At 73.4% G+C, this 113,183-nt stretch carries 95 protein-coding genes, 1 tRNA gene, 4 pseudogenes and 1 riboswitch; of the genes and pseudogenes, 47 read left to right on the top strand and 53 right to left on the bottom strand.

Annotated elements, in window-relative coordinates; genetic code table 11:
- Nucleotides 1-102: 102 nt before the first annotated feature.
- The 10 genes from ACFVYX_RS23525 to ACFVYX_RS23480 all read left to right on the top strand — a co-directional run bounded on the left by ACFVYX_RS23525 (nucleotide 103) and on the right by ACFVYX_RS23480 (nucleotide 10,470).
- Nucleotides 103-1,188, top strand: coding sequence for a radical SAM protein (locus tag ACFVYX_RS23525; protein WP_389683404.1), 1,086 nt, complete (start codon nucleotides 103-105; stop codon nucleotides 1,186-1,188).
- A gap of 31 nt (nucleotides 1,189-1,219) precedes the next feature.
- On the top strand, nucleotides 1,220-1,882 hold the full coding sequence (locus ACFVYX_RS23520; protein WP_389683403.1) for a hypothetical protein: 663 nt from the start codon (nucleotides 1,220-1,222) through the stop codon (nucleotides 1,880-1,882).
- 119 nt (nucleotides 1,883-2,001) lie between these two features.
- Nucleotides 2,002-2,196, top strand: a complete 195-nt coding sequence (locus tag ACFVYX_RS23515) for an aroma-sacti cluster domain-containing protein (RefSeq protein ID WP_389683516.1) — start codon at nucleotides 2,002-2,004, stop codon at nucleotides 2,194-2,196.
- A 42-nt stretch (nucleotides 2,197-2,238) separates the two neighbouring features.
- Nucleotides 2,239-5,652, top strand: coding sequence for an adenylate/guanylate cyclase domain-containing protein (locus ACFVYX_RS23510; RefSeq protein WP_389683402.1), 3,414 nt, complete (start codon nucleotides 2,239-2,241; stop codon nucleotides 5,650-5,652).
- The gene (locus tag ACFVYX_RS23505) at nucleotides 5,649-6,488 is read left to right on the top strand and encodes a S8 family serine peptidase (RefSeq protein ID WP_389683401.1); all 840 of its coding nucleotides are present in this window, start codon (nucleotides 5,649-5,651) and stop codon (nucleotides 6,486-6,488) included. Before ACFVYX_RS23510 ends, ACFVYX_RS23505 begins: the two co-directional genes overlap by 4 nt.
- Before the next feature lie 25 nt (nucleotides 6,489-6,513).
- Nucleotides 6,514-7,107: a GAF domain-containing protein gene (locus tag ACFVYX_RS23500; protein ID WP_389683400.1), complete on the top strand. Its 594-nt coding sequence runs from the start codon at nucleotides 6,514-6,516 to the stop codon at nucleotides 7,105-7,107.
- Between the two features lie 53 nt (nucleotides 7,108-7,160).
- Nucleotides 7,161-7,592 (top strand): hypothetical protein, encoded by a 432-nt coding sequence (locus ACFVYX_RS23495; protein WP_389683399.1) that lies wholly within the window; start codon nucleotides 7,161-7,163, stop codon nucleotides 7,590-7,592.
- Nucleotides 7,593-8,157: 565 nt separating this feature from the next.
- Nucleotides 8,158-8,661, top strand: coding sequence for an N-acetyltransferase (locus tag ACFVYX_RS23490; RefSeq protein WP_389683398.1), 504 nt, complete (start codon nucleotides 8,158-8,160; stop codon nucleotides 8,659-8,661).
- A gap of 415 nt (nucleotides 8,662-9,076) precedes the next feature.
- Nucleotides 9,077-9,559 (top strand): MarR family winged helix-turn-helix transcriptional regulator, encoded by a 483-nt coding sequence (locus tag ACFVYX_RS23485; protein WP_389683397.1) that lies wholly within the window; start codon nucleotides 9,077-9,079, stop codon nucleotides 9,557-9,559.
- Between the two features lie 92 nt (nucleotides 9,560-9,651).
- Nucleotides 9,652-10,470 (top strand): barstar family protein, encoded by an 819-nt coding sequence (locus ACFVYX_RS23480; RefSeq protein ID WP_389683396.1) that lies wholly within the window; start codon nucleotides 9,652-9,654, stop codon nucleotides 10,468-10,470.
- A gap of 82 nt (nucleotides 10,471-10,552) precedes the next feature.
- Here the strand turns inward: ACFVYX_RS23480 and ACFVYX_RS23475 are convergent, their stop codons facing one another.
- Both ACFVYX_RS23475 and ACFVYX_RS23470 read right to left on the bottom strand, forming a co-directional pair.
- A complete protein-coding gene (locus ACFVYX_RS23475) occupies nucleotides 10,553-11,416 on the bottom strand; it encodes a hypothetical protein (RefSeq protein ID WP_389683395.1) in 864 nt (287 codons plus the stop codon).
- A gap of 141 nt (nucleotides 11,417-11,557) precedes the next feature.
- Nucleotides 11,558-12,172, bottom strand: a complete 615-nt coding sequence (locus ACFVYX_RS23470; RefSeq protein WP_389683394.1) for a VanZ family protein — start codon at nucleotides 12,170-12,172, stop codon at nucleotides 11,558-11,560.
- A 194-nt stretch (nucleotides 12,173-12,366) separates the two neighbouring features.
- Here ACFVYX_RS23470 and ACFVYX_RS23465 point away from each other — a divergent pair, with 194 nt between their 5' ends.
- A complete protein-coding gene (locus ACFVYX_RS23465; protein ID WP_389683393.1) occupies nucleotides 12,367-13,095 on the top strand; it encodes a DUF4230 domain-containing protein in 729 nt (242 codons plus the stop codon).
- A gap of 124 nt (nucleotides 13,096-13,219) precedes the next feature.
- Here the strand turns inward: ACFVYX_RS23465 and ACFVYX_RS23460 are convergent, their stop codons facing one another.
- Both ACFVYX_RS23460 and ACFVYX_RS23455 read right to left on the bottom strand, forming a co-directional pair.
- Complete coding sequence (locus ACFVYX_RS23460; RefSeq protein ID WP_389683392.1) at nucleotides 13,220-13,786, bottom strand: GNAT family N-acetyltransferase; 567 nt, start codon at nucleotides 13,784-13,786, stop codon at nucleotides 13,220-13,222.
- A 198-nt stretch (nucleotides 13,787-13,984) separates the two neighbouring features.
- Nucleotides 13,985-15,703 carry a PP2C family protein-serine/threonine phosphatase gene (locus ACFVYX_RS23455; protein ID WP_389683391.1) on the bottom strand — a complete coding sequence of 573 codons (1,719 nt, stop codon included), beginning with the start codon at nucleotides 15,701-15,703 and terminating at the stop codon, nucleotides 13,985-13,987.
- A 294-nt stretch (nucleotides 15,704-15,997) separates the two neighbouring features.
- Here ACFVYX_RS23455 and ACFVYX_RS23450 point away from each other — a divergent pair, with 294 nt between their 5' ends.
- The gene (locus ACFVYX_RS23450) at nucleotides 15,998-16,957 is read left to right on the top strand and encodes an oxygenase MpaB family protein (RefSeq protein WP_389683390.1); all 960 of its coding nucleotides are present in this window, start codon (nucleotides 15,998-16,000) and stop codon (nucleotides 16,955-16,957) included.
- 78 nt (nucleotides 16,958-17,035) lie between these two features.
- Here ACFVYX_RS23450 and ACFVYX_RS23445 read toward each other — a convergent pair whose 3' ends face one another.
- Complete coding sequence (locus ACFVYX_RS23445; protein ID WP_389683389.1) at nucleotides 17,036-17,707, bottom strand: DUF2278 family protein; 672 nt, start codon at nucleotides 17,705-17,707, stop codon at nucleotides 17,036-17,038.
- Between the two features lie 217 nt (nucleotides 17,708-17,924).
- Here ACFVYX_RS23445 and ACFVYX_RS23440 point away from each other — a divergent pair.
- Nucleotides 17,925-18,009: transfer RNA gene (locus ACFVYX_RS23440), tRNA-Leu, on the top strand.
- Between the two features lie 121 nt (nucleotides 18,010-18,130).
- On the opposite strand, the gene ACFVYX_RS23435 is transcribed toward ACFVYX_RS23440, so the two are convergent.
- Nucleotides 18,131-18,826: a 4'-phosphopantetheinyl transferase family protein gene (locus ACFVYX_RS23435; protein WP_389683388.1), complete on the bottom strand. Its 696-nt coding sequence runs from the start codon at nucleotides 18,824-18,826 to the stop codon at nucleotides 18,131-18,133.
- Between the two features lie 95 nt (nucleotides 18,827-18,921).
- Here ACFVYX_RS23435 and ACFVYX_RS23430 point away from each other — a divergent pair, with 95 nt between their 5' ends.
- On the top strand, nucleotides 18,922-20,340 hold the full coding sequence (locus ACFVYX_RS23430; protein WP_389683387.1) for an amidase: 1,419 nt from the start codon (nucleotides 18,922-18,924) through the stop codon (nucleotides 20,338-20,340).
- A 70-nt stretch (nucleotides 20,341-20,410) separates the two neighbouring features.
- Here the strand turns inward: ACFVYX_RS23430 and ACFVYX_RS23425 are convergent, their stop codons facing one another.
- Together ACFVYX_RS23425 and ACFVYX_RS23420 are read right to left on the bottom strand one after the other, a co-directional pair.
- Nucleotides 20,411-20,740 carry a plasmid stabilization protein gene (locus tag ACFVYX_RS23425; protein ID WP_389683386.1) on the bottom strand — a complete coding sequence of 110 codons (330 nt, stop codon included), beginning with the start codon at nucleotides 20,738-20,740 and terminating at the stop codon, nucleotides 20,411-20,413.
- A 132-nt stretch (nucleotides 20,741-20,872) separates the two neighbouring features.
- The gene (locus ACFVYX_RS23420) at nucleotides 20,873-21,397 is read right to left on the bottom strand and encodes a DUF6328 family protein (RefSeq protein WP_389683385.1); all 525 of its coding nucleotides are present in this window, start codon (nucleotides 21,395-21,397) and stop codon (nucleotides 20,873-20,875) included.
- Nucleotides 21,398-21,645: 248 nt separating this feature from the next.
- Here ACFVYX_RS23420 and ACFVYX_RS23415 point away from each other — a divergent pair, with 248 nt between their 5' ends.
- On the top strand, nucleotides 21,646-22,125 hold the full coding sequence (locus tag ACFVYX_RS23415; RefSeq protein WP_389683384.1) for an ATP-binding protein: 480 nt from the start codon (nucleotides 21,646-21,648) through the stop codon (nucleotides 22,123-22,125).
- 54 nt (nucleotides 22,126-22,179) lie between these two features.
- Here ACFVYX_RS23415 and ACFVYX_RS23410 read toward each other — a convergent pair whose 3' ends face one another.
- Entirely contained in the window at nucleotides 22,180-22,569 is a 390-nt protein-coding gene (locus tag ACFVYX_RS23410; protein ID WP_389683383.1) for an STAS domain-containing protein, read from the bottom strand.
- 108 nt (nucleotides 22,570-22,677) lie between these two features.
- On the opposite strand from ACFVYX_RS23410, the gene ACFVYX_RS23405 reads away from it, so the two are divergent.
- The 4 genes from ACFVYX_RS23405 to ACFVYX_RS23390 all read left to right on the top strand — a co-directional run bounded on the left by ACFVYX_RS23405 (nucleotide 22,678) and on the right by ACFVYX_RS23390 (nucleotide 25,491).
- Nucleotides 22,678-23,196 (top strand): helix-turn-helix transcriptional regulator, encoded by a 519-nt coding sequence (locus tag ACFVYX_RS23405; RefSeq protein WP_389683382.1) that lies wholly within the window; start codon nucleotides 22,678-22,680, stop codon nucleotides 23,194-23,196.
- Nucleotides 23,197-23,325: 129 nt separating this feature from the next.
- Nucleotides 23,326-23,802 (top strand): hypothetical protein, encoded by a 477-nt coding sequence (locus ACFVYX_RS23400; RefSeq protein WP_389683381.1) that lies wholly within the window; start codon nucleotides 23,326-23,328, stop codon nucleotides 23,800-23,802.
- Between the two features lie 75 nt (nucleotides 23,803-23,877).
- Complete coding sequence (locus ACFVYX_RS23395; RefSeq protein ID WP_389683380.1) at nucleotides 23,878-24,465, top strand: RNA polymerase sigma factor; 588 nt, start codon at nucleotides 23,878-23,880, stop codon at nucleotides 24,463-24,465.
- A gap of 3 nt (nucleotides 24,466-24,468) precedes the next feature.
- Complete coding sequence (locus ACFVYX_RS23390) at nucleotides 24,469-25,491, top strand: hypothetical protein (RefSeq protein ID WP_389683379.1); 1,023 nt, start codon at nucleotides 24,469-24,471, stop codon at nucleotides 25,489-25,491.
- A gap of 271 nt (nucleotides 25,492-25,762) precedes the next feature.
- Here the strand turns inward: ACFVYX_RS23390 and ACFVYX_RS23385 are convergent, their stop codons facing one another.
- The 7 genes from ACFVYX_RS23385 to ACFVYX_RS23355 all read right to left on the bottom strand — a co-directional run bounded on the left by ACFVYX_RS23385 (nucleotide 25,763) and on the right by ACFVYX_RS23355 (nucleotide 33,849).
- On the bottom strand, nucleotides 25,763-27,208 hold the full coding sequence (locus ACFVYX_RS23385; RefSeq protein WP_389683378.1) for a DEAD/DEAH box helicase: 1,446 nt from the start codon (nucleotides 27,206-27,208) through the stop codon (nucleotides 25,763-25,765).
- Nucleotides 27,209-27,362: 154 nt separating this feature from the next.
- A complete protein-coding gene (locus ACFVYX_RS23380) occupies nucleotides 27,363-27,566 on the bottom strand; it encodes a cold-shock protein (protein ID WP_030218719.1) in 204 nt (67 codons plus the stop codon).
- Between the two features lie 124 nt (nucleotides 27,567-27,690).
- The gene (locus tag ACFVYX_RS23375; protein WP_389683377.1) at nucleotides 27,691-28,596 is read right to left on the bottom strand and encodes a DUF817 domain-containing protein; all 906 of its coding nucleotides are present in this window, start codon (nucleotides 28,594-28,596) and stop codon (nucleotides 27,691-27,693) included.
- Nucleotides 28,597-28,724: 128 nt separating this feature from the next.
- Complete coding sequence (locus ACFVYX_RS23370) at nucleotides 28,725-30,170, bottom strand: glyceraldehyde-3-phosphate dehydrogenase (protein WP_389683376.1); 1,446 nt, start codon at nucleotides 30,168-30,170, stop codon at nucleotides 28,725-28,727.
- 27 nt (nucleotides 30,171-30,197) lie between these two features.
- Entirely contained in the window at nucleotides 30,198-30,860 is a 663-nt protein-coding gene (locus ACFVYX_RS23365; protein WP_389683375.1) for a GNAT family N-acetyltransferase, read from the bottom strand.
- A 98-nt stretch (nucleotides 30,861-30,958) separates the two neighbouring features.
- Entirely contained in the window at nucleotides 30,959-31,990 is a 1,032-nt protein-coding gene (locus ACFVYX_RS23360; RefSeq protein WP_389683374.1) for a serine hydrolase domain-containing protein, read from the bottom strand.
- Between the two features lie 119 nt (nucleotides 31,991-32,109).
- A complete protein-coding gene (locus ACFVYX_RS23355; RefSeq protein WP_389683373.1) occupies nucleotides 32,110-33,849 on the bottom strand; it encodes a VanW family protein in 1,740 nt (579 codons plus the stop codon).
- Between the two features lie 273 nt (nucleotides 33,850-34,122).
- Here ACFVYX_RS23355 and ACFVYX_RS23350 point away from each other — a divergent pair, with 273 nt between their 5' ends.
- From ACFVYX_RS23350 to ACFVYX_RS23330, 5 genes are all read left to right on the top strand, one after another.
- A complete protein-coding gene (locus tag ACFVYX_RS23350; protein WP_389683372.1) occupies nucleotides 34,123-34,881 on the top strand; it encodes an IclR family transcriptional regulator in 759 nt (252 codons plus the stop codon).
- A 46-nt stretch (nucleotides 34,882-34,927) separates the two neighbouring features.
- A complete protein-coding gene (locus tag ACFVYX_RS23345) occupies nucleotides 34,928-35,257 on the top strand; it encodes a putative quinol monooxygenase (RefSeq protein WP_389683371.1) in 330 nt (109 codons plus the stop codon).
- 93 nt (nucleotides 35,258-35,350) lie between these two features.
- Nucleotides 35,351-36,379 (top strand): LacI family DNA-binding transcriptional regulator, encoded by a 1,029-nt coding sequence (locus tag ACFVYX_RS23340; protein WP_389683370.1) that lies wholly within the window; start codon nucleotides 35,351-35,353, stop codon nucleotides 36,377-36,379.
- Between the two features lie 145 nt (nucleotides 36,380-36,524).
- Entirely contained in the window at nucleotides 36,525-41,123 is a 4,599-nt protein-coding gene (locus tag ACFVYX_RS23335) for an aminotransferase class I/II-fold pyridoxal phosphate-dependent enzyme (RefSeq protein WP_389683369.1), read from the top strand.
- On the top strand, nucleotides 41,123-41,923 hold the full coding sequence (locus ACFVYX_RS23330; protein ID WP_389683368.1) for a class I SAM-dependent methyltransferase: 801 nt from the start codon (nucleotides 41,123-41,125) through the stop codon (nucleotides 41,921-41,923). The genes ACFVYX_RS23335 and ACFVYX_RS23330 overlap by 1 nt, the downstream gene beginning before the upstream one ends.
- On the opposite strand, the gene ACFVYX_RS23325 is transcribed toward ACFVYX_RS23330, so the two are convergent.
- The 9 genes from ACFVYX_RS23325 to ACFVYX_RS23285 form a co-directional block, all read right to left on the bottom strand.
- Complete coding sequence (locus tag ACFVYX_RS23325; RefSeq protein ID WP_389683367.1) at nucleotides 41,914-43,194, bottom strand: beta-galactosidase; 1,281 nt, start codon at nucleotides 43,192-43,194, stop codon at nucleotides 41,914-41,916. The two genes, ACFVYX_RS23330 and ACFVYX_RS23325, sit on opposite strands and share 10 nt — an antisense overlap.
- Nucleotides 43,191-44,285, bottom strand: a complete 1,095-nt coding sequence (locus ACFVYX_RS23320) for a glycosyltransferase (RefSeq protein ID WP_389683366.1) — start codon at nucleotides 44,283-44,285, stop codon at nucleotides 43,191-43,193. Before ACFVYX_RS23320 ends, ACFVYX_RS23325 begins: the two co-directional genes overlap by 4 nt.
- Entirely contained in the window at nucleotides 44,272-45,975 is a 1,704-nt protein-coding gene (locus ACFVYX_RS23315) for an ArnT family glycosyltransferase (protein WP_389683365.1), read from the bottom strand. The genes ACFVYX_RS23320 and ACFVYX_RS23315 overlap by 14 nt, the downstream gene beginning before the upstream one ends.
- On the bottom strand, nucleotides 45,972-46,856 hold the full coding sequence (locus tag ACFVYX_RS23310; protein WP_389683364.1) for a PIG-L deacetylase family protein: 885 nt from the start codon (nucleotides 46,854-46,856) through the stop codon (nucleotides 45,972-45,974). Before ACFVYX_RS23310 ends, ACFVYX_RS23315 begins: the two co-directional genes overlap by 4 nt.
- Nucleotides 46,838-48,688 carry a glycosyltransferase gene (locus ACFVYX_RS23305; RefSeq protein ID WP_389683363.1) on the bottom strand — a complete coding sequence of 617 codons (1,851 nt, stop codon included), beginning with the start codon at nucleotides 48,686-48,688 and terminating at the stop codon, nucleotides 46,838-46,840. The genes ACFVYX_RS23310 and ACFVYX_RS23305 overlap by 19 nt, the downstream gene beginning before the upstream one ends.
- Nucleotides 48,685-51,270, bottom strand: a complete 2,586-nt coding sequence (locus tag ACFVYX_RS23300; protein WP_389683362.1) for a lipopolysaccharide biosynthesis protein — start codon at nucleotides 51,268-51,270, stop codon at nucleotides 48,685-48,687. Before ACFVYX_RS23300 ends, ACFVYX_RS23305 begins: the two co-directional genes overlap by 4 nt.
- Nucleotides 51,267-52,751 carry a glycosyltransferase family 4 protein gene (locus ACFVYX_RS23295; protein WP_389683361.1) on the bottom strand — a complete coding sequence of 495 codons (1,485 nt, stop codon included), beginning with the start codon at nucleotides 52,749-52,751 and terminating at the stop codon, nucleotides 51,267-51,269. The genes ACFVYX_RS23300 and ACFVYX_RS23295 overlap by 4 nt, the downstream gene beginning before the upstream one ends.
- Nucleotides 52,752-52,756: 5 nt before the next feature.
- The gene (locus ACFVYX_RS23290; RefSeq protein WP_389683360.1) at nucleotides 52,757-53,506 is read right to left on the bottom strand and encodes a glycosyltransferase; all 750 of its coding nucleotides are present in this window, start codon (nucleotides 53,504-53,506) and stop codon (nucleotides 52,757-52,759) included.
- Nucleotides 53,507-54,091: 585 nt separating this feature from the next.
- A complete protein-coding gene (locus tag ACFVYX_RS23285; protein ID WP_389683359.1) occupies nucleotides 54,092-54,865 on the bottom strand; it encodes a glycosyltransferase family 2 protein in 774 nt (257 codons plus the stop codon).
- Between the two features lie 253 nt (nucleotides 54,866-55,118).
- Between ACFVYX_RS23285 and ACFVYX_RS23280 the strand changes: the two genes are divergently transcribed.
- From ACFVYX_RS23280 to ACFVYX_RS23260, 5 genes are all read left to right on the top strand, one after another.
- Nucleotides 55,119-56,960, top strand: a complete 1,842-nt coding sequence (locus ACFVYX_RS23280) for a glycoside hydrolase family 15 protein (RefSeq protein WP_389683358.1) — start codon at nucleotides 55,119-55,121, stop codon at nucleotides 56,958-56,960.
- A 129-nt stretch (nucleotides 56,961-57,089) separates the two neighbouring features.
- Complete coding sequence (locus ACFVYX_RS23275) at nucleotides 57,090-58,163, top strand: phosphatase PAP2 family protein (protein WP_389683357.1); 1,074 nt, start codon at nucleotides 57,090-57,092, stop codon at nucleotides 58,161-58,163.
- A gap of 44 nt (nucleotides 58,164-58,207) precedes the next feature.
- On the top strand, nucleotides 58,208-60,427 hold the full coding sequence (locus ACFVYX_RS23270) for an NADP-dependent isocitrate dehydrogenase (protein WP_389683356.1): 2,220 nt from the start codon (nucleotides 58,208-58,210) through the stop codon (nucleotides 60,425-60,427).
- Nucleotides 60,428-60,565: 138 nt separating this feature from the next.
- On the top strand, nucleotides 60,566-60,859 hold the full coding sequence (locus ACFVYX_RS23265) for a hypothetical protein (RefSeq protein ID WP_389683355.1): 294 nt from the start codon (nucleotides 60,566-60,568) through the stop codon (nucleotides 60,857-60,859).
- Nucleotides 60,860-60,957: 98 nt separating this feature from the next.
- The gene (locus ACFVYX_RS23260) at nucleotides 60,958-62,601 is read left to right on the top strand and encodes a sigma-70 family RNA polymerase sigma factor (protein ID WP_389683354.1); all 1,644 of its coding nucleotides are present in this window, start codon (nucleotides 60,958-60,960) and stop codon (nucleotides 62,599-62,601) included.
- A gap of 11 nt (nucleotides 62,602-62,612) precedes the next feature.
- Here ACFVYX_RS23260 and ACFVYX_RS23255 read toward each other — a convergent pair whose 3' ends face one another.
- The 5 genes from ACFVYX_RS23255 to ACFVYX_RS23235 form a co-directional block, all read right to left on the bottom strand.
- Entirely contained in the window at nucleotides 62,613-63,500 is an 888-nt protein-coding gene (locus ACFVYX_RS23255; RefSeq protein WP_389683353.1) for a CAP domain-containing protein, read from the bottom strand.
- Nucleotides 63,501-63,660: 160 nt separating this feature from the next.
- Nucleotides 63,661-64,533 carry a universal stress protein gene (locus ACFVYX_RS23250; RefSeq protein ID WP_389683352.1) on the bottom strand — a complete coding sequence of 291 codons (873 nt, stop codon included), beginning with the start codon at nucleotides 64,531-64,533 and terminating at the stop codon, nucleotides 63,661-63,663.
- Between the two features lie 159 nt (nucleotides 64,534-64,692).
- The gene (locus tag ACFVYX_RS23245; RefSeq protein WP_389683351.1) at nucleotides 64,693-66,180 is read right to left on the bottom strand and encodes an acyl-CoA dehydrogenase; all 1,488 of its coding nucleotides are present in this window, start codon (nucleotides 66,178-66,180) and stop codon (nucleotides 64,693-64,695) included.
- Nucleotides 66,181-66,341: 161 nt separating this feature from the next.
- The gene (locus ACFVYX_RS23240; protein ID WP_389683350.1) at nucleotides 66,342-66,797 is read right to left on the bottom strand and encodes an RrF2 family transcriptional regulator; all 456 of its coding nucleotides are present in this window, start codon (nucleotides 66,795-66,797) and stop codon (nucleotides 66,342-66,344) included.
- Between the two features lie 268 nt (nucleotides 66,798-67,065).
- Nucleotides 67,066-68,103: an NAD-dependent epimerase/dehydratase family protein gene (locus ACFVYX_RS23235; RefSeq protein ID WP_389683349.1), complete on the bottom strand. Its 1,038-nt coding sequence runs from the start codon at nucleotides 68,101-68,103 to the stop codon at nucleotides 67,066-67,068.
- Nucleotides 68,104-68,279: 176 nt separating this feature from the next.
- Here ACFVYX_RS23235 and ACFVYX_RS23230 point away from each other — a divergent pair, with 176 nt between their 5' ends.
- Nucleotides 68,280-68,522: a DUF5133 domain-containing protein gene (locus ACFVYX_RS23230; RefSeq protein ID WP_389683348.1), complete on the top strand. Its 243-nt coding sequence runs from the start codon at nucleotides 68,280-68,282 to the stop codon at nucleotides 68,520-68,522.
- A 193-nt stretch (nucleotides 68,523-68,715) separates the two neighbouring features.
- On the top strand, nucleotides 68,716-71,097 hold the full coding sequence (locus tag ACFVYX_RS23225; RefSeq protein ID WP_389683347.1) for an ATP-binding cassette domain-containing protein: 2,382 nt from the start codon (nucleotides 68,716-68,718) through the stop codon (nucleotides 71,095-71,097).
- A 7-nt stretch (nucleotides 71,098-71,104) separates the two neighbouring features.
- Here the strand turns inward: ACFVYX_RS23225 and ACFVYX_RS23220 are convergent.
- A pseudogene (locus ACFVYX_RS23220) lies at nucleotides 71,105-71,329 on the bottom strand (DUF6058 family natural product biosynthesis protein); the annotation flags it as partial.
- Nucleotides 71,330-71,419: 90 nt separating this feature from the next.
- On the bottom strand, nucleotides 71,420-72,739 hold the full coding sequence (locus tag ACFVYX_RS23215) for a D-alanyl-D-alanine carboxypeptidase family protein (RefSeq protein WP_389683346.1): 1,320 nt from the start codon (nucleotides 72,737-72,739) through the stop codon (nucleotides 71,420-71,422).
- Between the two features lie 345 nt (nucleotides 72,740-73,084).
- Between ACFVYX_RS23215 and ACFVYX_RS23210 the strand changes: the two genes are divergently transcribed.
- Together ACFVYX_RS23210 and ACFVYX_RS23205 are read left to right on the top strand one after the other, a co-directional pair.
- A complete protein-coding gene (locus ACFVYX_RS23210; protein WP_389683515.1) occupies nucleotides 73,085-75,025 on the top strand; it encodes an NAD-binding protein in 1,941 nt (646 codons plus the stop codon).
- A pseudogene (locus tag ACFVYX_RS23205) lies at nucleotides 75,016-75,317 on the top strand (cytochrome P450); the annotation flags it as partial. The gene ACFVYX_RS23210 and the pseudogene ACFVYX_RS23205, both read left to right, overlap by 10 nt.
- Before the next feature lie 33 nt (nucleotides 75,318-75,350).
- Here the strand turns inward: ACFVYX_RS23205 and ACFVYX_RS23200 are convergent.
- From ACFVYX_RS23200 to ACFVYX_RS23180, 5 genes are all read right to left on the bottom strand, one after another.
- A complete protein-coding gene (locus tag ACFVYX_RS23200) occupies nucleotides 75,351-75,596 on the bottom strand; it encodes a hypothetical protein (RefSeq protein ID WP_389683345.1) in 246 nt (81 codons plus the stop codon).
- Between the two features lie 62 nt (nucleotides 75,597-75,658).
- Nucleotides 75,659-76,135, bottom strand: a complete 477-nt coding sequence (locus ACFVYX_RS23195; RefSeq protein ID WP_389683344.1) for an NUDIX domain-containing protein — start codon at nucleotides 76,133-76,135, stop codon at nucleotides 75,659-75,661.
- 158 nt (nucleotides 76,136-76,293) lie between these two features.
- On the bottom strand, nucleotides 76,294-77,502 hold the full coding sequence (locus tag ACFVYX_RS23190) for an FAD-dependent oxidoreductase (protein WP_389683343.1): 1,209 nt from the start codon (nucleotides 77,500-77,502) through the stop codon (nucleotides 76,294-76,296).
- Nucleotides 77,499-78,917: an FAD-dependent oxidoreductase gene (locus ACFVYX_RS23185; RefSeq protein ID WP_389683342.1), complete on the bottom strand. Its 1,419-nt coding sequence runs from the start codon at nucleotides 78,915-78,917 to the stop codon at nucleotides 77,499-77,501. Before ACFVYX_RS23185 ends, ACFVYX_RS23190 begins: the two co-directional genes overlap by 4 nt.
- Nucleotides 78,914-80,491, bottom strand: coding sequence for an FGGY family carbohydrate kinase (locus ACFVYX_RS23180; RefSeq protein WP_389683341.1), 1,578 nt, complete (start codon nucleotides 80,489-80,491; stop codon nucleotides 78,914-78,916). Before ACFVYX_RS23180 ends, ACFVYX_RS23185 begins: the two co-directional genes overlap by 4 nt.
- Before the next feature lie 303 nt (nucleotides 80,492-80,794).
- Between ACFVYX_RS23180 and ACFVYX_RS23175 the strand changes: the two genes are divergently transcribed.
- Together ACFVYX_RS23175 and ACFVYX_RS23170 are read left to right on the top strand one after the other, a co-directional pair.
- Entirely contained in the window at nucleotides 80,795-81,769 is a 975-nt protein-coding gene (locus ACFVYX_RS23175; RefSeq protein WP_389683340.1) for a hypothetical protein, read from the top strand.
- A gap of 112 nt (nucleotides 81,770-81,881) precedes the next feature.
- Entirely contained in the window at nucleotides 81,882-83,417 is a 1,536-nt protein-coding gene (locus ACFVYX_RS23170) for an amino acid permease (RefSeq protein WP_389683339.1), read from the top strand.
- Nucleotides 83,418-83,559: 142 nt separating this feature from the next.
- Here the strand turns inward: ACFVYX_RS23170 and ACFVYX_RS23165 are convergent, their stop codons facing one another.
- Entirely contained in the window at nucleotides 83,560-84,312 is a 753-nt protein-coding gene (locus ACFVYX_RS23165) for a GntR family transcriptional regulator (RefSeq protein WP_389683338.1), read from the bottom strand.
- Nucleotides 84,313-84,496: 184 nt separating this feature from the next.
- Between ACFVYX_RS23165 and ACFVYX_RS23160 the strand changes: the two genes are divergently transcribed.
- Entirely contained in the window at nucleotides 84,497-85,837 is a 1,341-nt protein-coding gene (locus tag ACFVYX_RS23160) for a DUF2252 domain-containing protein (protein WP_389683337.1), read from the top strand.
- Nucleotides 85,838-85,886: 49 nt separating this feature from the next.
- Here ACFVYX_RS23160 and ACFVYX_RS23155 read toward each other — a convergent pair whose 3' ends face one another.
- Nucleotides 85,887-87,278 (bottom strand): NAD(P)/FAD-dependent oxidoreductase, encoded by a 1,392-nt coding sequence (locus ACFVYX_RS23155; RefSeq protein WP_389683336.1) that lies wholly within the window; start codon nucleotides 87,276-87,278, stop codon nucleotides 85,887-85,889.
- Nucleotides 87,279-87,479: 201 nt separating this feature from the next.
- On the opposite strand from ACFVYX_RS23155, the gene ACFVYX_RS23150 reads away from it, so the two are divergent.
- On the top strand, nucleotides 87,480-87,866 hold the full coding sequence (locus tag ACFVYX_RS23150) for an ATP-binding protein (RefSeq protein ID WP_389683335.1): 387 nt from the start codon (nucleotides 87,480-87,482) through the stop codon (nucleotides 87,864-87,866).
- 31 nt (nucleotides 87,867-87,897) lie between these two features.
- On the opposite strand, the gene ACFVYX_RS23145 is transcribed toward ACFVYX_RS23150, so the two are convergent.
- The 11 genes and pseudogenes from ACFVYX_RS23145 to ACFVYX_RS23095 all read right to left on the bottom strand — a co-directional run.
- Nucleotides 87,898-88,434: a PadR family transcriptional regulator gene (locus ACFVYX_RS23145; RefSeq protein ID WP_389683334.1), complete on the bottom strand. Its 537-nt coding sequence runs from the start codon at nucleotides 88,432-88,434 to the stop codon at nucleotides 87,898-87,900.
- 85 nt (nucleotides 88,435-88,519) lie between these two features.
- On the bottom strand, nucleotides 88,520-90,535 hold the full coding sequence (locus tag ACFVYX_RS23140) for an FAD-dependent oxidoreductase (protein WP_389683333.1): 2,016 nt from the start codon (nucleotides 90,533-90,535) through the stop codon (nucleotides 88,520-88,522).
- A gap of 150 nt (nucleotides 90,536-90,685) precedes the next feature.
- The gene (locus ACFVYX_RS23135; protein WP_389683332.1) at nucleotides 90,686-91,579 is read right to left on the bottom strand and encodes an energy-coupling factor ABC transporter ATP-binding protein; all 894 of its coding nucleotides are present in this window, start codon (nucleotides 91,577-91,579) and stop codon (nucleotides 90,686-90,688) included.
- Entirely contained in the window at nucleotides 91,576-92,325 is a 750-nt protein-coding gene (cbiQ, locus tag ACFVYX_RS23130) for a cobalt ECF transporter T component CbiQ (protein ID WP_389683331.1), read from the bottom strand. Before cbiQ ends, ACFVYX_RS23135 begins: the two co-directional genes overlap by 4 nt.
- 6 nt (nucleotides 92,326-92,331) lie before the next feature.
- Entirely contained in the window at nucleotides 92,332-92,829 is a 498-nt protein-coding gene (locus ACFVYX_RS23125; RefSeq protein WP_389683330.1) for an energy-coupling factor ABC transporter substrate-binding protein, read from the bottom strand.
- Nucleotides 92,826-93,524 (bottom strand): energy-coupling factor ABC transporter permease, encoded by a 699-nt coding sequence (locus tag ACFVYX_RS23120; RefSeq protein WP_389683329.1) that lies wholly within the window; start codon nucleotides 93,522-93,524, stop codon nucleotides 92,826-92,828. The genes ACFVYX_RS23125 and ACFVYX_RS23120 overlap by 4 nt, the downstream gene beginning before the upstream one ends.
- 28 nt (nucleotides 93,525-93,552) lie before the next feature.
- A riboswitch (cobalamin riboswitch) is annotated at nucleotides 93,553-93,787 on the bottom strand.
- Nucleotides 93,788-93,959: 172 nt separating this feature from the next.
- The gene (locus ACFVYX_RS23115) at nucleotides 93,960-94,400 is read right to left on the bottom strand and encodes a PTS-dependent dihydroxyacetone kinase phosphotransferase subunit DhaM (protein WP_389683328.1); all 441 of its coding nucleotides are present in this window, start codon (nucleotides 94,398-94,400) and stop codon (nucleotides 93,960-93,962) included.
- Nucleotides 94,397-95,017: a dihydroxyacetone kinase subunit DhaL gene (gene dhaL / locus ACFVYX_RS23110; RefSeq protein WP_389683327.1), complete on the bottom strand. Its 621-nt coding sequence runs from the start codon at nucleotides 95,015-95,017 to the stop codon at nucleotides 94,397-94,399. The genes ACFVYX_RS23115 and dhaL overlap by 4 nt, the downstream gene beginning before the upstream one ends.
- A gap of 26 nt (nucleotides 95,018-95,043) precedes the next feature.
- Nucleotides 95,044-96,036: a dihydroxyacetone kinase subunit DhaK gene (gene dhaK, locus ACFVYX_RS23105; protein WP_389683326.1), complete on the bottom strand. Its 993-nt coding sequence runs from the start codon at nucleotides 96,034-96,036 to the stop codon at nucleotides 95,044-95,046.
- A 434-nt stretch (nucleotides 96,037-96,470) separates the two neighbouring features.
- Nucleotides 96,471-97,862, bottom strand: coding sequence for a cellulase family glycosylhydrolase (locus ACFVYX_RS23100; RefSeq protein WP_389683325.1), 1,392 nt, complete (start codon nucleotides 97,860-97,862; stop codon nucleotides 96,471-96,473).
- 62 nt (nucleotides 97,863-97,924) lie between these two features.
- A pseudogene (locus ACFVYX_RS23095) lies at nucleotides 97,925-100,162 on the bottom strand (glycoside hydrolase family 9 protein); the annotation flags it as partial.
- Between the two features lie 350 nt (nucleotides 100,163-100,512).
- On the opposite strand from ACFVYX_RS23095, the gene ACFVYX_RS23090 reads away from it, so the two are divergent.
- From ACFVYX_RS23090 to ACFVYX_RS23080, 3 genes and pseudogenes are all read left to right on the top strand, one after another.
- The gene (locus ACFVYX_RS23090; protein ID WP_389683323.1) at nucleotides 100,513-101,535 is read left to right on the top strand and encodes a LacI family DNA-binding transcriptional regulator; all 1,023 of its coding nucleotides are present in this window, start codon (nucleotides 100,513-100,515) and stop codon (nucleotides 101,533-101,535) included.
- Between the two features lie 637 nt (nucleotides 101,536-102,172).
- On the top strand, nucleotides 102,173-103,285 hold the full coding sequence (locus ACFVYX_RS23085) for a lytic polysaccharide monooxygenase (protein WP_389683322.1): 1,113 nt from the start codon (nucleotides 102,173-102,175) through the stop codon (nucleotides 103,283-103,285).
- A 77-nt stretch (nucleotides 103,286-103,362) separates the two neighbouring features.
- A pseudogene (locus ACFVYX_RS23080) lies at nucleotides 103,363-103,455 on the top strand (cupin); the annotation flags it as partial.
- Nucleotides 103,456-103,465: 10 nt separating this feature from the next.
- On the opposite strand, the gene ACFVYX_RS23075 reads toward ACFVYX_RS23080, so the two are convergent.
- On the bottom strand, nucleotides 103,466-104,167 hold the full coding sequence (locus ACFVYX_RS23075; protein WP_389683321.1) for a 2-phosphosulfolactate phosphatase: 702 nt from the start codon (nucleotides 104,165-104,167) through the stop codon (nucleotides 103,466-103,468).
- A gap of 193 nt (nucleotides 104,168-104,360) precedes the next feature.
- On the opposite strand from ACFVYX_RS23075, the gene ACFVYX_RS23070 reads away from it, so the two are divergent.
- The gene (locus ACFVYX_RS23070) at nucleotides 104,361-105,005 is read left to right on the top strand and encodes a carbonic anhydrase (RefSeq protein WP_389683320.1); all 645 of its coding nucleotides are present in this window, start codon (nucleotides 104,361-104,363) and stop codon (nucleotides 105,003-105,005) included.
- A gap of 544 nt (nucleotides 105,006-105,549) precedes the next feature.
- The gene (locus tag ACFVYX_RS23065; RefSeq protein WP_389683319.1) at nucleotides 105,550-106,737 is read left to right on the top strand and encodes a S8 family peptidase; all 1,188 of its coding nucleotides are present in this window, start codon (nucleotides 105,550-105,552) and stop codon (nucleotides 106,735-106,737) included.
- A gap of 67 nt (nucleotides 106,738-106,804) precedes the next feature.
- On the opposite strand, the gene ACFVYX_RS23060 is transcribed toward ACFVYX_RS23065, so the two are convergent.
- Entirely contained in the window at nucleotides 106,805-107,155 is a 351-nt protein-coding gene (locus ACFVYX_RS23060; protein ID WP_389683318.1) for a hypothetical protein, read from the bottom strand.
- Nucleotides 107,156-107,488: 333 nt separating this feature from the next.
- Nucleotides 107,489-108,694: a hypothetical protein gene (locus ACFVYX_RS23055; RefSeq protein WP_389683317.1), complete on the bottom strand. Its 1,206-nt coding sequence runs from the start codon at nucleotides 108,692-108,694 to the stop codon at nucleotides 107,489-107,491.
- An 83-nt stretch (nucleotides 108,695-108,777) separates the two neighbouring features.
- Here ACFVYX_RS23055 and ACFVYX_RS23050 point away from each other — a divergent pair, with 83 nt between their 5' ends.
- The 5 genes from ACFVYX_RS23050 to amiA all read left to right on the top strand — a co-directional run bounded on the left by ACFVYX_RS23050 (nucleotide 108,778) and on the right by amiA (nucleotide 113,025).
- Nucleotides 108,778-109,755 carry an ABC transporter substrate-binding protein gene (locus tag ACFVYX_RS23050; protein WP_389683316.1) on the top strand — a complete coding sequence of 326 codons (978 nt, stop codon included), beginning with the start codon at nucleotides 108,778-108,780 and terminating at the stop codon, nucleotides 109,753-109,755.
- A gap of 71 nt (nucleotides 109,756-109,826) precedes the next feature.
- Nucleotides 109,827-111,011, top strand: a complete 1,185-nt coding sequence (locus ACFVYX_RS23045) for a FecCD family ABC transporter permease (protein WP_389683315.1) — start codon at nucleotides 109,827-109,829, stop codon at nucleotides 111,009-111,011.
- Nucleotides 111,008-112,015 carry a FecCD family ABC transporter permease gene (locus ACFVYX_RS23040; RefSeq protein ID WP_389683314.1) on the top strand — a complete coding sequence of 336 codons (1,008 nt, stop codon included), beginning with the start codon at nucleotides 111,008-111,010 and terminating at the stop codon, nucleotides 112,013-112,015. Before ACFVYX_RS23045 ends, ACFVYX_RS23040 begins: the two co-directional genes overlap by 4 nt.
- A gap of 18 nt (nucleotides 112,016-112,033) precedes the next feature.
- Nucleotides 112,034-112,855, top strand: a complete 822-nt coding sequence (locus ACFVYX_RS23035) for an ABC transporter ATP-binding protein (protein ID WP_389683313.1) — start codon at nucleotides 112,034-112,036, stop codon at nucleotides 112,853-112,855.
- Between the two features lie 56 nt (nucleotides 112,856-112,911).
- The gene (gene amiA / locus ACFVYX_RS23030) at nucleotides 112,912-113,025 is read left to right on the top strand and encodes a streptamidine family RiPP (protein ID WP_389683312.1); all 114 of its coding nucleotides are present in this window, start codon (nucleotides 112,912-112,914) and stop codon (nucleotides 113,023-113,025) included.
- Nucleotides 113,026-113,183: the final 158 nt, after the last annotated feature.

Raw genomic sequence — 113,183 nt, 5'->3', positions numbered from 1 at the left:
GTACGAGCGCGAGCCACGTACGAGAGCGGGCAGTGCACGAGAGCGACCGAACGCACGAGGACGAGCGGCGTACGAGCGCGTGACGAGCACGGAGGAGGAGACGTGGACCTGGCGGAGCTCATCGGCCTGCGGCCGGTGCCCTGCGGCGGTCTCCTGGTGGCGCTCACCCGCCGCTGCCCTCTGAGCTGCGCACACTGCTCCACCGACTCCTCCTCGACGGCGTCCGAGCGGCCCGACCCGGAGCATCTGCTGCGCTTCGTCGGTTCGTTCGGTACGGAGGACCGCCCGGAGGTGGTCATGCTCACCGGCGGCGAACCGCTGCTCCTTCCCGAGCTGGTCGTGAGCCTGGCGGGACGCGCACACGCGGCGGGTTCCCGGGTCGCGCTGCTCAGCGGCATGTTCTTCGCCCGTCAGGGGCGCGTCCCGGACAGGATCATGCGAGCGATCACCACGCTCGACCACTTCTCGGCCAGCCTGGACGTCCACCACGAACGCGAGGTTCCGCGTGGGGAGGTGCTCCGCGTTCTCCGGGAGGTCCTCGACGCCGGGATCCCTGTCAGCGTCCACCTCACGGGTACAGGCCCCGACGACCCGTATCTGGCGGAGGCCGTCGCGGACATCCGGCGCGCCTTCGCCACGGAGGTTCCCCTGCTGGTCAACGAGGTCCGGCCGCTCGGCCGCGCGGTGGGCCTCGTCCGGGAGACACCGCCCGGACCGGACGGCTCGGTCGCGGCGCCGTGCGCCCTCGCGGCCTGGCCGGTGGTCGCCTTCGACGGGACGGTGGCCGCCTGCTGCAACCAGTGGACGGTGGACCGGCGCCCCGTACCCCCGCACCTGCGGCTCGGTCACATCGCCGCAGACGACTGGCAGGCCGTACGGGCACGCTCCCTGGGCTCCCCGGTGCTGCGGATGCTGCGCGCCGTCGGCCCCCGGCGGCTGCACGCCCGCTACGGGACCTCACCCGCCCCGGAAGGCTACTGCCGCAGCTGTCACGCGCTCGCGGACCGCCCCGAGGTCCTCGCGGGCGCGGCCCGTGACGCCGGCGGCCGCGTCGGCGAACTCCTCGACCGGCTCGGCGCCGAGCAGCAGCTGGCCGCCGGACCCACCGCCCTGGTACGCCGCCTGGGCTGCGCGCGCTACGCGCACCTGGTCGAGTCGCCCCGGACAGAGGAGTACGACCGCCGATGAACCCGTCGCGTCGAACCCGTGGAGCCCGCCGATGAACACCACCGCGTCCCTCGCGCTCACGACCACGCTGACGCCCACCACGCCGGTACTCCGGGCCGCCATCGCGTCCCTCTGGCGCCCGGACGGACTGCGGCAGCGATACCCGCGCTACCTGGCCGCCATGCACGCGCTCGTACGGGCTTCGGTGCCGCTCCTCGAACGGGCCGCCGCGCGGTGCGCCGAGCTTGACGACCCGTCGGCACGGCGCCTCGCGGCGTACTGCACCCGTCATGCCGCCGAGGAGCGCGACCACGACCTCTGGCTGCTGGCCGACCTGGCCGCCGCCGGTGCCGGGCCCGACGCCGTGCCGCACCCGGTCGCCGTCGAACTTGCCGGGGCGCAGTACTACCGGATCGCACACGAGCACCCCGTCGCCCTGCTCGGCTACATCGCGGTCCTGGAGGGCAACGCCCCAGGGCCACGGCTCGCCGACCGTCTCGCCGCGGCGACCGGGCTTCCCGACGGCGCGTTCCGCACGCTCAGGGAACACGCGGAGCTCGACGGCGGTCACCTCGACGACCTCTACCGGGAACTCGACGCCCTCGGCCTGACCCCGTTCCAGCGGACCGCCGTCTCCATCAGCGCGCTGCACACGACCCACCTGCTCACCCGGCTCTTCCTCTCCCTCGCCACCGCTCCCGGAGGACACCCGTGACCGCCGCCGCCGCTTCGCACGACGACCCTTCGTCCGCCGGGCCCCCGTCCGCGCCCACCCCGGAATCGCCCACCCCGGAGACGCCCACCCCGGAGACGCCCACCCCGGAGACGCCCACCTTGGAGACGCCCACCTTGGAGGCGCTCGCCGCCGCGGGGTTCGTCGTCGACGCCCTCAGCGACGAGCAGCAGGAGGTCCTGCGCGCGCTCACCCCGGAGGAACTGGCCCTGCTCGTCGACATCAGGGGCCGGCTGGACGCGGTGGCTCCCGAGGTGCAGGCCCACGCCGACGTGGCGGGCGGCGCCCTCTTCTGACGCAGGCCGACCCGTCGACCCGTGCCCACCCCGGAGGAACCCATGCCCTGCGCCTCGTGCCGGAGCGCACTGCCGCCCGGAGCCCGGTTCTGCCCGTCCTGCGGCAGCCCGAGCACCCCCGGCCCGGTCACGGCCAAGGCGACCGGACGCAAAGTGGTGACGGTGCTCTTCTGCGACCTGGTGGGCTCCACGGCGCTGTCCGGAGCGCTGGACGCGGAGACCCTGCGCTCGGTGACGCTCCGCTGGTTCGATCTGATGCGGCTGCGGATCGAGGAACAGGGCGGCACCGTGGAGAAGTTCATCGGGGATGCGGTGATGGCCGTCTTCGGTGTGCCGGCCGTGGGGGAGGACGACGCCCGCCGGGCGCTCGCCGCGGCCCTGGCCATGCGGGAGGCGCTCGCGGGGCTCAACGCCCGGCTGGAGCAGGCCGTCGGCGTACGCCTTGAGATGCGTATCGGCGTCAACACGGGCCAGGCGGTGACCGGGTCGGCGACGCTGCGACAGGCGATGGTCTCCGGTGAAGTGGTCAACGTCGCCGCGCGGCTGGAACAGAACGCCGGGGCGGGGGAGATCGTCATCGGCCCCGACACGCTGGCGGCCGCCGGGCCTGGTGTCCGGACGACGGAGACCGGCCCACTGCTGCTCAAGGGCAAGAGCGACCGGGTCGCCGCCCACCGCCTGCTGGGCCTGGACGAGGGGGACGACCCGGAGGCCCTGCGCCGCTTCGACCTCGCCTTCGTCGGACGGACGCGCGAACTCGCCCTTCTCGACGGGGCGCTGACACGGGTGACCCGGACCCGCAGGGCCGATCGCGTGGTGGTCGGCGGGGAGGCGGGCCAGGGCAAGACGAGACTGGTACGCGAGTGGCTCCACCGGGCCGGGGGAGCGGCGGGGGAGGCGCGGGACGCGACGGGGACCGGCCCCCGCCACGGAGTCGGGCGCTGCCGGGCCCGCGGTGAGCAGCCCAGCCTCGGGCCGCTCGCCGACGCCGTGGCCGACCTCCTGAAGACCGGCGCCGCCGCGTCCGTACCCTCGCCCGAACTGGACCTGCTCCAGCAGGGCCTGCTCCTGGACGGGACGCCCAACCCCTCGCCGGCGGACACCTGCGCGGCGCTCGCCAAGGTCCTTGCCGAACTGTCCGCGACAGAACCCGTCGTGCTGGTGATCGACGACTGCCACTGGGCCGCGCAGCCGCTCTTCGACGCCCTCGACCAGCTGCTGCGCGGACTCACCGACGCGGCTGTCCTGATCGTCCTCCTCACCCGCCCCCACCTCTTCGACGTACGACCGGAACTGGCCCGGGCGGCCGTCGCCCTCACCGGGCTCACGGACGCGGAGGCACAGCTCCTGGCGGCCGAACTGGCCGGGGGCGCGGCGAGCGGCGAGCCGCTCGGCCCCCGGGTCCTGGCACGGGTCGGCGGAAACCCGCTGCACCTTGAGCAGTTGCTGGTCGCGGGGGATCCCGTCGACGCGGACAGCGTCCCGCTCCAGCTCCAGGCGCTGATCGGCGCCCGGATCGACGCGCTCGCCCCGCCGGAGCACCGGGCCCTGGGCCTGGCGTCCGTCCTGGGCGGTGACTTCACCGCCGACGAACTGACGGTGCTCGCCGCCCATCCCGCGGAGACGTGGACCGGGGCGTCGGTCCGGCCCGCGCTGCACCGGCTGGTCCTGCACCGCCTGATCAGGCCGGACGGCGAGGCGTTCCGGTTCGCCGGAGGACTGATCCAGGAGGTCGTCTACGCCACCCAGTCGAAGATGGACCGGGCCGACCGCCACGAACGGGCGGCGCGACTGGACTCGGTCCGTGAGCGGGGGAGCGCCGCGGTCGGCGCGCATCTGGAGCAGGCGTACCGCTACCGGGTCGAGCTGGGCGCCCAGGACCCGCACACCGACGGGCTGCGCCGGCGGGCCGCCGACGCGCTCGCCGAGGCCGGGCGGCTCGCGCTCGCGCACGCCGACCCCGTATGGGCCGCCGACCTGCTGTCCAGGGCCGCGGCACGGTACGGGGCGGGGGAGCCGGGGAGTACGGCGGCGCGTCGGAGACTCGGCCAGACGCTGCTTGACCTGGGGCGCGGTACGGAAGGCAGAGCGTTGCTCGAAGAAGTGCTGGCCGAGGCGTCGGCCGACGGCGCGGCCACGGTGGAGGCCGCGCACGCGCGTCTCGCCCTGGCGTCGGCCGGCCCGTCTGCCGGCCGGAGTGCCCCTGGACGTGAAGAGCTTTCCGTCCTTCCTCCCGGCCCCGGCGGGTCTCTCCTCCCGCCCCCCGGACGCGACGAGACACCCGCCGAAGCCGCCGACGCCACCCTGCCGGTCTTCGCCGCGGCCGGCGACGATCTGGGCCAGGCCAAGGCCTGTCTGCGGCTCGCCCAGCGCGCTCAGGAACAGGGCCGGCACGGCGAGGCGGAGCGGCTGCTCGTCCGCGCGCTGGACCACGCCGTACGGGCGGACGCCGAGCCGGAGCGGGCCGCCGCCCTCGGCGCGACGGGGGTCTCGCTCTGGCGTGGCCCTCAACCGGTCGCGGACGCCGTCGCCCGCTGCCGTGAGCTTCTCGCCGACCAGGGGGCCGGCCGTCGGGCCGTCCGGTTGACGCTCAACTGCCCGCTGGCGGTACTCCTCGCCCTGCAGGACGACCGAGACGGGGCAGGCGAGTGCCTGGCGGAGGCGGAACACCTCGCGCAGCGGCTCGGGTACGCCGAGGCCGACGCGTTCCTGCCGATCTTCACCGCGACCGTCGCCGACCTGGCGGGCCGGCCGGAGGAGGCGCTCAGCAGCCTGGAGCGGGCCGCCACCGCCGCGCGGGAACTCGGCGCCACGGCGCTGCGGCGCGCTGCTCTGCAGGATGCGGCCCGTATCAGGCTGGACCTCGGCGACTGGCGTACCGCCCACGCCCTCCTCGCCGAACTTGAGGGGGAGCGGGCGGAACCGGTCCGGCCGCGAGCCGAGTCGGCCGACCTCGACGGCCTGCGCGCCCGGATCGCGGCGGCGCGAGGGCGGTCCGAGGCGGCGACCCGGCTGGCCGCCAGGGCGTTGGCGACGGCAGCCCACACCGACTCGCCCATCGTCCAGGGCCTCGCCGCCCTCGACCTGGCCCGTACGGCCCTCGTGCTGGGGCGCCCGGCCGCGGCGGTGGAGGCGGCGGCCCGCGCCCGCGGGTGCTTCGCGGCCAAGGGCCATCTCCCCGCCGTACGTCTGGCGGAGGCGACGACGGTCAAGGCCGCGGCCGCACGCCGCCAGGAACCCGAGGCCGCGGCCGTACGCCGGCCCCATCTCGCCCCCCACACCGATGCCGAAGCCGATGCCCATCCCGAATCCGGTCCCTCCCTCCGCCGCAGCCGCCCGCCGGGCTCGCCGGGACACCAACCGGCTGCCGGACGCGTCACGGACCCCGGAAGTGACACGGACTTCGTCACGGACTCCGGACGCGTCACCGGCGCAGGAGAGGAGGCACCGCGATGACCACCGCGCGGCGGCCGGCGCCCGGACTCACCTGGGGGCTTCGAGGGCGTGGCCCCGAGGACGTACCCGTGGAGGCCGACGGGCCGCCGGACGCACCCGAGGGGGGCCTCGGCCTCCTCGGGGGTACGGGGAGCGGCATCCGTGTCTGCGTGGTCGACTCGGGTGTCGAACGGGAGCACCCCATGGTCGGCCCCCTCGCCGGTTCGTGGCGTGTCGTCAAGGACGACGAGGGGGTGCGGGTCGAGGAGACGGAGGAGGGGGACGCCTGCGGTCACGGCACAGCCTGCGCCGGGATCATCCGGCGTACCGCGCCGGACTGCGAGCTGACCAGCGTCCGGGTCCTCGGGGAACGTTTCTCCGGCAGCGGCGACGTCCTGCTGGAAGGCATCCGGTGGGCCGTACGCCAGCGGTTCGACGTGGTGAACCTGAGCCTGTCCACCAGCAGTGACCGTTTCGTGGAGCAGCTGCGCCGGCTGGCGGACGAGGCGTACTTCCAGCAGACGGTGATCGTGGCCTCGGCGCACAACACGCACGTGGAGAGCTTTCCCTGGCGCTTCTCCTCGGTGATCTCGGTGGGCAGCCACCAGGAGGACGACCCGGACCTCCACCTCTACAACCCCGAGCCGCCGGTGGAGTTCTTCGCGCCGGGCCAGCGGGTCCAGGTGGCGTGGCTCGGCGGTACGTCGATCCGGAGCTCCGGCAACAGCTTCGCCACACCGTTCATCGCGGGGCTGTGCGCGCGGATCCTGTCGAGCCGGCCCCGGCTGACACCGTTCCAGCTGAAGAACGCCCTGTACCTGTCCGCAGCCAACGTCCGTGTCCACGGACGCCGGTAACGACCGGCGCCGGAAGGGAACCCCCATGGCTCAGACGATCACTCCCGTCGCGTCCGCGGCACGCCAACCCGATCCGGCCATGGAGGAACTCCTGCAGTCGGTGGTGGACACCGCGCGCGCGATCTTCGGGGCGCAGGCGAGTTCCATCCTGCTTCTGGAGGCCGCGGCGGACGAGCTGGTGTTCGAGGCGGTGTCCGGGCAGGGACAGGACTTCCTGGTCGGCCGGCGGTTCCCGGCCGGGCGGGGGATCGCCGGGTGGGTCGCAGCCTCGGGGGAGCCGATGGTGGTCGACGACCTCCATGACAGCGCGTCGTTCGACAGGGACATCGCGGAGTCCACCGGCTACGTTCCGAACGCGCTGATGGCCGCCCCTCTCATCCACGGGAACCAGGTACTCGGGGTCCTCGAGGTGCTCGACCCGACCCCGCAGGCCCGTTTCAGCCTGACGGAACTCGACCTGCTGTGCCTCTTCGCCCGCCAGGCCGCCGTAGCCCTGTACGTCCTCACCACCCACGCGCGACCCCGGCCGACGCCGCACCCCCCGGCCGCCCCTGACGACCCCTCGCGCACCGAACTCCTGCGCCTCCTCTCGGAGGCCCGCCGCCTCCTCGGGGAGTGAGAGGAGCGGAGCCGAAGCGACGGCGGTTTTCCACGTCTCCGTAGGGTGTGGCCATGTCACTGAGCCGCACCGTCCTCTCCTCCGGCCGTTCGATCGACCTCTCCGATCTGCGGATGACCTCGACGTACGGGGGGATGCTGGAGGGCTACCCGTGCAAGCGCGTCAACGACTTCAAGATCGGGGGTCGCCTCCGGGCCGCCGAACGGGCCTTTCCCGGCACGCCGGTCCACCTCGTCCCGCCTGCCCTGGCGTACCCGGACGGGACGGCCGGTGCGTTCGGCCCTGTCGAGGTGCTGCCGTCCGTGGCCTGCGTCGGCCTCTTCCACTCGGGCGCGATCGCCCCTGACGCGGACCAGGTGCTGTTCCGCTCGGCCCTCGCCGTCGTCTGGTTCCAGGCGACGCCGGCCGTCCCGACGGAGGACAGCGCGGACGCCGGCCTCCGCGACATCCCCTGGGAGGAACTGGCCCAGGACTACGAGCTCTAGGGAGCAGAGCGGTGCGAGGGGGACGAGGGGAGGGGCCCGAAGCAGCTGTGGAAGCTGGGGGTTCTGGCGGAAGCTGAGATTCTCACCCATCGACTTCCCCCTCCGGGCGCGTGCCAGCGTGACGCGGTGACGAAGATGCTCGTATAGACGATCAGCGCTGGTCCCGGGGAGCAGCAGGCGCTGTACGAGCTCGAGGACGCGACGACGGAGAAGGCGTTCGTCCTCGGCGAGTTCTACCGGCGCGACGCCGCGTGGCCGTTCCGCGCGGTGAGGGTACGACTCCGGGCTCGCGGAGGTCTTCGGCATGGGGGGCGGGGTCCCGGCGGGGGTCCCCGGGCTCGGGCCCGTACTCATCGAGGGCGTGGCCATGGTCCCGGCGTCCGATGCCACGCCGTGGTCAAGGCGGTGTGGGCGTGAGAAGCCGTGCCGTACCGATCATGGAGTCTGTCGATCGAACGAGAGTCTCGACGGTGATCACGGGCCTTGCCCGGCGTGAGAGCAGATCCTGGCGGTGTACGGGGAAAATCCAGGGGAGCGGACGGCCGCGCTGCTACGGTCGGGCGCCATGAGCTGGCTTCCCGATGACTTCGTCCACCCCGTCCTGGTACCGCTACCGGGCGGTGGTCATCACCTGCGGCCGATCCGGGAGGCGGACACCCCGCTCGACTATCCGGCTGTGATGGGTTCGCGCGAGCGGCTGTGGACCATTTTCGGCCCGGCCTGGGGCTGGCCCGCGGACACCATGACCTACGAGGCCGACCGGGCCGACCTTCTGCGGCACGAGAAGGAGATCGCCGCGCACCAGTCCTTCAACTACGCGCTGTTCGACGCGGCGGAGACAGTTCTGCTCGGCTGTGTCTACATCGACCCGCCGGAGAGGGCCGGCGCGGACGGCGAGATCTCCTGGTGGGTGGTGGACGAGCTGGTGGGCAGCGAGGTCGAGCAGGCCTTCGACGCGCTGGTGCCGCAGTGGATCGCCGCCGACTGGCCGTTCGAGCAGCCGCGTTTCCTCGGCCGTGAGATCTCCTGGTCGGACTGGCTCGCCCTGCCGCAGCATCCCGACAGGTAAGTGGCTCCTGCTGGCCCTGGCGATGTCCATGGAGTCGTACGACCTGGACCCCGGCGCCCCGGGTCAGCCGCACGGTCAGGGGAATCTGGTCCTGCTCGCCGTCGGCTCCTTGGTGTCCGTCGGGGCACCTGGCTTCTGAAGGCTACCCGCAAGCCCGGGGCGCGGCTGCTCGCCGACGGGCTCATCGCTCTCCGGCTGTTCGCTGTCGTGATGTTCACGAGCGTCCTCACCGTCGACCTCGTCAACGGCTGAGAGCGCCGCTCCCGCCTGGTCGCGACCAACAGCGCCATGCCCGCAGCTGTTTGAGCAGCACGCCTCCGCGCTCGGCTGACGCCGAAACTCAATATGAAACGATCAGTGGGAGATCGATCACGCGACCGGCGGCACGTGCACGCGGAGATGTAGCGTCGTGACCATGGAACTGTTGAGCGGCAGTGTTACTGACCAGGCGCCCGCTGATCCGGCCGCCACGGATGACATGCTGGCCGGCCAGCCCATCGGCTATTGGAGCGGTCTCGCCCACGAGGCTGTGACCCGGCATCTGCGTGACGTCATGGCCCGGGTCGATGTCACCCAGCCGCAGTACTGGGTGCTCAACCGAGTGAACGGCGGCCCCACGGCCCCCAGCCGTGAAGAGGTGAGCGCCCAGCTGACTCCCCTCGCGGGTGGGGAGCGCGAGATCCCTCGGGTCATCGACCAGTTGCTTCACCGCGGCTGGCTACGGCTCGACGCCCAGCAGAACCTGCACCTGACCGATGCCGGCGAGGCTGCCAGGGCCCGGCTTCGCGGGCTGGTCACGGAGGTCCGCGCGGAGGTGCACAAAGGCATCAGCGACGAAGAGTACGTGGCCGCGCTCAAGGTGCTGCGCACGATGATCGCCAACGTCGGGGGATTCTAGCCACCTCATTGCCGCTGCGGCGTCGGATGAGGGTCCGGATGCGAGGACGTGCATCAGGAGAAGTAGCGGTTCTTGGGGGGCTTGGGGGGGCGATGCGAACATCACGGCGGGGCGGCGAGGGGCAGAGGTTCGCGCTGACCTCGGACGAGGACGACAGCGATTTCTGGGGCTTCGCTCACGAGGCCGAGGGGTTGTTCACGCCGCTGCCGGATGAGGAGGGAGCGCGCCGAGTGCACCTCGCGGGTTGCCTCCCGCAGGGTGGCCTGTTGAAGAGCGCCGACCGCGTCGGCAGTCGTCGTGCCGAGGCGGGAAACGCCTGGTTCGAGCTTCTTGACGGCGACGGTGCCGCCATGGGGTGCTACTTCGTCAATGAGGTCACCGTCGTCGACGTCAAGCCGTCCGCCCACGGAGCCGGCCTCGTCGACCTCACGGTGACGCTGTGGTGCGAGGACGCCCTGCCTGGGGCGGACGCGGTGTGGGACTTGGTCCGCCTCGGTCGGCTGAATCGCACCGGCATGTGGCACGAAGGGGCTCCCGAGGGCAGAGAAGCGTGGCTGGCGGTGGCGCTGTGGTCCCGGAGGTACCGGCGTCAGGGAGAGTCGGATGCTCCGGCAGGGCAGGTGTTCACCGTCGACGGCAGGTACATCGTCGACAAGGACAGCTTTTTCTGCGCGATCGGCGAGGCCGTCAACGGCCCCGGCGGGTACTTCGGCTGGAACCTTGACGCTCTGGACGACTGCCTGACCGGTGGTTGGGGCGCCTCCACTCCGTTCACCTTGTACTGGGATGCCTCGGCCGAGTCTCGGGCACGACTGGGGGCGCGCGTGCCCGTCGGCGATCGTGAGGTGGCGCTGTTCGACCTGCTCCTGGAGATCTTCGAGAAGCGGGGCGTGAGCGTCATCCTTCGGTGACGGCTTCGACGCTTCCGGGTGTCGGTCCGGAGCACCCGGAGCAGCGCACGCGCCACGCCTTCTCGGTGATCGAAAAAGGCGATCAGAGGCCGAAGAGTTCGGCGCCTGCCAGCAGGCCGAGGGCCGTGCCGGCGGCCAGCAGGGGGAGGGCCAGGACGAGGAGGAGTGCCGTGCCGGCCAGGAGTTGGGCCGTGGTGCGGCGGCGGAGTTGGCAGACGGCCGGGTCTCGCGGGTCGTAGGTGATCTCCTCCTCGTCGCGGCCGCCGTTCGAGCCTCGGTAGCAGCGCGGCACACCGTCGGCGTCGATGAACCGGTACACGTACAGGGCGTCGGGATCGCCCGCGTCGAGGGAGCCCGAGTTCTCCCGCTGCCCGTCGACGGTGATGCCCCGCATGAGCAGGACCCAGCCCTGCCGGGCGGATGTCCACCCGAGAGCGGTGAGGGAGACGCCGGCGCCCGCGAGGAGGGGGACGAACACCCAGTACAGCGCCCCTTCCCAGGTCTCCGTGATCAGCAAGGCCGCCAGTACCAGGCAGAACACGACGGCCGCCATGGTGCCGGCCCGCACCTCGCGCAGCCGTGACAGCCCCGACCCCTCGGGGCGCCCCCGCCGTTCCACAGTGACCTGCCGCGAGCCGGGTGTCCGGGGCTCGTCCGCGTCCCGTTCGGGCAGCGCCTCGTCCAGCACCGCGAGGAAGCGCTCCACCGCGAACCGGCTGCGGGAGTCCAGCAGATATGTCACTGCCGCCTCCCCCGCGCCCGCCCCGGTCAGGACGACGGCCAGCCTGCGCCCGCCGCGACCCCGCGCCTCCACGCGCTCGATCGCCGCCACCGGGATCCGTCGCAGCTCCCGCCGCGAGTCGAGCAGCAGCTCACCGTTCCGCAGCCGCGCACGCCGGCCGAAGCGTCCGTGAAGTACGAGTGGGGAAGAGGCCTTTGGGGTCACCCGCTGATCCTAGGAGGCGCCCCGCCCTGTCATGTCCTGTGCGTCAGGACGGATCGGCAGAGCCTCCGACCGTACCCGTCGTACGGGGCCGCGCTCCGGGTCGGTCCCCGCCGTGGCGCACATCGCTGATCGGTGGGTGCCTCAGCGGACCGAGCGGGGTGTACGTCGTCGCCATCGGCGCCGGGCGCGGGGGTGGACCGCGCGGCCCATGCGCCGTCCGGCGGCCAGATAGCCGAGCAGTGCGCCGGCGGTGTTGAGGAGGACGTCGTCGACGTCGAAGGCGCGTCCGGTGATCAGGGCTCCCTGGATCAGTTCGACGACCAGCATCGTCACCACCGTGAGCAGGCTCACGCGCAGCAGGCCTCGTGTCCTGCGCGACAGGAGCGGCAGGAGGATGCCGAACGGCACGCCGAGTGCCACGTTGCCGCCGAGCTGCTTGACGGTTTCCACGAAGCCCGGCTGCTGGAGGTAGGCGCGGATCGAACTGCCCGGCGTCAGGTTGTTGTGGGTGAGCGGCGCGGACGCGGGGGACGTGTTGAGGGTGAGGCGGGCCAGCGCGATCGCGAACACCACCATGCCCGCGAGTGCCACCAGCGCCACCAGTGCCCGCACCACCCGTCCCGGTCTGCGCCGCGGGGTCTCCTCCCCGGTCCCCGGCGGTGCGGTGCGTGGTGGCATGTCGCGTGCGGCGCTGTCCGCCTTCGCCGCCCCGCCCCCGGAGGTCCGCACGCCCCGGTCGCGTCTTCGCATCCTCATACCCGTCCCCCTGCCTCAGGCTTTCCCGGAGGGGTTCGACTACCCGGGCGGCCGCCCGGCAATCCGGCGCCGGGTCACAGGCGGCGGCCCCGTCCACTGTCCACCGTTGGCTGTGCCCGCCTCAACTCCGCCTCACGCCGAGGCAGTTCGGGGTGCTGGTGAATGACGACGCACCTGGCGGGCAGCAGACTCCTATGCGAGACGACCGCGACGAACCACGTGACCGTGACGAACCACGTGACCGCGACGACCCGGGAGGCAGACCCGCGCGCCCGGGGAGGCGACGTGGGCGCGGGGCCCGGAAGTGGCCCGGCGTCGCCGTCGTACTCCTCGCGCTGTCCCTGGCGCTGCTCCTGCTGGGGCGGTTCTTCCAACTGCCGGGCCTGGGCTCCCTGTTCGGTTCCGATATCCACGACCGTTCCGGCCCGGCCGTCCTGAAGTCCATCCAGGACATGAACCGCCATGAAGGCGCCCTCGGCACCTACCAGGTCGTCGTGGACCTGGAGAAGGACGCCAGGTTCCTGCCCGACGCGATCCGGGGCACCCGCACCCTGTACGTGGCCACCGGCAGCGTCAGCGCGTACGTCGACCTCGCCGGCCTCGGGCGCGACGCCGTCACCATCGACGACGCGCGCACCACCGCCACGCTCCGGCTGCCGCACGCGCGGCTGGCCGAACCCTCACTGAACCCCGAGCGGTCCTACGCCGTCTCGAAGCAGCGGGGCCTCCTCGACCGGCTGGGCGACCTCTTCTCCGACAACCCCGCGAGCGAACGCGCCGTCCACACCCTCGCCGCCCGGCATATCGGCGAGGCCGCCCGCGAGAGCGACCTCACCACCCGCGCCGAACGCAACACCACCGCCATGCTCCAAGGGCTGCTCCACGCCCTCGGCTTCGAGCGCGTCACCGTGACCTACACCTGAGCTTCTCGGCTCCTGTTCTCCGGCGAACCGACGCCCGGGCCGACGGCGCACCCGCCCTCACCCGGCGGGAAGCACGCCGAACCGGCCGCCGTCAGCCAGCGCTGCGCGCCGCCGCCCCGTGCCCTCAGTCCCCCCGCGCGGCGCCCCGTCGGCCCGGCGCGGGCCGGTCGATCCGGTAGACGTAGTGCAGGCGGTCGTCGATCGGGTTGTCCGGCTCCAGGTCGCCCTCGGCGACCCGTACCAGACCCGCCTTCTCCAGGGCCCGCCACGATGCCCGGTTCGCGGCCACCACCGGGACGACGATCGAGGGGGTGCGCGGGTGGTCGAGCCAGGTGCGTTCGATCATGGCGCGGACGAGGCGCGGGCCGACGCCCCGGCCGGTGAGTGCCGGATCGCCGATCAGGTAGTCGATCGAGGCCGTTTCCGCGGGGACGTCGAGGACCGCCGCCAGCTCCTCCCGGTACTCCGGGTAGTCGCCCCAGAGACACCGCTGGACCAGCCCCACCGGTACGCCGCCCAGCAGGGCGATCCAGTCCTCCGCGGGCTCCTCGCCCCGGGCGACCGGGCCGAAGTCGCGGGCCACGGCCGCCGCGTCCGTCTCGTGGTTCCACCAGCGCGCGACGTGCGGCTGGGAGAGCCACCGCCGGAGCAGGGGGAAGTCCTCCTCGGTGACTCGGCGCCAGGTGATCACCTGTACTCCTCCGTCTCCCTGCCCCGGTATGCGCTCCGCGCCATGATCCCAGGAGGCGTTCGCTCCCGCACCGGGATTCCGCTGCCCCTCAGGAATCCCGTCTGCCGGCACACACACTGGTGACGGCGGCTCAGGCGAGCGCCCGGACCGCGTAGAGGGCGCCAGGTCCGGTGGCCGGGGTCCCCACCCCCGGAGCCCTCAGTCCACCCGTATGCCCAGGACGCACGCGTCGTCCTCGTGGCCCGCGAGCTCCGTGTCGGACAGCAGCGCGTCGATGACCTGCCGGGGGGTCGAGGGGGACGATGCCGCCACCGCGCGAGCCAGCCGGTCGATGCCCACGGTCACGTCCTCGCCCCGGCGTTCGACCATGCCGTCGGTGTAGAGCACCAGCAGGTCGCCCGGCTGGAGCTGTGTCGACGAGGTCTCGTACGCGTATCCCGGGAGCGCGCCGAGGAGGGGGCCGCGCTGGTCGGCGCTCATGGGCTCGGCGTGGCCGTCGCGGAGGAGCAGCGGCGCGGGATGGCCGGCGTCCGCCCAGTGCAGGACCTTGTCCTCGTCGAGGTGGCCGGCCACCACCGTGGCCGTCTGCCCCGCCGGGTCGCTGCACACCAGTTCGTTCAGCCAGGTCGTGATCTCCCCGGCGGACGCACCCGTCTGCGCCAGGCCCGCGAGCGCGTGCCGCTGCTGCGCCATCCGGGCCACGGCGTCCAGGCCGTGCCCCGACGCGTCGCCGATCGCCACGAGCACCCGGCCGTCCGGCAGCAGCCGGCACTTGTACCAGTCGCCGCCGACCGCCGCGTCCGGCTCGGCCGGCCGGTAGGAGGCGGCCACGGTCAGCCCGACCGCCGCCAGCGCCTCCGAATGGGTGGGGAGGATCGCCTCCCGCAGGGCGTCCGCGACCCGCCGTTCCGCTTCCGTCTGCCGTCGCAGCCGGTCCGACTCCCGCTCCGTCTCGGCGAGCCGCCGCCGGCTGCGGATCTGCGGCGTGAGGTCGCGGGCCACCAGGTTGAGGGCCCAGGCCCTGCCGTCCGTCCCGGTGACGGGGCGTGCGAGGAGGTCGAGCGTACGGAGCTCGCCGAGGATGACGAAGCGGAGCCGGGTCCAGGCGGGTTCCTCGCCGGCGAGGACCGAGGTGAGGAACTCGGAAAAAGCCGTCAGATCGTCCGGCAGCAGCGCGTCGCACAGCTGCTCCAGCGTCCACGGCATGCGGACGTCGGCGTGGAAGATCCGGCAGAGCCCCTCCGACCAGGTGATCTTCCCGGAGAGCAGGTCCCAGTTCCCCCACCCCATCGACGCCAGGAACTGCGCGTCGATCGTCAGCAGATCCGCCTGGCTCTGTACGGGCTGCCACGTCGCCAGCACCTGCTTGCCGCACCGGGCCGCTGAGTACAGCAGCGGGGCCCGGTGGATCCGGCCGAGCCGCTGCTCGGTGTAGTCGACGACCCGCCCGTCCAGGGGCTTGCCGGTGTCCACCACGTCCGCGAGGGCGGCCAGCAGACCGGAGTTCGCGGCGCCTGGCCGTGCCTCCAGGAACCGCTGGCCGACCTGGTGGTCGGGCTGTTCCAGCCAGTCCGCAGACCGGACGCGGTTGCCTGCCACGATGCGGAAGTCCAGGACGGCACCCGTCTCGTCCCCCACCGGTTCGAGCAGCACGGCCGAGGCGGGGATCGCGGCGAGCACCGAGCAGACCCCGCTGCCGCCGGGCTCGTGGGTGCTGCACAGGCACGACGTCTCGCCGTCCGTCTCCGCGGACGGCGGGAGCACCGCAAGGGACTGCAACGGCGACGCCAGCTCCGTACCGCCCGATCCGCCCAGGGGGCGCTCCGCGGTCCTGCGTACGGATGCGCGCAAGCTGGAGATCTCACGGCCGATCATGCCCTTGAGGGCGTCGATGCTGTCGGGCAGGGGAAAGCTCATCGGCTGCCTCCGCGAACCACATGACGCGCCGCTCACCTCCGAGTACCGATGGCACGCCGCCCGGGCTCCGCTGACCACTCGACTGATGACGATGACGATGGTGATGGTGATGGCCGGTACGGGCACCGGGCCCCGGCCACCACGAGGCGGGTGCCCGGCGACCAGTCCGTTCATGCGTCCCGGCCACGAACAACCGGCAGGGCCGTCGCGCGCGCGTCCGGCGCCCGCGCTCTCTCGCCCGCCGCCTCAGTCACCGCTCCGCCCGGCGTGTCCGCCGGGCGGCATACTGGATGTGTGCTTCGGTCACCGCCGTGCGTCGGCGCTCTGCGGGAGCGAGCCGGTGAGGCACTGCTGCACCGGGTCGCGGGCCCCGAGGCGCACCGGAAACGAGACCGCATCCACGGCACACCCGGCCCCCGCTGGTTCGGCCCCGACCGTCCCGTCCGGGTGGTGCACGGGGACGCTTCGATGTACGCCGGCGGTCTCGCCGCCCTCCTGCTCCAGTCCCTCCACCCGTCCGCGATGGCGGCGGTCGCCGCCCACTCGGGCTTCCAGGGGGACCCCTGGGGGCGTCTCCAGCGGACCAGCACGTTCCTGGCGGTCACGACGTTCGGGACCGGCCACGACGCGGAGCTGGCGGTGGCGCGCGTACGGGAGGTGCACGCGCGCATCAGCGGCACGACGTCCGAGGGCGTGCCGTACCGCGCCTCGGATCCTCATCTCCTCGGCTGGGTGCACGTCGCCGAGACGGAGTGCTTCCTCAGGGCCCACCAACGGTACGGAAGGGCTCCCCTCGGTCCTGCCGACGAGGACGGGTACGTGGCCGACATGGCCGAGGTGGCGCGGCGGCTCGGCGCGGAGCGCCCGCCCCGGACGCGCGCCGCACTCACGGCCCGGCTGGCCGAGTACCGGCCCGAGCTGCGCGCCACCCCCGAATCCCGGGCCGCGGCGCGCTTCCTGCTGTCGGAACCACCGCTGCCGGCGCTCGCCCGGCTTCCCTACGGATTCCTGGCGGCCGCGGCGGTCGAACTGCTGCCGGGGTGGGCGCGAACGGCCCTCGACCTGCCGATCGGCACCCGGCTCATGCTGCCGCTGGCCCGACCGGGCGGCCACGCGGTCACCGCCGCCCTCCGCTGGGTGATCACGGCCCCGCCGCGCCCGCCTTCGTCACCCCGCGGAGCGGCGGGGCCGCCTCGTCCTGAAGAGTGGGAGAGCCCGGGGGATGACGGACCCGGCCGCCTCACACCGCCGTAGCGCGATCGCACGCGGTGACCGTGGCCGCACGGGGGCATGGAAGGGGGCTCGGCGCTCGCGGCCGGCCGGTGAGGACGTTCAGCCGGAGGGGTGCCCGGCGCTGTCGGTGTGGCTCGCCTGGCTGGAGAACTTGTTCAGGAAGACGTCGTACCGGCCGTCGGAGCGCTGCGTGAGCGTCGCGCCGTCCTGCCAGATCCCGTTCTCCGCCCACCACTGCGAACCGGCGGGGTCGCCCTGGTTCTGGTGGATGTTGTGCATGCCGAGGTCGTTCTCGGGATCGTCGTCGAACGGTTCGCCGAAGACGAGGACGCGTCGGCCCGGCACCAGCATCGGTTCGAGCGCGTCGGCCGCGTCGACGTTGGACCCCGCGTGCCAGGGCCGCGAGCCCAGCAGGTCGAGGAGGTCCTGCAGCCAGGACGGCGGGCGGCGCTGGAAGAGGAGGCCCGCGCGGTCCACGAATTCCGGGTGGCGGAGATAGTCGAGGGCGCCGGAGCCCGGCGTGCGGGCGAGGTCGTGGTAGCCCGGGGCGAGGGCCGTGGCGGGCCCGATCAGACCCGCGGCCAGCGGGAAGGCCTTCCACTGCACGCCGACGTTGGACTTGTGGCTGTCGACGTCGATGGCGCAGTGGTAGCGGCCGCCGGGCGCGTCCACCTCCAGATTGACGTGGAACCAGCGGCCCTGACTGTCGGGCTGGTCGCGGTGATGGCCGTGCAGGGTTCCCGCGAGCACTCCGTAGCGTGCGAAAGGCATGGCGCCAGTGAAGCATTCGCGGACACGGTGAGCATGTCGGCGGTGACACTCCGTACGCACCCTTGGCGGCCCGTCCTGTCGGTGCCCATTGCTGCGCTGACCTCGGGAAACGCAGGTGGGGCGCGGTGAGAACACAGGTGAAGCGCAGGTCGGACCTTTGATATATTCATATCCGTCGCCGCCGCGGATGATCACTCTGCGGAGCGGCGCACACCTTGTCCAAGTGGCGGAATGGCAGACGCGCTAGCTTGAGGTGCTAGTGCCCTTTATCGGGCGTGGGGGTTCAAGTCCCCCCTTGGACACGATGGATGTACCGCCGACGTGGTGGTCGAGAGCGATCTCGGCCACCACGTCGGCGTTTTGCGAGCACCGTCGGGACGAGCGGCGGCCAGGCGGACGGGTGCCGGTCGCCGGGTGGTGCGGTCACCGCACGGACGTGGCGACGGCCGCCTCGTACGAGGGTGCGACCCGTACGTCGGTCAGTGACCAGCCCGGCAGGGCTGCCGGATCCGGCCCCAGGCCCGTGTACGTCCGTTCGAGGCCGCCGGCGAGCCCTTCGCCCGTCCCCTTGAGGTACGCCTCCTTGCGGACCCAGCACCGGGTGAAGGCGGCCTGTCGTTCCTGCGGCGGCAGCCGGTCGAACTCCTCCCGTTCGCGCGGATGCAGGCTGCCCGCGACGAGGTCCGACACCTCGGCCTCCGGGTGCGCCTCGATGTCCACGCCCACCGGCGTCGCGGCGAGACCGACGAGCACCAGGTCCCGGCTGTGCGAGAGGGAGAAGTGGACGCCACCGCCCCGCACGGCCGGCCGGCCGTGCGGCCCTCCGCAGAGCGGACAGTCCTCCCTGACGAACACCACCTTGTCCGCCGGCGTGCCCAGGCAGTGGCCGAGCAGCCGCCGCAGCGCCCCGTGCGCCGCGAGATAGCGGGCCCGGTCGCCCTCCCGTACCAGCGCCCTCCACCGCCGCCGTTCCTCGTCGTCGAGGAGGTCGTACGCGGCGGGGTCGTCCGCCACCCGCAACAGCCAGAGCGCCACCGCCCCGTCGGTGACGGGTGCCACCGCCGGCTCCGGCCCGGAGCCGGCTCGCAGCATCCGTACGGGAGTGATCTCCATCGTCATGGCGTCATTCTGCAACGAGGGCGGCCCCTCGCGTGTTACCCGTTGGTAGGGCATGCTTGCGGGCAACCATCCAACGGCCGGGGGCTGAGGCAGCGGTGACGACTTTCGAGGAACGGACCACGGTCCACGCCTTCCGGGACGACGCGCTCGGGGAGCACGACGCCGTCGGTCTCGCCGAAGCCGTCCGACGGCGTGAGGTCGGCGCCGCGGAGGTCGCGAGGGACGCGGCCGAGCGGGTACGGGAGGTCGAGGCACGGCTTCACGCCGTGCAGGTCCACCTCGACCCCCCGGCGTTCGCGGCAGGCCCGGACGGCGGAGTGTTCGCCGGTGTGCCGACGTTCGTCAAGGACAACACCGACTACCTGGGCCTGCCCACCGGCCACGGCAGCGCGGCCTTCACCCCGCGGGTCGCACGGCGGCACGCCCCCTTCACCCGGCAGCTCCTGAGCAGCGGCGTCACCGTGCTCGGCAAGACCCGGCTGCCCGAGTTCGGATTCAGCCCGGCCACGGAGTACGAGAGCGCCGAGCCCGTGCGCAACCCGTGGAACACCGGCTATTCGGCCGGCGGTTCGTCGGGCGGCAGCGCGGCCCTCGTCGCCGCCGGGGCGGTGCCGATCGCCCACGCCAACGACGGCGGCGGCTCCATCCGCATCCCCGCCGCCTGCTGCGGACTCGTCGGTCTCAAGCCGACCCGGGGCCGGGTCGTGACCAACGCCCAGAGCCGTCAACTGCCCCTCGACATCGTCTCCGACGGCATCGTGAGCCGTTCCGTACGGGACACCGCGGCGTTCCTCGCCGCCGCCGAGACGCACTGGCGCAACCCGAAGCTGCCGCCCCTCGGCCTGGTCGAGGGCCCCTCGGACCGGCGCCTCCGCATCGGGTTCCTGGTGGACTCGCCGAACGGCGTCCACGCCGACGCCACCACCCGGGCGGCCGTCACCGGGACGGTGGCGACACTGGAACGGCTCGGGCACACCGTGGAGCCGGTGGAGCTCGCCCTCGACCCCCGCTTCACCGACGACTTCCTCACCTACTGGGGAATGCTCTCGTTCCTCCTCGGCGTCACGGGCCGCTCCCTCGGCCGGGACTTCGACCGGCGCCGGATGGACGGCCTCAGCCGGGGACTGCGCGAGGACTACCTGAAGACCTGGCGGAGCACTCCGGGTGTGCTGCGGCGGCTGAGGCGTACGGCGGAGGCGTACGCGGCGGCCTTCCGTGGTCTCGATCTGATCCTCACACCCGTACTCGCCCACACCGCCCCGGAGCTCGGCCACCTCAGCCCGACCGTGCCGTACCGGACCCTGATCGAGCGGATCCTCGCGTACGTGGCCTTCACACCGGTCAACAACGTCGTCGGTACACCGTCCCTGTCGGTGCCGGCCCCCGGCGCGACGGAGGCGGGCCTGCCCGTCGGTGTCATGTTCTCCGGCCGCCCCGGCAGCGAGAGGACCCTGCTGGAACTCGCGTTCACGCTGGAGGCGGACCGCCCGTTCCGGCGCATCCAGGACGTCTGACCCGGACACGCGGACGCCACGGACGGCCCCCGCGAGCGCCGTACGGCGGCCGTCTCCGGCCGGGGCCGCGTCAGCTGTCGCCACCGAGGGCGCGCTTGAGCTCCGACTTGTTCATCTTGGAGCGACCGTCGATGTTGCGTCGCTTGGCCTCTTCGTACAACTGGTCGTACGTGCGACCCTCGGCGCCGCTGTGGGAGCGCCGTCCTCCGCGCTCGCCGGAGGACATGTCCTCCCGGGACGTCCGGCTGGACGACTTGGACTCGCCCGCCCGGGCCCGTTCCTTGTTCACGGTGCGGGCGGCGATCTCCTTGGCGCGCTTCGTGCTCTCGCCGCGGTCCTCCGCGCTCTCCTTGATGTGCTCGTACTGCCGCTCCCGCTTGGGGCTCGATCCGCGAGGCATGGTGGTTCTCCTTCCGGCGTGTTCCGCGGGGCTTTCCGGCGTGCGGCTACCCGCGTCGCGGTCCGTCACTCGTCACCCGCCCGATCGCGGGCGTCACGTGACGGGGTTTCCGCTCACCGGCGCCGCCACGTGTCACCGTTGTCCGTCACCTTGTCCGTCACCGTTCGAGCCGTGCCGGCTCCGGGCCCACAGAGGCAGGGCGAACCAGCACAGCAGGTACCAGGCGAGGACGGGCGCCACGAGCCACGGCACGACCGTGTTGTCGGTGGCCACCCGCAGGATGAGGAAGAGTGCGGAGGTGAGGGTGGCGACCAGGAACAGGATCCCCACCATGACAAGCCGGGACGCCCAGACGACCGCCTGGGGCTTGAGCCGGTGTCCGGAGACGAGACGGTGGAAGGAGACCGGGCCGATGAGCGCGCCGGTGGCGAGCGATCCCAGGATCACCGTGAGGACGTAGGTGGTCTTGTCGGCGGAACCGAGGCTCGCGTACCGAGGGGTGAAGACCACGGTCAGCAGGAACCCGAGGAGGATCTGCACCCCTGTCTGGGTCACGCGTATCTCCTGCAGGAGATCCTGCCACTGCCGGTCGGCGCGTTCGTCCGCGGTCTCCTCGCGTCCCCGCCCGTGCCCGTTCCCGTGCTCGCGGTCGTCCATCCCCTTCACCTTCCACCTTCCCCTGTTCCGAGGGTCCGACGGCCCCTTGTCGGACCGGCGGGCCGTACGCCGCGTCTGCCCGGCCCCGGGGGTCGCATCCGTGCCGCGGCGGCTCTTTGTGCCATCGCACGACGCCCCCGACGCAGGAGGGTCGCCACGCGGGGGGAATGCCATGCCTCCGTCGGGGAAGGGGCCCGTTGAACGAAGGAGACGAGCCGGTGGACCAAGAGACCGGATGGGGCAGAGTCGTGAGCGCAGGGCATCGCACGCCGGACGGGAACCGCCCATGGCCTTCGGGTGACACGGGCGGGACGCCCGACGGATCGGCCGGAGACGAGCGGCAGGTTCCGCGCGACGCCGCCGAGGCGCGGGCGCGAGTGGCCGGGGTGTTCGCGGACATCGCGGCCGTCACGGGGATGCCGCCGTCCCCGACGGCTCTGGGTGACGCGCTCCTGGTGACGTCCGAGCTGGTGAGCAACGCGTTCCGGCACGGGAGCGGCCTCACCGGCTTCGGAGTGACGTGCGACCGGGGCGCGGTGACGATCATCGTCGCGGACGCGAGTGGCGAACTGCCCCACCACACGGATGCCCGGGGCGGGAAGCGGGACTTCGCACCGGGGGAGGGCGGCTTCGGCTGGCCGCTGATCAGATTGCTGGCGCTCGAGATCAGGCTGTGTCTTCCACCGCAGGGCGGGAAGACCATCGAGGTGCGGCTGCCCCTTCACTGATTCCGCTTCTTCGCCCCTGCTTCCCCACGGTCCTGCTTCTTCATCGCGCCCGCGTCATCGCGGCGGCCGGAAGAGCCCCTCGGTGCCGGTCAGCCGGAGGAGGCGGGCCATCCGTGGGCTCACGGGTCCGAGCGCGAGCGGGCACCGCCCGCCGTCGAGGTGTGCGAGCCGGGCGGCCAGGAAGGCCCGAAGGCCGGCGCAGTCGCAGAAGGTGACGGCGGAGAGGTCGAGCGTGACGCCCTCGGGATGTGCGCACAGGGCGGCCATGAGTGTCCGGTGCAGGTGGGGGGCCGTGTCGCTGTCTATCTCGCCGCTGACACGGACGGTGCCGTCCGGGGAGACCTCCACGGTCATCTGGGGATCCGGGGAGGTTGTCCACGGCTGGAGAAGAAGGTCGACGGCGGATGCCAGGACCTCCGCGGAGCGGTCCGGAAGGGGATACATGATGCGCTCCCACGGGCCAGACAGACCTGGATGTTTCGCCCTTATGGTGCTCTTCGCGCTCATAGCATGTCAATCTTTACATGAGATGAATTTCGGGTCTTGTGACTCATGAAGAAATCGCCGCATAATGACCCAATGAGCGACAGTCCAGCCGATCGTCGGTCGTGGACCTTTCTGACGAATCACGCCCGCGTCCTGGTGGTGATCGCCCGGGACCCGGGCGTCCGCCTGCGCGATGTCGCCGCCGCGTGCGGCGTGACCGAGCGGACGGTGCAGGCGATCGTCGCCGATCTGGAGGCGGCCGGATACCTCACCCACGAGCGCGAAGGGCGGCGCAACCGTTACCGGCTGGCCTCCGGCATGCGCTTCCGGCACCCGCTGGAAGGCGACTTCGAGATCACCGGCCTGCTCGACCTCTTCAGGGCGCGCCCCACGGATGGCGGTCGCCTGCGCGGCGCCGGGGCGCGCGACGGCGGTGCCGGGCGCGACGGGAGGCCCGACGGTGCTTCCGCGCGCCGTGTCGAGGGGTCCGACGGTGTTCCCCTGCGCGACGGGAGGCCCGACGGCGCTCCCGTGTTCCGGGTCGAGGCGCAGCGCGACGTTCGCGTCCGTGACGAGGGGAACTGACGCCCCTTCACTGAGGCGCGGGAGACCCGTGTGACCAGCGTCACGCACGCTCCCCGTGATGTCTCCGGAGCGGAATCCGCTTGATCATCAGGCGACCCACGCCGCTTCCCAGGGGAAGGGTGATCACGTATGGACCGCGAAAGCCTCACGCTGTCCGCAGTCGACATGGCGCGTCACGCATCCGAGTTCGTGGAGCGCGCCACCGCGCGGGCACGACTGCCGCTCGACTACACCGCGGCGAGCCTGAGCGTTGTCGACCGGCTCATCGACGGCCTCCGCCGGGGCGGCGCCGGCCCTGACGACGTGGCCGGCCCCCTTCTCGGCCTCGGCGCCTACGTGGGTGAGGTGCTGGTGCGCGAGGCCGGCGCGGTCTGGGTGGACCTGCCCCCAGAACACCTGCTGCGCGCCGTCTTCGCCCGCTCCGTCGGACTGCGGATGCCGGACGGCCGGGTGTGGAACCCGCTCGGCCGGACCGTGAACCGCTTCGAGATCGGGCCGGGGGAATCCCTGCGGACGTACTACCTCACCCTGCACGGGAGACGGCCGCCGCACACCCGCAGACGGAAGGTCCGCGCCCCCGACGGGCTGGCTGGGGACCGCTCCTGACGGTCTGACAGGATGACCGGGTTCCGGTGCGCGGCGGCCGGAGTTCGCGAACGTACCGGCTGTGAAGAGGATCGTGTGGACGAGGGGACGGGGCACCGGCGCACGCCCACCACGGCGCACGACCTCGATCTCGGCTCCGCCGTCGAGCGGGCCCGGGCGGGCGACGAGGAGGCGTTCGCGCAGGCGTACCGTACGGTCGCCCCCGGGCTGCTCGGATATCTGCGTGGCCTCGTCGGCGAGGACGCCGAGGACGTGGCCTCGGACGCCTGGCTCGAGATAGCCCGGGACCTCGGCCGGTTCCGGGGCGACGGCGCGGGTTTCCGCGGCTGGACCGCGACGATAGCGCGGCACCGGGCGCTGGACCATCTGCGCCGGGCCCGCGCTCGTCCGCGCCCCGCCCTGCTCGAACAGGACGCGCTCGAACTGCCGGCCGCCGGGGACACCGCGGGGGAGGCTCTGGACGCTCTCTCGACGGACCGGGCGCTCGCGCTGGTCACGGGGCTCCCCCGGGAACAGGCGGAGGCTGTCCTGCTGCGGGTGGTGGTCGGCCTCGACGGGCCGACGGCCGCCCGGGTCCTGGGGAAGCGCCCCGGTGCGGTACGGTCCGCGGCGCACCGGGGATTGAAGCGACTGGCGCGGGAACTCAAGGCAAGAGGGAGGTGACGGATGCCGGAGGAGCGACGGGACCACGGCCTGGAGGAGGCCCTGCGGGCCGCGCTGCGCGCCGACCGGGGCGCGGCGGAGGAGCCCACCGCCGGGACAGCCGGGACACCACGCATGGCGGGGAAAGCCGGGACATCCGGCAAGGCCGGGTCAGCCGGGACACCCGGCAAAGTCGGGACACCGAGCACGGCGGGGACGACTGGAGAGGCCGGGTCAGCCGGGACGACCGGAAAGGCCGGAGGCGCCCTGGAGACCGGCACCGCCGCCGGTGGGAGCGCCGGAGAGCGTCCGGGCCGGGAGGCCGCACGGACCGGTGGCGAGGACGCCGAGGCGAGTGCCCTCGCCGCCTTCCGGGCCGCGCGCGAGGCGGGCCTGCACACGGCCGGCCGTACACGCCGCCGTGACGACTGGACGCCCGGTGCCGGGCGCCGTCGCAGGCGCTCCCTGCGCGCCGCGGCCGCGGCGCTCGCGAGCGTGGCTCTGGGCGGAGTGGCCATCGCGGCCGTGGACCTCCCAGGGCGCCTCCAGGACGACCCGGTTCCCGTGCCGGCCCCCGCCCACGAACCGCGCCGCTACACCCCCCGGGCCACGGAGCCCGTCCCTCCGGAGGCCGGCGTGAAGCCGACCGTCCCATCGGCCGGGCCGGCCCTGGAACGCCTCGACAGGGGGCCCGAGGGGCTCCCCGGCAAGCACGAGAGGGAGGCGCTCTGTCACGCGTACGGGGCGGTCACGGGAGAGAAGAAGGAGCAGGACAAGGAGAGGGCGCTCCGGTCGCCGGCCTGGCAACGGCTCGTCGTGGCGGCCGGCGGCGAGGAGAACGTGGCCGAGTACTGCGGACAGGCCCCGCTACCGGGCGACGGCACGGGCGCGCGGAACAGCTCGAAGAAGCCGATGAGGGACGCGAGGAACCTGCGGGAACCGAAGGGCGCCCCGGCGAGTCCCCCGAAGGCCGGTGGCGGCACCCCGAACCCCGCCGCCCTCACGTCCGGAAGAGGTCCGGCGCAGCCCCGCCAGGGCCGGCCCTGACGCGTGGCCGACCGATCGTGGGGAGACGCGGGAGCCTCCGGGAAACGCCGCCTGAGCTCGTGCTCGGCCCGCGCATCGCCCTGACGTCCACCCGCCCGCGAGGAACTCGGCACACCGGCGGAACGAACCCGGTTGTCACCACGCGCGGTCAGCGTGGAGCACAGGAAGCGTGGTCCTCCGGGCACGGATGCGCGTCGCACGTCTCGAAGCCGTGGTCGTCCCGGCGCGGATGCGTCGGCACGCCTCGAAGCCGTCCGTACCTCGGGTGGTGTCAGCCGCCGCGGCGGATCCTCGCGGCCTGGCGGGCCTCGGCCGTCTTACGGGCCTCGGCGGCCCGCCGTGACTCGTTCTTGGCGCGGCCGGGACGGCCCGGGACCGTCCCCATGCCGCGGAAGGCCGCACCGCCGCGCTTCGGCCCCTCCTGGGTCGGCGCGCTGCCGTCGACGGGCACACCCGAGGGGGCCCGGGCGCCGGTGATGCGGCTCAGCTCGGCCTCGCCGGAGCGGACCTGGGTGACCTGGGCGTGGATGCCCGCGTCCGCCATCAGCCGGGCGACGTCGCGGCGCTCCTCCTGCGTGACCAGGGTGACGACGAGGCCCTCCTCGCCGGCCCGCGCGGTCCGGCCGCCACGGTGCAGGTAGTCCTTGTGGTCGGCGGGCGGGTCGACGTTGACGACGAGGTCGAGGGCGTCGATGTGGAGGCCGCGTGCCGCCACGTTGGTGGCGACGAGCACCGGAACCTCGCCGCTCCTGAAGCGTTCCAGGGTGCGGGTCCTCAGAGGCTGGGACTTGCCGCTGTGCAGGGCCGCGGCCCGTACGCCGCTGCCGAGCAGGTGCCGGGTGAAGCGGTCGACGGCGGCCTTGGTGCGCAGGAACATGATCACGCGCCCGTCGCGGGCCGCGATCTCCGTGGCGGTGGCGAACTTGTCGGCGACGTGCACCTGCAGCACGTGGTGCTCCATGGTGGAGACGGTGGCTGCCGAGGGGTCGACGGAGTGGACGACCGGGTCCTGGAGGTAGCGCTCCACGACGAGGTCGACGTTGCGGTCGAGGGTGGCGGAGAACAGCATCCGCTGGCCGTCGGCGTTCACCCGGTCGAGCAGTTCGGTGACCTGGGGCAGGAAGCCCATGTCGGACATCTGGTCCGCCTCGTCCAGGACGGTGACGGTCACCCGCTCCAGGCGGCAGTCCTTGCGCTCGACGAGGTCCATGAGCCGGCCGGGCGTGGCGATGAGGACCTCGGCCCCGTCGCGCAGGGCGGTGGCCTGCCGCCCGATCGACATGCCGCCGACCACGGTCGCCAGGCGCAGCTTCAGGGCGCGCGCGAAGGGGTCGAGGGCGTCCGTGACCTGCTGGGCCAGCTCGCGTGTGGGGACCAGGACAAGGGCGAGGGGCTTGCGGGCCTCGGCTCGGCGGCCCGCGGTGCGCACGAGCAGCGGCAGGCCGAAGGCGAGCGTCTTGCCGGAGCCGGTCCGTCCGCGCCCCAGCACATCGCGGCCCGCGAGGGCGTCCGGGAGGGTCGCGGACTGGATCGGGAACGGCGTGTCGACGCCCTCGCTCGCCAGTACCTCGAGGACCTCGGGCGGCAGGTCGAGCTCGGCGAAAGTGCCGGCCGGGGGCAGAGCGGGGGTGACGGATGCCGTCGTCGCGAATTCGTCCTTCGCCGCGGCCGCGCGTCGTGCCTTGTCGGTACGGGGGGTGGTGTGCGATGTGTCCATGGGAGCCTTCCTCGAAACCGGTGCGCTTCGAGGAATTCGGGACGGGCAGAAGCCCAGATGAATTACTGGAACGCCTGGAAATGCCTGGAAAATACAACGAGCCGGGGCCCTCACCACACGGGTGAGGGCCCCAGCTGCGTCGGACGTGTCAACGTCAGGCGGGGAGAATGTTCTCCGCCTGGGGGCCCTTCTGGCCCTGCGTGACGTCGAAGGTCACCTTCTGGCCTTCCTGGAGCTCACGGAAGCCAGAGGTGGCGATGTTGGAGTAGTGGGCGAAGACGTCCGGGCCGCCACCCTCCTGCTCGATGAAGCCGAAGCCCTTTTCAGCGTTGAACCACTTCACGGTGCCGTTAGCCATGTCAAATCTCCTTCGGGGCGTAGCCCAGGGGTCCGCACTGTGCGGAACCCGGAGTCGCCGTGATGATTGCCCCGTCCGGAAAACTGCACCGAAAACACAGAAAGTGCCTGACGATGTCGAATCGTCAAAGGCACTTGTAAGTTTCTTTGGGAACCACGACTGCAACTGCTGTTGACTGTAGCACGTCGGCCGGGGGCGTGCACGGAATTGCCTTTCCCCGGCCCTGGCGGGTCGAGAGCACTTCCGGGGCCGCCGGGGCCGGGGCCGGGGCAGTCGGCCTCGCCCGGTGTGCCGTCAGGACGAACGTGACCGAGATGAGCAGCGCCCACGCGCCGAACTTGGCGGGGGACACCGGCTGCCAGCCGTCCAGCTGGTCCGGGTAGCTCCAGGCGCCGACGTACGTGGCCGCGTTCTCCGCGACCCACAGGAAGAAGCCGATCAGGACGAACGACAGGGCCAGCGGCATCCGGTGCTCCCGCTCGCCCACCCGGAACCGCACCCAGGTTCCCGCCGTCGCGGCGAGGAGCAGCGCGGCCAGGGCCCAGCGGGCGTCGGGCAGCCAGTGGTGGCTGAAGAAGTTCACGTACACGGCGCCGGCGAGCACCGCCGTCGCGCGTGGCCGGTAGCCCGTGAGCCGCAGCTCGAACAGGCGCCACGCCCGGCAGACGTAACTGCCGAGGGCCGCGTAGAGGAAGCCGCCGTACAGCGGCACCCCGCCGACCTTCGTCCACGCCTCCTCCGGGTAACTCCACGAACCCATCCGCACCTTGACCAACTCGAAGAGCAGTCCGATGACATGGCAGGCGCCGATCACGGCCACGTCCCGGCCGGAGTCCCATCCCAGCTTCCACGCGAGGGCGGTGAGCAGGATGCCGTACAGGAGCAGCAGGTCGTAGCGGGCGATCGGCAGTTCGGGCAGCAGGGTGGAGACCGCGATGCCGCCGATGAGCGCCACCGCGAAGGCGCAGCAGCGCGCCTCCAGGACCGTGAACCGCAGGAGCTGGCGTATCCCGTGCGAGAACGAGTTCATGCGGGGAGGGACGCCAGGGCCCTTGTGGTCGGTTCGCCTTCCGCCGGGACGACGCCCGGACGACGACGGCGCGCCGCACCCCGTGAGGGAGGTGCGGCGCGCCGTGGTGCCTTCGAGCGGGTGGGAGATCAGACCGCCGGAGCCGGGAAGGTCGGGTACTCCACGCCGGAGACGTGCTGGACGACCCGGATGACCTGGCACGAGTAGCCGAACTCGTTGTCGTACCACAGGTAGAGGATCGCGTTGTCGCCGTCGACCTTGGTCGCGCCGGCGTCGACGATCGACGCGTGACGCGAGCCGACGAAGTCCATCGAGACGGCGTCGGGGGCCGTGGTGAAGTCGATCTGACGCTTCAGCGGCGAGTGCAGCGAGACGTCACGGAGGTACTCGAGGACCTCTTCGCGGGTGGTCTCGCGGCCCAGGCGCAGGCTCAGGATCGCGATCGAGACGTCCGGGACGGGGACGCGGATCGAGCTGCCGGTGATCGGGGCCTTGAGCTCCGGCAGCGCCTTCGCGACGGCCGAGGCGGCACCGGTCTCGGTGATCACCATGTTGAGCGGCGCGGAACGGCCGCGGCGGTCCGCCTTGTGGTAGTTGTCCAGGAGGTTCTGGTCGTTCGTGAACGAGTGGACCGTCTCCACGTGACCGCGCAGCACACCGTACTCGTCGTCCATGGCCTTCAGCGGCGGGACGATCGCGTTGGTGGTGCAGGAGGCGCAGGACAGGACCTTCTCGTCCGGCTTGATCGTGTCGTGGTTGACGCCGTGCACGATGTTCGGCACGTCACCCTTGCCGGGCGCGGTCAGGACGACCTTGTCGATGCCGGGGCGCAGGTGCTTGGACAGGCCCTCGCGGTCGCGCCACTTGCCGGTGTTGTCGATCAGGATGGCGTTCTCGATGCCGTACGCCGTGTAGTCGACCTCGGAGGGGTCGTTGGCGTAGATCACCTTGATCGTGTTGCCGTTGGCGACGATCGTGCTGTTCGCCTCGTCGACCGTGATCGTGCCCTGGAACTGGCCGTGGATGGAGTCGCGGCGCAGCAGCGAGGCGCGCTTCACGAGGTCCTGCTCGCCACCGCCGCGGACGACGATCGCGCGCAGGCGCAGGCCGTTGCCCGACCCTGCCTTCTCGATGAGGAGGCGGGCGACGAGACGGCCGATGCGGCCGAAGCCGTAGAGGACGACGTCGCGTCCGTCACGGCGCTCGATCTTGTTCTCACCGATGGCGCCGGCGACGGCCTCCGCGGTGAACGCCTCCACCGAGAGACCGCGGTCGTCGGTCTTGTACTCGGCGGCCAGCATGCCTATGTCGATCTGGGACGGGCCGAGATCGAGGGTCGTGAGCGTCTGGAGGAACGGGAGCGTCTCGGTGACCGAGAGCTCCTCGCCGTCGATCTGCCGGGCGAATCGGTGGGTCTTCAGAATGGAGACCACCGACTTGTTCACCAGGGAGCGGCTGTGGACCAGGACGGTGACGTCCTGCTCCCGGTGCAGCTTCCCGATGATCGGGATCATCGACTCCGCGATCTCCTCGCGGTTCTTCCAGCTGGTGAACGAGTCGTCATTGACAGTCACAAGTTTATCTTTCGAGCTAGGCGGCGCTCATATGGTAACCCCAGGCCTGTTTGCTCCATCAAGGGGTGCCCCCACGCGCGTGGCCAGTCGCCGTTCGAGCGCCGTGCGGCGCTCGGGCCACTCCTCGGCGATGATCGAGAAGACGGCGGAATCGCGGAGGCGGCCGTCCTCGCCCGGTGCCCAGGAGCGGGTCGACTTCCTGAGGACGCCCTCGAAGCTCGCGCCGACGCTCTCGATCGCCGCCCGCGAGCGGGCGTTGCGGGCGTCGGTCTTGAGGTCGACCCGTGCCACCTCCCAGCTCTCGAAGGCGTGCCGGAAGAGCAGGTACTTCGCCTCGGTGTTCATCCCGGTGCCCTGCGCGGAGGCGGCGAGCCAGGTGAAGCCGATCTCGATCGCGCAGAGACCCTCGCCGGAGGGCCACGGACGCGGGTCCCAGAAGGAGGTGTGGCCGACCACACGACCTGTCGCCACGCTCACCTGCGCGTACGGGGCCAGCCTGCCGTCGGCGGCGCGGCCGAGCTGCGCGTCGACGTAGCCCGCGACCTCCTCCCGCCGCGGCACCCACGTGTAGTGGTACGAGTCCCGGTTCTCCTCCGCCGCCTCGGCGAGACCGGCGGTGTGGTGATGCCCCAGCGGTTCCAGGCGCACGAACGCGCCCTCCAGAACCGGCCCTTCCAGCGTGAAACCCATGGTCCGCACTCCGTGCACGTCGAGCTGAGCAAGATCTTCCAACGGGGTGCAGCCTCGCAGAACCGGCGCCCGGACGGCATCTCGATTCCGTAGGACGGTCAGCGGAAGGCGAGGGTCCGGAAGGCGTTCCTGACGCGGGCCAGGGGGCCGTTGTCGCGGGTGAGGCGAAGGCGGTTGGTCAGCAGGACGGCCCAGCGGTTCCGTGCCGGTGACACCCACATGCCCGTGCCGGTGAAGCCGAAGTGCGCCCAGACGTCGTCCGCCGGTGCCGTGCCCGGCGCCGGATGCCAGAACAGGCCGCGCGGCGGGTCGAGCCGGCCGGTGTGGACGCGGAGCGACGCGGCCGTCCACTCCGCGGAGAACACGCCGGGCAGCGGGGCGAGGAGGTGGCGCAGGAAGCGCGCGATGTCACCGCTGGTCGTGAAGACCCCCGCGATGCCGCAGGCGCCGCCGAGGAGCCGGGTCGAGAAGTCGTGGACGGTGCCCTTGAGCGGGGCGCCGCTCTCCTCGTCGTACTCGGTGGGGGCACACCGCTTCCTGACGGTGGGCGGCAGCGGACCGTACCGGGTCTCCGTCATGGCGAGCGGGCCCCAGACCCGGTCCTCCGCGAGCCGGGGGAGCGGCCGCCGGGTGAGGTGCTCGGCCAGGTAGCCGAGGATGAGCGCGGCCCGGTCGGTGTACGCCACGGCCTCACCGGCCCTGTGCCGGAGCGGCTCGGCGAGGACGCCGTCCCGGACGTCCTGCGGATCGGATCCGTACAGGTGCCGCAGGTTGGCGCGCAGCGGCAGGCCCGCCGTGTGCGTCAGCAGATGGTGGGCCGTGACCCCGGCCAGGGGCCGGCCCGCCGCCTCCGGCCAGAAGGAGCCGAGCGGGGCCCGCAGGTCGAGCTTCCCGGCGTCGACGAGTGTGCCGGTCACCGCCCAGACGGCGAGGATCTTGGTGAGGCTGGCGACGTCGAAGAGCGTGTCGGTGCGCATGGGTTCCCCGGGGTCCGCCGGGTCGAGCAGCCCGGCGGCCCCCTCCCACACGGTCCGGCGTGCGTCCCCCACCGCCCACACGGCGCCGGGGAACACCCCCGCGCGCACCGCGTCGTCGAGGAGCCGCTCGAAGGGGTCGCTGCGCTGCGCCAAGGCGTGCCTCCGGGGGTGGCGGGCGGCCCTGGCCCGGTGGGCCGCGCTCCGGAGTCATGCCCGCGCCGTACGGGAAGACACCCTTCCGTCAGTGGGTGTGCCCGGCGGTCACGCGCGGGTCACTCGCAGGTCACCTCGTCGCGCGGGGTGTAGTGGGTCTTGAAGGTCTGGCGGTCGACCTCGGTGCCGCCGTTCTTGAACACCCGGTCCACGGAGATGTCGAAGCCCTCGAGGGGCTCCTGCGGCACGCACTCCTCGCCGGTGCCCTCGCGCTTCGCGGGCTCCTTGAGGTTGGTGCGCGGCCCGGCGACGGCCTCCACGGAGTCGTACTTCTTCGTCCCGAGGAAACTCACGGTGACGGAGGAGTCCGTGGCGTCCGCCTTGATGTAGATCGGCTTGCCGGAGTCGTTGCGGAACTTGAGGTCGAGCGAGCCCCAGGCGACGGTCGCCTCGCGCCCGGCCGGGTAGCGCTCGATGTAGAAGGAGTGGGCGCCGTATTCGACGGGCTTCACGCCGGCGAAGAACATGGCGTTGAAGACGGTCGTGGCCATCGCCGACACACCGCCGCCGGGCGCGGAGCGGTACTGGCCGTCGAGGATCATCGTGCCGTCGACGAATCCGTTGTCCGGGGTGCGCTCGCCGACCGTCTTGTTGAAGCTCCACACCTCACCGGGCCGCACGAGCGAGCCGTTGATGAGTTCGGCGGCCCTGCCGATGTTCGTCGTCCGGTACGGAGCCTTCGGGAAGTCCACCGTGAACGTCGACATCTGCTCGGTGATGCCCATGCGGGCGAGGGAGTCGGTGGTCAGTTCGGGCTGGGTGACCTTGGTGGCCACCGGAGCCGTACGGGCCGCCTCGCCGGTCCTGGTGAGCAGGGGGCGCACGGCGTCGCCGAGGGCCTTCGCGGTCACCTCGTGGCCGGGGCGGCCCTCCGACTCCACGACGACCCTGCCGTCCCGGACCCCGAGGGAGGCCTCGACGGGCGCGTTCGTCAGCGACGCGACCGGCCGGGCCACGTCCGGGTCCCGGAGCAGCGCCTCGGCGTCGAGCGCGGCGGTGAGCCTGCCGTTCTCGGCCTTCACGGTGAGGTGGTCCCCGAGGGTGGAGGGTGCGATGCGCAGCCGCTCGGTGCCCGCCGTGAGCGTCACCGGGCCGGAGACGGCGGGCTTCGCGTACGTGTCGAGGAAGCGGGACACCTCGGCCGCGGGGAGCTTCGGCTCGGTCATGGCGACCGGAAGGATCACGGGCGCGGAGCCCGTGGCGGCGGGATAGGCGGCGCGCAGGGTCTCGACGGCCCGCCCGGTGTCCAGCTTCCGGCCCGTCACGGGCTGGGTCGCGACGGCCTCGCCCGCCCGGAAGGCGACGGACCCCTCGCGCACCGCTCGGTCGTTCTTCCTGGCCAGCTCGGCGACGACCGCCCGTGCCTTCTCCGGGTCGTACGCGAGGACGGGGCTGATCTCCCGCTCGCCCGACGAGAAGAGCCGCCCGATGACCGTGACGGGGTCACGGGAGGGATCGGCCGCCAGGTCGGCGGTCCTCGCCAGGTCCACGGTCAAGCCGGCGGCGGCCGGTTCCACGGTCGCGGCACGGTCGCCGACCCGCACGGGTATCGGCGCGCTCCAGGAGGCGGGGGCCTCCGCCGCGAGCTTCGCGCGGGCCTCGGAGCGGCTCATGCCGCCTATGTCCACGCCGCCGACCCGCGTGCCGGCGGATATGTCGTCACCGGTCGCGAGCAGCCCGGCCACGTACAGCCCGCCCGCGGCGACGGCGACCACACCTGTCGCGATCGCCGCCGTACGGAGGCGCGGGCGGCGCGCCTCGCGGTGCGTCGGGGCATGGTCGGTCCTGGAGCGGGGCACACGCTCTCCCGTGGCGTCGAGAAATGGGGGATCCACACGACGGTACGCCGAAAGTGTGTCTTATGCACATAAGGACGGGTTGACCTGCGGGGATACGGAGGGCGGCGGGGGCGGTAGAGAGCGTTCCCGCCGCTGGAGGGAGCGGCTGCTCCGTCCCGCCCCGGCCCGGCTTCTCCGAGTCCCGCCCAGGCCGGCTCCTCCCCGTCCCGCACGGGCCCGCCTTCCCCCGTCCCGCCCACGCCCGGCCTCTCCGAGTCCGCCTAAGCTGGAGCGATGCCTGACATCCCGAGTCCCGGGCCCCAGTCCGTCGACCGGGCCCTCGCCGTCCTCGACGCCGTCGCCGACGCAGACCGGCCGCTCGGCGCCAAGGTCCTCGCCCGGCGGCTCGGCTGCGCCCTCTCGACCGTCTACCACCTCACCGGGCCCCTGCTCGCCCGCGGCTACCTCGTCCGCACCGCCGAGGGGTACGCCCCGGGACCCCGCGTCCCGTCCCTGCACCGCTCCCACCAGCGGCACCACGGACTCGGCGCCGGCACCGGAGAACTCCTCGGCCGGCTCCGGCGGGCCACCGGCGCGGAGGCGTACCACACCGCCTACCGCGACGGCCTGATCACGGTCGTCGACACCACCGCCCCCGTCACCGACGCGGCCCACCCCTTCACGCCCGGCCCCGAGGAGCGGGCCCACGCGACCGCCCACGGCAAGGCGCTGCTCGCCGCCCTCCCGCGCCCGCTGCGCCGCCGCTATCTGGCCGAGCACGGGATGGCCCGCTTCACCGAGCGGACGATCACCAGCGCCGAACGGTTCGAGGCCGAGGCCGGCCGGGTGCGCGACCAGGGATTCGCCGTCTCGGTGGGCGAGGCCGACCTCGCGTACACCTGTGTCGCGGTGGCGCTGCCCGAGCGGGGCGACGGCATCGTGCACGCCCTCTCCGTGTCACTGCCGACCGCCGGCTTCGGGCGGCGGCAGGGCGAGATCCGGGCCGCGCTCGCCCGCGCCGTGCCGGAGTTTCCGACCCTGCCGGAATCCTGAACGGACCGGCTGGTCCCGCCCGCCGACCGCGCCGCAGGCTTGCCGCATGATCTTCATCGCCGTCCGGTTCACCGCCCGCCCCGACCACGCCGACCGCTGGCTCGACCTGGTCGCCGACTTCACCCGCGCCACCCGCGAGGAGCCCGGCAACCTGTTCTTCGACTGGTCCCGCGCCGTCGACGACCCGAACGTCTACGTCCTCCTGGAGGCCTTCGCCGACGCCGAAGCGGGCGCCGCCCACGTCGCCTCCCCACACTTCGCGGCGGGCCTCGCGGCCATGGCCGGTGCCATCGCCACCACCCCCGAGATCATCAACGTGGAGGTCCCGCAGCAGGGCTGGGGAGCCATGGCCGAGCTCGCCCCGACCGGCGTCTGACCCCTTCCCCGGCGCCCCGGGCACGCGCCGTCCCGCCTGATAGGTTCGCGTGCACACGCAGGCGGGGCGGCGGCCCGAGGGGAGAAGCGGCACATGAGCGGGCGACAGACCGGCAGGCCCACCCTGGAAGAGGTAGCGGCGAGAGCCGGAGTCGGCCGCGGCACGGTCTCCCGGGTCATCAACGGCTCCCCACGGGTGAGCGAACAGGCCAAGGCCGCCGTCGAACGGGCCGTCGCCGAACTCGGTTACGTCCCCAACCGGGCCGCCCGCGCCCTCGCCGGCAGCCGGACCGACGCCGTCGCCCTGGTGATCCCCGAGACCGAGGCGCGGCTCTTCGCGGAGCCGTACTTCCTCGACATCATCCGCGGTGTCAGCGGCGAACTCGCCGACGCCGACAAGCAGTTGCTGCTCACCCTGATCCGCAGCGAACAGGAGCGGCAGCGATTCGAGCAGTACCTCGCCGCCCAGCGCGTCGACGGCGTCCTCCTCGTCTCCGTGCACGCTTCCGACCAGCTGCCCGACCAGGTCCGCGCCCTCGGCCTGCCCGCCGTCCTCAACGGCCGCCGCACCGAGGACGAGCGCGTCGCCTTCGTCGACTCCGACAACACCGGCGCCGGCCGCACCGCCGTCGCGCACCTCGCCGCCCGCGGCCGGCGCGGCATCGCCACCATCACGGGACCCCTCGACATGTACGTGGCCCGCTGCCGCCTCGACGGCTACCGCGAGGGCCTGGCGGACGCCGGACTCGCCGCCGACGAGGCGCTCGTGGCCAACGGCGACTTCACCGAGGAGGGCGGCCGGCGTGCCATGCGGGAACTCCTGGACCGCAGGCCGGACCTCGACGCCGTCTTCGCCGCCTCCGACGTCATGGCCGCGGGCGCGCGCGGCGTCCTGCGTGAGGCGGGCCGCCGCGTCCCCGAGGACGTCGCCCTCGTCGGGGTCGACGACTCGGCCGTGGCCCGGCACATGGACCCGCCGCTGACGAGCGTCCGCCAGCCCATCGAGGAGATGGGCCGCACCATGGCCCGCCTGCTGCTCCAGGAGATCGCCGCGCCCAGCGACCCGGACGAGCAGCCCCGCCAGATGCTCCCCACGGAACTCGTGGTCCGCGCGTCCTCCTGACGGCGGGCCCCGCGCCCGACCGGCGCGCACGGTACGCCGAGATGCAGCCGCACCAGGGGCCCCGGAGAATGGACACGGTACGGGATCCGTATCCGCGACCAGGGCGCTCCCGACGGCGTCCGACCCGGCAAGGGGGCGGTCGACCATGTCGCTGCGCCAGCCGAACCGGCCGCTCGCCGCGACCGCATCACTGCGCCGATGGGTCCTCCTGTACCTCCTGGCCGTGACGCTGCTCACGGCCGCCTATCTGAAGTTCCCCGCCCGGCACACGATCCTGTGGGCGCTCATCGGGCTCAGCGGCGTCGCCGCGATCCTGGTCGGCGTCCATCTGCACCGGCCCTCACGGCGCTGGCCCTGGATGCTGCTCGCCGCCGCCAACCTGACCTTCGTGGGCGGCGACACCGCCTACAACGCGATGGAGGCCTTCTTCGGCCAGACCAGACCCTTCCCGTCCGTCGCGGACGCCCTGTACCTGGTCACCTACCCGCTGTTCGCCATCGGCCTGTTCGGCTTCATCCGTTACCGGGCCACCGGGCGCGACCTCGGTGTCGTCCTCGACGCACTGATCCTCACCTCGGGCCTCGCGCTGCTCTCCTGGGTCAACCTCATCACCCCGCTGGCCAGGAGCGAGGACATGAGCTGGACCGAGAAGGCCATCTCCATCGCGTACCCCCTCGGTGACGTGCTGATGCTGGCCATGCTCGCCCGGCTCCTCGTCCCCGGCGGCCTGCGCTCCCGGGCCGTGCAGCTCCTCACTCTCGGCACCTGCGGCATCCTCGCCTCCGACGTCATCTACGGCTCCCTCCAGCTCAAGGGCACCTGGCAGGTCGGCACCCCCTGGGACCTGGGCTGGGTCGTCTTCTTCACGGCGTGGGGCCTCGCCGCCCTCCACCCGTCCATGACGGGCCTCACCGAACGCGCCCCCGAGCCGCCCCCGCGTGTCGCCGAGCGACGGCTCGCCCTGCTCGCCGGGGCCTCGCTCGTCGCCCCCGCCCTGCTCCTGCTCCAGTCGCTGCGCCAGGACAGGGACCAGGACATCGCCGTCATCGCGATCTTCTCGGCCCTCATGTTCCTGCTGGTCCTCGCCCGGCTCTGGGGCATGATGAACGACCACGGCAAGGCCGAGGCGCGCGAACACAGCCTCAGGGCCGCCGCCGCCTCCCTCGTCGCCGCCCTGAGCCCCCGAGAGGTCGCCGGCGCCGTGGAGACGGCGTCCGCGACGCTCTTCGGGCCGGGCACCGGTCACCGTGCCCTGCTCCTCGTCCGGGACCGCAGGGGCGGCCTCAGTGCCGTCGCCACCGCGGGTCACCCCTGGAGCTGCCGCACCGACGTGCTGACCGGCTCCCCGGCCGACGAGTGGAGCCCCCTGGCCGGCCGGCCGCGCCGGTCCGCCGCGTCCCCCGGGGCCCGCCCACCGAACGACGTGCCGCCCCGGCCACCGGCCCCGGGCCAGGCCCCGTCCCCGGACGCGTCCTGGCCCGAGTCGGTCGCCGACGGCACCCGGCTCATCCCCGTGAACCGGCTCGACCCCGCCGTCGCCGTGGAGCTCGCACCCGAGCCGTTCGCTCTGCTCTGCCCCCTTGAGCTGCAGGCCACGGCGGGCTCCGAGCCGATCCTCGGCGTCCTTCTCCTCGCGGGCCCCGAGAAGAAGCTCGCCGAGATCTCCGGACCCGCCCAGTCCCTCGCCTCCCAGGCGGCCCTTGCCCTCGAACGCTTCGCACTCAGCGAAGAGGTCAACCGCCGCACCAGCGAGGCCTACTTCCGCACCCTCGTCCACAACACGTCGGACGTCATCCTGATCGTCGACGACGACGACACCGTCCGCTACGCGAGCCCTTCCGCCGAGACGATGTTCGGCCGCCCACTGCTCCCCGGCACCCCCCTCGCGGAGCTCGTCTCCCCCGCCGACACGGTCGCCGCCCTGCGCGTCCTCGCCGACACCCGGTCCCGTGCCTCCGTCGACGCCAGGGGCGACTGGAAACTGGTCCACGGCGGCTCCGCCGACCTGGAGGTCGAGGTCCGCTGCAGCAACCTCCGCGACGAACGCACCGTCCACGGCCTCGTCCTCACCCTCCGCGACGTGACCGAGCAGCGGAAACTGGAACGGGAGCTGACCCACCGGGCGTTCCACGACTCCCTCACCGGGCTCCCCAACCGCGTACTCCTCCTCGAACGGGTCGAGCGCGCCCTGCTGCGCGGCCGCCGCGAATTCACTCTGACCTGCATGCTCTTCGTCGACCTCGACGACTTCAAGGTCGTCAACGACACCATGGGGCACTCCGTCGGCGACGAGCTCCTCGTCGCCGTCGCCCGCCGCCTCACCTCCGTCCTGCGGCTCAGCGACACCGCGGCCCGGCTCGGCGGCGACGAGTTCGCCGTCCTCATCGAGGGCGCCCGGGAACCCCGCGACGCCGAGACCCTCGCGGCGGAGATCGTGCACACCCTCAGCCAGCCCTTCCACCTCACCGACGGAGCGGTGTCCGTGTCGACCAGCGTCGGCATCGCGACCGTCCTCGACAGCGCACACGCCGAGGAACTCCTCGGCCACGCCGACCTCGCCCTGTACGCGGCCAAGGCGGCCGGCAAGAAGAGATGGCGGCTCTTCCACCCCGAGTTCCACTCCCGTCTCGTCGCCCGCCACGAACTCCAGGCGGGTATGGACACCGCCATCGCCGACCACGCGTTCGCCCTGCGCTACCAGCCGATCGTCGAGGTGCGCGACGGCGCCCCGGCCGGCCTCGAGGCGCTCGTCCGCTGGCCGCACGCCCGCCGCGGCATGGTCCCCCCGGACCAGTTCATCGCCCTCGCCGAGGAGAGCGGCCACATCATGCCGCTGGGCGCCTGGGTCCTCGAACACGCCGCCGTCGACATCGCCCGCTGGCAGAGGGCCCGTCCCCGGCAGGCCCCGCTGTACGCCAGCGTCAACGTGTCCGCCCGCCAGTTCCGCGACCCCGGGTTCCTCGACGGCGTACGGCGCACCCTCCGCTCCTCGGGGCTCGCGCCCGGATCCCTCGTCCTGGAGCTCACCGAGACCGTCCTCATGCGCAGGGACGCCCAGATCAGGACAACCATGGCCGCCCTCAAGGACCTGGGCGTCTCCATCGCCATCGACGACTTCGGCACCGGATTCTCCTCGCTCAGCTACCTCCGCGAGTTCCCCATCGACGTCCTCAAGGTCGACAAGTCCTTCATCGACGACATCACGACCGACCCGCAGCAGGTGGCGCTCATGGACGGCATCGTGCGCATCGCCGACGTCCTCGGCCTCCAGGTCGTCGCCGAGGGCATCGAGCACGAGGAACAGCGCGCGCTCCTCGCCGAGATGGGCTGCCGTTACGGGCAGGGCTACCTCTTCGCCCGCCCGATGACCGCCCATCAGGCGGAGTCCTACCTGCACCGCGCGCCACCCCCGGGCGAGCGGCCCGCCGTCCGCCCGGCCGCCCCTCCCGCCGCCCGCCCCACGGCCACCGCGGGGCCTCCGCCGCGCCCGTCCCGCTGGCAGGACCTGGAACACCTCCACCGGACGACCCGCATGTGCGACGCCGTCATCGACGAGATCGACGGCCGCCGCATCCGCGTCCGCGACGACTGGCTCATCGACTTCGCGAGCTGCAACTACCTGGGCCTCGACCTCGACCCGACCGTCATCGAGGCGATCGAACCGCAGGTCAGACGGTGGGGCACCCATCCCAGCTGGTCCCGGCTCATCGGCAGCCCCCGGCTCTACCCCCGTATCGAGGAGCGGCTGACCGAACTCCTCGGCGCCCCCGACACCCTGCTGCTGCCCACCATCACCCTCATCCACCAGTCCGTGATCCCGCTCCTCGCCGGCACCGGGCAGGTCTTCGTCGAGGCACAGGCCCACCGCACGGTGTACGACGGCTGCGTCGCCGCGCGCGGCCAGGGCGCCGAGATCCACCGCTTCCACGCCGAACGGCCCGGCGAACTGGCCGCGCTGCTGCGCGGCGCACCCGCCGACGTGACCCGGCTCGTCTGCATGGACGGCGTCAACAGCATGACCGGCAACTTCCCGGACCTGCCCGCCCTGGCCCGGATCTGCCGGGAGAACGGCGCCCTCCTGTACATCGACGACGCCCACGGCTTCGGTGTCATCGGCGAGCGCCGCCCCGGCGAGAGCAGCCCGTACGGCGCGCGCGGCAACAGCATCGTCCGGCACGTGGGCGAGACCTACGAGGACCTGGTCCTGGTCGGAGGCTTCTCCAAGGCGTTCTCCTCGCTGCTCGCCTTCCTCGCCGTCCCGAAACGGCTCAAGGACCACCTCAAGGTGGCCGCTGCCCCCTACCTGTACTCCGGTCCCTCGCCGACGGCCTCGCTCGCCACCGCCCTCGCCGGTCTCGACGTCAACGACGAACGCGGTGACGAGATCCGGGCGGCCCTCTACCGCAAGACGGCCCGCGTCCTCGGCCATGTGAGGGCCCTCGGCATCGCCACGCCCAACACGGACGGGCTGCCGATCGTCGAGATCCCCCTCGCCCGCGCCGAGGACCTCGACGCCGTCGCCGCCTTCCTCTGGGAGCACGGCATTTACGTGACGCTCGCCTCCTACCCGCTCGTCCCACGCGACCGGGTCGGCTTCCGCGTCCAGGTCACCGCCGCCAACACGGACGAGGAGATCGAGGAGCTGTGCGCGGCCCTCACGGAACTCGCCGGCCGCTTCCCCCTGCAGCCGGCCACCGCCGCTCGCCAGAGCACCATGACGGCCGCCCGGGGACCGGAGAAGTGATGGACCGCCGGACACGGGGGACCGCGCCGGGCCCTCCGGGGACGTTCGGGGCGCGCCGCAACCGGGACGCCGACTGGAACGCCTGGCCCGTCGCCGACTACCTCGCCGAGAACTACCGCAGACTCCACCCCTGCGACATCGGCGTCATCCGCCACCACTCCGCCCTCTACCGGCGGTGCGCCCCCGGCAGCCTGGCCCGCACCCTCGAACTCGGCGCCGGCCCCAACCTCTACCCGCTGATGCTGGCGGGCGCCGCCAGCCGCCGGATCGACGCCCTCGAACCCGGCGCCGCCAACATCCGCTATCTGCGCCGTCAGCTCGACGAGGGCCCCGACGACAGCTGGGAGCCCTTCTACCGCCTGTGCCGCTCCCTCGACCCCGCCCTCCCGGCGAGCTGCGCGGAGGCGCTCCGCACGGTCCAGGTCGTGCCGGGCACGGCCGAGGACCTGACCCCCGGCACATACGACCTGGCCTCGATGAACTTCGTCGCCGAGAGCGTCACCGAGGACTTCGACGAGTTCACCGCCCTCTGCGCCGCCTTCGTCCGGGCGGTCCGCCCCGGCGGCCTGCTGCTCGCCGCGTTCATGGAACGCATGCCGAGCTACCGCGTCGGCGCCGGACCGGTCTGGCCCGCCTGCCCGGTCGACGGGACCGTCCTGCGGACCGTCTTCACGCCCCGCACCACCGGCCTGCGCGTCACCAGGCTCGCGAAGGACCGCACCCTGCCCGAGTACGGGGACACCGGCATCCTGCTTCTCACGGCCCGACGGCCGGACACGGCCGGGCCGCCTCAGGAGTGACGCCGGATCGTCTCCGCGTACTCCGCGAGCGAGGAGCCCGGCGTCCCGTCGTACAGCTGATGGTCGAAGGCCCACATCATGCCCTCGAGCCCGCAGGACGCCATCTGCCGGTACGCCGTCTCCGTCACACCGGGGCGGTACGGGGCCACCTGAGGGCCGGCGCTCTCCCCGGCCAGCCGGTTGAAGCCGGCGCTCCTGGCGACCGCCACCACCCAGCGCGCCGACGACCAGTCGCGCACCACCGCCTCGTCCGGATCGGACGGGTCCGTCCTCGCGTCGGCCGGCGCGCAGCCGTTGTCGTCGGGGTCGCCCGTGCCGTCGACCAGGGCGGTGGTGACGACCCGCACGGTCTCCCGGTGCTCGACCCGGGGCAGGGTCACGAAGAACCCGGCGCCGCGCGCGACGAGCCGGATCGACGGCGAGTCGACAAGCCGCGCGTCGACGGCCGCCCGCAGGTCCGAGGGGTAGAAACCGGCCCCAGGCACCAGGACCTTGAGCGCTCCCGCGTACCCGAGCGAGGTGTACAGGTCCAGCTGCCAGTTCACGGCCCCGGCCAGCGCCCCGGCGTACCAGTCGTACCAGTGCGCCACCTGCTCCCGGGTGAACGGCTTGCCCTGGTAGGTGCGGTCCCCGGGCCGCCACCCGGGGTAGGGGCTGCTCCGCTGGGCGTGGCGGTCGTACGCCCAGAACTCGCCGGGGCCGTCACTCTCCGACAGGGGGGACGGGTAGGCGAACTCGCCGTGTTCGTTGACGCCGACCCGGACCGCCCAGAAGTGCTCCAGACCGATCAGCCGGTCCACCGCGCGCGCGTACCCGGCGATCTGTTCCCGTACCGGCCCGCTGAACACCATGTTCGGCGTCTCGGTGGACCGCTCGCCGAACTGGTTCACATAGACGGACTCCGGGAAGGCGTCCGGCAGCCAGGACGGCGGATGGTTGAGACCGAGCCCCGCCTCCACCCGCAGCCCCGCCTCGCGGAAGACGCCGAGCCGGTCCCGTACCTCGCGCGCGTACTCCTCGTCGTACACCCCCTGCTCCGGCTCGAACCTGCCCCAGTCGATCTGGAGATGGGCCACCCGGAGGCCGTGCTCGTACTCGGTGCGTGCCCGGTCCGGATCGGTCTGGAGGGTTCCGTACCAGTACGGCTCCGGCGTCGGGTCCGGCGCCTCGGGCCGCAGCACGCCGAAGGCACCTACGAGCAGCAGGAGCACCGCGAGCAGCGCGGCCGCGGCCGGCGCGCCCCGGGAGCCCCGCCACCGTGGTGCCCTCATGACAGGAGCTCCTGGTACAGGGCGGCGTACCGGGCCGCGAACGGCTCGGAACCGAAGTGGTCCTCGACCAGCGCCCGGCCCCGCTCGGCGAGCATGTCCCAGGAGCGCGGCTGCCCGAGGAGCCAGGCCAGCTGCTGCCCGGTGCGGCGCGCGTCGCCGGCCGGGGCCCGCAGTACCCCGTGGCCGAAGTCGGCGAACTGGGGGAGGTCGCTGAGGATCGCCGGGCGTCCGGAGGCGAGCGTCTGGAGGACGGTCAGCGGCACGTCCGCCTTGCCGCCGAGCACGGGCGGCGGGAAGAGCAGCACATGGACGGAGGCGAGCAGCGCGTGCATGTCGTCGACGTAGCCGCGCACCTCGAAGTCCGTGAGCCCCGCCGCGCCGGCCCGCTCCCGCAGTGCCTCTTCCCGGGCGGTGTTGTCCTGCCCCGGCCGTCCGCGCATGGCGAGCACCAGCCGGAATCTCGCCCCCGTCCGTGCCGCCTCCGCCGCCGCGTCGATCGCCAGCTCCGCCCCGCCGTCCACGTCGTGGTGCCCGGCGAACAGCACCACGGGAAACCCCTCCGGGCGCGGCAGGTACGGCCACGCGTCCGCGTCGATCATGGGCGGCACGATCCGTACGTCCCCGAAGTCCGCCGCCCGGAGCCGGCGGGCCATCGACTCGGACAGGGCGACCGTCGTCCCGAGCGGCCGGATGTGCGCCAGAAAGCGGGCGTCCATCACCCCGGGCACGGTATGGACGACCGGCCGCCTCCCGAAGAGCAGCGGGCGCAGCCACGAGAAGGCGGGGAAGGTCCGGCCGATGGTCAGGAAGGCGTGCACCAGGTCGACGCGGCGGGCGAACACGGCCCCGGCGAGCGCGGACTGCGCCCGCTCGGGAACGTGCGGGACACCGTCCCGGGAGAGGATGCGGACGGGCCGTCCGCGCGTGGGCGACGTCTGTCGCCGGGCCGGCCACTGGGAGAACCAGACGAAGTCGACGTCGGTCAGCGTCCGGAGGACGTCGGCGGCGAGCCGCACGTCGAAGCCGTCCGCCCCGTCCAGCGGGCTGCTGGTCAGGAGCAGCACGCGGGGCCGCCGCTCAGCGTGTCGCATCGCCCACCTCCACGACGGGCGACCCCGGTGCGGCCCCCACGGGTCCCGGCACGGGGCCCTCGGGCTCCGGCGCCGGGAGCAGCGGCCCCGTCACCGCGGAGCCGGGAACGGCGAGTTCGGTGACGCTCGGACCGGGCAGCGGGGACGGCAGCCGGTACAGGGCGAGCGTGCCGTACGTGGGCCCGTCGAACGCGAACACCGGCCGCAGTCCGCCCGTGAGACGTTCCACCTCGGCGAGCGTGTAGTGCCCGTACCCCTGCTCGACGACCCGCCACGGCACGATCACGTACCCGGCGTCGTTGACGGCCCGCTGCTCGGGCGTCAGCCAGTGGCCGAGCCGGTAGGTGTCCATCAGCGTCCATTCCGTCGCGCCCCGGGTCCGCTGCCCGTCCACGGTGACGATCCCGCTGCCCGCCGGCACATGGGTCAGCAGATACGCCCGGAGGCGCTGGAAGCCGTCGTCGGGCGTCCAGCGGTCCTGGGCGTACACCGCGGCGGGGCCGGCGAGGAGCGCCACCAGGGCGCCGCACGCCACCAGGCGCAGCCCCGGCCGGCGCCGGGACGGCATCGGTACGGTGACGGCGAGCGCCACCAGGTTCGGCACGAACAGCAGGTACAGCGCCTGCTCCTCCAGGGTGCCCACGGCGACCGCGTACCCCAGGGTGAGGATCGCCGAGGCGTGGAAGAGCGTGAGCAGCCGGTACACCGGCTCCTTGCGGCGGAGCAGCAGGAACAGCGCCACGGGCGTGAGCGCGAGCAGCAGGTACGTGACCGCGTAGCCGGGGAGCTCGTCCACGATCCGGCCCGCGAGCGGGGGAGCGCCCTCGGCGTTGAAGCCGGTCTCCTGCACGATCCCGAGGAGCCGCCGCACACCGGCGGTCTTCGCCTCCCAGAAGGCGTCGAAGTGCCCGAAGCCGGCCACCAGAGCCACGTACACGGCGTACGCGAGGACCGTCGTCGCGGTGGTCAGGGCGACGAGGCGCCGGGGCGGGCCCCAGCCGAGGGCCAGGGCGGCGAGCAGCGGCAGCACGGTGATCAGCACCGCGTGATCCTTCGTCAGGACCGCGAGCCCGAAGAACAGCCCGGCGAGCAGCGCACGCCCCCGGGGCCGGGCGGGCCGACCGGAGCCGGCGAGACCCACCAGCACCAGGTATCCGGCGAGCGCCCACACCATCGTTCCCGTCTCCAGGAGCACCCGGTCGTTCTGCCGGATGCAGAACTGGTCGACGGCGAACACCAGACCGGCGACGACGCCCGCGCCGCGCGAGCGCACCCGGGCGACGAGGAAGACGAGGAGGGCCGCCGTGGCCCCGGCCAGGAGCGCGTTGAGCACCCGCGAGGAGTGCACACCAGCGATGACGTCGGCATGCTCCCCGACCACCTTCATCCAGCCCGCCTCCACGTAGAGGAAGCCGGGCGGGTGGAGGAAGAACAGGCCCTCGTCGGTCGCGGGGAAGCCGCCCCCGGCGGCGCTCTCCCCGAGCCGCCGGTAGATCGGTTCGTCGATGAACAGGTCACCGGCCCGCCCGATCTGCACGAGCCGCAGGACCACGGTGAGCAGCGCCGCCCCCGCCGCGTACACGACGACGGGCACGGGGCCGTGCCGGCCGCGCGGACGCGGCGGGGCGGCGGAGAGGGGCGTCTCCGCGTCCGTACGGGAGGACGCCGGAGCGGTACGGGGGACGGTCACGGCGCACCTCCGACGGTACGGATCCGCGGGGCGGTGCCACCCGGGGAAGCCGGCTCCCCAGCGGGGGGCCAGGTGTCGTCGGCCGCTTCGGGCAGCAGATAGACCTCGGGCACGCGCGGCACGCGGCCCTCGGGGAACAGGGCGTCGGCCTGGGTCCGGTACTCCCGGATCAGCTCCGCCTTCCGGTCGAGCCCCCGCTCCCAGGCACGGGCCACGAGCCGGTGCGGACCGGTGAACCCCGGATCGGCGACGGCGTGCTGGTTGTACGGGAAGTCGCTGTAGTACACGACCCGGCGGCCGCTCCGCGCGGCGGCGGTGCGGACCAGGACGTGGTCGGCGTGCCCGCCCACGCCGAGAGGGGCGAGGACGAGACCGCCGGTGGGACCGGGCAGCAGGGCGTCCACGGTCTCCCCGACGGCGCGCAGCGTCCCGGAGTCGTACGGGGAGACGTGCCCCCGGGACAGGTGCAGCCGGTACGTCGGGTACACATGGGACACCTCGGGCAGGAACCGGGCGAGCCGCTTCGTGCCCGGACGGGGCCGCCGGAGCCGCCGGAACAGGCCGTCGACCAGACCCGCGTGGCACTGCCGGACACCGAGCCGCTCCAGGACCCGCCGGTCCTCGGCCCGCCGCTCGGCGTACAGCTCCTGCGCGTCGTCGGTGCCGGTCTGCTTCAGGTACTGGCGCGCCGAGAGGGTGTACGGCGGCGGCGCGGCCTCCGTGAACAGCGTGGCGACCGTCACCGGAGCCCGGCGCCCCGCCCATCCGAGCAGGCCGCCGCAGGACAGGACGGCGTCGTCCAGATGCGGGGAGAGCACCAGGATCGGCACACCCGATCCGACGACGGTCCTGACGAAACGGGTCAGCGGGTCGTCTGCCATGACGCACCCCTCTTCCTCGGCCGCCGTGCGGAGGCGGGACTGTCCAGAAGCCGGTGGGCCAGGGCCAGATAGCGGCCCGTCATCTCGTCCCACGTGTAGTGCTGGGAGGCGAGCCCGGCGCGCCGCCCCAGACGACGGCGCAGCGCCCCGTCCGTGGCCAGCTCGCCCATCCGCTCGCCGAACGCCGCGACGTCGAACGGCGGTACGGCCACGCTGCCGCCGTCGCGCATCCAGCGGAGCGCGGGCAGGTCGAAGTGGAGCACCGGCTTGCCGTACGACATGCCTTCGAGGGCCACCAGGCCGAAGGTCTCGTGGCGGGACGGCATCACCAGGAAGGCGCTGTCGCGCAGCAGCTGGCGCTTGCGCTCCTCCCCGGCGTACCCCACCCAGTGGACCCGGGTCTCCGGTCCGCGCCCGTGGGCGGCGACGAGCGCGGCGAGCCGGCGTTCCTCGGCCGGTGTGCCGCTGCCCGCGAGCAGCAGGTCCAGCGGCGGCGCGGCCCGCCCGTACGCGTCGAGCAGCAGGTCGAGGCCCTTCACCCACGTGTCGATCCGCCCCAGGTAGAGGATGAACTGCCCTGTCCCGAGCCCGGACTCGTCGAGCGGGCGCTGCTCGACGCCGTTGGCGATCACCTGCACGTCGGCCCGGGGGCTGAGCCGCCGTACCACCGCGCCGTCCGCCGTGTTCATCACCACGATGTGCCGGTAGCAGCGCAGTCCGAGACGCTCCACCACGAAGAAGGGGATGTGGTAGCGCCGCCACAGAACCTCGGCGCTGCGGCCCTGGTCGATGCCGACGACGGGGGCGCCCGTCGACAGAGGGAGGAAGCTCGTCGAGAACGGCGGGGTGAAGCTCTCCAGCCACAGGTCGTGCCGGATGCGGCGGGCCACGAACGGCAGCAGCGCCAGGAACAGCAGTTGTCCGGCGCGGGGGCCCGCCCCGCACACCGGCAGCCGGACGTACCGGATGCCGTTCCTTTCCTCGGTGCCGGCGGTCCGGCCCGCCGTCACGACGGTCACCCGGAAGTCCTCGGCGAGCCGGCGGGCCACCTTGCCGATGACCAGGGCGCCGCCGCCCCGGTAGGCGGGGTTCTCCGCGTCGTCGTAGACGGACATCACCACGTGCCGCCGTCGCCCGTCCGGGACGGTGGCCTCCTCCCGTACCGCACGCTCCCCTGCCCGTTCCCGTACCGCGTCGAGGATCCGGTCGAGGGCCTCGGCCGCCACCCGGGGCGGAGGCTTCTCGCCGTCGAGCCGGACGATCCCCGGCAGCCGTCGCGACCAGCTCCGGTAGTGGGCCCACCACACGGTCGGCGGACCGGCGACCTCCTCCCAGCCCCGGCCCCGCAGGGTGTCGGGCCCGGTCTCCACGAGCAGCGTCAGACCGTAGAGGCAGGCGATCCCGCGGAAGGCGGACGCCGCCTCCGAGGCGGTGGGCAGGTCGAACTTCACCAGTCCGTCGAGCGGCCCGCGGTCCGTCAGGACCACCGCCTCCCCGCCGCGCGCCCGTAGCCTCGCGCGCAGTCCGGCGACCCTGATCCGGACGGCGAGCTCACCCACGTCCAGGAGCGCGTGGGCACGCCGCAGCCGGGATCCCCGGCGCTCGGGATCCGTGGCGCGCCGTGCCCACCCGCCCCCACCCGGTCCCCCCGAATCCCTCACCCGTGGCGGAACCGGGAACCTGCGGCACAGGAAGCAGCCGTAGCAGTGCAGGGTGACGACGGTGAGACCGCGCTCGCCGAGCAGCACCGCGAGCCGGCCGACGAGGGAGGACTTGCCGGCGCCGTCGGGCCCGGACACGGCGACGAGGAGAGGGCCTCGTGGGATGGTCATGGCACCCGCCTCCGCAGTCTCTTGGTCACCACGAGCGGGACCCGGAGGGATGCCTCGCGGGTCGCGGTGCGCACCCGGCCCTCACGGAGGAGGTGGCCGGAGTGCTCGGCCCCCACACGGAGCGAGGTGCGCACCGGGAGCGGCAGCGGCAGGGGGACGGACTCGCCCCGGTCGAGCCGGGCCATCGCCTCGGCGGCGGTGGCGAGCGCCTGGCGGCCGCCCGCGCACCAGCCCTCGCGGGCGGCCTCGTCACGGGCCTCCGCGAGGACGCCGGGGTGAAGAAGGAGGGGTCGCAGCGCGAGGAGTTCGGAGAGGTCCAGGCTCAAATTCTGGAAGAGGGCGTGCGCCAGCCAGATCCGCAGCCGATCGGCGGGGCACGGCGTCAGCCAGGCGTGACCGTCCGGGTGCCCGCCTCCGTCGCCGCCGCCGGTCCGGCCCTCGCGCCCGGCCGCGTGCGCGGGTCGTTCGGCGCGGGCGAAGAGCCGCTCGGTCGCGACGACCGGAACCCCGAACCACGAGACCGAACCGTGCAGATGTGCCGCCGGGCCGGTCGGAGGTTCGAGGAGCACCTTGGTCGACCGCTCCAGCCAGTACGTCGTGCTGTGCGCGTACCAGCCGTCCAGCGCGGCCTGGGCCGCCCGCAGCCGCCCCGGGGGCACCACCAGGTCGAAGTTCCCGTACACGTAGTCCCCCGCGAGGTCGGCCTTGATCAGGACCGTCGGGATGCCCGCCGACCGCAGCAGCAGGGTGGACTCGACGAGGTTCCGCCGGAAGAGACCGGTCGCGCTCTCCACCTCGGCGAGGGTCGCCGCGAGCTGCCGCGGGTACGCGCGGGCCAGCCGGCCCTCGACCTGGTTGCGCCGGGCCACGGCGACCGCGGCGAGGACTTCCCCGTCGGCCGCGGGCCGGGCCCGGCCGCGCCACACGGCGTCGACGAGCAACGCCGTGGACCGCTCGCCGGGGGCAGGGAGCCGGGGCCCTGACCCGTCGGCCCGCCGCGTGGCGCGCCGCTCGGCCGGCCACTCCCGCCGCCGGTCCCGAACGGATTCCGTGTCCGCGCCCCCGGGGTCCGCACTCCCGGGGTCCTCGCCGATGGGGTCCCCGCCGACGCCGGGCGAGGTGCCTTCCCCGGGCTCGGGGCCACGCCCGGGTTCGGCGCCTCCGTCGGGAGCGGGCACCAGGGCGCGGCGCCGCCCGAAGAAGCGCCACAGGGTCGCCGCCGTCACCGCGAGCGCGGCGGCGAACCAGACGACGGTGTACGGGCGGAGCAGCGCGAGAGCTCCGGCGAGCACGAGCACCGGCAGCACCACCCCGGCGAACGGCCGCTCCGAGGAGCCGAATCCATGGCGACGCGCGTGCCGCGCGGCCAGCAGGGCCAGGGCGGCGACGGTGCCGCACAGCCCGCCGATTGCCATGCCGAGCACCCCACCGGTGACCCAGCCGGACACCAGCGCCGTCACGTGGAGGACGAGACCCACGAGCAGCGTCCGCAGACACGCGTCGTCGTCGACGGCCTGCGCGAACGTCACGAGCAGGGCGAGCGCGCCGAGCGCGAGGCCCGCCGTCGCCGTGCAGGCCAGCAGGGTGGAGACCATCCCGTACCCCGGCGGGAAGACCACCGTGAGCACCGCGCCGGGCACCGTCGCGGCCACCGCCGTCAGCGGCAGCGCCGCCGTCAGGTACATCCGCAGCGCGCCCGCCGTCAGCGGATCACCTGCCCGACGCCGCGACAGGGCGGGCAGGAAGGCGATCGAGACGGCCCCCGCGAGGAAGAGCGGGACCCTGCCGAGCATGACCGCGGCCTGATAACTGGCCGCGGCGGCACGGTCGGTGGGCAGCATCGCGACGAGGACGATGTCCACGGCCGCGAGCAGCGCGACCACGCCCTGGAGGGAGGCGACGCCGACCGCCCGCCGCCACAGCCCCCGGTCGGCGCCCACCGCCCGCCACGGGCGGGGCGAGCCGCCGCGGAACCGGGGCGGCAGGAAGAACAGGTACGGCAGGACGGCGATCCCGAAGGCCACGAGGGCGCCCGTCTCGCCGAGGTCGAGCGCCGTGACGAAGAACAGCCCGATGCCGAACTTGAGGACGACCTCCACGGTGGTGAGGACCGCCAGGGTCCGCAGCCGTTCCGTCCCCTGGAGCCAGCCGGCGCTGACCCGCGTGAGGTAGATGGCGAGCGTGGAGCCGGCGATGACGAGCGCCGTCGTCGTGCTCGCGAACTCCCTGGCCGCACCGCCCACCGCGGCCGCCGCGACCGTACCGCCGACGACGGCCGTGACCACGGCGAAGCGGACCGCCTCGTGGCGCTCGTCGTCCGACCTGGCCCGTGCGAGGGCCTGGGCCAGCATCCAGGGCACGGTGACCACGGCCACCGCGGCGGTGCAGACGAGGAGCCCCTGACCCGCGGCGAAGGTGGCGTACTCGGAGACGTCGAGGAGCCGGGTGAGGATCAGGGTGTAGGCGTAGTTCAGGGCGCCGACGGCGACCACCGCGGTGGCGATCCAGCGCGCGCCGTGCACGGCCGTCACCTCGTCCTGGAGGACGGGGGGCCGTTCCGCGACCCGCTCCGGGGCGATCACGGCCGGCGCCCGGGGGCCGGGCCCGGCGCGGGACCGTCGTACGGTTCCGTCGCGCCGAGCAGGACGTCGTGGCTGTGCGCCAGGGCGATGTCGGCCTCGGCGACGTCGAGGCGGCGCAGCGCGCTCAGCGCCCGGACCTCGTCGCAGCCGTGGAGCAGCAGCCGGAAGGCGTCGCCGTCGCGGTGCCAGACGTCGGTCTGCCGCAGGTGACTCCGTACCGCGCGCTCGGTGGTGTCGGGGTCGGGGGAGGTGAAGCGGGTGACGACGGACAGGTCGCAGGCGGAGCGGCGGGAGCGCCGGTGCCGGTGGATCCGCTGAAGGTCCTCGACGACGACCTGGGCGAGCCGCTCGGCGCTGGCGTCCCAGGAGAAGGCCGCCGCCCACGCGCGGCAGCGGGCCGCGGTGAGTGACCGCGCCTCCGGCGTGGACAGCGTGTCGAGGGCCGAGGCGATCCCGGCCGCCAGATCCGCGTCGGGGTGGAGCAGCCACCCGTTGACGCCGGGCCGGATCGCGTCCCGCAGCCCCGGCACCTCGAAGGCCAGGGCAGGGGTGCCGACGGCGTTCGCCTCGATGACGGCGAGCCCCCAGCCCTCGGCGACGGACGGCACGACCGTCAGCCACGCCCGGTGGAACAGCTCCTCCCTGCGGGCGTCGGACACGTGCCCGTGGAACACGACGGCGGTCCCGACGCCGAGTCCGGCGGCGAGCTTCCGCAGCGACTCGCCCTCCGGCCCGTCCCCGCACACGTCGACGCGGAGATCGGGCAGCCGCCGCAGCAGCGCGGGTACGGCCCGCAGGACCAGGTCGACGCGCTTCTGCGGCACGAGCCGGCTGACGACGGTGAGCGCGGGTGTCGCCGACCTGTGCCCGGCGGGCGCTGTGAGAGCCGCTCCGGGGCGCCCGTTGGGGACGATGTGGAGGGGGTTGCCGAAGCCGAGTTCGCGCCGCGCGCCCTCGCGGGTGGAGGGCGAGACGACCACCACCGGCCGCCCCCGGTACACCCGCCGGCTGACCTGCTTCTCCAGGAGCCGTCCCACGGCGTTCATCGGCCAGCGGAACCGGGTGTCGAACTGGTGCTGGTGGACGTGGTGGATGACACAGATGTCCGCGGTCCACCGGGGGGTGAACAGGGGCGAGAAGAACGGGATCCCGTTCTGGAAGTCGACCACGGCGTCGTACGCGTGACGGTTCCGCAGCAGATGCGCCGCGGCGGCTCCGTACACGCCGAACGTGCCGCCGCCGCGCACGACCCGGATCCCGTCGCGGAACTCCCGGGGACGCGCCCCGGGGTACCGCGAGGAGAAGAGGGTGACATGGGCTCCGGCCGCCGCGAACCGCCGGGCGATCTCCCAGCAGTACGCCTCCGCACCACCCGCGTCGGGGTGCGCGGGATCGCGCCAGTTGAGGAAGGCGAGGTCGGTACGGGCGAGCCGGCCGAGAGCGGTGGACGGAATCGGAGCGGGGGCGAGAGGCGTGGTCATCGGGATCACCGGGCCAGCGAGATGCGCAGGAGGTCCGCCATGGAGCGCAGTCCGTCGCGCCGCACCGAGAACGTCGAACCCGGTACGTCGTGCCAGACCACCGGCACCTCCACGACGTCCCGTCCGGCGCGCACGACCCGGGCGAGCAGCTCCACGTCGAAGGCGAAGCCGTCGACGCGGCAGTCACGCACGACCGCGCGGGCGAGCCGGCCGGAGAAGAACTTGAATCCGCACTGGGTGTCGGTGACTCCGGGCAGCGACAGACGCGCGAGCGTACGGAACAGCAGGCCGCCGCCGCGCCGCAGCGCCGACTGCTCCACCTCGAGACGGGCGCCCGGGGCGTGACGCGAGGCGATGACGGCGCCGTGGCCGGCCCGCAGGAGCTCCATCACCCGGTCCAGGGTCTCGACCGGGGTGGCGTTGTCGGCGTCGGCGAAGCCGATGAACCGCGCCGACGAGGTCTCGATGCCGCGCCGGACCGCAGCGCCCTTGCCCTGGTCGCCGCACCCGATCGCGTGGACGGGGACGCGGGAGCCGGTGAAGTGCTCCAGGACGTCGAGGGTGCCGTCGGCGCTGTTGTTGTCGACCACGACGATCGCCGATGACCAGGGCCTGCCGGCCAGGTAGTCGACGGTCGCGGCCACCGTCGACGGCAGCCGGCGCTGCTCGTTGAAGGCCGGGATCAGCAGTTCCAGTTCCACCGGCGGCCGGACGAGCCGGCGGGGGAGCGGTGCGTGCGCGCGTGCGGCGGCCATCACGCCTCGCCTCCTCGGGGGAGGGCGCGGGGCGCGGGGCGCACGGTCGCGCGGGGGTTCGGTACGGGGGCCGTGAGGGCGGGTCGCGGACGCGCGGCGCCGTCACGTGGTGCGGCCGGTGCGGCCGCTTCGGCTGGTCCGCCGGAGCCGGAGCTGCGGCCGCGCCCCGCGGTGCGGGTGTGGGTCGTACGGGCACGCCGCCGCCGCGCGGCACCGCGCGGCCTGCATGCCCGGCTCCGTGGCGGAGGGGCGGCGGCGACCCGGTCGGACGCCCGGCGTGCCGGGTGGGGGGCGCAGGGGCGGAGCGAGCGGCGCCGGGCATCGGCGAGGGGCCAGTCGGTCACCCGCCGCAGAGGATGCGGTCCGGGTGCCGCCGGCGCTCGGCCGAGGGGAGTGGAGGTCACGAGGAGCCTCTTCCGGCGACCGACCCCGCCGAGGGTCTGCGCTCGCGGTCCAGGGTGGGTCTGATCGGTCTGTCTGGCTGGTTCGTCCGGTCCGATCGGTCCGTCTGATCGGACCGTCTGAACGGTCCGTCCGTCCTGAAATGACGCTGTTTCCACGGTTAGCACCCCTGGGGGAGGTTCGTCAACCGGAGGAGGTACGGAGCGGGCGGTGCGCGAGCCGCCGCAGCGCGTTGTGGGGCCGCTCGTCGAGCAGGGTGCCGAGGATGCGGGCGCCGTCACGGACGGTGCGGGGGTGCGACGGTCCCTCACGGCGCGGCAGCTCACGGCTGGGCACCTCGGCGACCCGCAATCCGTAGTGCAGGGCGTGCGTGACCAGCTCCGCGCCGAGCTCGACACCGTCCTCGCGCAGATCGAGGAGGTCCACGAAAGAGCGCCGGAAGGCGCAGAATCCGTACCAGAGGTCGGTCAGGTGCTGGCCGTACAGCCGGCGGACGACCCTCAGCAGGGCGCGGTGTCCGAGGCGCCGGGAGAGCGGATAGTCGGCGAAATCACCGCCCGCGATGAACCGCGATCCCTTGACGAAGTCGTAACCGCTTTCCAGGTAGTGCAGAAAATGCGGGATCTCGTGCGGCGACATGCTGCCGTCGGCGTTCATCAGCACGACCAGGTCCCCGGTCGCGGCGAGGAGTCCCGCGTGCGGGATGTCGCCCCGTGCGGAGTCCCAGGGCCCGAGTCCGCGCACGGTGAGCCCGGCGTGGGACCGCTCGTCCCCGGTCGGCCCGCCCAGCAGGACCACGTCCCGCACGCTCGGCGGCACCTGGCCGAGGAGCAGGTCGAGGGTCGGTCCCGGGTCGCCGTCGCCGGGACGGACCGTGAGGACGAGACTGACCGCTCCCGCGCCGGAACCGGGTGCGCGGTCTGTCGAACGGCGCAGGGGATGCGCATCGCTGCTCATGGGTACGGCCCTCCGCGCGGCGGTTCCGCGTTCATCGGAATCCCACGTCCGGCGGGAATCCGACGTCCGGCGGGAATCCGACGTCCGGCGGGAATCCCGCGTTCTTCGGAATACCGCGTTCTCGGGAATCCCGTGCTTTTCAGAATCCTGCGCCGCGGTGACCCCGTCAAGGACGGTGGAACGATATGCGGGCGCCCGAAAGGTGATTCCCGACCGCATCGCCCGTGGTTCCCGGGAGGCATACAATCCGGTCATGGCAGGGCGAATTGAGGACTACGCCCTCATCGGCGACCTGGAGACCGCCGCGCTCGTCGGGACCGACGGGTCGGTCGACTGGTGGTGCGCTCCGCGGTTCGACTCGCCCGCGTGCCTGGCGGCTCTCCTCGGCGATCCGGGACACGGCCGCTGGCTCCTCGCCCCCGTGGGCAACGGCCGCTGCACGCGCAGGAGTTACCGGGGCGACACGCTCGTCCTCGACACCGTCTGGGAGTCCCTCGGCGGAACGGTCAGGATCACCGACTTCATGCCCCCGCGCTCGCCGAGCGAGGACTCCCCGAGAATCGTCCGTGTCGTCGAGGGCGTCGCCGGACGTGTCGACGTGCGCGGTGAGTTGAGCGTCCGCTTCCACCACGGCAGCATCGTCCCCTGGACCCGCTCCCTGGACCGCCGCACCGTCGCCTCCGTCGCCGGGCCCGACGCCGCCTATCTCTCCTGCGGACCAGGCGCCGAACCCGTCGTCACCCCGGACCGCACCACCTTCGAGTTCACCGTCACGGCCGGCCGCCGGGTGGCGTTCGTGCTCGGCTGGCGCCCCTCGCACGCGCCGCCGCCCCCCGCCGCCTCGGCCCCCGGCCTCGACTCCGCCCTCGCCCGCACCCTCGCCTTCTGGAACGACTGGGCCGCCGCGCTCCGCTACGACGGGCCCGCGCGAGCGGCCGTGATCCGCTCCCTGCTCACCCTCAAGGCCCTCACCTACGCCCCCACGGGCGGCGTCGTCGCCGCGGCCACCGCGTCCCTGCCGGAGTCCATCGGAGGGCAGCGCAACTGGGACTACCGCTTCTGCTGGCTGCGCGACTCCACCTTCACGCTCTCCTGTCTGCTGCGCGGCGGCTTCCGGAGGGAGGCGCTCGCCTGGAACGACTGGCTGGTCCGGGCCGTCGCCGGCGACCCCGCCGACCTCCAGCCGCTGTACGGCGTCGAGGGGCAGCGGTGGCTCCCCGAGACGGACGCCGACTGGCTGCCCGGCTACGAGAACTCACGTCCCGTCAGATTCGGCAACGCGGCCGTCGGCCAGTTCCAGCTCGACATCTACGGCGAGGTGCTCAACACCGTCTACTCGGCCGTCCGGGCCGGCGTCGCCCTCGACGCCACCGCCTGGGCCGTGGTGGCCTCGCTCCTGGAGTACCTCGGCAAGCGCTGGCAGGAACCCGACGAGGGCATCTGGGAAGTCCGGGGACCGCGCCGCCACTTCGTCCACTCCAAGGTGATGGCCTGGGTCGCGGCCGACCGAGCCGTCCGCCTCGCCCGCGTCGCCGGGCTCCGCGGCTCCCTCGGGCGCTGGCAGGCCCTGCGCAACGAGCTGCGCGCCGAGGTCTGCGCCCGTGGCTGGAGCGAGGAACAGGGCACCTTCACCCAGTACTACGGCGGCCACCAGGTCGACGCCACCGCCCTGCTGATCCCCCGGCTCGGCTTCCTGCCCGCCGACGACACCCGGGTCCTCGGCACCGTGCGGGCCATGGAGCGGCTCGACGACCACGGCTTCCTGCGCCGCTACGGCGACGCGGGAGAGGGCGGGAGACACGAGCTCGACGACCTCGGCGGCACCGAAGGGGCCTTCGTCGCCTGCACCTTCTGGCACGCGGACGCGCTCGCCATCACCGGGCGCCCCGACGAGGCGAGGACCGTCTTCGAGCGGGTCCTCGACGTCCGCAACGACGTCGGCCTCCTCGCCGAGGAGTGGGACCCGCTGGCCGGCCGCCAGCTCGGCAACATGCCCCAGGCGCTCAGCCACGTCGCCCTGGTGAACACGGCGTTCACGCTGTACGGGTCGCGCCGCCGCGACCGTACGCCGTACGGTCACCTCGCCGTGGCATGAGCGCGCCGCCCTCCGCGGGGGCGCGCACGCCGGGACCGAGCCCTCCATCCGTTCGCCGTACCCGTCCTCGGCGTGTCGTTCGGGTGTCTCCAGCGGGCGGGGCGGCCGCCCGTGGGTTCGAATCAGGGCATGGCTTCCTACGACAGGTTCCGCGCGGGCGGCTCCCCGAGGCCGCTGAAGACCGGTCGCACCTGGTGGTACGCCGCCGTGGCGGCCGAGGCACCCGGCTCGTTCAGCACACGCGTCCGCACCCGGACCCGGCATGGCTGCCTCGGGGCCGTCCTCGTCCTCACGGTCGTCTACGCGGGCCTCGTGCTCACCGCGACCGGCCGTCGCTGGGGCGACGCCGCCGTGACCGGCCGGCGAGCCGACACGGCCGCCGTCACCCTGCTCCGCGAGCACCCCTCACTGGCCGGGCTGACCACCCTCTCCCTGGTCCTCGGCGGGGTCCTGCTCCTCGCCACCGGGATCGTGCGCAAGCGGTACGCCCTCACCGGGACAGCCGTCGGCGCGGTCGTCATCGCCCTCGCCCTCACCGGACTCCTCCAGCGGTACGCGCCCCGCCCCCGCCTCCTCGACCCCGGCGGGGCACTCGTCCCGAGCGGCTTCCCCAGCGCCCAGACCACGCTCGCCCTTGGCATCGCCCTCGGCCTCGCCTTCGTCGTCCCGTACCGGCTGCGCGGCCTCGCCGTCGGCGCCGGCACCCTCTGGGCCGTCGCGGTCTCCGCGTACACCATCGCGGCCGGCCGCCACCGGCCCGGCGACGTCATCGCCGCCGCCCTGGTGGTCCTCGCCGTCCACTCCGGCTGCGTCGCCTTCCTCGCCCGCAAGGGAAGAGTGGGCCCCGGCGCCCGGCGCGCCCACGGAGTCCCCGGCCTGGCCGCGACCCTGCCGCTCGCCCTCGTCGCCGCCGCCGGCCTCGGTGCCGGCATCTGGCTCCTCGGCACCACCCTCAGCCTGCCCGCCACCGCGCCCTACGACCCTGCCGAGCTCAGGCTCGCCCACCGCTGCGGCCAGGCCCTCGCCGCGGGAGTCGTCGCCACCGCGGGACTCGTCCTGCTCGCGCTGCTCCGCCGCGTCGACCTCGACGGCGCCCCTGCCCCGTACCGGCTGGGCGGCCCCTTCGTCGAGGCCGCGGGAGCGCCTCCGGACGCCGAGCTGGTGGGCCCCTTTACCGAGGACCTCGATCACGAGATATCTTGATGTCGAGCAATCTCGCATACGCAGACGTGGAGCGGAGCACCCTGGTGACTGACTCGACCATCATCTACACCCACACTGACGAGGCGCCTGCCCTGGCGACGTACTCGTTCCTGCCCGTGATCCAGGCGTATGCCTCGCAGGCCGGCGTCACGGTCGAGACGCGGGACATCTCCCTCGCGGGCCGCATCATCGCCGTCTTCCCCGAGTTCCTCGAGGAGGGCCAGCGCATCCCCGACGCCCTCTCCGAGCTCGGTGACCTGGCCAAGACGCCCGGCGTCAACATCATCAAGCTGCCGAACGTCTCGGCGTCCATCCCGCAGCTCAAGGCCGCCATCGCCGAGCTCCAGGCGCAGGGCTACGCCCTCCCGGACTACCCGGACGACCCGCGGACGGACCAGGACAAGGACGTCCGCGCCCGTTACGACAAGATCAAGGGCTCGGCCGTCAACCCGGTCCTGCGCGAGGGCAACTCCGACCGCCGCGCGCCCGGCTCGGTGAAGAACTACGCCAAGGCCCACCCGCACCGCATGGGCGCCTGGACCTCCGAGTCCAAGACCAACGTCGCCACGATGAGCGAGAACGACTTCGCCTCCACGGAGAAGTCCACCGTCATCACCGCGGACGACACCCTCCGCTTCGAGTTCACCGCCGCCGACGGCACCACCAGCGAGCTCCGCGAGCCGCTGAAGGTCATCGCCGGCGAGGTCGTCGACGCCGCCGTCATGCGCGCCGCCGCCCTGCGTACCTTCCTCGGCGAGCAGGTCGCCCGCGCCAAGGCCGAGAACGTGCTCTTCTCCGTGCACCTCAAGGCCACGATGATGAAGGTCTCCGACCCGATCGTCTTCGGCCACGTCGTCCGCGCCTTCTTCCCGGCGACCTTCGCCAAGTACGGCGAGGTCCTCGCCGCCGCCGGCCTCTCCCCGAACGACGGCCTGGGCGGCGTCCTGAAGGGCCTGGAGTCCCTCCCGCAGGGCGAGGAGATCAAGGCCTCCTTCGAGGCCGAGCTCGCCGCGGGCCCCGCCCTGGCGATGGTCGACTCCGACAAGGGCATCACCAACCTGCACGTGCCGTCCGACGTCATCGTCGACGCCTCGATGCCGGCCATGATCCGCACCTCCGGCCACATGTGGGGCCCGGACGGCCAGGAGGCCGACACCCTCGCGGTCCTCCCGGACCACAGCTACTCCGGCGTGTACCAGGTCGTCATCGACGACTGCCGCGCCCACGGCGCCTTCGACCCGTCGACGATGGGCTCCGTCCCGAACGTCGGCCTCATGGCGCAGAAGGCCGAGGAGTACGGCTCCCACGACAAGACCTTCGAGATCGCCCAGGCCGGCACCGTCCGCCTCGTCGACTCCGCGGGCAACGTCGTCCTGGAGCAGGAGGTCGCCGAGGGCGACATCTTCCGCGCCTGCCAGACCAAGGACCTGCCCATCCAGGACTGGGTCAAGCTCGCCGTCACCCGCGCCCGCGCCACCGGTGCCCCGGCCGTCTTCTGGCTGGACGAGAACCGCGCCCACGACGCGCAGCTCATCGCCAAGGTCAAGACGTACCTCGCCGAGCACGACACCGAGGGCCTGGACATCCGGATCCTGTCCCCGGTCGAGGCCACCAAGTTCTCCCTTGAGCGCATCCGCCGCGGCGAGGACACCATCTCGGTCACCGGCAACGTCCTCCGCGACTACCTGACCGACCTCTTCCCCATCCTGGAGCTGGGCACCAGCGCCAAGATGCTGTCGGTCGTCCCGCTCATGGCGGGCGGCGGCCTCTTCGAGACCGGAGCCGGCGGCTCCGCCCCGAAGCACGTCCAGCAGCTCGTCAAGGAGAACTACCTCCGCTGGGACAGCCTCGGCGAGTTCTTCGCCCTGGCCGCCAGCTTCGAGCACCTCGCGACCACCACGGGCAACGGCCGCGCCCAGGTCCTCGCCGACACCCTCGACCGCGCCACCGGCACCTTCCTCAACGAGGACAAGTCGCCGACCCGTCGCCTCGGTGGTATCGACAACCGGGGAAGCCACTTCTACCTCGCCCTCTACTGGGCCCAGGAGCTGGCCGCCCAGACCGAGGACGCGGAGCTCGCCAAGGCCTTCGCCCCCCTGGCCGAGACCCTCTCGACCAACGAGCAGAAGATCGTCGACGAGCTGAACGCCGTCCAGGGCTCCCCGGCCGAGATCGGCGGCTACTACCAGCCCGACCCGGCCAAGGCCGCGGCCGTCATGCGCCCGTCCGCCACGTTCAACGAGGCCGTCGCCTCCCTCGCCTGACCGGCGCGAGACGCGACGAGACCGTGGCGTCCCTCGCCTGACCGGCGCGAGACCACCCGTACCGCCCCGGCCGGAACTCCTCCGGCCGGGGCGGTCCCGTCGGTGGCGCATCCGCCGTCCGGGTGTGAACCTGGATGGATGAGCTGGGCATCTTGGACGACCGCCGGTGTCTACACCGGGCGAGGTGGGGTGCTGACCGACGAGGCCGGCGTCGTCACGGGCGATCTGACCGTGCACACGACCTGGGCCGAGGGCGAAGCACGCGTGGCCGTGCAGTACAGCGGCGCATCCGACTGGTTCACCATGTCGGGGAGTCCCGTTCCGTGCGCGACGGAGGAGGAGAGCCGCGATCTCCACGACGACGTCGTGGCAGCAGTCCGGGAGGGGAACGGGGCCACGGTCCCGACCCTGCCCACGGCACCACCGGTGTAGGGTCCACGCGTCACGCACCGGAAATTAGTGTTATCCCTCCCGCGCCCACGGGTCTCCGAACGACGGGGGACTCGGACCAGGGATGAGGGAGCAGATCCATGCACAGCGACGAGCGCCGCACCACCGCGCTTGTGGAGGCGGCCAGGGCCGGTGACACGCATGCCAGGGACGCACTGGTACGCGCGTACCTCCCCCTCGTCCACAACATCGTCGGCCGCGCCCTCGACGGCCACGCCGACACCGACGACATCGTCCAGGAGACGATGGTCCGCGCCCTGGACGGCCTGACCGGCCTCCGCGACCCCGCCCGCTTCCGGTCCTGGCTCGTCGCCATCGCCATGAACGGGATACGGCGCCGCTGGCGCGAACGCCAGCAGGCGCCCGTGCCCGGCCTCGACCGGGCCACCGGCCTCCCCGACCCGGCCGGCGACTTCACCGAGGTCACCATCCTCCGGCTCGGCCTCTCCGGACAGCGCCGCGACGTCGCCCGCGCCACCCGCTGGCTCGACGAGGACGACCGCGAACTCCTCGCCCTCTGGTGGCTGGAGGCCGCGGGCGAGCTCACCCGCGCCGAACTCGCCGAGGGCCTCGGCGGGATCTCCCCCCGGCACGCCGCCGTCCGCGTCCAGCGGATGAAGGAACGCCTCGAGACCGGCCGGGCCGTCGTCCGCGCCCTGGACGCCCTGCCGATGTGCCCGGACCTCGCCGAGACCGTCACGGCCTGGGACGGCCGCCCGTCCCCGCTCTGGCGCAAGCGCGTCGCCCGCCACCTGCGGAGCTGCTCCGTCTGCACGGCGAGGGTGACCGGTCGCAGCGGCCTCGCACCCGTCGAAGGCCTCCTCGTGGGCCTCGGGCTCGTGCCCCCGCTCGCCGTCGGGTTCGCGGGCGGCGACACCCTCGAACCGGTGGCCCTCGCGGCGGCGAGCGGCGATGCGGGCGGGCCTGTCGCGGCGGGCGACGACCAGGCCATCGCACCTCTCGCACCCGGTGGGGACGGCCACGCCCCCGAACCCTTCGCACCTGCCGGGCACGGGAACGCCTCTGAACCCGTCGCACCCGCCGGGCACGGCCACGCCCCTGAACCCGCCGCCTTCGACGCCGTCTCCCGGCGGCCATCGCTCCGGCGGGCCGGGCTGGCCGGAGCCGCGGCCGTCGCCGTCCTCGGGGCGGTCACCCTGCTCGTACCGCAGGAGCCGCACGCGCGCGTGAAGCCGGGCAGGCCCGCCGCCACGCCCCCCGGGGTCCCCTCCCCGGCCCCGACGACCCCGGTCCCGGCCGCCACCGTCGCCGCGCCCGCCCCGACGACCATCCCGCCGGCACCCCGCCGTACCGTCCGCCCCACGCCGGCGCCGACGCCCGACACCGGGGAACAGGTGACCCGACTCGTCAACCGGCTGAGGGCCGCGGAGGGCTGCGCGCCGCTGCGCGTCGACCCCCGGCTCACCGAGGCGGCCCGCCGGTACGCCCGCGACATGGCCGCGCGCGGCTACTACGGACACGCCGACCCCGAGGGTGAGTTCGCGGACGCGCGGATCACCGCCGCCGGTTACGAGTGGAGCGCCTGGGCTGAGAACCTCGCCCGGGGCGCGGCCGATCCGGCGTCCGTCGTCGGCGGCTGGACGGACGGCGCGATGCACGAGAAGAACATGCTGGACTGCCGCTACCGGGACACCGGAGTCGCGTCGGTGCCCGGTCCCGGCGGCACGATCTGGGTGCAGAAGCTGGCCGCTCCCGCCTCCTGACGTCCCGGGGCTCAATGCTTGCCGACGCCGAAGTTCTGCACCCACCAGGGGCCGTCGGCGGTGAGGGCCACCCCCACCCCGATGTCCTTGAAGGAACAGTTGAGGATGTTCGCCCGGTGGCCGGAACTCTCCATCCAGTCGTCCATGACCTGGGCCGGCGTCTTGGGGCCGCGGTGGATGTTCTCCGCCCAGGTCGACCACGCGTACCCGGCCCGGCTCATGCGGTCGCCCGCGTCGCGGCCCTCCGGGCTCTCGTGCCGGTAGTAGTCACGGACGGACATGTCGTCGGCGTGCCCCTGGGCGGCGGCCCGCAGATGGCGCTCGTCGCGCAGCGGACCACAACCCGCCCGCTGCCGCTCGGCGTTGGCGAGCGCGACGACATCACGGACGAACCGCGCGGTCTTCCCCGCCGGCGCCTCGGCCCCCGTGCCCACGCCCTGCCGCCGCCCCTGCTCCTGGGGCCGTACGGGCTGCCGTTCCGGCTGCCGCTCCGACACCGCCATGGGTTCCGCCCGCCCGGCCGTGGGCCTGCCCGTCGGGACCTGTGTGCTGCCGGCGGTGGACCCCGGAGGGGTGACGGGACCGGCGACGACGGGCACGTCGGCCGTGGGGCCGGCGGCCGGGCGGGCCAGATAGACCCCGGCCGCCACGGTCAGCACGGCGGCCGCGGTTCCGGCGGCGGTGACGGCGGTGCGGAAGGACGGACGGCGGGGCAGGCGCCGTGGCCCGCCGCCCTTGCGGTGCCGTCCGTTCGCGCGGGCCGCCGGGTCCTCCGCCGGTACCGGCGCGGGCGCCGCCCCGTCGATGGGCTGACCGGAGTACACGGAAGGGCCGGCGCCCGGCGCGTGCTCGGCGCGTTCGGGGTCTCGTGGGTGGCCGGGACGGTCGTGGTACCGCATGGGGCTCCGCTCTCTCGCCGTGGTCGCCGGACGGTCCGGCGCTGGGGAGAGCCACCGGGGCAACGGCGGTAACTCTTTCCGGCCCCGTCCGCCCCGACACTCCTCGTCAACATGACACGTCAACCCGGCGCGTCGCGCCGCATCGACCACTCGAACCCTTTCAGTCCTGCGGGACGACCGCCACCGGACAGGGCGCGAGGTGGAGCGCCGCGTGCGCCACGGAACCGATCCGCGGGCCGAGGGCCCCCCGCTTGGCTCGGCGGCCGACCACCAGGAGCTGGGCGGCCCCCGAGGCGGAGAGCAGCACCTGACCGGCGCTGCCCAGCTCGACGTGCTCGGCGACCGGCACGTCCGGGTAGCGCTCGCGCCACGGCGCGAGGGCCTCACGCAGCGCCTTCTCCTCGTACGGGACGAGCCCGCCGGCCTCGTCGGCGAGCCGCATCGAGGCCGGGCTGTACGCGTAGAGCGCCGGGAGGCTCCACGCGCGCACGGCCCGCACCGAGGCGCCGCGCGCGGCGGCGGTCCCGAAGGCGAAGCGCAGCGCGGCGGCGCTGTCCTCCGGGCCGCCGAGCTGGCCGACGAGCACCTGTCCCGTGGGCGGTTCGGCCGGATCGCCGTCGCGGGACCTGACGGCCACCACCGGGCGGGTGGCGGCGGCGATGATCTGCTGTCCGTACGAACCGAGCAGGAAGCCGGCCACGGCCCCGTGGCCGCGCGAGCCGATGACGAGCATCTCGGCGCCCGCCTCGGTGCCGAGCAGGGCGGCGGCCGGCGTGTCGGTCAGCACCTCGGCCGTGAGCGCGAGCCCCGGGTAGCGGCCGGCGATCGTGGCCTCCGCCTCGCGTACGACGGCCTCGGCGGCGCGCTCCTGGGAGGGGCGGTCCTGGACCAGGGGCAGGTCTAGCCGCTCCCAGCGCCAGGCGTGCGCGAGTCGCAGCGGGAGCGCCCGGTGGAGGGCCTCGCGTGCGGCCCAGTCGGCCGCGGCGAGACTCTCCGGGGAACCGTCCACTCCTGCGACGATCTCACGGCTCATCAGAGGACCTCCGTATGTGCGGTGCCGGCCCCGCCGGAGCGGCGGGCCTTCGTCCTCTCAGCTTGGGCCCATCGGCGGCCCCGTGCGAGGGACGGACGTCCCGACATGCCGGTCCCCGCGTCGCTTCGTCCGCCGCACGCTCGCGCGGCGGATGGCCGGTCAGGCGAGCGGGGTGAGCCGCGCGTGGGTGCCGTTGAGGTAGTGGTCCCCGATGTCGCGGAGCCGGTGGGCCGCCTGTGTGGGGGCGGTCAGCGTACGGGCGTTGCGCCAGAAGCGGTCGAAGCCGGGGCCGCCGGTGCGGACGTCGGCGCCCGCCGTGCCGTCGACGAGTTCGAGGACGCGGGTGGTGATGTGCACGGCCGCCCGGCCGGTGACCGTCTCGGCCGCCGCCACCAGGACGGCGATGTCGGCGCGTTCCTCCGCGCCGAGCGAGCGGGCGGCGCGCAGACCGTGGGCGAGGGCGTCCGTCGCCCGCTCCACCACCGCGGCGGCGGCGTGCGCGGCCGTCGCCAGCTCCCCGTAGGCGAGGAGGAGGTACGGGTCGTCCCCGGCGCCGACCGGCTCGGATCCGTCCGCACCCGTGGGGCCTCCCGGGCGGCCCGCCGGTGCCGGTGCCGCCTGCCCGGCCCTGCGGAGGTCCCGGGCCTCGGCGAGCGCCCCCTCGGCGATGCCGAGCCCGACGTGCGCGAGGAGCAGTCGCAGGGCCGGCGGCGCGAGGGTGGTGAAGGGGGCGACGGCGTGCTCGTCGTGGGGGAGGGCGCCGAGGACGTCCTCGGGTCGCACCGGGACCCGGTCGAAGGTGACGGTGCCCGCGCCCGAGAGGCGCTGTCCCACCCGGTCCGCCCCGCCGTCGGTGAACACCCCGGGCCCTGCCGGATCCACCAGGACGACGAGCAGCTCGCCCGTGCCGACGGTGCGGGCCCCGACGACGAGCCGGTCGGCCACGGTCACGGCGGAGGCGAAGGCACGGCTCCCGTCGAGGATCCATCCGGCGCCGTCCTCGGCGGGGGTGAGCACGAGCCCGGGTCCGGTCTCGTCGCGCGGCGGTTCGACACCGCCGGCGAGCAGCCAGCGTTCCTCGGCCGTACGGACGTCGAGCGTGGGCCCGACGGCATGACCCGTGGTGCGCGAGTTCCCCGCGGGGCCGGTGGTGCGCCCGGTACTGGATCTCCGCGCGGGCCCGGTGGCGCGACCCCGGGTGCCGGACCGCCACCCGCTGTCCGGCTCTCGCCCGCTGTCCGGCTCTCGCCAGGTGCCGGACTTCTCGGCGGGGCCGAAGAGGCGGCTGGTCCAGGACAGCACGTAGTGGTGGGCGAGGAGTTCGCCGACCGAGCTGTCGGCGGCGGAGATCTCCCGTACGACCGCACACGCGGCCCGCCAGTCGGCGCCACGCCGGTCCGGTCGCGGTGCCGTGAGCAGGGCGGGAAGGCCGGCCTCCTGGAGCCGGGCGACCTCGTCGAAGGGCGCCTTCCCCGCCCGGTCCCTGGCGAGGGCGTCGACGGCCAGGTCGTCCGCGAGTTCGCGGGTGACGCGGGACCAGATCCCGTCGTCGGCGGGCCGGTCGGCGGGATGGCCACCCGGAACGCCGGCCGGTGCGGAGGCGGTGCGTATCGCTGGTCTCCTCGGCGATTTCCTCGGCGTGCTCACGTCACCTCACATGATCCCTAGTATCCCCACTGGAATAGTAGGGATGGCGGCAGAGAGGGATGCCCCGCCCCAAGGGGCGTCCGAAGGGTGGACAGTGCCGTCCCGATACATGAGACGAGGTCAAGAAGGAACAGGCCGGGCGGGGTTGACACCGCCGCCACTCAGGGGTTGGTCCAGGCCTCCGGGTCGTCCGTGAGCGCGACGATCCCGGCCGGCAGCTCGGCCGCCGCCACCTCGGCCAGGGACACCCCGAGCACCTCACGGACGCTCGCCCGGAGAGCGATCCAGAGGGGGAGCAGGGACTCGGCCGGTCCGGTGTACGACAGGTCGGGCGGCCGTTCCCCCCGGACGGAGACCAGAGGGCCGTCCACGCAGCGGATGACCTCCGCGACCGAGATCGACTCCGCGGGCCTGGCCAGCCAGTAGCCGCCGTTGCCGCCGCGCCGGCTCTGCACCAGACCGCCCTTGCGCATGTCGCCGAGGATGCCTTCGAGGAACTTGTGCGAGATGCCCTCGCCCTCGGCGATGGCCTCGGCCTTCAGCGGCCCCGCGTCCCCGGCGGCGGCGAGCTGGAGGGCGGCACGCACCGCGTAGTCGGCCCTGGCTGAAATGCGCATGCGCGCATTATCCCGCACGGCGGGACAGGCGGCCCGTACCGCACCGTTGACGCCGCCGGCGCCCGGTCGGACGTCTGACCGTCGGCCCCGAGTTCGCCCGCCGGCTCGACGTCGGCGCGGTCGTGCGACGCCAGCACGCCACCGGGCCGCGAGGCGGCGGGCGCCGCGATCCGCCTCGCCGACCGGCCCGCTGACGGCCTGCGGGGGCGCGGCGGCGGAGGATGCCCGGAGCTCGTCCGGACGCCCTCCGCCGAAGGCGAGTGGCCCGTCAGCCGACGCGGTGGCCCGTCAGAGGGCGCGTCGCGTCTCCCGCGCCCGCGCGCACCCCGCGCAGGAACGCTCCCAGAGCTTCCAGGGAACTCCGCGACGGCTCCCAGCCAAGCTCCTGCCGGGCCCGCTCCGTCGCCAGGAGCGGCATGTGGCGCAGGGCGTCGAAGAGCCCGGGGGAGGCCGGGGCGAGCCGCAGGTGCCAGGCCGCCGACAGGGCGCCCCGCACCGCGGCCGCCGGCACCCGTACCGGCCGGGCGTGCAGCAGCTCGCCCAGGGCCGCCCCGTCGATCACCGGCTCGGCGGCCAGGTTGAACGCCCCGCGGACGTCCCGCAGCAGCGCTCGCCGGTACGCGTCCGCGGCGTCCTCCGTGTGCAGGACCTGGAACCGCAGCCCGTCGAACTCCGGCAGCAGCGGCAGCAGTTCGGGCCGCATCAGCGGGCCGGGGAAGAACCGCCCCGCGAAGATCCGCCGCTGCTCGCTCGCCGACTCCTCCTTGAAGAGGAAGGCCGGACGCATCCGGACCACCCGGGTCAGCGGATGGTCCCGCTCGAAGGTGTCGAGGACCCGCTCCAGATAGGCCTTCTCCCGGGTGTACGCGGCGCCCGGCCAGCCGTGCGTCGGCCATGCCTCGGAGACCGGGGCACCGCCCGGAGGGCCGGGGGAGTACGCCCCGACCGAGGAGGCGTACACCAGGGCCGGCACGCGCGCCGCCGCGACGGCGTCGAAGACACGCACCGAGCCCAGGACGTTCGTCCGCCAGGTCTCCACCGGGTCGTGGGTCGGCCCGAACCGCCAGGCCAGGTGCACGACGGCGTCCGCGTCGGCGAGGTACCCCTCCAGCCGGGGTTCGTCCCCCTCTCGGGAGAGGTCCACCTCGGCCCACTCGACCCCGGGGAGGTCGAGGTCGGGCCGGCGGCGGGCGAGCCCCAGGACCGAGCCGACGCGCGGCTCGTCCGCCAGGACCCGGACCAGGCTGGTGCCCACATTGCCGGTGGCGCCGGTGACGACCACCCGCGAAATCGCGCTCGGGTTCATGTCTTCGACCCTCCGCCATGCACGGCCGGAGCGCACGCCGGGCAGGGCCCGGCGACCCGGTCCGGAACGGCGCCGCGGGGGTGTCGTCACCCACTGTGTCCGTGCGGGTCGCGGGCGTGGCGGACGACCGGGACTATGGAGCGACTCAGGACAGACTCACGCGACAGGAGGACCCCATGCTGCTGCCCGACAGGAACACGGTCGACCGGCTGCTCCGGCACTACCGCGCGCAGGAGCGGACCGTGCTGGCCAGGCCGTGCGACCTGTCGGCGCGCCGGCGCTTCGAGGACACGGCGTACACCCTGTGCGTCCTGATGGGAGAACGCACCGCCCGCGAGGCCGTCCACGCCGCCGAACGCTATGTGGCCGGAACCCGCCCGCCGTCCCGGCAGGCCTTGGAAGGCCTCCCGGGGGCCTGAACCGCACTGAAACCGCGCCGACCACTCCGAACCGCACCGACCACTCCGAACCGCACCGAACCGCGCCGAACCACACCAAAGCACGCCGAACCCGCGGACCCGGAACCCGGGATCGATCAGGATGTGAGAAGCGTCGCCGCCCGGCCGCCACTAGCGTGACAGCCAGGAACCCCGTGCGACAGCTGGAGAGATGATGAGCAAGGCCCCCAGGACGGACAGGCAGCCGCCGCACCCGGCCGACCGGCACGACCTGATCCGCGTGCACGGCGCGCGGGAGAACAACCTCAAGGACGTCAGCATCGAGATCCCGAAGCGCCGGCTCACGGTCTTCACGGGCGTCTCCGGCTCGGGCAAGAGCTCCCTCGTCTTCGACACGATCGCCGCGGAGTCGCAGCGGCTGATCAACGAGACGTACAGCTCCTTCGTCCAGGGTTTCATGCCGACCCTGGCACGGCCCGAGGTCGACGTACTCGACGGGCTGACCACCGCGATCATCGTCGACCAGCAGCGGATGGGCGCCGACCCGCGCTCCACGGTGGGCACCGCCACCGACGCCAACGCGATGCTCCGCATCCTCTTCAGCCGCCTCGGCAAGCCGCACATCGGCCCGCCCAGCGCGTACGCCTTCAACGTCCCCTCGGTCCGGGCCAGCGGAGCGATCACCGTCGAGGTCGGCGACAAGAAGGCCGTGAAGGCCACCTTCAACCGCACCGGCGGCATGTGCCCGCGATGCGAAGGCCGGGGCTCCGTCTCCGACATCGACCTCACCCAGCTCTACGACGACACCAAGTCGCTCGCCGAGGGCGCGCTCACCATCCCCGGCTACACCCAGGGCGGCTGGAACTACCGGCTCTACAGCGAGTCCGGCCTCGTCGACGCCGACAAGCCGATCCGCAAGTACACCAAGAGGGAACTGCACGCCTTCCTCCACCACGAGCCGACCCGCATGAAGATCGCGGGCATCAACATGACGTACGAAGGGCTGATCCCGAGGATCCAGAAGTCGTTCCTCGCCAAGGACAAGGAGGGGATGCAGCCGCACATCAGAGCGTTCGTCGAGCGGGCCGTGACCTTCACCACCTGCCCCGAGTGCGACGGCACCCGGCTCGCCGAGGGCGCCAGGGCCTCCAAGATCAAGCGGATCAGCATCGCCGACGCCTGCGCGATGCAGATCAGCGACCTGGCCACCTGGGTACGCGGCCTCAAGGAGCCTTCGGTGGCGCCGCTGCTCACCGCGCTCCAGCTGACCCTCGACTCGTTCGTGGAGATCGGCCTCGGCTATCTCTCCCTCGACCGGCCGGCAGGCACGCTCTCCGGCGGCGAGGCTCAGCGCGTCAAGATGATCCGGCACCTCGGCTCCTCGCTCACCGACGTCACCTACGTCTTCGACGAGCCCACCATCGGTCTCCACCCGCACGACATCCAGCGGATGAACGACCTGCTGCTCCAGCTGCGCGACAAGGGCAACACGGTGCTCGTCGTGGAGCACAAGCCGGAGACGATCGCGATCGCCGACCACGTCGTCGACCTCGGACCCGGAGCCGGCACGGCGGGCGGCACCGTCTGCTACGAGGGCACACTCGACGGGCTGCGGGCCGCGGACACCGTCACCGGCCGCCACCTCGACGACCGGGCCGCCGTCAAGGACGAGGTCCGGAAGCCGACCGGCACCCTGGAGATCCGGGGCGCGGCCACGCACAACCTGCGGAACGTCGACGTCGACATCCCGCTCGGGGTCCTCGCCGTCGTCACCGGCGTCGCCGGCTCCGGCAAGAGCTCGCTCGTGCACGGGTCGATCCGCCCGAGCGAGGACGTCGTCTCGATCGACCAGAGCCCGATCCGCGGCTCCCGCCGCAGCAACCCGGCCACGTACACCGGGCTGCTCGACCCGATCCGAAAGGCGTTCGCCAAGGCCAACGGCGTGAAGCCAGCGCTGTTCAGCGCCAACTCGGAGGGCGCCTGCCCCACATGCAACGGCGCGGGCGTCATCTACACCGACCTCGGGATGATGGCCGGCGTCTCCTCCACCTGCGAGGACTGCGAGGGCAAGCGATTCCAGGCGGCCGTACTCGCCTACCTGCTCGGCGGCCGTGACATCAGCGAGGTGCTCGCGATGCCCGTGACCGAGGCCCTGGAGTTCTTCGGCCCGGGCGAGGCGAGCACCCCGGCCGCGCAGCGCATCCTCGCCCGGCTCGCCGACGTGGGCCTCGGCTACCTCAGCCTCGGCCAGCCGCTGACCACGCTGTCCGGCGGCGAGCGCCAGCGGCTCAAGCTGGCCACGCACATGGGCGAGAAGGGCGGAATCTACATCCTCGACGAGCCGACCACCGGTCTGCACCTCGCCGATGTGGAGCAGCTGCTCGGCCTCCTCGACCGGCTCGTCGACTCCGGCAAGTCGGTCATCGTCGTCGAGCACCACCAGGCCGTCATGGCCCACGCCGACTGGATCATCGACCTCGGCCCCGGCGCCGGTCACGACGGCGGCCGCGTCGTCTTCGAGGGAACCCCCACCGAACTCGTGGCCGCCCGCTCCACCCTCACGGGCGAGCACCTGGCCGCGTACGTCGGCGTCTGACGGGAGGTCAGGCGGCCCGGCGGTCCATCGGTGGCTGCCCGGGCGGCGGGGCGGCCCGGGGGCACGCCGCCGGGCCGCCGTACGGGAACAGGGCCCACGGCGCGTCCACGCACCTGTCCCGCGAGGTCGGGCCGCCGAAGCGCAGACGGTCGTCGTCCGTGAACGCCGGTTCCAGGGCGTCGAGCTCGTCCACGCGCGCGTGGAGCGTGGCGCGCCACTCCGGGGAGGGATCCGGCCCGGCCGCCAGGGCCTCGGACGGTCGCCGTTCGCCTCACGGAACCGCTCGGTGACCCGCCGCGCCGGCGTCCGGCCCGGCATCGCGTCACTCCGCCCGGCGGGCCGCCCTGCGCCGGTGGCCCCACAGGGCGACGGCCGCCGCGCAGGCCGAGCCGACCAGGGTCAGCGGAAGGCCGGCCGAGGCGGCGGTGGACTCGCCCGCCGGGTCCTCGCCGGCAGCGACGGCCGCCTCCGCCCCGGCCCGGGGCGCCGCCCGCACGTCCGGCTCCGCGGCCCTCCCGCCGCGGGCTGCCGCCACCGCCCGCTCGCCGGAAGCCCTCTTCGCCTCCTTCGCCTCCTTCGCCTCCGTCCGTACGGGAAGCAGCGAGCCCACCGGCCGCACCCGCCCCGCCGCCTCGAAGCCCCAGTCGAGGAGTTCCCGCGCCTCCTCGTAGACGGCGAGCCCGCCGCCGCCCTGGGGGTTCATCACCGTGACGACCAGGGTCCGGTCGCCGCGCCGGGCCGCCGAGATCAACGTGTTGCCCGCGTGGCTCGTGTAGCCGTTCTTGATCCCGATGAGCCCCGGGTAGCGGGCCACGCCGTCCGCGCCCGTAAGCAGCCGGTTGGTGTTGGCGATGCCGTACGACCAGGAGCCCGCCGGGAAGTCCGCGTACGCCGTCGAGCAGTACCGGGTGAACGCCGGGTCCTGGAGCCCGGCCCGGCCGAACACCGCCAGGTCGTACGCCGAGGACACCTGGCCCGGGGCGTCGTAGCCATCCGGGGACACCACGTGCGTGTCCAGGGCGCCCAAGGACCTGGCCTTCTCCTGCATCTGGCGGGCCGTCGCCTCCCAGCCGCCGTTCATCGCGGCCAGGACGTGCACCGCGTCGTTCCCCGAGCTGAGGAACACGCCGTTCCAAAGGTCGGAGACCTTGTACGTGTACCCCTCCTTCACCCCGACCAGGCTGCTGCCGTCCCCGATCCCGGCCAGCTCGGAATCGGCCACGACGTGCTGCTCGGACGGGTCGTGGCGGGGGAGCGCGGTCAGGGCGAACAGTGCCTTGAGAGTGCTGGCCGGCGGCAGCTTGCGGTGCGCGTTCCGCGCGGCGAGCACCTCGCCCGACGACGCGTCCGCCACCACCCACGACAGCGCCGAGACCGACGGGACGGCGGGCGCGCCCGCCAGCCGCTCCACCTGCGTGCCCTTCCGGTCGAGCCGCGCTCGGTCGACGTACTGCCGCGCCGGTGGCGTGGGTTCTCCGACCGCACCGGCCGGGGAGTCCCGCAGGACGGAGGACGCCGCTGTCACGGAGGTGACGGACTCGGCCGGGGTGAGTGGGGACGCGGCGGCCGCCGGAACGGGCAGTACGAACAGCACCGCCGCGGTACCGGCGGCGGCATGACGGACAGCTGACGTGACGATCATTCAGCCACCGTAGGAAGCAGGAGCGGGACGCGCAGATCGGAGTGCGCCGACCGGGGGAGCGGGCGTGGCGTACGGTGGCGCGTCGTGAGTCCGCCCGGGTGGTACGCCCACCGTCGGCCCGCTGTCGGTGCCGCAGGGCATGCTGGTGACGTGCCCTCACACCCGTATCAGAGCAGCGCGGTTCCGGCCGGAACCGCCGGAGCGCCCCCCGTCGAGCAGACCTCCCGGACCGTCCCCGGCCCCGCCAGGCCCCCGGGGAGCACCGGCGGCGCACCCGGCGGCGGCTTCTCCGCCGCGCCTGCCCTCAGGTCCGACCGGCAGTCCGGCCGGGGCCCGGCCGGGCACATGATCGTCTGCGGGGACGACGCCCTCGCCCACCGGCTGGCGGGCGAGCTGCACGAGGTCTACGGCGAGCGGGTCACCCTCCTGGTGCCGCAGCGGCCGGACGCCCCGCGCACGCCCACCGCCCGGGCGGGCCGGGCGATGGCCCTCTTCGGGCGGGTCACCGCCGCCGTCACCCGTACGACTGCCGGCGCCACCTCCGCCCAGGCCCCCACCGAGGGGGCCGGCGCGGACGGCGAACCCACCGGCGCCCTCCGGGTTGTCGAAGCGGCGGAGGCCGACGACCGGGCCCTCACGGACGCCGGGGTGGAGCGGGCCGCCGCGCTCGCCCTCGTCCACGAGGACGACGAGACCAACATCCGGGCCGCACTCACCGCCCGCCGCCTCAACCCCCGGCTGCGCCTGGTCATCCGCCTCTACAACCGCAAACTCGGACAACACCTCGAAACCCTCCTCGACCAGGCCGCCGCCGTCGTCGAACCGGGCCTCGACCCCGAGAAGCTCGACGCCGCCACCACGGTCCTCTCCGACGTCGACACCGCGGCTCCCGGCCTCGCCGCGGCCGCCGTCGCGGGCACCAGCAAGGTGGTCCAGGCGGGCGGTCTGCTGCTGCACGCCGTCGAGCGGCTGCCCGCCGAGGGCGAGGCGCCCGATCCCGGCCTGTGCACGCTCGCCCTGCTCTCCGCCACGGCCGGCGACCCGGCGGGCTGCGAGGGCTCCGAGCGCAGCGGCGACGAGGGGCCCCGGCTGCTGCCCGACGACCGGACGGTGGCCGCCGCCACCGGCCGCGCCGCCGTCACCCTCGAAGCGGTCACGGCGGCGGGACCGGCCCTGTCGCCCGGCCGCCTCGCCGCCTCCGCGCTGCCCGTCGCCTCCCTCTTCTCCCGGCGGCTGCGCTGGTCCCTGGCCGGAGCGGCCGCCGCCGTCCTCGGGCTCGCGCTCGCCTCCACCCTCACCACCGGCGACCACCCGCTGCACGCCGCCTATCTGACGCTGCTCGACATCTTCGCCATCGGCGATCCGGCCGTCGGGGAGCCGACCGGCCGACAGGTCCTCCAGATCCTCGCGGGGTTCGTGGGACTGCTCCTGCTGCCGGTGATCGTCGCCGCCGTCATCGAAGGCCTCGGCACCTTCCGCACGGCGACCACCCTGCGCCGTCCTCCCCGGGGGCTTTCCGGGCACGTCGTCCTCCTCGGACTCGGCAAGGTCGGCACCCGCGTCCTCGCCCGGCTGCGCAGGCTCGGCATCCCCGTGGTGTGCGTCGAGTCCGACCCGGAGGCCCGTGGCATCGCCGTCGCCCGGCGGCTGCGCGTTCCCACCGTGATCGGCGACGTCACCGAGGAGGGCGTCCTGGAGGCCGCCCGGATCCACCGCGCCCACGCCCTCCTCGCCCTGACCAGCGTCGACATCACCAACCTCGAGGCAGCCCTCTCCGCCCGCGCCGTCACCCCGGACCTGCGGGTCGTCCTGCGCCTGTACGACGACGACTTCGCCACCGCCGTCTTCCGCACCCTGCGTACCGCCCACCCCGCGGCCCTCACCCGCAGCCGCAGCGTCTCCCACCTCGCCGCGCCCGCCTTCGCCGGCGCCATGCTGGGCCGACAGGTGCTCGGCGCCGTCCCGGTCGAGCGCCGGGTCCTCCTCTTCGCCGCTGTGGACGTCGCGGACCACCCGCTCCTGGACGGACTCACGGTGGCCGACGCCTTCCACGCGGGCGCCTGGCGGGTCATCGCCCTGGACGGCGCTGCCACGTCCTCCGGGTCGGCCACCGACCGGGGCCAGGGCTGGCGTCTGCGGCCCGAGCGCGTCCTCGGACCGGGGGACCGGGTCGTCGTGGCCGCCACCCGCCGCGGCCTGGCCGAACTCCTCGGCAGGGGCGGGGCCGCCACCGCGCCCGGGGAGGCCGGCGCCCCGCACAACTCCGCCCGCCCGGACCGGGGGTGACCCCGGTCCTCGCCGGATACTCCGCCGCGGGCCGGGACACGAAGGCCCGCGGCCCGGACGCCGACCGCTTCGACCTCACCCGCGCCGGGGCGCCGAAGCACCTCTCGCTCGGCCACGGCCCCACTGCTGCCTCGGCGCGCCGCCGGCCCGGATGGAGGCGGCCATCGCCCTGGAAGCGCTCTTCACCGGCCTCCCCGACCTGGACCCGGCCGCGCCGGAGACCGAGCTCCCCCGCCACGCCGGCTTCGTCGGCAACAGCGTCCGGACGCTCCCCGTCCGGCCGGGCGGCTGACGGAACCACGGCGCGTGCGGGGCAACAGTCGTCTCAGCCGGCCCGCCCCCACGCGGTCGCGGGGGAGGCCCGCAGGGACGAGACGAGCCGCAGCAGCCGGTCCTCGTTCCCCGCGAGGCCCGCGGCGCGGAGCGCCTCGTCCGCCTCGGCCATCGGATTCGTGAGCATCACCCCCGCGTACGGGGCGAGCTGTGGATCGGTCAGCACGGCCTGGGTGGATTCGAGCAGCCGCAGGTACGCCTGGGCGGCCGCGCGCTCGCTTGCGGTGAACGTGGTCATGTCGGGCTCCCTCTCGACAGTTCGGCGCTGACCACCCTCTCGTACGGGTCTGACAATCGGGCTCAGCCCCGCCCGCCGAGGTGTGCCACGAGCCGTTCGAGGAAGACCCGCTGGCCCGCCACGAGCAGCGGAGCGGCCGCCTCGGGCGTGAACCAGCCCACCCGGTCGATCTCCGGGAACTCGGCCTGGACACCGGACCGGGGAGGCCACTCCACGGTGAAGGTGCCGGGTACGACCCTGCCGGGGTCGAGCGTGCCCTCGACCGCCCAGACGGTGACGAGCTTTCCGTTGCGCTGCCGGGACTCGCCGAGGTCGAACCACTCGCCCCCGGGGGCCGGAAGCCCCAGTTCCTCCTGGAACTCGCGGCGCGCCGCCGCCTCCGGAGCCTCGTCCGGCTCGTACTCCCCTTTGGGGATCGACCAGGCCGCCTGCTCACGGGACGCCCAGAAGGGCCCGCCCATATGACCGATGAGGACCTCGACGCCGCCGTCCGTCGTACGGCGGAAGACCAGAAGACCCGCGCTGCGCTTGTCCGGCATGCCGCCCAGTGTCGCCGAAGGTCCGGTCGCCACGGCAGCGGCGCGCGCCGCCGGACTCGCACGCTCCCGATGCCCCACGCGCCGGCCCGGGCCCCCGTACGCCCGGCTTTCGTACGCCCGGCCGCCGTACGCCGGGCCCCCGTACGTCCGCCCCCGTCTCACGCCTCCGCGCTGACGACCACCGGTCCGCCTTCGAGGTCCACGCCGCTCGTCCAGTGCGGCGGGAGCCGTACCGAACGCCAGGGAGCGAGCGACCCGCTCAGCCGTTCCCGGCGCAGCGGGGCGCCGTCCTGAGCGACGGTCACCACAGGACGTACGAGCGGGCGCTCCGCCCGGACAAGGAGGGGAACCGCCGCCTCCGCGCCGAGGAGGCCGGGCGTCACCCACCGCAGCGGTCCCGCCGTCACCACCGGCACCCCGGCCGGGGGCCAGGGACCTCCGTCGAGCCGCTCCCGTACGGCGGCCGCCACCGCCCGGCCCTCCGCGGCGGCCACCGGCGCCGGTTCCACCCCGCGCAGGACGTTGCCGACCGCGAAGACGCCCGGCTCGGCGGTGCGGAACGCGCCGTCCGTCACCGGCCCCCGGGTGCCCGGGGCGAGCGGCAGGCCGCGGGCGCGGGCCAGTTCGTGGTCCGGGATCCAGTCGCCGGTGAAGACCACGGTGTCACACCGCAGCGTGCCCGTACGGCCGTCCCGGTCCCGGATCGCGACCCCGCTCAGCCGGCCGCGCCCGAGGAGCTCCGTCACGACGGCGCCGCCGACCACCGGAACGGCCCCGAACGCGGCCCGGCGACCGGCGTCTTCCGTCACGACGGCGACCACGTCCACCCCGGCCGTACGCAGTGTCCGCACGGCGGCGCGGGCCACGGGGTCACCGCCGACGACCACCGCCCGCCGCCCGATGTGCTCCCGCCGCGCGCCGAAGCGGAGGACCGTCCGCTGGAGTTCGCCCGTGGTCAGCACCCCGGCGGGCCGCGAACCCGGTACGAGCCGGGCGCTGCGGGGCCGTTCGCGTGCCCCGGTCGCGAGGACGACCGCGCGGGCCCTGACACGTTCGAGCCCGGTCGGGGCGGTGAGGTCGAGGGTGAGCGGCCCCGACCAGCCGGTCGCCGACACGCCCGTACGGACGGTGGCCCCGGCCCGCAGTGCCGCCCGCACCGCACGCCGCGCGTAGCCCGGACCGTCGAGGGGGCGTCCGAGGGCGTCCACGCCGAATCCCGTACGGGCGCAGTGCCGAGGGGTCCCGCCCGCGGCCTCCTCCCGCTCCAGCACCTCGACGCGGCCCGCTCCCGTCGCCGCGAGCCGGGCGGCCGCGGCGAGCCCGGCGGGTCCCGCGCCCACCACGAGGACGTCGACCGTACGGTTCACCGGGCACCCTTCCCGTACTCCTCGAACAGGGCCCGTACCTCGGCGCCGCAGGCATGGCCCTGGCAGCGGCCGCCACGCGCGCGCGTGCGGCGGCGCAGCCCGTCGAGGCCCCCGGGCGGGATCGTCGAGGTGAGCGCCGCCCGGATCTCGCCGCGGGTGACCCGCTCGCAGTGGCAGACGATCGCACCGAACGCGGGCTCCCGGGCGATGAGCCGGGCGTCGCGGTACGGGCGGGCGAAGGCCTCGCCGAGGTTCGGCATCCGGAGCCGGGCGAGCGGCCGCTCGGGGCCCGGGTCGAGCCCGCAGTCGGCGAGCAGCCCGAGCACGTGCTCGGCGATGGCCAGGGAGGCGGTGAGTCCGGTGGACCGGATCCCGCCCACCGTGACGTACCGCAGAGCGGGGTGGGCGGCGATCCGGTAGTCGTCCTGCCCGGTGGCGGCCCGCAGTCCCGCGTAGACGGCCGTGACCTCCTCGTCGAGGAGGGCCGGGAGGATCCGGCCGCCCTGCTCGCGCAGGCCGGCGAGCCCCTCCGCCGTCGTGCCGGTGGCGGTCTTGTCGTCCAGGTCCTCGGCGGTGGGCCCGAGCATGACGTTTCCGTACACCGTCGGCGCGATGAGCACCCCCTTGCCGAGGGGGCCGGGTACGGGCAGCAGGATGTGCCGTACCAGGTCGCGGGCGAACTTGTCGAAGACGAGCAGCTGGCCGCGGCGCGGCGTGACAATGAAGTCCTCGCGGCCGAGCAGCGCGTCGAAGGCGTCGGCGTGGAGTCCGCAGGCGTTGACGAGGTGACGGGTCCGCAGGACCCCGCGCCGGGTCACCAGGCGGTGGTACGGATCGCCCGCACGCACCTTCTCCACCCGGCAGTTCAGATGCAGGGCCACCCCGGAACGGACGGCCTGGGTGGCGTACGCGAGGGTGGTCGTCCACGGGCAGATCACCGACTCGCCCGGCACGTCGAGCGCGGCGAGCGCCCCCTGGCCCAGGTGGGGTTCCCTGGCGTGGAGTTCGGCGGCGGAGAGCAGCCGGGTCGTGCGGTGGCCGTTGCGCGCGGCCTTCTCCGCGAGGCGGGGGAGAGTGGCGCGCTGCCCCTCGTCCCAGGCGACGAGCAGGGCGCCGAGCGGCTCCACGGGTATGCCGGTCTCCCGTGCGTACGCCGAGAGCAGCCGGTGGCCGTCACGGACGAGGCGCGCCTCCAGGGTGCCGGGGACGGCGTCGAAACCGGTGTGCAGGATGGCCGTGTTGGCCTTCGAGGTGCCGTCGCCGACGTCGTTCGCGGCCTCCACGAGCGCGACCCGCAGCGGGTGGCGTGCGAGCGCCCGGGCGATGGCGGCGCCGACGACACCGGCGCCGACGACCACGACGTCGTACGCCGCGTCGTCACCGGTGGGGAGGGGGCCGCTGCGGGTGACGCTCATACGGAGCCGGAGCCGGAGCCGGAGCCGGAGCCGGAGCCGGAGCCGGAGCCGTCGGTGCCGGCAGGAGTGCCGGCGGAGGTGCCGGCGGAGGTGCCGATCGAGCTGCCGGCCGGGCTTCCCGCGGCGTCCGGATCCGCCCCCGCCCGCTCGACCAGCGCCGCCACCTCGGTACGGAACCGGGCGAGCCGCGTGGCGGCCTCGTCACCCGAGATGCGGGGCTCGTACACCGCCGAGGGCTTCCACTCCGGCACGGCCTCGCGGAGCGTGAGCCCCGGGTCGTGTCCGAGCCGGGCCACCGCGCCCACCCCGAGCGCCGTCGCGTCGGGCAGGGAGGAGACCTCCACCGGCAGTTGAAGCAGGTCCGCCTGGGTCTGCATGAGCAGCGCGGACCGCGTGAGCCCGCCGTCCGCGCGCAGCGAGGTCAGCGGCGCGCCCCGGTCGGCGGCGACGGCCGCGGCGAGCTCGACGACCTGCGCGGCGATGCCCTCGCACAGCGCGCGCACCAGATGTCCCGGTGTGGTGTCGAGGCCGAGGCCGGTGAGCGAGCCCCGGACGTCGCCCCGCCACCAGGGCGCGGCGAGCCCGGCGAGCGCGGGGACGAAGGTGACCCCGCCGCTGTCCGGTACCCCGCCGCCGACGGAGTCGATCTCCGCCGCCCCCGCGATGACGCCGAGGTCGGTGAGCCATCGCACCGCCGAGGCGACCGTGTACACCTGCCCGTCCAGGCAGTGGGTGACTTGTCCGCCGAGCCGCCAGGCGACACAGCTGACCAGGCCGGAGGCGGCGCGCCGTGGCTCCGGTCCGGTCTGGGCGAGGAGGAAGGCGCCCGTGCCGTACGTGCACTTGGCGGCGGCCGGGTCGTCGGCGCTCTGGGCGAGCAGGGCCGCCTGCTGGTCGACCAGCAGGCCGGTGAGCGGCAGCGGCGGGCCGAAGGCGCGGGTGGTGCCGACGGGCGTGTCGCAGTCGACGACCTGGGGGAGCCGTTCGCCGTCGAGGCCGTAGAGGCCGAGGGCGGTCTTCGACCAGGCGACCGTGTCGAGGTCGAGGAGTCCGGTCCGTCCCGCGGTCGCCGCGTCGGTGACGAAGGCGCCGGTGAGCCGGTGGACGAGCCAGGCGTCGCTGGTGGTGACGGTGCCGGCGCGGGTGGCGTGGCGGCGGATCCAGGCCATCTTCGGTGCGGCGAAGTACGGGTCCACCGGAAGCCCCGTGAGGTGGCGCAGCCGGTCCGCGTGGGCGTCGAGTCCGGCGCAGACTCCGGCCGCCCTGCGGTCCTGCCACACGAGGGCGTCGGTGAGCGGTTCGCCGGTGGCGGGGTCCCAGGCGAGGACGGTCTCGCCCTGGTTGGCGAGACCCACGGCGACGACGGGTGTGCCCGCCTCGGCGAGCGCGGTCCGTCCGGCGGCCACCACGGAGTCGTACAGCTCACGCGGGTCGACCTCGACCAGGCCGCCCGGCAGGTGGCGGGGCCGTACCGGTGCCGTTCCGCTGCCGATGACTCCGCGCTCGGGACAGAGGACGAGTGCCTTGGTGCCCGAGGTTCCCTGGTCGACGGCGAGTACCGGGCCGCCCGTCATCGTGCTGCTCCTGTCCCTGGACCGTTCCGTGACCGGACGATCACGGAAAAGGGTCAGAGTGCCGCCACGGCGGCCCTCCGTCAAGCCTCCGCGGGAGACCCCGTCAGGTCCCGCGACCCTACCTGATGGTAGGTCAAATTCGGTCGCTGGCCGAATAGTTACGGTCACAGAGGAAAGTGGACCGGTCGCATCCAGTGCCCTCTATAGTGATCGCCGATCACGGCCGGGACGCCCGCCGGGGGACTGACCACCCCCCTCCATCCACTGAGGACCCATGTCATCCACACCACGACGCACGCCCTGATGGCCGGACACGGCTTCCGGCCCGTCTACCACCCCGCGGGCCACGACCACGCCCTGCGCAACGCCGTCCAGGACTTGCGCACCGGCCGCTGGGTGGCGATGGCCCGGCTCCTCGGCGAGACGGCCGACTGGGACGCCTGGACCCGCCGCACCCAGGTTCTCGCCGCGGTCGCCGCCGGCACCGACGTCGTCCACACGTGGCGCGCCGAGCAGCCCGGAAGCCCCGCCGCCGGCATCATGCACAGCCGCGTCACCGTCGAACGGGCCGTACGCGCCCACCGGGCGGGCCACACCCGCACCAGGGAGCTCTGGCAGGAGGCCTGGACCGCCTGCCGCGAGGCCGCCGACCTGGCACCCGCGGACCCCGTGCCCTGGGTGGGCCTGATCGCCCTCGCCGCCCTCGACGAACACCAGCGCATGGCCGAACACCGGCTCTCGCCGCCGGGCCCCATGCTGCCGCCCGGGCCCTGGGGTCTGCTCGCCGAGGTGGAGAAGCGCGACCCGCACAACCGCGAAGCGCACCACCGCATGCTCCAGTTCGTCTACGGCCGGCGCCCCGGACCGCTCTCCGAGGCCGTCAACTACGCCCACTGGGCGGCCTCCTCCGCGCCCGTCGGCTCCGCCCTGCACGCCCTCCCGCTCTACGTACGCGTCGAGCGCTACCGGCGCGAACGCGGCCACGAACGCGCCCTCGACCTCCACTGGGTCGCCGAGGACGCCGTACGGGACGCCGGGCACGCCCTCGACACCTGGTTCCTCTTCTGCGACACCGACGAGGCCTCCCTGCTCGACCTCAACCACCTGGCGCACGCCCTCTACGGGGCCCTCCGCTTCACCGACGCCGCCCGGGTCTTCGCGTCGCTCGGCCCGTACTACACGACGCTGCCCTGGGCCTACCGGACTCCGCGTCCGGACGACCGCGTGCTCGCCGAAGAGGTCTTCCTGCGCGCCCGCGCCCGCTGTCTCGGCGGCTGAAACGCCACGGCTCGCGCCCCGAACGGGTCCCCCGCAGAGCCCTGGCAAGCCCCGTGTCCCCCCCCCGTGCCGTCCCCCTTCCCGCTCACCCCCGTCCCCGGAGGAAAACCCCATGTCCCGCACGGACACCCCCACCGACGCGATACGCAAGGCTCCCCCCGCCGCGCAGGACGAGGAGGCGCGGCTGAGAGAGCTCGGCTACCAGCCCGTCCTCGCCCGCCGCATGGGCGGCTTCGGCAACTTCGCGATCAGCTTCTCGGTCATCTCCGTCCTCTCCGGATGCATGACCCTCTACGGCTTCGGCATGGGCACCGGCGGCCCCGCCGTCATGCTGTGGGGCTGGGCCGGCGTCGGCCTGTTCGTGCTGTGCGTGGGCCTCGCCCTCGCCGAGGTCACCAGCGCCTACCCGACCTCCGGCGCCCTCTACTACATGGCGGACCGGCTCGGCGGGCGCCGCTGGGGCTGGTACACCGGCTGGCTGAATCTGCTCGGTCTGCTCGGCGCGATCGCCGGCATCGACTACGGAGCCGCCCTCTTCACCGGAGCCTTCCTCAACCTCCAGTGGGGCTTCGAACCCACCGCGGGCTCCACCTTCCTGATCTTCCTCGCCATCCTGCTGCTCCACGCCGTCCTGAACCTCTTCGGCGTCCGCCTGGTCAGCGTGCTCAACTCGATCAGCGTCTGGTGGCACCTGGCGGGCGTGGCGGTCATCGTCGGCGCCCTCGCGTTCGTCCCCGACCGGCACCAGTCCGTGGAGTTCGTGTTCACCGAGTTCGTCAACGACACCGGCTGGGCCAACCCCTTCTACGTCGCCGCGATCGGCCTGCTCCTCGCCCAGTACACCTTCTCCGGCTACGACGCCTCGGCCCACCTCTCCGAGGAGACCTCCAACGCCTCCGTCTCCGCAGCCAAGGGCATCGTGCGGGCCATCTGGGTCTCCTGGATCGCCGGATTCGCCCTGCTCGCCGGATTGAGCTTCGCGATCCAGGACTACTCCGCCACGCAGAACAGCGCCACCGGCGTCCCGCCCGCCCAGATCTTCCTGGACGCGCTCGGCTCGGGCGGCGCCGCCGCCCTGCTCCTCGTGGTGATCGTCGCCCAGCTCTTCTGCGGCAACGCCGAGGTGGCCGCGGCCAGCCGCATGGTCTTCGCCTTCAGCCGCGACAACGCCCTGCCGGGCTCGTCGATCTGGCGGAAGGTCAGCGGCCGCACCCAGACCCCCGTCCCGGCCGTCTGGCTCGCGGTGGCGGTGGCCGCGCTGCTCGCCGTGCCCTCGCTGTACTCGGCGACGGCCTACGGCGCCGTCACCGCGATCAACGTCATCGGCATCACGCCGGCGTACGCCATCCCGATCTACCTCCGGCTGCGCGCGGGGGACCGGTTCACGCCCGGCCCGTGGAGCCTGGGCCGCTGGAGCAAGCCGATCGGCTGGACCGCCGTCGTCTGGGTGGCGATCGTCACCGTGCTGTTCTGCCTGCCGCAGAAGGCCCCGGTGACGGTGGACACCATGAACTACGCCGTGATCGCGCTCGCCGTCGTCCTCGTCCTGGCCAGCGTCTGGTGGTACGTCGCCCGCCGCTCGTACGGCACGCCGACGGCGTACGGCACGGCGCGCGAGGAGGCGGAGATCGCGGAGGGGATCGTCTGACGGGAAGGGACGGGTCCGGGGCCCCGCTCCGGCGCCGGACTCCCTTTCCGCCCGGCCCGGGCCCCGGACCCGGTCTCAGGCGCCGGACTCCCCTTTCCGCCCGGCCCCTGGCCCGGCCCCGGCCCCGGACGGAAACGCGGCCTCAGGCGCTGAACTCGTACGTCCAGGCCGCCGACTGGGCCGAGAAGTCGATGTCCGTGATCTCCAGGGCGTGACCGTGCTGGTCGCTCACCACCCGGTGGACGACGAGCCGGGCCGAGCCGCCCGCCGTCGTCGTCGCCGGGCCCGGCGGTACGCCGACCGACTCCCGGTGGGTGATCCGCAGCCCCGCCTGGTGCATCCAGTGGTAGAGCAGCCGCAGATCCGGCTGCTGACGGCTGTCCCGGTACCGGCGGTACCGGGACAGCTGGGGGATCTCGGTGAGCGCCGGCCGGGAGAACCACGACACCGCCCGCTGGAGCGCCGCGCCGTGCGGTCCCAGCACGACGTGCCGGTGCACGAGCGTCGGCTCGCCCGGGGCGAGCAGCAGCCGCGGGGCCAGCGGGGTGGGCGGCGGCTCCCAGGTGAGCGAGGCCCGCACCTGCGCGTCGGCCGCGCGGGGCCCGCCCGGGAACGTCGGCCGGCGGGCCGTCAGGGCCGGGACGACCGGCTCGCCCCCTGCCCCGGCGGCCGCGAAGGTGCCGCGCCGGTCGGTGACCACGAGTCTTTCCTCCCGGAGGAGCTGGAGCGCGTTGCGTACGGTCTGCCGGTTCACGTGGTAGCGCTGGGACAGGGATCGTTCCGAAGGGAGCCGGCTGCCGGGGGAGATCCGCCGCTGGGCGAGATCCTCGCGCAGCGCGGCGGCGACCCGGAGATAGAGCGGCGCGTCGGCCGCCTCGTAATCGGGATCGGCCATGATCAGACCCTCTCTTCGCTCAGCGTGACCGCACGGGTCGGGTGCGTGATCCATCTCTATCATTGGTCTAAACCATCTGGCCAGTGCGGTCCGGCAGAGTGGCCGAAACGAGCGGCGCACCTTGTAATGAGGTACCAGGTGACGGGCACGGAACCGCGGCGGCGGAAGAGGCGGGTGAGGCCGGATGACGACACCGTCGGAGCGCGCCGCACGGGGCAGGGCCGCCCGCAAGGGCGTACCCCGCTCCTCCCACGGCCGCTGGATACCCAGCTCCCAGCGCCCCCACCCGATCGACGTGCTGGAACGCCAGTCACAGGACCGGCTGCCCGACCTCGTCCCCCTGCGGTACGGCCGGATGGCGGCCTCGCCCTTCGCCTTCTTCCGCGGCGCCGCGGCCGTCATGGCCGCCGACCTCGCCGCCCAGCGCCACACCGGGCTCACCGTCCAGCTCTGCGGCGACGCCCACCTCCTCAACTTCGGCGTCCACGCCTCACCCGAACGGACGCTGCTCTTCGACGTGAACGACTTCGACGAGACGCTCCCCGGGCCCTTCGAGTGGGACGTCAAACGGCTCGCCGCCAGCGTCGCCGTCGCCGCGCTCCAGAACGGCAGCACCAAGCCGAAGGCCCACCGGGCGGCCCTGGTGGCCGCCGAGTCGTACCGGACGGCCGTGCGCCGCCTCGCGGATCTCGGCGAGCTCGCCGTCTGGTACGAACGGATCGCCGCCGACGACCTCGTCCCCCTCGTACGCGGCGACGACCGTGCCCGCTTCGTGAACCGGCTCGCCCGCGCCCGCCGCCGCACCAGCCTCCAGGCCCTGGCCAAGCTCACCGAGGCCGACGCGAGCGGCGTGCGGCACATCGTCGACGACCCGCCGCTCCTCGAACGCACCACGGACCTCGACCGGGTCACGCTCGGCAAGATCTTCAGCGACTACCGCAGCTCGCTCGCCGAGGAACGACGGATCCTCCTCGACCGCTACCGCTTCCGCGACGCCGCCCGCAAGGTCGTCGGCGTCGGCAGCGTCGGCACCCGCTGCTTCGTCCTCCTCCTCGAAGGGCGGGACGAACACGACCCGCTCATCCTCCAGATCAAGGAAGCCGGCCGGTCCGTCCTCGAGCCCTACCTGGCGCCGAGCGCCTACAGCCACCAGGGCCGCAGGGTCGTCAGCGGCCAGCGCCTCGTCCAGGCGGCCGGCGACATCTTCCTCGGCTGGATGACCGGCCCCGAGGAACGCCACTTCTACTGGCGCCAACTGCGCGACATGAAAGGCTCCGCCGAGGTGGAGACCATGTCCCCGGCCATGCTGCGGCGGTACGCGCGACTCTGCGGCCGCGCCCTGGCCCGCGCACACGCCCGCTCCGGCGACCGCATCGCCATCGCGGCCTACCTCGGCGGCTCGGACGTCTTCGACCGCGGTGTCGCCGACTTCGCCCTCGCCTACGCGGGCCAGAACGCCGACGACTACGCGGCGCTCGGTGCGGCCGTCGCCGCGGGCATGCTGGCCGCGGCACCGGACGCCTGAACCGCTCCACGGCGGGCCCCCGATCAGAGGGCCCCGCGACGTGCGGTGTCTACGCGTCGCGGCGCAGCGGCGGCTCCGCCGGAGTCTCGACGACCGGCCCGAACAGCACCGCCCGCGCCACCGCGGGCGCGAAGAGGCTCGTCAGCGGGGCGGTCAGGGTGAGCGCCGCACGGAACGGCGTCCCCACCACCGGATCGCCCGCCGCCCGCGCCTGCACCCGGCTCAGATACCAGCCGACCGCCTTGTCCATCGGCCCCGTACGGGCCGCGTCGCCGGTCGCGCCGGGCATCTTCTTGTCGGCGCCCGCCGAGATGTCCCAGGCCTGCCGGGACGCGTCGAGCAGCGCCCGCTGCACCTGCCGGGTGGTCGGGGTGCGCCGGGGGTCGGCGAGCGCACGGCGCAGCGCGACCGCGCTGATCGCGGCGACCGCCATCCCCTGCCCGTAGATCGGGTTGAAGGCGCACAGCGCGTCGCCCGTGGCGAGGAATCCGGCCGGACGGCGGCCCGGCCGGTCGTACCGGCGCCGGATGTTGGAGGTCTTGCGGAAGCCGTACACCGGGGACACCGGTTCGGCCCGCGCCAGCCACTCGCTGACCACCGGGTGCGGCAACCGCTTGGCGTACTCCTCGAAGGCGCCTTCCTCCGTCGGCGGTTCGTCGCCGCGCAGCCCGGACAGGGTCACCAGGTGCCGCCCGTCGCCCAGGGGCAGCACGACACCGGCGTACACCTGCGCCGGGTTGGGCACGATGTAGTAGCCCATGGCGTCCGTCCCCGGGTCCCCGGCCGGAGCACGGTAGACCCGGGTGCCGTACGCGAGACCCGTGTCGAGGGTCTCCTCGTGCGGGGCCTCGGCGCCGATGCCCGCCAGCCAGTCCGGGGCCTTCGTGGACCGCCCCGAGGCGTCCACGACCAGATCGGCCGTGAGCGTACGCGGCTGCTTGTCGGCCCCCGCCCCGCGCTCACGCAGCCGTACGCCCCGGACCCGCGAGGAGTCGCCGGTCAGCCCCACCGTCTCCACGCCCTCGACCAGCTCGATGCGCGGGTCGGCGAGCACCCGCTGCCGCACCAGCCACTCCAGCTGAGGGCGCGGGCCCGTGTAGAAGTGCGCCGTCGCGGGCGTACGGCGGAACCAGCGGCCGTTCTGCCACTGGATCATGTCCTCGGGTACGCCCACCTTGGGCGCGCCGAGCTCGCGCAGCTCCTGCATGAACCCCGGAAGCAGCTCGTCGAGCGCCTGCTGCCCGCCCGCGATCAGGACGTGCAGGTGCCGGCCCTGCGGCACGCCCGGCCGGGCCTCCGGCCGCTCGGGAAGGCGGTCGCGCTCGACGACCGTCACCTTCTCCGCGTGCTCGGCCAGCACCCGTGCGGCCAGCAGCCCAGCGAGACTTCCCCCGATGACCACCGCGTGACGTGTCGCACGGCGCCCCAAGTCGTCGGCCATACCCGCCCTTTCGTGTCATGGAACTCCGACGGCCCAGTATCCACGCCGGTGCGCGCCCCGTCGCGTCCCGGCATCCGCACGCCGCCCACCGCCGTACGGTTTCGGCCTGCCTGCCGCGGCGCCGCATGGATGCCGGGCATCCGGGCAGAGGCCAGGACCGAGGCTGTCCGGATCCGAGGAGAGAGAGGAGGAGCGAGCGTGATGGCGGTCTCCCGGCACCACGACCTCAAAGGCCCTGGGGCCGCGGCCCGGGCACGGCTGGAGGTGCACCGTCTCGCCGGTGACGCCCTGCGCGCCGGCCGTCCCCTGCCACCGGCCACCGAGAACGCCGCGGTCCTCGTCGTGAGCGAACTGGTCACCAACGCCATCCGCTACGCCGACGGCGAGTGCACCCTGGACCTCGCCCTGGAGGGGGACGGCATCGGCATCGACGTCCATGACCACAACCCGGATCCGCCGCGCCCGAAGGCGCCGGACCCGGGCAGGGAAGGCGGGTTCGGCCTGGGCATCGTGTCGCGCCTCGTCGACAGCCTGACCGTCCGCAGTGAACCGGACGGCAAGACGGTCCACGCGCACGTGGACCGCTGAGTGACGCTCCGGGCGCGCCCGGCCGTCACTGTCACTCCGTCCCGAGCTCCGCCAGCGCGCTCGTCAGCCACTCCACCCAGAAGCGCTCCATGTCGATCCCACCGCGCAGGACGAGGTGGCGCAGCCGGTCCGGCTCCGACCGGCGCCGTTCCGCCGGGAAGTCGCGCGTCTCGATCGCGAGGTACTCCGCCAGCTGCTCCTGGTGCAGGGCGAGATGGCGGGACAGCTCCGCGTGGAGTCCCGCCGCGCCGACCACGGCGGCCGCCCGCATCCGCAGCAGCAGGGCGGCCCGCATCGGCTTCGGGTCCTCGGACCTGGCGACCCAGGTGGCCAGTTCGGCGCGGCCCGCGGGCAGCACCTCGTACTCCTTGCGCTGTCCCCGCACCGGAACCGGGGCGGGCAGGGCACGGATGTGCCCCGCCTGCTCCAGCCTGCCGAGCTCGCGATAGATCTGCTGGTGCGTGGCCGACCAGAAATAGCCGATCGACTTGTCGAAGCGGCGCGTCAGTTCGAGACCGGAGGACGGTTTCTCGAGCAGCGCGGTCAGGATCGCGTGCGGGAGTGACATGCACGCATCCTAGAAGTGGCCGGACCGACCCCCCGGCCGGTCGGACCGGCCAGGGAGGTCGGACCGGTCGGAACGGTCACGGCGGTCACAGCGTCGCCGCGAGCCGGGTGCCCTGGTCGATGGCCCGCTTGGCGTCCAGCTCCGCGGCGACGTCCGCGCCGCCGATCAGGTGCGCCACGCGGCCCGCCGCCACGAGCTCCTCGTACAGGCCCCGGCGCGGCTCCTGGCCCGCGCAGAGCACGATCGTGTCGACCGGCAGCAGCTGCGCCTCGCCGCCGATCGTGAGGTGCAGGCCCTCGTCGTCGATCCGGTCGTACGAGACGCCCGCGACCATGGCGACGCCCCGGTGCTTGAGCTCGGTGCGGTGGATCCACCCCGTGGTCTTGCCGAGGCCCGCTCCGACCTTGGTCTCCTTGCGCTGGAGCAGGTGCACCTGACGCGGCGGCGCGGCGCGCTCGGGGGCGCGCAGGCCGCCCCGGTTCTCGTACGAGGTGTCCACGCCCCACTGGCGGAAGTACGTCTCGGGGTCCTGGCTCGCGCCCTCGCCGCCGTCCGTCAGGAACTCCGCGACGTCGAAACCGATGCCGCCGGCGCCGATGATCGCGACCCGCTCGCCGACGGGCGCGCCGTCCCGCAGCACGTCCAGGTAGCTGACGACGCTCGGGTGGTCCACGCCGTCGATGGCGGGGGTGCGGGGGGAGACGCCGGTGGCGACGACGACCTCGTCGAAGCCGTCGAGGTCGCCGGCCGTGACCGGAGTGCCGAGGCGCACGTCGACTCCGCGTTCGGCGAGCTGGACGCGGTAATAGCGGAGCGTCTCGTTGAACTCGTCCTTGCCGGGGACCCGCTTGGCGATGTTCAGCTGGCCGCCGATCTCGGCGGCGGCGTCGAAGAGGGTCACGGAGTGGCCGCGTTCGGCTGCCGACACGGCACAGGAGAGGCCTGCCGGGCCCGCGCCGACGACGGCGATCCGCTTGGCGCGGCGGGTGGGGGCGAGGACCAGTTCGGTCTCGTGGCAGGCGCGCGGGTTGACCAGGCAGGAGGTGATCTTCAGGTTGAAGGTGTGGTCGAGGCAGGCCTGGTTGCAGCCGATGCAGGTGTTGATGGTGTCGGCGCGGCCGGCGGCGGCCTTGGCGACGAAGCCGGGGTCGGCGAGGAAGGGGCGGGCCAGCGAGACGAGGTCGGCGCGGCCGTCGGCGAGGATCTCCTCGGCGACCTCGGGGGTGTTGATGCGGTTGCTGGTGACGAGCGGCACGGAGACCGCGCCCATCAGCTTCTTGGTCACCCAGGTGTAGGCGCCGCGCGGCACGGAGGTGGCGATGGTGGGGATGCGGGCCTCGTGCCAGCCGATGCCGGTGTTGATGATGGTGGCGCCGGCGGCCTCGATCTCCTTGGCGAGCCGGACGACCTCCCCCAGGGTGGAGCCGCCGGGGACGAGGTCCAGCATGGAGAGGCGGTAGACGAGGATGAACTCCTCGCCGACGCGCTCGCGGATGCGCCGGACGATCTCCAGCGGGAAGCGGAGGCGGTTCTCGTAGGATCCGCCCCAGCGGTCGGTGCGCTGGTTGGTGGCGGAGGCGATGAACTCGTTGATGAGGTAGCCCTCGGAGCCCATCACCTCGACGCCGTCGTACCCGGCCTCCTTGGCGAGCTCCGCGCACCGGGCATAGTCCTCGACGGTCTGCTCGACCTCGGCGTCGGTCAGCTCGTTCGGTACGAAGGGGCTGATCGGGGCCTTGATCGCGCTGGGCGCGACGAGCGCGGGGTGGTACGCGTACCGGCCGAAGTGCAGGATCTGCATCGCGATCCTGCCGCCTTCGGCGTGCACGGCGTCGGTGATCAGCCGGTGCTCGGCGACCTCGTCCGCGGTGGTGAGCTTGGCGCCGCCGTCCCAGGGCCGGCCGGCGTCGTTGGGCGCGATGCCACCGGTGACGATGAGGCCGACGCCGCCGCGGGCGCGCTCGGCGTAGAAGGCCGCCATACGCTCGAAACCGTGCTCGGTCTCTTCGAGGCCGACGTGCATCGACCCCATGATCACCCGGTTGGGCAGGGTGGTGAACCCGAGGTCGAGCGGGCTCAGCAGATGGGGGTACGGGGTCATGCGGGCGCCTCCTCGCGCAGGATCGTCGCCCTCAGTTGTAGGGGACCCCCTCCCGTTGTGCAACTAGTTGCAGAAGATCTGGGGCGTGATGTCTACTACTCGGTAACGAACGCCGCCGTCCGGGGCCCGAAGCCCGGGGAAGAGAGCCGCTCAGGCCGAGGCGCTGCTTTCCTTCGCCTCCGTCTCCACCCTCGCCCCCATCCACGCGTCCAGGTCCTCCGGCGTCCGCGGCTCCGGCGCGCCGGCCGGGAGCAGACCCCGCGTCCGGAGCAGCCGGGCCACGGCCGTGCCCCAGGGACGCCGCAGCCGGGCCGCGTCGAGCAGCGCGTCGTCGCCGAGCAGCTCGGCCACCGGGCCCGTGCGCAGCCCGGCGGGGGACAGTACCGCCGCCTCGTCCGCCCAGCGCAGCGCCAGATCCACGTCGTGCGTCGCCATGAGCACCGTCGTACCGGTCTCCCGGAGCCGCCGGAGCGCGTCCAGCAGCCGTTCCTGCCCGTGCGGGTCGAGCCCGGCCGTCGGCTCGTCCATGATCAGCACCCGGGGCCGCATCGCCACCGCGCCCGCTATCGCGGCCCGCTTCCGCTGCCCGTAGGACAGCAGATGCGTCGGCCGGTCCGCGAGCGCCGTGATGTCCAGCGCCTCCAGTGCCTCCGCCACCCGCAGCCGTACCTCCTCCTCCGGCAGCCCCAGGTTCATCGGACCGAACGAGACGTCCTGGGCCACCGAGGCGGCGAACAGCTGGTCGTCCGGATCCTGCGTCACCAGCTGCACGATGGTCCGCAGCCGGGTCAGCCCCTTCCGGTCGTACGCCACCTCGGCCCCGTCCAGGAGCAGCGACCCGCTCCCGCACCGGAGCCCGCCGCTCAGCAGCCGCAGCAGCGTCGTCTTGCCGCTGCCGTTGCGGCCGAGCAACGCGACCGCGCGCCCCTCCGCCACCGAGAAGTCCACGCCCGACAGGACCGCGGGCCCGTCCTCGTAGGCGAAGCCCGCGTTCACCAGCTCCACGACGGGGAGCGCGGAGGGCGGAGGCGTCGTAGACGTCACGGCAGGAACCTTTCCAGTACGAGGGTGAGGGCGACGAGGCCCGCGAGCAGCACGCCCGTCGCGGCGAGGAACCGGCGGGAGAGCGCGCACGCGGGCACCAGAACCCGCAGCGTCCCGTCGTACCCCCGCCCCGCGAGCCCCGACTGCAGGCGCTGCGCCCGGTCGAAGGCCCGCACGAACGTGGTCGCGCCGAGACCGGCGAGCGAACGCCAGGTCGCGGCCCGGGTGGTGTGCCCGAGCCGTGCCGCCTGCGCCTGCCGGATCTTGGACAGCGCGTCGAGCAGCAGGAAGATGATCCGGTACATCACGAGCGCGACATCCACCACCGGCGCCGGCACCCCCGCGCGGACCAGCCGGGGCAGGACATCGGAGACCGGCGTGGTGAACGCGAACAGCAGCACCCCGAGCGAGGCCGACGCCGTCCGCAGGAGCAGCTCGACCGCCTGCACCGGACCCCCGGCGGCCGGCGCGACAGGACCACGGTCGCCGCCCACCTCCAGGAGCAGCGGAATCGCGCCCGTCACACAGAACGCGAGGGGAACGCGGAACGCCCGCCACAGCGCCCGGCCCGGCACACCGGCCGGACCGAGCAGCACACCGAGCGTGGCGGCTGCCACGAGCGGCGCGCCCGGCCACGGTGGCAGGGAGACCGCGCAGAGGGTCAGACCGAAGCCGAGCAGCGCCTTCTCGGCGGGGTGACGGCGGCGCCAGCGACTGCTGTGCGCCGCCGCGTCGATCGGCAGCATCGGTGGCTACGCGTCCCGTCCGTCGACGCCCGCGCCCCCGGAGCCGCCCACGCCCCCGCCCTTGGCGCCGCTCCCCATGCCCTGACCGTCGGGGACGCCCGGGGCCGCGCTCTGACCGTCGGGGTTGCCCGGGGCCGTGCTCCGGCCACCCTCCACGCGTCCGGCGGAGACCTCACCCTCTCCGGCGCCCCGCGCGGCCTCCGCCCGCGCCGCCCCCTGCCTGCGGCCTCGCCGCAGCCCGAAGTAGTACGCGAGGACGCCCGCGCCCAGCGCCGCCTGGAGGGAGAACAGCGCGGACTCGATCTCCCCGGACGGCGGCTCGTACAGGGGGCTGAACCACGGTTCGTAGTCCGGCCGGAGCTCCGTGATCGCGGTCTCCGCCTCCGCGTCCGCCCCCGCGAACGGCTCCTCCTTGTGGTCCCCGAGCCCCAGCGCCAGCGGCAGTACCGCAAGCGCCGCGACGACGAACAGCAGCAGGGCGTTGATCTTCGCGTTCCGGCTCATCGCGCGGTCGCCTCCTCGCGTCGCGCCGCCGGGCGTCCACCGAGGACGCCGAGCCGGGTCAGTTCGCCCTTGCTGGACTGCGTCAACAGCCGCATCACGAGCACGGTCAGCAGACCCTCGCTCACGGCCAGAGGGATCTGCGTCAACGCGAAGATCCCCCCGAACTTGGCGAGCGCGCCGGCCACACCGCTCCCCGGGTCGGGGAAGGCGAGCGCCAGCTGCACGCTGGTCACGCAGTACGTGGACAGGTCGGCGACGAACGCCCCGGAGAAGACGGCGACCATCAGGGGCGCACCGGACCGGCGCAGCAGCAGGTACGTCCCGTAGCCGGCCCAGGGGCCGACGATCGCCATCGAGAAGACGTTCGCGCCGAGCGTGGTCAGCCCGCCGTGGGCGAGCAGCAGGGCCTGGAAGAGGAGTGTGATCGTCCCGAGGACCGCCATGATCGGCGGCCGGAACAGGATCGCACCCAGACCGGTACCGGTCGGATGCGAGCAACTACCCGTCACGGACGGCAGCTTGAGCGCCGAGAGGACGAAGGTGAAGGCGCCGGAGGCGCCGAGCAGAAGGGTGGACTCGGGGTTCGACCGTACTTCACGGGTCAGCGCGCGGACCCCGTGGACGACGAACGGCGCGGACGCGACGCCCCAGGCGGCCGCGTGCACAGGGGGCAGATACCCCTCGGCTATATGCATGGTTGGGAGACCCTCTCCAGCACCTCGTGGATGGACAACGCACCCTGGCCGGTCTCCTGGCTGACGGTCATACGTCCGGCTCCGCCTTCCCACACCACGACGGTCTCCCGTCGCGGTCCAGTGGCTTCCCCGGGGGAGTTCCCCGCGGGGGTGGAGCCGGACATCCCGATCACAGTGGCGAGGGCCGCACCGGTACTGCACCGGTTTCCCGTACACCAAGGCGCTGTGACACTAGTGCGTTGACCAGGTGCATCACAACACGGTCGCCACCCGGTGTGACTTCTCGCTCACTGCACCGCAGTTCCTGAGCGCGGCGCGCACGCGCTCCGCGCGGCCGCTCCCGGCGGCCGGGCGTGCGCCCTGCGCGGTCCCTCTCCCGCCGGCGCACGCCTCGGGAAGCCGCTCCTCACCGCCGGGCGTGCGCCCCCCCCGTGGTCACTCCTTCCGGTAGGCGTACGCCTCCGACGCCGCAGCCGCCACCGCGCCGAGGTCCCCGCCCGCGCTCGCCGTGACCAGGGCGGCGACCGCGCCCTCAACGAACGGCGCGTCCAGGAGCCGTGAGTCCTCGGGCAGCTCGTCGCCCTCGGCGAGCAGCGCCTTCACGGTGAGCACGGCGCTCCCCAGGTCGACCAGGATCGCCACTCCGGCGCCCCGGTCCACGGCCTTCGCCGCCTGGCGGATCAGCTCGGAACTCGTCCCCAGGCCACCGTCCGGGGTCCCGCCGGCGGGGGCGATCGGCGCCAGGTCACCGCCGCCGGCGAGCCCGCGGGCCAGCTCGGTCACGGCGGTCGCGACGGCGGCACTGTGCGAGACGAGCACGATGCCGACGGGCGCGGAGCCCCCGGGGGCCGCCGCGCCCCCGGCGGCCGCGCTCATGACGCTCCCTCCGTACGCGCGGTCTCGTCGAGCGCGGCGAACAGCAGCGCCGATGAGGCGGCCCCCGGATCCTGGTGCCCCACGGACCGCTCGCCCAGATAGCTGGCCCTGCCCTTGCGCGCCCGCAGGGGTACGGTCGCGAGGGCGCCCTCCCCGGCGGCGGCGCGGCCCGCCCCGAACGAGGCCCGCAGGCCCTCCACGGCCGGAACGAGCGCGTCCAGCATCGTCTTGTCCCCCACCTGCGCGCCGCCCAGCTGAGACACCGCGGACACACCGGAACCGAGGGCCTCGGCCAGCTGCTCCCTGGTGATCCGCTCGACGTCGCCGAGGGTCTTGCCGGTACGGCGCAGCAGTGTGCCGTACAGCGGTCCCGACGCGCCGCCCACGGTGGAGATCAGCTGCCGTCCGGCGGTGGTGAGCACCGCACCGGGTGTCGCGGGCGGCTCCTTGGCGAGGGTCTCCGTGACGGCGGTGAACCCCCGCCTCAGGTTCGTGCCGTGGTCGGCGTCGCCGATGGCCGAGTCCAGCTCGGTGAGCCGGTCCGCCTCACGGTCGACGGCCCCGGCCACCGCGGCGAGCCAGCGCACCAGGAAGTCCGCGCCGAAGGTCTCCGTCATGCCGGTCCCCTCTCCCATCCCTCGTCTCACCGGCCCCAGCGCAGCGCGGGCGTCTGTACGGGCGCGTCCCACAGGCGGAGGAGCTCCTCGTCCACCTCGCACAGCGTCACCGAGCAGCCGGCCATGTCGAGCGAGGTCACGTAGTTCCCGACGAGGGTACGGGCCACCGGCACCCGCCGCTCGCCGAGCACGCGCTGCACCTCCGCGTTGAATCCGTACAGTTCGAGGAGGGGAGTGGCACCCATGCCGTTCACCAGCGCGATCACGGGCCCGGACGGGCGCAGGTCCTCGACGACGGCGTGGACGGCGAAGTCCGCGATCTCCCGGGAGGTCATCATCGGCCGCCGCTCGCGGCCCGGTTCGCCGTGGATGCCGATGCCCAACTCCAGTTCGCCCGCGGGGAGATCGAATGTGGGGCTGCCCTTCGCGGGGGTGGTGCAGGCGCTCAGGGCCACGCCGAAGGACCGGGAGCGTTCGTTGACCCGGCGGGCGATGGCCTCCACCCGCTCCAGGGACGCACCCTCCTCGGCGGCGGCGCCCGCGATCTTCTCCACGAAGAGCGTGCCGCCGGTCCCACGCCGGCCCGCCGTGTACAGGCTGTCCGTGACGGCGACGTCGTCGTCGACGAGGACCTTGGCGACCTGGATGCCCTCGTCCTCGGCGAGCTCCGCCGCCATCTCGAAGTTGAGCACGTCCCCGGTGTAGTTCTTGACGACGAACAGCACACCGGCCCCGCTGTCGACGGCAGCCGCGGCCCGTACCATCTGGTCGGGCACGGGAGAGGTGAACACCTCGCCGGGACAGGCGGCCGCCAGCATCCCGGGCCCCACGAACCCCCCGTGCAAGGGCTCGTGCCCGGAGCCGCCACCGGACACCAGTGCGACCTTCCCCCCCACGGGCGCGTCCCGCCGCATCACGACCCGCCGCTCCACGTCCACGGTGAGCTCGGGATGAGCGGCCGCCATCCCGCGCAGCGCGTCGGCGACGACGGTCTCGGGAACGTTGATGAGCATCTTCAACGGTGTCTCCTCGGGAAGCTGGCGGAGGGCCCACGAGCTGGGTTTTCGCAGTTCATTGCTGGTGCGCGTGGTCCACGGCCTTGGTGGCCACACGGCGATCGGCGGCGACGTCCGTCGGTGCTGACGCCGACTTCGGCGAATGGGTGTCAGGAGGCGGTCATGGTCGGACGGGGCAGCCGGCGGGCGCCCCCTCGGCAGTATCGACCTTCGGGAGAGGGAAGGTCACGCAGATCTGGCGGATACGCGCTCGGGTGTGAAGATCCGGATGCTCAGCGAACTCCATCGGCCCTGGAGCCGTGCTGCCGGAGACGACGGCCGATGACCCTCGCTGAGGCACCCACGCACTCTCGGGCCGTCGTGGAGCGGACCATGCCGGGGCGGAGCGCGTGCGGTCCGGCGGGACGGGGCTCCGGGCCGGCCGGAGCCCCGTCGGGTCAGCTGGTGGGGAAGTTGTCGGTGCTGCTGATCCGGCTCTTGATCAGGGCCCCCGACTCCGTCAGCACGCCGCTGCTGCTGTAGTCGCTGCCCTTGCAGGTGCCGGGGCGCAGTGCCGCGCTGGACTCGGGTGCGTCGGAGTAGGTCCAGTTCGCGTAGCCGATCTTCAGCTGATCGAGCAGGTCGAGCCAGGCCGTGGTGCTCGCCCGGTCCATCGCTCCGCCGCCCGTGGCGCTCACCGTGCCGAACTCCGTGACGAAGAGCGGCAGTCGCGAGGCCGCCCGGCTCACCGTGGCGCGGTAGTTGTCCTTGTGGCTCGCGGCGTAGAAGTGGAACGCGTACATGATGTTGGTGGCGTTGACGGGGTTGTTGACGATCTCGCTCTCGTCGGAGCCGTCCGAGACGCCCAGCGAGGACCAGCCGCGGGTGCCGACGATGATGACGGCGTCCGGGTCTGCGGCCCGGATCACCGGGATGACCTGCTCGGCGTAGCTCTTGATCGCCGTCCAGCTCACGCCGTTGGGCTCGTTGGCGATCTCGTAGATCACGTTCTTCTTGTCGGCGTTGCGGGCCGCGACGGACGCGAAGAACGTCTTCGCCCGGTCGAGGTTGTGGTTCGGGTCGCCCGGTGTCAGGGTGTGGAAGTCGATCATCGCGTACATGCCCCTGGCCTCGGCCATGTCGACGAGGCCGTTCACGCGGCTGGTGAAGCCGGCCGGGTCGGTCTCGTAGCCGCTCTCCTGGACGTACATGGCGATACGCAGCAGGTCCGACTTCCAGTCCTTCGCCAGCGCGTCCACGGACGCGGTGTTGTAGCACGCGCTGAACCACTGGATGCCGTGCGTGCTCATGCCCCGCAGCTGGACGGGGCGGTTGTACTGGTTGCACAGGTGGACGCCGCAGACGTGGAGCTTCCCGTTGACGTCCACGGGGGTGCCGGTGCCCGGGCCGGGCGTGGGCTCCCCGCCTCCCGGCGGGGGCTCTTCGACGGTGCCCGTGCAGGCGACGCCGTTGAGCGTGAACGCCGTCGGCTTCGGGTTGGCGCCCGTGAAGGAGCCCACGAATCCGAGGTCCGTCGACGCGCCGGTGCCCAGCGCGCGGTTCCAGTCGACGTTGGTGACGGTGACCGTCGAAGCGGACTGCGACCAGGTGGCGTTCCAGCCCTGGACGACCTTCTGCCCGGCGTCGGGCATGGTGATCTTGAGTGTCCACCCGTTGACGGGCTCACCCAGGTTGGTGATCTTCACTCCGCCCTGGAAGCCGCCCTGCCACTGGCTGGTGACGGTGTAGTCGACCTTGCAGCCGGCGGCGGCCGCCGCCGGGGGGCTCGACAGGGCCATGAGACCGAGGGCTGTCGCGCCGGTCGCGATCAAGGCCAAGAGGCGCTTCACAGTGTTCCTCCTCGTGCGGGTCGGAAGGGGCTGTGGGGAGCGCTCCCGTGGGCGGTCGGTGCGCCCTGGTCGGCCACGAAGGAGGCCATCCAGGTCAGGGCGGAGTTCCAGTTGATCGTGAGCTCGTTGGTCGACCAGGACTGGATGTCGTCGATGTAGCAGAACTGCCCGGTGCAGCCCCGCAGTTTGCTCTGCGCGAGCGGGTCCTGAATGCCCGAGTTCGGGCCCCCGGACAGCGAGCCGGCGGGCGGCGGAGGCAGCTTCGGGTCGAGCTGGCGGGCGTACCAGCGGCTGTGCTGGTTCTGGGCGCTGACCTCGCCGTACCCCGTGACGTACGAGATGTTCAGGGCGTTGCGGCCCAGGATGAAGTCCATGCTCTGGACGGCCCCGTCGCGGTACTTCCGGCCTCCGGTGAGGTCGTAGGCGGTGCCCAGGACGACGGCGTTGTTGAGGATCTGGTGGGTGGATCCCCAGTCGTACGTGTGGCCCTCCGGGGCGTACGGCATGCCGTACGGGTGGGCCTTGAGGGTGGCCAGGTAGCGGTCGGCCCCCTCGCGTACGGACCGGCGGACCTTGTCGCGGCCGGGCAGCCGGTTCGGGACGGTGGCCAGGTCGAGCCGGGCGGGGACGGCCGTGCGCGCCCAGTCGAAGCTGATCGGCCCGAAGATGTCGGCGGTGTGGACCGGGGAGTCGAGGATGTGGTCCCGGAACTCCCTCCCGCCCGTGGTCAGATACAGCTCCGTGGCCGCCCAGTAGAACTCGTCGCTGACGTCACGGTCGGCGTAGGTGCCGCCGCCGATGCCGTCGCTCTCGGAGGCCAGGACGTCGGGGTGGGCGAGGGCCGCGGCCCAGGCCTTGCGGGCCGCGGAGAGCGCGGTGGCGGCGAACCGGGGGTCGTACGGCCTGTACAGGCGGGCGGCCTGGGCGGCGGTCGCCGCGAGGTTCAGGGTGGCCGCGGTGGTCGGAGGGTGCAGTTCGCGCTTCTGCGGGTCGTCGGAGGGCATCAGCGGCAGGCCCGTCCACTGCTCGTCGTGGATCTTGTGGTGGGCCATGCCGGCGAGCGGTTCGCCGTCCGGCACCTGCATCCTGAGCAGGAACTCCAGTTCCCAGCGGGCCTCGTCGAGGATGTCCGGCACCTTGTTGCCGCTCTCGGGGATGTCCAGCGTGCCGTCGCCCAGCTTCTCGGCCTGCCCGGTGCGGGCGTGGCGGGCGCGCTCGTAGGTGCTGAGGAGCTGCCAGACGGAGATGCCGCCGTTCACGACGTACTTGCCGTGGTCGCCGGCGTCGTACCAGCCGCCGGTGACGTCGAGCGTGTAGTCGCACACGCCCGGCTGGCAGGGCACGTTCCCGTCGCCGTGGTTGGGGGCGACGTCGACGTGACCCGCCTCGCGGCCGTACCCGGGTCGCAGGTCGTCGCGGATCTCCACCCCGCTGCGCTGGGTGTAGTAGAACTTCGCGGCGTCCAGGCGGAGTTTCTCGTAGGCGGCGGTGCCGATGTCGAAGGGCCGGCTGGTCTCGCCGTCGGCGACCAGGGTGAGGCCCTCGCCGGCACGTCGGTGGCCACCGAAGTCGATCGAGTGGACGTTCTGCCCGGAGGAGGGATCGACGCCGCGCGGCGTGGTCCAGCCGCGCGCGACGACGGCGCCGGAGGCGCTCCGCAGCTCCCAGGGGCGCCGTTCGGTCGCGTCGGTGACGAGGGTGGCGTTCTTCGGCCCGCCGGGAAGGTAGGCGACCTGGTTGACGCGGACCCGGGGGCCGGTGTCGGGCCTGTACTCCTCCGGTGGCACCCCGCCGAGCAGCGACACGTCGTCGAGGCAGAAGCGCCAGGGGTCGGCGCCGCCGCCGAGTTGGAAGGCGACCTGGCCCTGCGGCGTGTCGACCGGCGAGGTGAAGGTGTAGGTGTACGTGTTGCCGGAGACGCTCACCTGCGGGGTGACCTCGTGGTACGCGTCGTACGGTGCCACCTGGAGGCCCACGACGGCGCGGACGGAGTTGCCTTCGGGGGTGCCGGTCGCGCTGAAGCGGAACCGGTACGACTCTCCCTGGACGAGCGTGAGGTCGTTCTGGCCGACGGCGGCGTCCCAGCGGTTCGACGTGCCCCCCGGCACGTCGGCGCAGAGTCTGCCGTCGGCCGGCCCGACGGTGACGTTGCTCGTCCACCACGAGTCGGTGCCGGTGTCGAAGGTGCCGTTCCTGACCTGCTCGACCTCGTCCGCCCCCGCCGGGCCGGCGGGGACCGCGGTGAGGCCCGCGGCGAGCAGGGCTGTCAGGGACAGCAGGGCGGTTCTGCGTTTGTTCACGTGTCGGCTCCTCACAGGAGACAGGGAGCGGCTCGGCGATGGGAGCGCTCCCAAAGGGCGGGGTCATACTTGTGGGTGGAGTGCCGAGCCGTCAACGACCCGGACAGGACTCGCCGTACGCGGTCGGGCGGGCAACGGGTCCTGGCGGCATGCGGGTTGGACTCCCCACGGCATGCGGGCTGGAGTCCCCAAGGGTCTCCGCGAGCGGAGTTCTCGCTGTCGGGCAGGGACGCGTTCCGCTCGGTCCGGCCTTCCGTGGCGCTGCCGCGGAGGCGTACCGGCCGACGGCGGATACGGAGTGGTCGAGCGCTCGACGGCCCGTAGGATCGGGGGCTCTTGGGGGTGTCAATATGCTGAAGCGCAGTCCGGGCACACCGACGCTGGAGGAAGTGGCCGCCCTCGCGGGAGTGGGGCGGGGCACGGTCTCCCGGGTGATCAACAAAGCGTCAGGTGTCAGGGAGTCCACCCGTCGTGCCGTGCAGCGTGCCATCGACGAACTGGGCTACGTGCCCAACCTGGCGGCACGTTCACTGGCCGGGCGGCCCGCCGGCGCCGTCGCGCTGGTGATGACGAAGACGGACTGGCGGCTGTTCGGGGAACCGTTCTTCTCGGAGGTCGTACGAGCGGTCGGGGACGCCCTGTCCGAGGCGGGCCTGCAGCTGCTGCTCACCCTCGTCCGCACGGACGACGAGCGGCAGCGGCTCGTGGAGTACGTGCGCGGTGGCCGGGTCGACGGGGTGCTGCTCATGTCGGTGCGGGCCGAGGACGTCCTGCCCGACATGCTCGCCGACGCGGGGCTGCCCACGGTTCTTCTTGGCAGGCGCTCGGGTGACGAGCGGGTGACGTACGTGGACACGGACAACGTCGGCGGAGCGCGCGCCGCGGTCGGCCACCTGATCGGCGGCGGGCGCAAGGCCATCGCCGCGATCACCGGACCGTCCGACATGTACGTCGCCGGGTGCAGACTGCGGGGCTACCGGGAGGCGCTGGCCGCTGCCGGACTCCATGAGGTGCCGTCCCTGGTGGCGGAGGGTGATTTCACCGAGGCCAGCGGGCGGCGGGCGATGGCCGAGCTCATCGAGCGGCACCCCGAGGTCGACGCCGTCTTCGCCGCGTCCGACAGCATGGCCGCCGGTGCGCTGACCGCCCTGCTCGCGGCGGGCCGGAGGGTGCCTGAGGACGTGGCGGTGGTCGGCTTCGACGACTTCGAGCTGGCCGAACGGACGGAGCCCCCGCTCACCACCGTCCGTCAGCCGATGGAGGAGATCGGCCGGACCATGGTGCGGCTGCTGCTTGAGGAGATGGAGCGGCCGGAGGTGGCCTGGCGTCATGTGATCCTGCGGACGCGGCTGATGGTGCGCGGATCGGCCTGAGGTTTTCGGGGCGCGCCTCGGCCGCTCGGGTGACCGGACGTCCCTGCCCCGGCCGAACGGTGCGACGGCTCGCGCGGTCCCACCGGGCATCGGGGGAGGGGCGGCGGGGGAGGACACCGTCCGGGGGCGGCCCGGCATGTCCACATGGGCGCGCGTCTGCAGACCGACGGGCGGAGAGGGGTTCGGGAGCGCTCCCAGACCGCCCCGGCTCCGATGGAGCCGCGATCAGAACTCGCTGGGCATCTGACCTGCCCCATTGGATTCCCTTCGACATGTTCGACGCCCGATGGGTTGTCAGGGCCACTGCAACGCTCCTACAGTCCCCTCCGAGACCAGCGAGTGGGAGCGCTCCCAGGGCTGGCGGATTGGGAGCGCTCCCGACTTTGAGGTCCTTCAGTTCGGTCGCGTCGCCCAGAAGGCGCACCGGCGATCCCCGGCGTGATCCAAAAGACAGGCCCTGGGGGTACCGCATCGCCCGGGGCGTCCCGCCCGCCTGATCCGCACCTCACCACCCAAGCCCCCTGCCCTGTCCGGCGGCTCGCTCCCGGGCGGGCAGGGGTCCCCATGACCGGAAAGAGAGCCGCGAGGAGGGACGGAAAGACCCGGAACCACCCCCACACAGGCACAGGAGACACCTATGGCTCGACGCAAGAAGCGACTGCTCTCGCTGGCGGCGGTCCTCGCGACCCTGCTCGGCGGAATCGGTCTGGCCCTGCTGGGTCAGAGCAGCGCCCAGGCACACGGCGTCACGATGACGCCCGGATCGCGCACCTACCTCTGCTACCTCGACGCCAAGACCAGTACCGGCTCGTTGGATCCGACCAACCCGGCCTGCCGGGCGGCGCTCGACGAGAGTGGCGCCTCCTCGCTCTACAACTGGTTCGCCGTCCTCGACTCCAACGCCGGAGGACGCGGTCCCGGGTACGTGCCGGACGGAAAGCTGTGCAGCGCCGGCGACCGGTCGCCGTACAACTTCACCGGATACAACGCCGCCCGCCCGGACTGGCCGCGAACGCACCTGACGTCCGGGAAGGCGATCCAGGTCAAGCACAGCAACTGGGCCGCGCACCCGGGCTCCTTCCGGGTCTACATCTCCAAGCCCGGATACTCGCCGAGCACCGAACTGGGCTGGGACGACCTGGAGTTGATCCAGACCGTCACCGACCCGCCGCAGACGGGCTCCCCCGGCACGGACGGTGGCCACTACTACTGGAACCTGAACCTGCCGTCGGGCCGCTCGGGCGACGCGGTGATGTTCATCCAGTGGGTGCGCTCGGACAGCCAGGAGAACTTCTTCTCCTGCTCCGACATCGTCTTCGACGGCGGCAACGGCGAAGTGACCGGCATCCGCGGCTCGGGTGGCACGCCGACCCCGACCCCGACACCCACGTCCCCCCCGACTCCCACCCTGCCCCCGACTCCCACCCCGACCGATCCGCACACCGGTTGCATGGCCGTCTACAGCGTGACCAACGCCTGGAGCGGTGGCTTCCAGGGCTCCGTCGAGGTGATGAACCACGCCACGACGGCACGTGACGGCTGGGCCGTGAAGTGGAAGCCCGGCGCCGGCACGAAGGTCAACAGCGTCTGGAACGGAGCTCTGACCACCGGATCCGACGGCACGCTCACCGTCGCGAACCTCGACTACAACCGGACCATCCCGCCGGACGGCAGCGTCACGTTCGGCTTCACGGCGACCTCGACCGGCAACGACTTCCCGGTCGGCGCGATCGGCTGCGTCACCCCGTAGCGGCTGAGGGAGGGAGCGCCGCTTCCCGCCGCGCGCGGGAGGCGGCGCTGCTCCGCGGGGCTGCCAGGCACCCGGGCTTCGAGCCCGCGGGGACGCTGACGGTGGCCGATCGCCACGATGAGGGCCCGGACCATGTGGACGCGACGACCGGGCACGGACTCGATACCTGAGCGCCGCACTTCAGGTCGCGGCGGCGTCGCCCGGCGGAGGTACGGCGCACGGACGGAGGACCATGAGCGAGTCCTCCAGGGTCGCCGCCATGGCGAAGGGGAACCGGTCGAGTTCGAGGCAGAGTGCGACGTCATCCGGATGGGCTCCCTCCCGCACACCCGCCGCCAGCTCGGCGGCGGCGCGGGACGCACCGGCGCGGCGGAGGTACTCGGCGGCCTCCGTCGCGGACCCGGTGGCCCTCAGCGCGATGTACTGCGCGCACGCCAGGTCCTCGTCGGCCCGCCCGCCCTCGCCCGTGACCACGAACGTGACGCTGTCGCAGGCGCGTGTCCGCAGGAGCCGAGCCGTCGCCTCCGCCACCACGAAGCCGGCGCACAGCACCAGAGACGCCTCCTTGACCGCGAGGGCGCCGACCGTCCCCGCAGTGGTCTTCTGCACGACGGTCCGTCCGCCGAGGTCCATGGACCGCAGCAGCCCCGGCGAGTTGACGGCGTCGAACCCGGGCGCCGGCGCACCGTCCTTGAGCGCCACCCAGTCGGGGTGGCGGGCCGTGAGCGCCAGGGCGTCGTCGAGCGACTCGGCCAGTACGATCTTCTCCGCCCCCTGGGCGAACGCCCAGGCGGCCACCGTGTAGGCACGCATGACGTCGACCACCACCGCCACGGACGGGGTTTCGACCAGCTCGGCCATGCCGAGGAAACGAGTGTCCATGCGGTCATGATCACGCGCGCCCGACCGGAACCGCTCCGACCGTGGTGCGCGTCACATCGGCCGTCTCGGGGCGCGGCATTCCGGCTGTCGCGGCGGCCTTCGGACCGAACCCGCTCGGGGCGCGTCCTTCCGGGGGCGTTTCCCGCAGTGCCCTCCCCGGCGCGGACCCGACGGCGGCTCGTAAGCTGTGCGCATGCCCAGAACTTCCCCCGCGGTCGCCCTCGATGCCCTTCTCGCCGGAAACCGGCGCTTCGTGGCGGGGACGCCCGACCATCCGAACCAGGACGCCGTCCGCCGGGCCGAGCTGGCACCGGGCCAGGATCCCTTCGCCGTCGTCCTGGGATGCTCCGACTCCCGGCTCGCTGCGGAGATCATCTTCGACCGGGGGCTCGGGGACCTCTTCGTCGTACGGACGGCGGGGCACGTGCTCGGCCCGGAGGTGCTGGGCAGCGTGGAGTACGCCACGACCCTGCTCGGCTGCCGTCTGGTGGTGGTCCTCGGACACGACTCGTGCGGCGCCGTCGCGGCGGCCCGGGCGGCGGTGGAGGACGGCATCGCGGCGAACGGCTTCGTCCGTGACGTCGTCGAGCGAGTCACGCCCAGCGTGCTGTCAGCTCGGGCCGCCGGCCTGACCGAGGACAGCGACATCGTCGACGAGCACATCCGGCACACCGTCGGTCTGCTCCTGGAGCGGTCCCGTGTGCTGTCCGAGCAGGTGGAGTCGGGTGAGGCCGCGGTCGTGGGACTCGCGTACCGGCTCGCCGAAGGCAGCGCCCGGCTCGTGACGTCCCGTGGTGCCGTCCCCGCCGGAGCCGTGGCGGCCGGGGGAGAGGCGTGATCACGTCGTCGGCGTGACCGGAGGCCCTGCCCGCCTCGTCGGTGTGACCGTGGGCCCCGCCCGCCTCGTTGACGTGACCGGGGCCTCGCCCGCCTCGTCGGTGTGACCGTGTGCCCCACCCGCCTTGTCCGGAAAGGGCGCTGTCCGCCGGTGCGTTGAGGCAGAAGGCCCCTGACCTGACCTGACCTGACCTGACCTGACGTGAGCGCGGGCGTGCCCCCTGCCCGGCTCCGGGCACCCGCCGGCGTGACGGTCCGCCGCCGGGGCCTGCGACGAGTCTCTCGGGTGACATCGGATCGGCGGGTTGCCGGGACGGCCGCCGGTCGTCCCCGGGGCTGAGGGAAATCCTTTCTGCGGTGTTCCTGTGCCGGCTGACTTCACCCTCTTGAGCTGCGGTTTCCCGATCGGACGAGTGTGGGCCGAGTGGCCGGACGGGCGCTTGAGCGGCAGCCGGTGAGTGCCGAAGACGTCAGTGGCCGTCGGGCGCCGGGACGTCACCGGTTCCAGCGGCCGGACCCGTCCCACCCACCTCTGGAGCACTCCCATGCGCTTGTTCGCGCGCTGTGCCACAGCCGCCGTCCCGTTGATCCTCGCCCCGCTGATGACCACACCCGGCGCGTCCGCCACGACGGAGCGGCAGGTGCCGGTCCCGGTGACCCGTTCGTCCGGCGTTCCCGTTCCGAACAGCTACATCGTCACCCTGAAGGAGGGCGCGGACGCGGGCGCGTTCGCGTCGAAGGTGCCGCTGCTCAGGAAGCCCGCTTTCACGTACGGCACGGTCCTGAACGGGTTCGCGGCGACACTGACGGACGCCCAGCTCGCCTTCGTACGCAAGTCGCCCCTGGTCGGCGCCGTCGAGGAGAACGCCGAAGCCGCCGTGTACGACGTCGGAGGACGGGCGCTGGCCGCCACCGAGGTCTGGGGGCTCGACCGGATCGACCAGCGCAACCTGCCGCTCGACCAGCAGTTCCTCACCGCGGGCAACGGGGCCGGTGTGCGGGCGTACGTCCTGGACACGGGCATCGACTACACGCACAAGGAGTTCGGCGGGCGGGCTTCCTTCGGGTTCGACGCGGTGGGCGACGGCCGGAACGGCGCCGACTGCCAAGGGCATGGCACCCATGTGGCGGGCACCGTCGCAGGCAGTACCTACGGCATCGCCCGTAAGGCATCCCTGGTCAGCGTCCGGGTGCTGGGCTGCGACGGCAGGGGCGACTGGGCCGGGATCATCGCCGGCATCGACTGGATCGCGAAGAACGCCGTCAAGCCCGCCGTCATGAACGCCTCCCTCGGCGGCGAGAGGTCCCCCGCCGTCAACGCGGCCACCGACTCCCTGTACACCGCGGGCGTCCTGCCCGTCGTCGCCGCGGGCAACAGCGCCGTCGACGCCTGCACCATCTCGCCGGCCAGCGCGGACGGCGCGGTCACCGTCGGCGCCACGAACCAGGTGGACGAGGAGACCTCCTTCTCCAACTGGGGCCCCTGTCTCTCCCTCTACGCGCCGGGCCAGGGAATCCTCTCCGCCAGGATGGGCGGCGGGAGCGTCGCCCTCGACGGTACGTCCATGGCCTCCCCGCACGTGGCGGGCACGGCCGCCCTCTATCTGGCGGCCCACCCCAAGGCCTCCAGCGGCGACGTCTCCACCTGGCTCCGCAACACGTCCACCAAGGACGTGATCGCGGCGATCAGTCAGACCTCCCCGAACCGGATGCTCTTCACCGGCAACCTCTGACCCGGGGCGGTCCGCCGAGGTCCGTGGCCCGATCCGCTCACGCGGTCCCGCCTGCCCTCCGCGCGGCTCAGATCCGACCGGTGACGGTGACGCTCACGTGCGCCCCGGCCGCGTCCCCGGCCAGCAGGGCGGTGAGGCGCTCCTCCACCGCCCGGCGTGCGGCGCGGGCGACGTCCACGCTGCGGTCGCCGCCCGGCGCGACCAGGCGCACCTCGACGTGCCACGGCGCGTCACCCGCTCCGCCGTGCACCGATACGTCCACGGCGGTGCCGGAGCGTCCCGTGCCGGGCTCGGGTCTGCTCGGCGGGGTGCGCGGCGGATCGGTGGGACCGGGCCGGAGCAAGGCCGCTCCCGGCACACCCCGTACGGCCCGGGCGATCTCCTCGGCGAGCGTGACACGGGTGATGTCCTGGGTCATGGGAGCCGGCCCTCCTGATCGTCGGCCCGGGTGACGATATCGGCGATGACGACGTGGACGGGCGTGACAGCCCTGCCCCGCTCACCATCGACGCACCCCCCGCCGGTCACCGGCCGTCCGCAGGACGGGGGACACCTGTGGACCGGGCGTCACGGGGTGACCCGGGGCCAGTACCCGACGGACAGCCCGACCATGCGGACGTCACCGAAGGAGTGAATTCCGCCGGAATCGTCGGGGGAGTGAACCGCGCCGGGATCGCCGGGGAGGGACAGCGGGTCGGGGTCGCCGGGGGAGGAACAGCGGGCCGAGGCCGCCCGGGTGGCCGCCGGCCTGTCATCGGCCCACGGGGTCGCCCGCGGCGCCGTCGTTCCGGCTGAGCAGCATCACGTGGCCGCCGTGGTGCAGCGGTGTGTCAAGACGCGGTCGGCTCGCCTCGTGGCCCGTCCGCGCGTCGACCACGTGTACTTCGGCGTGTCCGCCGCGGGTGACGGCCACCCAGTCGGAGCCCGGCGAGGCGGCCACCGCTCGGCGTTGGACGCCCTCCCAGGGGGTGCCTCCCCGCCTCGGCGCACCGTCCATGGCGGGGAGGGCGACGCGGCGCAGCGCGCCGTCGGCCCCCAGGAGCACCAGTTCGTCGCCGTCGGGGTGGACGCGGCTGAACGCGGTGTGGTGCCGCGCGAGAGCCAGCCGGAAGACGAGGCCGGAACCGAGTTCCGTGAGGTGGGTGCGGCCCGTCTCCAGCTCGTGGCACCACGCCTGGTTCGTCCAGTCCGGCCACCGCAGCGGGTCCGGGTCGCCGCCGCGCAGCGTGGACCAGAGCGCCCGCCGACGCGTGTCGAGGCGGAGGTACCAGCCACGGGCGGGCGATTCCCAGGGGATCACCGTCTCCGCCACGAGCGAGTCGCCCTTCCTTCGCACCGTGTGCACTCCCTCGCCCGTCGCCGCGAACACCCGTCCCGAGCGGGGGTCCTGCGCGTCGCCGTGCCCGTCGTCCGGCAGTGGCAGGAGCGCGTGCGGCGCGGCCACCGGACAGCCGGGCGGGGCCGCGAGGAGGTCCGCGAACCGGTGGACGGCCAGCGCACCCGGCTCCCGGTGCCGCAGGACGACGAGCGGATCGCCGCTGCCCAGGACCGTCACGCCCGGTTCGCCGACGCGTGTGCGTACCCGGGCGGTCTCTCCCGTGCCCAGGTCGACGACCGTCAGGAGGTCCGACCACGGCTCGGTGTTCTTGCCCAGGCCGGTCGTGACGGCCAGCCGGCGGCCGGACGGATCGCAGGCGAGGTGCTCGGCCGGGACGGCGACCGGCACGGCGAGTTCCACGAGCTTCTCGCCGAACGGGTCGAGCACCAGGAGTTCTCCCCGGCGATCGTCGACACAGGCCACCCGTCCCTCCGGCAGCGCCAAGAACCCCGCGTGCTCGGAGAGATGGCGTCCGGTGAGTCGTCCCGTGACGTCTCCGTCCGGCACGGTCAGCACGTACACGGATCCGTCCACGTGGTCGGAGACGAGGAGCGCGGTGGCGGTATCGGCAGCGGTCATGGGTCCTCCAGGGGCCTGTCTAGTGAAAACGATTATCATGTATGTTCGGTGCGTTCCAGGTCCTTGAAGAAGAGAGGCCGACGATGCTGCGCGCACCGTCCAGATTTGTCCGTGGTTGTGTCACCGCAGTGGTGGTGGGTTCCGTCCTGGCCGGCTGCGGCTCGACCCCCGACGAGCCCGCGAACGCCAAGCCCGGTGCCACCGCGAAGACCGACGTCACCGTCGAACCCATCAAGCCGGCGACCGAGTTGACCGACGTGAACGGCGTCAAGGTCTCCTTGAAGAAGGCGCCGGAGCGGATCGTCTGCCTGTTCGCGCTCTGCGACGACATCCTGACCGAGCTCGGCATGGTCCCGACGGCCACCAACAGCGCCCTGCTCGCCCACCCCCGCTTCCTCGGGGAGGAGAAGGCCGGGAAGGTCGACGTCATCCCCGGCGGGTTCATCGCCCCGGAGGTGGAGGCGATCCTCTCCCACAAGCCGGACCTCGTGATCGGTCTGGGGGACACCCACGGCAAGCTCGCTCCCGCGCTGAAGGGCGCCACGACGTTCTGGGCCATGCAGCCCGAGACGTGGGAGGACAGTGTCGGCTACCTGCGCGACACCGCGGCCCTCACCGGCCGCACCGCCGAGGGGGAGAAGGCCGAGAAGACCTTCAGGACCAAGCTCGCGACGGCCGAGAAGGCCCCGAGCGGCAAGACCGCTCTCATCATCTACGGCAGCGACGAGAACTTCGGCGTCGCCACGCCCGAGGGTGACGTCACCGCCAGCCTCTTCCCCAAGATCTCGCAGTACCCGTGGAAGTCCCGCGGTGTGGAGGGAAGTTACAGCCTGGAGGAGATCCTCGCCCGGGACGTCGACGTGCTGTTCGTCGAGACGATGAGCTTCGGTGGCGGGGACGGCAAGCTCTCCGAGAAGCTCGCGAAGAACCCCCTCTGGAGCAAGATCCCGGCGGTGCGGAACGGCGAGGTCCACGAGGTGAACTCGGAGTTGTGGGCCAAGGGGCGCGGAACCCGTTCGCTGGGCCTCGTCCTCGACGAGGCCACGGCCGCGCTGCGGTGAGGACCCCCTCCTCGGCGCCCGGCCCGGCGTCGTCCGGCCCGGCACCCTCCCCGGAACCCCCCGCGGCGGCCATGAGGGTGGACGGGGGGGTACGGCGGCCCGGGCCCCGCGCACGAGCGTGGCAACCCCTTCTGGTCGTCGCCGTCCTCGCCGCCGCGTCGCTCTGCGCCCTGTGCCTCGGTACTCCGTACGTCCCGCCTCACCGGCTCCTCGGCACGGTGCTGGACGGGGACGCCACGCTCGCCGGCATCGTCGTCACCGAACTCCGCGTGCCGCGCCTGGTGTTGGCCCTGATCGCCGGAGCCTGTCTGGGCGCGGCGGGGCTCGTGCTCCAGGAGGCGCTCCGCAACCCCCTGGCGGTGCCGGAAATGCTGGGCGTCTCCTCCGGGGCGGCGCTGGGCGTGGCCGCGCCGCTGGTGCTTGCCCTGTCCCTGCCCGCCGCCGCGCAGCCCCTGCTCGCCCTCGGCGGCGCCGTGCTCGGCGGCGGGCTGACCCTGATCGCCGCCGGGCTCGGACGCAGCCCTTCCGCGGTGCTGCTCACCGGCGCGGCGGTCGCCGCGGCCTTGCAGGCCGCGCTGCTCGTCCTGATGGTCATGGCGGACCAGCTCGACCTCCAGCTCATCTACCGCTACCTGTTGGGGTCCCTGTCCGCCCGGACCTGGGGTGACGTCTCGGGGTTGTGGCCGTGGCTCCTCGTCGCCGTCCCCGCCCTCGTCCTGTGTGCGCCGGTGCTCTCGGTGCTGCGGCTGGGGGACGAGGACGCGGAGGCGCTGGGCGTGCGCGCCCAGCGGGCCCGGCTGGCCGCGCTGGCCATCGCCGTCGTGCTGATCGCGCCCGTCACCGCCGTGTGCGGGCCCGTCGCGTGGGTGGGATTCCTCGCCCCCCATCTGGCCCGGTGGTTCAACCCCACCTCGGGAGCGGTGTCCTGGCTGCCGTGGTCCGCGGCGTGGGGTGCCGTCGTCGTGACGGTCGCCGACGTCCCCGCCAGGCTGGCCCTCGCACCCGTGGAGACACCGGCCGGCGCCTGGACGGCCCTGCTGGGGGTTCCGGCCGGCGTAGCCCTGATGCGATCAGGCCGCCGTGACCGGAGGGTCGGGCGAAGAGGACCGGCGGCCGCGAAGCCCGCGACCGCCGGCGCAACGCGCGGTGCGGAGACACACGACGAACGCGGGGCCCACGGTGCACACGGCGAACGCGGGGCCCACGGTGCCTCGCCGCCTCACGGAGAGACGACCGGAACGGGGGACGCGCGGTGAACCGGCGTTTCGCGGTGCTCGCGGCGCTGGCCGTCGCCTGCGCCGGGGTGGAACTGGTGGCCGGACGGGGCATGTCCCCGGGGGCGGTCCTCGACGTGTTCGGCGGTGGCGGTGACGCGACGGAACGGCACATTCTCCTTCAACTGCGGTTGCCCAGAATGCTGGTGGCCCTCGGTGCGGGCGCGTCCCTCGCCGTGGCCGGTCTGATCCTGCAGTCCGCGCTGCGCAACCCCCTCGCCGGACCCGAAGTGACCGGCGTGACACCGGGGGCGGTCCTCGGTGCCGTCACCGCGACCGCCCTGGGGATCGCCGGGTGGGACTCGCCGCTGGCCGTCGTCCTGGCCGCGTGCGCGGGCGGCTGCGCCGGTGCGCTGCTGCTCTGGCTGCTCGCCGGCCGTGCGGGCGGTGACCCCGCCCAGACCGCCGTGCACGGGGTGCTGGTGTCGGCGGTGCTCGGCGGACTCACGGCCATGGTGCTGCTCGTGGAGCCGGGCGAACTCGGCAGCGTCGTGCAGTGGCTGGTGGGAACCACGGAGGGACGGGTGTGGGAGCACTGGCATCTGCTGTGGCCCTGGGCCCTGGTCTGGGGGACCGCGGCGTGGCTCCTCGCCGGGCCGCTGACCCTGTTGCGCTGCGGTGACGACATCGCCCTGGCCGCGGGCCTCTCCGCCCGGCGGGCCCGGACCCTTGCCCTGGTGTGCGCGGTGGCGCTGACGGCCGGGGCGGTGGCGGCCGTCGGAGCGCTGGGCTTCGTGGGGCTGCTCGTCCCGCATCTGGCCCTGTCCCTGTTCGGCGCGGACCTGCGGGTGAGCCTCCCCGGGGCCGCGCTCCTCGGCGCGGTCGTGGTGTGCGGGGCGGACGCCGCGGCGCAGCTGTCCTCGCGCTTCCTCGCCGACGTGCTGGACGCCGGGCGGCTCACGCTTCCGGTCGGCGCGCTCACCGCCTGCCTGGGGGCCGCCCTGCTGCTGGTCGTGGTGCGCCGCGCGCCGGGCCGAACGTTCTGAATCGACGGAGGACACAGCATGACCGACTCCATGGGCATCCAGGTCGACGGGGTCCACTTCGGCTACCCCGCACGACCCGTGCTGCGGGGTGTCGACCTGACCGTACGGCCGGGTGAACTGACAGCGCTCATCGGCCTCAACGGCTGTGGCAAATCGACCCTGTTGCGGCTGGCCGCCGGGCTGCTCCGGCCGGACCGGGGGCGTGTGCTGCTCGGCGGGGACGATCTCGCGGGGCTCTCGCGGCGCGCCACGGCCGCCAGGGTGGCGCTGCTGCACCAGTCGGCGCCCGCCGTACCGGGGATGACGGTCCGGCACCTGGTGCGGCAGGGGCGGTACGCGGCACGGGGCCCGCTGGGCATGCTGCGCGAGGGCGACGACCCCGTCGTGCGGCGGGCGTTGCGCGACGTCGGGGTGGAGCGGTGGGCCGACCGGGACGTCGACGCGCTGTCGGGGGGCGAGCGGCAGCGGGTACGGCTCGCGATGGCGCTCGCGCAGGACACCCGCGTCCTGCTGCTCGACGAGCCGACCACCTACCTGGATCTGCACCACCAGCTCGACGTGCTGCGGACGGTGGTGCGCCTGCGCGAGGAGCGCGGGCTGACCGTGGTGATGGTGCTGCACGACCTGGCCCACGCCGCCCGGTTCGCCGAGCGCGTCGTCGCCCTGCGGGAGGGCCGTGTGGTGGCCGACGGAGCGCCGAAGGACGTGGTCACGCCGGGGCTCCTCGCGGACGTGCTGAAGGTCGCCGGCCGGGTCGGCCGCGACCCCGAGGGCGGGTGGCCGGTGTGTTACCCAGATCACCCTCTCACTGATCTAGAAAATGAAAATCAATTCCATTAGTGTCGGTGACGGCGCTCGACCGAACGCCGCATCTCCCTTACTCACAAGGAGAGTTCATGGACAACGACCAGATCTTCGCCCCGATCGCCGACCCGGGTCAGCTGGCCCACGACTCGGCGTCCCACTCCAACGCCCTCGTCGAGAACCCCTTCGAGGACAACGAGGAGTAAGCGAGGGAATCACCACCCTCGCCGTGGGGGCGCCCCGGGGGGGTGGGGGGGGGGCCCCCCCCCCCCCCCCCCCGGCGGCAAGGGGAGCGGCGGGGGGCGCCACCCCCACGCGCCCCCGCGGGGAGTGGGCGCCCGGCCCGCGGGGGGGGGGGCCCGCC

This window comes from Streptomyces sp. NPDC058326, assembly GCF_042879855.1.
In the GTDB taxonomy this organism is placed as follows: domain Bacteria; phylum Actinomycetota; class Actinomycetes; order Streptomycetales; family Streptomycetaceae; genus Streptomyces.
The sequence above is the reverse complement of the archived record's forward strand: the minus strand, read 5'-3'. Positions and strand labels throughout refer to the sequence as shown.

Coding starts and splice junctions, on each gene's coding strand:
- ACFVYX_RS23520 (WP_389683403.1), top strand. CDS start 1,220: ATGAACACCACCGCGTCCCTCGCGCTCACGACCACGCTGACGCCCACC.
- ACFVYX_RS23510 (WP_389683402.1), top strand. CDS start 2,239: ATGCCCTGCGCCTCGTGCCGGAGCGCACTGCCGCCCGGAGCCCGGTTC.
- ACFVYX_RS23505 (WP_389683401.1), top strand. CDS start 5,649: ATGACCACCGCGCGGCGGCCGGCGCCCGGACTCACCTGGGGGCTTCGA.
- ACFVYX_RS23500 (WP_389683400.1), top strand. CDS start 6,514: ATGGCTCAGACGATCACTCCCGTCGCGTCCGCGGCACGCCAACCCGAT.
- ACFVYX_RS23495 (WP_389683399.1), top strand. CDS start 7,161: ATGTCACTGAGCCGCACCGTCCTCTCCTCCGGCCGTTCGATCGACCTC.
- ACFVYX_RS23490 (WP_389683398.1), top strand. CDS start 8,158: ATGAGCTGGCTTCCCGATGACTTCGTCCACCCCGTCCTGGTACCGCTA.
- ACFVYX_RS23485 (WP_389683397.1), top strand. CDS start 9,077: ATGGAACTGTTGAGCGGCAGTGTTACTGACCAGGCGCCCGCTGATCCG.
- ACFVYX_RS23480 (WP_389683396.1), top strand. CDS start 9,652: ATGCGAACATCACGGCGGGGCGGCGAGGGGCAGAGGTTCGCGCTGACC.
- ACFVYX_RS23470 (WP_389683394.1), bottom strand. CDS start 12,172: ATGAGGATGCGAAGACGCGACCGGGGCGTGCGGACCTCCGGGGGCGGG.
- ACFVYX_RS23465 (WP_389683393.1), top strand. CDS start 12,367: ATGCGAGACGACCGCGACGAACCACGTGACCGTGACGAACCACGTGAC.
- ACFVYX_RS23455 (WP_389683391.1), bottom strand. CDS start 15,703: ATGAGCTTTCCCCTGCCCGACAGCATCGACGCCCTCAAGGGCATGATC.
- ACFVYX_RS23445 (WP_389683389.1), bottom strand. CDS start 17,707: ATGCCTTTCGCACGCTACGGAGTGCTCGCGGGAACCCTGCACGGCCAT.
- ACFVYX_RS23435 (WP_389683388.1), bottom strand. CDS start 18,826: ATGACGATGGAGATCACTCCCGTACGGATGCTGCGAGCCGGCTCCGGG.
- ACFVYX_RS23425 (WP_389683386.1), bottom strand. CDS start 20,740: ATGCCTCGCGGATCGAGCCCCAAGCGGGAGCGGCAGTACGAGCACATC.
- ACFVYX_RS23420 (WP_389683385.1), bottom strand. CDS start 21,397: ATGGACGACCGCGAGCACGGGAACGGGCACGGGCGGGGACGCGAGGAG.
- ACFVYX_RS23410 (WP_389683383.1), bottom strand. CDS start 22,569: ATGTATCCCCTTCCGGACCGCTCCGCGGAGGTCCTGGCATCCGCCGTC.
- ACFVYX_RS23405 (WP_389683382.1), top strand. CDS start 22,678: ATGAAGAAATCGCCGCATAATGACCCAATGAGCGACAGTCCAGCCGAT.
- ACFVYX_RS23400 (WP_389683381.1), top strand. CDS start 23,326: ATGGACCGCGAAAGCCTCACGCTGTCCGCAGTCGACATGGCGCGTCAC.
- ACFVYX_RS23390 (WP_389683379.1), top strand. CDS start 24,469: ATGCCGGAGGAGCGACGGGACCACGGCCTGGAGGAGGCCCTGCGGGCC.
- ACFVYX_RS23385 (WP_389683378.1), bottom strand. CDS start 27,208: ATGGACACATCGCACACCACCCCCCGTACCGACAAGGCACGACGCGCG.
- ACFVYX_RS23380 (WP_030218719.1), bottom strand. CDS start 27,566: ATGGCTAACGGCACCGTGAAGTGGTTCAACGCTGAAAAGGGCTTCGGC.
- ACFVYX_RS23375 (WP_389683377.1), bottom strand. CDS start 28,596: ATGAACTCGTTCTCGCACGGGATACGCCAGCTCCTGCGGTTCACGGTC.
- ACFVYX_RS23365 (WP_389683375.1), bottom strand. CDS start 30,860: ATGGGTTTCACGCTGGAAGGGCCGGTTCTGGAGGGCGCGTTCGTGCGC.
- ACFVYX_RS23350 (WP_389683372.1), top strand. CDS start 34,123: ATGCCTGACATCCCGAGTCCCGGGCCCCAGTCCGTCGACCGGGCCCTC.
- ACFVYX_RS23345 (WP_389683371.1), top strand. CDS start 34,928: ATGATCTTCATCGCCGTCCGGTTCACCGCCCGCCCCGACCACGCCGAC.
- ACFVYX_RS23340 (WP_389683370.1), top strand. CDS start 35,351: ATGAGCGGGCGACAGACCGGCAGGCCCACCCTGGAAGAGGTAGCGGCG.
- ACFVYX_RS23335 (WP_389683369.1), top strand. CDS start 36,525: ATGTCGCTGCGCCAGCCGAACCGGCCGCTCGCCGCGACCGCATCACTG.
- ACFVYX_RS23330 (WP_389683368.1), top strand. CDS start 41,123: ATGGACCGCCGGACACGGGGGACCGCGCCGGGCCCTCCGGGGACGTTC.
- ACFVYX_RS23325 (WP_389683367.1), bottom strand. CDS start 43,194: ATGAGGGCACCACGGTGGCGGGGCTCCCGGGGCGCGCCGGCCGCGGCC.
- ACFVYX_RS23320 (WP_389683366.1), bottom strand. CDS start 44,285: ATGCGACACGCTGAGCGGCGGCCCCGCGTGCTGCTCCTGACCAGCAGC.
- ACFVYX_RS23310 (WP_389683364.1), bottom strand. CDS start 46,856: ATGGCAGACGACCCGCTGACCCGTTTCGTCAGGACCGTCGTCGGATCG.
- ACFVYX_RS23305 (WP_389683363.1), bottom strand. CDS start 48,688: ATGACCATCCCACGAGGCCCTCTCCTCGTCGCCGTGTCCGGGCCCGAC.
- ACFVYX_RS23295 (WP_389683361.1), bottom strand. CDS start 52,751: ATGACCACGCCTCTCGCCCCCGCTCCGATTCCGTCCACCGCTCTCGGC.
- ACFVYX_RS23290 (WP_389683360.1), bottom strand. CDS start 53,506: ATGGCCGCCGCACGCGCGCACGCACCGCTCCCCCGCCGGCTCGTCCGG.
- ACFVYX_RS23285 (WP_389683359.1), bottom strand. CDS start 54,865: ATGAGCAGCGATGCGCATCCCCTGCGCCGTTCGACAGACCGCGCACCC.
- ACFVYX_RS23280 (WP_389683358.1), top strand. CDS start 55,119: ATGGCAGGGCGAATTGAGGACTACGCCCTCATCGGCGACCTGGAGACC.
- ACFVYX_RS23275 (WP_389683357.1), top strand. CDS start 57,090: ATGGCTTCCTACGACAGGTTCCGCGCGGGCGGCTCCCCGAGGCCGCTG.
- ACFVYX_RS23265 (WP_389683355.1), top strand. CDS start 60,566: ATGAGCTGGGCATCTTGGACGACCGCCGGTGTCTACACCGGGCGAGGT.
- ACFVYX_RS23260 (WP_389683354.1), top strand. CDS start 60,958: ATGCACAGCGACGAGCGCCGCACCACCGCGCTTGTGGAGGCGGCCAGG.
- ACFVYX_RS23255 (WP_389683353.1), bottom strand. CDS start 63,500: ATGCGGTACCACGACCGTCCCGGCCACCCACGAGACCCCGAACGCGCC.
- ACFVYX_RS23250 (WP_389683352.1), bottom strand. CDS start 64,533: ATGAGCCGTGAGATCGTCGCAGGAGTGGACGGTTCCCCGGAGAGTCTC.
- ACFVYX_RS23240 (WP_389683350.1), bottom strand. CDS start 66,797: ATGCGCATTTCAGCCAGGGCCGACTACGCGGTGCGTGCCGCCCTCCAG.
- ACFVYX_RS23235 (WP_389683349.1), bottom strand. CDS start 68,103: ATGAACCCGAGCGCGATTTCGCGGGTGGTCGTCACCGGCGCCACCGGC.
- ACFVYX_RS23230 (WP_389683348.1), top strand. CDS start 68,280: ATGCTGCTGCCCGACAGGAACACGGTCGACCGGCTGCTCCGGCACTAC.
- ACFVYX_RS23225 (WP_389683347.1), top strand. CDS start 68,716: ATGAGCAAGGCCCCCAGGACGGACAGGCAGCCGCCGCACCCGGCCGAC.
- ACFVYX_RS23215 (WP_389683346.1), bottom strand. CDS start 72,739: ATGATCGTCACGTCAGCTGTCCGTCATGCCGCCGCCGGTACCGCGGCG.
- ACFVYX_RS23210 (WP_389683515.1), top strand. CDS start 73,085: ATGATCGTCTGCGGGGACGACGCCCTCGCCCACCGGCTGGCGGGCGAG.
- ACFVYX_RS23200 (WP_389683345.1), bottom strand. CDS start 75,596: ATGACCACGTTCACCGCAAGCGAGCGCGCGGCCGCCCAGGCGTACCTG.
- ACFVYX_RS23195 (WP_389683344.1), bottom strand. CDS start 76,135: ATGCCGGACAAGCGCAGCGCGGGTCTTCTGGTCTTCCGCCGTACGACG.
- ACFVYX_RS23185 (WP_389683342.1), bottom strand. CDS start 78,917: ATGAGCGTCACCCGCAGCGGCCCCCTCCCCACCGGTGACGACGCGGCG.
- ACFVYX_RS23180 (WP_389683341.1), bottom strand. CDS start 80,491: ATGACGGGCGGCCCGGTACTCGCCGTCGACCAGGGAACCTCGGGCACC.
- ACFVYX_RS23175 (WP_389683340.1), top strand. CDS start 80,795: ATGGCCGGACACGGCTTCCGGCCCGTCTACCACCCCGCGGGCCACGAC.
- ACFVYX_RS23170 (WP_389683339.1), top strand. CDS start 81,882: ATGTCCCGCACGGACACCCCCACCGACGCGATACGCAAGGCTCCCCCC.
- ACFVYX_RS23165 (WP_389683338.1), bottom strand. CDS start 84,312: ATGGCCGATCCCGATTACGAGGCGGCCGACGCGCCGCTCTATCTCCGG.
- ACFVYX_RS23160 (WP_389683337.1), top strand. CDS start 84,497: ATGACGACACCGTCGGAGCGCGCCGCACGGGGCAGGGCCGCCCGCAAG.
- ACFVYX_RS23155 (WP_389683336.1), bottom strand. CDS start 87,278: ATGGCCGACGACTTGGGGCGCCGTGCGACACGTCACGCGGTGGTCATC.
- ACFVYX_RS23150 (WP_389683335.1), top strand. CDS start 87,480: ATGGCGGTCTCCCGGCACCACGACCTCAAAGGCCCTGGGGCCGCGGCC.
- ACFVYX_RS23145 (WP_389683334.1), bottom strand. CDS start 88,434: ATGTCACTCCCGCACGCGATCCTGACCGCGCTGCTCGAGAAACCGTCC.
- ACFVYX_RS23140 (WP_389683333.1), bottom strand. CDS start 90,535: ATGACCCCGTACCCCCATCTGCTGAGCCCGCTCGACCTCGGGTTCACC.
- cbiQ (WP_389683331.1), bottom strand. CDS start 92,325: ATGCTGCCGATCGACGCGGCGGCGCACAGCAGTCGCTGGCGCCGCCGT.
- ACFVYX_RS23125 (WP_389683330.1), bottom strand. CDS start 92,829: ATGAGCCGGAACGCGAAGATCAACGCCCTGCTGCTGTTCGTCGTCGCG.
- ACFVYX_RS23120 (WP_389683329.1), bottom strand. CDS start 93,524: ATGCATATAGCCGAGGGGTATCTGCCCCCTGTGCACGCGGCCGCCTGG.
- ACFVYX_RS23115 (WP_389683328.1), bottom strand. CDS start 94,400: ATGAGCGCGGCCGCCGGGGGCGCGGCGGCCCCCGGGGGCTCCGCGCCC.
- dhaL (WP_389683327.1), bottom strand. CDS start 95,017: ATGACGGAGACCTTCGGCGCGGACTTCCTGGTGCGCTGGCTCGCCGCG.
- ACFVYX_RS23090 (WP_389683323.1), top strand. CDS start 100,513: ATGCTGAAGCGCAGTCCGGGCACACCGACGCTGGAGGAAGTGGCCGCC.
- ACFVYX_RS23085 (WP_389683322.1), top strand. CDS start 102,173: ATGGCTCGACGCAAGAAGCGACTGCTCTCGCTGGCGGCGGTCCTCGCG.
- ACFVYX_RS23075 (WP_389683321.1), bottom strand. CDS start 104,167: ATGGACACTCGTTTCCTCGGCATGGCCGAGCTGGTCGAAACCCCGTCC.
- ACFVYX_RS23070 (WP_389683320.1), top strand. CDS start 104,361: ATGCCCAGAACTTCCCCCGCGGTCGCCCTCGATGCCCTTCTCGCCGGA.
- ACFVYX_RS23065 (WP_389683319.1), top strand. CDS start 105,550: ATGCGCTTGTTCGCGCGCTGTGCCACAGCCGCCGTCCCGTTGATCCTC.
- ACFVYX_RS23060 (WP_389683318.1), bottom strand. CDS start 107,155: ATGACCCAGGACATCACCCGTGTCACGCTCGCCGAGGAGATCGCCCGG.
- ACFVYX_RS23055 (WP_389683317.1), bottom strand. CDS start 108,694: ATGACCGCTGCCGATACCGCCACCGCGCTCCTCGTCTCCGACCACGTG.
- ACFVYX_RS23050 (WP_389683316.1), top strand. CDS start 108,778: ATGCTGCGCGCACCGTCCAGATTTGTCCGTGGTTGTGTCACCGCAGTG.
- ACFVYX_RS23045 (WP_389683315.1), top strand. CDS start 109,827: ATGAGGGTGGACGGGGGGGTACGGCGGCCCGGGCCCCGCGCACGAGCG.
- ACFVYX_RS23035 (WP_389683313.1), top strand. CDS start 112,034: ATGACCGACTCCATGGGCATCCAGGTCGACGGGGTCCACTTCGGCTAC.
- amiA (WP_389683312.1), top strand. CDS start 112,912: ATGGACAACGACCAGATCTTCGCCCCGATCGCCGACCCGGGTCAGCTG.